111 protein-coding genes, 2 tRNA genes and 6 pseudogenes (1 of these 119 running past the window's edge) are annotated in these 115,343 nt (G+C 43.8%); 94 read left to right on the forward strand and 25 right to left on the reverse strand.

Annotated elements, in window-relative coordinates; genetic code table 11:
- Positions 1-231: 231 nt before the first annotated feature.
- Both C1G53_RS00350 and mmuM read left to right on the forward strand, forming a co-directional pair.
- A complete protein-coding gene (locus tag C1G53_RS00350) occupies positions 232-1,608 on the forward strand; it encodes an amino acid permease (protein WP_105117245.1) in 1,377 nt (458 codons plus the stop codon).
- 12 nt (positions 1,609-1,620) lie between these two features.
- Entirely contained in the window at positions 1,621-2,568 is a 948-nt protein-coding gene (gene mmuM, locus C1G53_RS00355; RefSeq protein WP_105117246.1) for a homocysteine S-methyltransferase, read from the forward strand.
- A 49-nt stretch (positions 2,569-2,617) separates the two neighbouring features.
- Here the strand turns inward: mmuM and C1G53_RS00360 are convergent, their stop codons facing one another.
- A complete protein-coding gene (locus C1G53_RS00360; protein ID WP_105117247.1) occupies positions 2,618-3,118 on the reverse strand; it encodes an NUDIX hydrolase in 501 nt (166 codons plus the stop codon).
- A 120-nt stretch (positions 3,119-3,238) separates the two neighbouring features.
- Here C1G53_RS00360 and C1G53_RS00365 point away from each other — a divergent pair, with 120 nt between their 5' ends.
- From C1G53_RS00365 to rpmH, 6 genes and pseudogenes are all read left to right on the forward strand, one after another.
- Positions 3,239-4,114 carry a VOC family protein gene (locus C1G53_RS00365; RefSeq protein WP_105117248.1) on the forward strand — a complete coding sequence of 292 codons (876 nt, stop codon included), beginning with the start codon at positions 3,239-3,241 and terminating at the stop codon, positions 4,112-4,114.
- 51 nt (positions 4,115-4,165) lie between these two features.
- A pseudogene (locus tag C1G53_RS00370) lies at positions 4,166-4,447 on the forward strand (hypothetical protein); the annotation flags it as partial.
- Between the two features lie 87 nt (positions 4,448-4,534).
- Positions 4,535-4,894 carry a ribonuclease P protein component gene (rnpA, locus tag C1G53_RS00375; protein WP_105117249.1) on the forward strand — a complete coding sequence of 120 codons (360 nt, stop codon included), beginning with the start codon at positions 4,535-4,537 and terminating at the stop codon, positions 4,892-4,894.
- Positions 4,878-5,690 carry a membrane protein insertase YidC gene (locus C1G53_RS00380; protein WP_105117250.1) on the forward strand — a complete coding sequence of 271 codons (813 nt, stop codon included), beginning with the start codon at positions 4,878-4,880 and terminating at the stop codon, positions 5,688-5,690. Before rnpA ends, C1G53_RS00380 begins: the two co-directional genes overlap by 17 nt.
- A gap of 24 nt (positions 5,691-5,714) precedes the next feature.
- Positions 5,715-6,701, forward strand: a complete 987-nt coding sequence (gene jag, locus C1G53_RS00385) for an RNA-binding cell elongation regulator Jag/EloR (protein ID WP_105117251.1) — start codon at positions 5,715-5,717, stop codon at positions 6,699-6,701.
- Between the two features lie 168 nt (positions 6,702-6,869).
- On the forward strand, positions 6,870-7,007 hold the full coding sequence (gene rpmH, locus C1G53_RS00390; protein WP_002939016.1) for a 50S ribosomal protein L34: 138 nt from the start codon (positions 6,870-6,872) through the stop codon (positions 7,005-7,007).
- A 49-nt stretch (positions 7,008-7,056) separates the two neighbouring features.
- On the opposite strand, the gene C1G53_RS00395 is transcribed toward rpmH, so the two are convergent.
- Entirely contained in the window at positions 7,057-7,875 is an 819-nt protein-coding gene (locus C1G53_RS00395; RefSeq protein WP_105117252.1) for a Cof-type HAD-IIB family hydrolase, read from the reverse strand.
- Positions 7,876-7,980: 105 nt separating this feature from the next.
- On the opposite strand from C1G53_RS00395, the gene C1G53_RS00400 reads away from it, so the two are divergent.
- The 11 genes and pseudogenes from C1G53_RS00400 to C1G53_RS00450 all read left to right on the forward strand — a co-directional run bounded on the left by C1G53_RS00400 (position 7,981) and on the right by C1G53_RS00450 (position 20,568).
- A complete protein-coding gene (locus tag C1G53_RS00400) occupies positions 7,981-8,763 on the forward strand; it encodes a TatD family hydrolase (protein WP_105117253.1) in 783 nt (260 codons plus the stop codon).
- A complete protein-coding gene (gene rnmV, locus C1G53_RS00405) occupies positions 8,747-9,316 on the forward strand; it encodes a ribonuclease M5 (protein ID WP_105117254.1) in 570 nt (189 codons plus the stop codon). The genes C1G53_RS00400 and rnmV overlap by 17 nt, the downstream gene beginning before the upstream one ends.
- The gene (locus C1G53_RS00410; protein ID WP_105117255.1) at positions 9,309-9,677 is read left to right on the forward strand and encodes a hypothetical protein; all 369 of its coding nucleotides are present in this window, start codon (positions 9,309-9,311) and stop codon (positions 9,675-9,677) included. Before rnmV ends, C1G53_RS00410 begins: the two co-directional genes overlap by 8 nt.
- Positions 9,678-9,681: 4 nt before the next feature.
- Positions 9,682-10,136: pseudogene (locus tag C1G53_RS00415) on the forward strand (8-oxo-dGTP diphosphatase).
- An 87-nt stretch (positions 10,137-10,223) separates the two neighbouring features.
- Positions 10,224-11,627 (forward strand): SseB family protein, encoded by a 1,404-nt coding sequence (locus C1G53_RS00420; RefSeq protein WP_105117256.1) that lies wholly within the window; start codon positions 10,224-10,226, stop codon positions 11,625-11,627.
- Position 11,628: 1 nt separating this feature from the next.
- Complete coding sequence (locus C1G53_RS00425) at positions 11,629-11,964, forward strand: hypothetical protein (protein WP_105117257.1); 336 nt, start codon at positions 11,629-11,631, stop codon at positions 11,962-11,964.
- Positions 11,961-12,833 carry a 16S rRNA (adenine(1518)-N(6)/adenine(1519)-N(6))-dimethyltransferase RsmA gene (rsmA, locus tag C1G53_RS00430; protein ID WP_105117258.1) on the forward strand — a complete coding sequence of 291 codons (873 nt, stop codon included), beginning with the start codon at positions 11,961-11,963 and terminating at the stop codon, positions 12,831-12,833. Before C1G53_RS00425 ends, rsmA begins: the two co-directional genes overlap by 4 nt.
- 202 nt (positions 12,834-13,035) lie before the next feature.
- Entirely contained in the window at positions 13,036-14,766 is a 1,731-nt protein-coding gene (locus tag C1G53_RS00435; protein WP_105117374.1) for a hypothetical protein, read from the forward strand.
- Positions 14,767-14,778: 12 nt separating this feature from the next.
- Positions 14,779-17,223 (forward strand): LTA synthase family protein, encoded by a 2,445-nt coding sequence (locus C1G53_RS00440; protein ID WP_105117259.1) that lies wholly within the window; start codon positions 14,779-14,781, stop codon positions 17,221-17,223.
- Positions 17,224-17,365: 142 nt separating this feature from the next.
- Positions 17,366-18,943, forward strand: coding sequence for an ATP-binding cassette domain-containing protein (locus tag C1G53_RS00445; RefSeq protein ID WP_105117260.1), 1,578 nt, complete (start codon positions 17,366-17,368; stop codon positions 18,941-18,943).
- A gap of 32 nt (positions 18,944-18,975) precedes the next feature.
- On the forward strand, positions 18,976-20,568 hold the full coding sequence (locus C1G53_RS00450) for an ATP-binding cassette domain-containing protein (protein ID WP_105117261.1): 1,593 nt from the start codon (positions 18,976-18,978) through the stop codon (positions 20,566-20,568).
- Between the two features lie 48 nt (positions 20,569-20,616).
- Here the strand turns inward: C1G53_RS00450 and C1G53_RS00455 are convergent.
- Positions 20,617-20,698, reverse strand: a tRNA-Leu gene (locus tag C1G53_RS00455).
- Between the two features lie 123 nt (positions 20,699-20,821).
- Here C1G53_RS00455 and rsgA point away from each other — a divergent pair.
- The 20 genes and pseudogenes from rsgA to C1G53_RS00555 all read left to right on the forward strand — a co-directional run.
- Complete coding sequence (rsgA, locus tag C1G53_RS00460) at positions 20,822-21,697, forward strand: ribosome small subunit-dependent GTPase A (protein ID WP_044770919.1); 876 nt, start codon at positions 20,822-20,824, stop codon at positions 21,695-21,697.
- A 14-nt stretch (positions 21,698-21,711) separates the two neighbouring features.
- Positions 21,712-22,371, forward strand: a complete 660-nt coding sequence (gene rpe, locus C1G53_RS00465; protein WP_105117262.1) for a ribulose-phosphate 3-epimerase — start codon at positions 21,712-21,714, stop codon at positions 22,369-22,371.
- On the forward strand, positions 22,364-22,996 hold the full coding sequence (locus C1G53_RS00470) for a thiamine diphosphokinase (protein WP_105117263.1): 633 nt from the start codon (positions 22,364-22,366) through the stop codon (positions 22,994-22,996). Before rpe ends, C1G53_RS00470 begins: the two co-directional genes overlap by 8 nt.
- A complete protein-coding gene (locus tag C1G53_RS00475) occupies positions 22,997-24,235 on the forward strand; it encodes a DNA recombination protein RmuC (protein WP_044685615.1) in 1,239 nt (412 codons plus the stop codon). It begins immediately after the preceding gene.
- On the forward strand, positions 24,225-25,166 hold the full coding sequence (locus C1G53_RS00480) for a 3'-5' exoribonuclease YhaM family protein (RefSeq protein ID WP_105117264.1): 942 nt from the start codon (positions 24,225-24,227) through the stop codon (positions 25,164-25,166). Before C1G53_RS00475 ends, C1G53_RS00480 begins: the two co-directional genes overlap by 11 nt.
- Entirely contained in the window at positions 25,166-26,032 is an 867-nt protein-coding gene (locus tag C1G53_RS00485) for an aminoglycoside phosphotransferase family protein (RefSeq protein WP_105117265.1), read from the forward strand. Before C1G53_RS00480 ends, C1G53_RS00485 begins: the two co-directional genes overlap by 1 nt.
- 147 nt (positions 26,033-26,179) lie before the next feature.
- Positions 26,180-26,458: a TIGR04197 family type VII secretion effector gene (locus C1G53_RS00490; RefSeq protein WP_105117266.1), complete on the forward strand. Its 279-nt coding sequence runs from the start codon at positions 26,180-26,182 to the stop codon at positions 26,456-26,458.
- The gene (locus tag C1G53_RS00495) at positions 26,458-26,817 is read left to right on the forward strand and encodes a hypothetical protein (RefSeq protein WP_105117267.1); all 360 of its coding nucleotides are present in this window, start codon (positions 26,458-26,460) and stop codon (positions 26,815-26,817) included. Before C1G53_RS00490 ends, C1G53_RS00495 begins: the two co-directional genes overlap by 1 nt.
- Entirely contained in the window at positions 26,808-28,385 is a 1,578-nt protein-coding gene (locus C1G53_RS00500) for an ATP-binding protein (RefSeq protein WP_105117268.1), read from the forward strand. Before C1G53_RS00495 ends, C1G53_RS00500 begins: the two co-directional genes overlap by 10 nt.
- Positions 28,375-28,926 carry a hypothetical protein gene (locus C1G53_RS00505; protein ID WP_238139077.1) on the forward strand — a complete coding sequence of 184 codons (552 nt, stop codon included), beginning with the start codon at positions 28,375-28,377 and terminating at the stop codon, positions 28,924-28,926. The genes C1G53_RS00500 and C1G53_RS00505 overlap by 11 nt, the downstream gene beginning before the upstream one ends.
- 3 nt (positions 28,927-28,929) lie before the next feature.
- Positions 28,930-29,466 (forward strand): hypothetical protein, encoded by a 537-nt coding sequence (locus tag C1G53_RS00510; protein ID WP_105117269.1) that lies wholly within the window; start codon positions 28,930-28,932, stop codon positions 29,464-29,466.
- Between the two features lie 3 nt (positions 29,467-29,469).
- Positions 29,470-30,006 carry a hypothetical protein gene (locus tag C1G53_RS00515; RefSeq protein ID WP_105117270.1) on the forward strand — a complete coding sequence of 179 codons (537 nt, stop codon included), beginning with the start codon at positions 29,470-29,472 and terminating at the stop codon, positions 30,004-30,006.
- A 3-nt stretch (positions 30,007-30,009) separates the two neighbouring features.
- Positions 30,010-30,546, forward strand: coding sequence for a hypothetical protein (locus C1G53_RS00520; protein WP_105117271.1), 537 nt, complete (start codon positions 30,010-30,012; stop codon positions 30,544-30,546).
- A gap of 216 nt (positions 30,547-30,762) precedes the next feature.
- Positions 30,763-31,575 carry a pur operon repressor gene (gene purR, locus C1G53_RS00525; protein ID WP_044674726.1) on the forward strand — a complete coding sequence of 271 codons (813 nt, stop codon included), beginning with the start codon at positions 30,763-30,765 and terminating at the stop codon, positions 31,573-31,575.
- Positions 31,576-31,857: 282 nt separating this feature from the next.
- On the forward strand, positions 31,858-32,397 hold the full coding sequence (locus tag C1G53_RS00530) for a hypothetical protein (protein ID WP_153046627.1): 540 nt from the start codon (positions 31,858-31,860) through the stop codon (positions 32,395-32,397).
- A 3-nt stretch (positions 32,398-32,400) separates the two neighbouring features.
- On the forward strand, positions 32,401-32,727 hold the full coding sequence (locus tag C1G53_RS00535) for a hypothetical protein (RefSeq protein ID WP_105117273.1): 327 nt from the start codon (positions 32,401-32,403) through the stop codon (positions 32,725-32,727).
- A gap of 1,018 nt (positions 32,728-33,745) precedes the next feature.
- The gene (locus tag C1G53_RS00540; protein WP_153046628.1) at positions 33,746-34,111 is read left to right on the forward strand and encodes a hypothetical protein; all 366 of its coding nucleotides are present in this window, start codon (positions 33,746-33,748) and stop codon (positions 34,109-34,111) included.
- Positions 34,102-34,404: a DUF4176 domain-containing protein gene (locus C1G53_RS00545; protein ID WP_419579779.1), complete on the forward strand. Its 303-nt coding sequence runs from the start codon at positions 34,102-34,104 to the stop codon at positions 34,402-34,404. The genes C1G53_RS00540 and C1G53_RS00545 overlap by 10 nt, the downstream gene beginning before the upstream one ends.
- On the forward strand, positions 34,392-35,207 hold the full coding sequence (locus C1G53_RS00550) for a hypothetical protein (RefSeq protein ID WP_105117275.1): 816 nt from the start codon (positions 34,392-34,394) through the stop codon (positions 35,205-35,207). The genes C1G53_RS00545 and C1G53_RS00550 overlap by 13 nt, the downstream gene beginning before the upstream one ends.
- A gap of 216 nt (positions 35,208-35,423) precedes the next feature.
- Positions 35,424-36,203: pseudogene (locus tag C1G53_RS00555) on the forward strand (FtsK/SpoIIIE domain-containing protein); the annotation flags it as partial.
- 48 nt (positions 36,204-36,251) lie between these two features.
- Here C1G53_RS00555 and C1G53_RS00560 read toward each other — a convergent pair.
- Together C1G53_RS00560 and C1G53_RS00565 are read right to left on the reverse strand one after the other, a co-directional pair.
- Positions 36,252-37,121, reverse strand: a complete 870-nt coding sequence (locus C1G53_RS00560) for an RluA family pseudouridine synthase (protein ID WP_105117276.1) — start codon at positions 37,119-37,121, stop codon at positions 36,252-36,254.
- A 1-nt stretch (position 37,122) separates the two neighbouring features.
- Positions 37,123-38,091 (reverse strand): NAD(P)/FAD-dependent oxidoreductase, encoded by a 969-nt coding sequence (locus C1G53_RS00565; RefSeq protein WP_105117277.1) that lies wholly within the window; start codon positions 38,089-38,091, stop codon positions 37,123-37,125.
- A gap of 152 nt (positions 38,092-38,243) precedes the next feature.
- On the opposite strand from C1G53_RS00565, the gene pbp2a reads away from it, so the two are divergent.
- The 4 genes from pbp2a (at position 38,244) to nusG (ending at position 41,484) form a co-directional block, all read left to right on the forward strand.
- Positions 38,244-40,463: a penicillin-binding protein PBP2A gene (gene pbp2a, locus C1G53_RS00570; RefSeq protein WP_105117278.1), complete on the forward strand. Its 2,220-nt coding sequence runs from the start codon at positions 38,244-38,246 to the stop codon at positions 40,461-40,463.
- Between the two features lie 33 nt (positions 40,464-40,496).
- Entirely contained in the window at positions 40,497-40,649 is a 153-nt protein-coding gene (gene rpmG / locus C1G53_RS00575) for a 50S ribosomal protein L33 (protein ID WP_002940258.1), read from the forward strand.
- A 9-nt stretch (positions 40,650-40,658) separates the two neighbouring features.
- Positions 40,659-40,835: a preprotein translocase subunit SecE gene (secE, locus tag C1G53_RS00580; RefSeq protein WP_105117279.1), complete on the forward strand. Its 177-nt coding sequence runs from the start codon at positions 40,659-40,661 to the stop codon at positions 40,833-40,835.
- A 109-nt stretch (positions 40,836-40,944) separates the two neighbouring features.
- A complete protein-coding gene (gene nusG / locus C1G53_RS00585; protein ID WP_002940254.1) occupies positions 40,945-41,484 on the forward strand; it encodes a transcription termination/antitermination protein NusG in 540 nt (179 codons plus the stop codon).
- Between the two features lie 180 nt (positions 41,485-41,664).
- Here the strand turns inward: nusG and C1G53_RS00590 are convergent.
- Positions 41,665-41,735 (reverse strand) — tRNA-Cys (locus tag C1G53_RS00590).
- Between the two features lie 179 nt (positions 41,736-41,914).
- Here C1G53_RS00590 and C1G53_RS00595 point away from each other — a divergent pair.
- The 4 genes from C1G53_RS00595 (at position 41,915) to tsf (ending at position 46,232) form a co-directional block, all read left to right on the forward strand.
- On the forward strand, positions 41,915-43,066 hold the full coding sequence (locus tag C1G53_RS00595) for a DUF6287 domain-containing protein (RefSeq protein ID WP_105117280.1): 1,152 nt from the start codon (positions 41,915-41,917) through the stop codon (positions 43,064-43,066).
- Positions 43,067-43,085: 19 nt separating this feature from the next.
- The gene (locus C1G53_RS00600) at positions 43,086-44,075 is read left to right on the forward strand and encodes a DUF4767 domain-containing protein (protein ID WP_105117281.1); all 990 of its coding nucleotides are present in this window, start codon (positions 43,086-43,088) and stop codon (positions 44,073-44,075) included.
- 185 nt (positions 44,076-44,260) lie between these two features.
- The gene (gene rpsB / locus C1G53_RS00605; protein WP_014637198.1) at positions 44,261-45,037 is read left to right on the forward strand and encodes a 30S ribosomal protein S2; all 777 of its coding nucleotides are present in this window, start codon (positions 44,261-44,263) and stop codon (positions 45,035-45,037) included.
- Between the two features lie 154 nt (positions 45,038-45,191).
- Positions 45,192-46,232, forward strand: a complete 1,041-nt coding sequence (gene tsf, locus C1G53_RS00610) for a translation elongation factor Ts (protein WP_024397768.1) — start codon at positions 45,192-45,194, stop codon at positions 46,230-46,232.
- Positions 46,233-46,883: 651 nt separating this feature from the next.
- On the opposite strand, the gene C1G53_RS00620 is transcribed toward tsf, so the two are convergent.
- A complete protein-coding gene (locus C1G53_RS00620; RefSeq protein WP_105117283.1) occupies positions 46,884-47,585 on the reverse strand; it encodes a GNAT family acetyltransferase in 702 nt (233 codons plus the stop codon).
- Positions 47,585-47,923 carry a thioredoxin domain-containing protein gene (locus C1G53_RS00625; protein WP_105117284.1) on the reverse strand — a complete coding sequence of 113 codons (339 nt, stop codon included), beginning with the start codon at positions 47,921-47,923 and terminating at the stop codon, positions 47,585-47,587. The genes C1G53_RS00620 and C1G53_RS00625 overlap by 1 nt, the downstream gene beginning before the upstream one ends.
- A gap of 277 nt (positions 47,924-48,200) precedes the next feature.
- On the opposite strand from C1G53_RS00625, the gene C1G53_RS00630 reads away from it, so the two are divergent.
- The 6 genes from C1G53_RS00630 to C1G53_RS00655 all read left to right on the forward strand — a co-directional run bounded on the left by C1G53_RS00630 (position 48,201) and on the right by C1G53_RS00655 (position 52,780).
- Positions 48,201-48,659 carry a CtsR family transcriptional regulator gene (locus C1G53_RS00630; RefSeq protein ID WP_105117285.1) on the forward strand — a complete coding sequence of 153 codons (459 nt, stop codon included), beginning with the start codon at positions 48,201-48,203 and terminating at the stop codon, positions 48,657-48,659.
- A gap of 4 nt (positions 48,660-48,663) precedes the next feature.
- Positions 48,664-51,120: an ATP-dependent Clp protease ATP-binding subunit gene (locus C1G53_RS00635; RefSeq protein ID WP_105117286.1), complete on the forward strand. Its 2,457-nt coding sequence runs from the start codon at positions 48,664-48,666 to the stop codon at positions 51,118-51,120.
- 95 nt (positions 51,121-51,215) lie between these two features.
- Positions 51,216-51,707, forward strand: coding sequence for an adenylyltransferase/cytidyltransferase family protein (locus C1G53_RS00640; RefSeq protein WP_105117287.1), 492 nt, complete (start codon positions 51,216-51,218; stop codon positions 51,705-51,707).
- Between the two features lie 198 nt (positions 51,708-51,905).
- Positions 51,906-52,289: a hypothetical protein gene (locus C1G53_RS00645; RefSeq protein ID WP_105117288.1), complete on the forward strand. Its 384-nt coding sequence runs from the start codon at positions 51,906-51,908 to the stop codon at positions 52,287-52,289.
- An 18-nt stretch (positions 52,290-52,307) separates the two neighbouring features.
- Positions 52,308-52,541 (forward strand): hypothetical protein, encoded by a 234-nt coding sequence (locus C1G53_RS00650; RefSeq protein ID WP_105108152.1) that lies wholly within the window; start codon positions 52,308-52,310, stop codon positions 52,539-52,541.
- Positions 52,538-52,780 carry a hypothetical protein gene (locus C1G53_RS00655; protein WP_105108153.1) on the forward strand — a complete coding sequence of 81 codons (243 nt, stop codon included), beginning with the start codon at positions 52,538-52,540 and terminating at the stop codon, positions 52,778-52,780. The genes C1G53_RS00650 and C1G53_RS00655 overlap by 4 nt, the downstream gene beginning before the upstream one ends.
- Before the next feature lie 104 nt (positions 52,781-52,884).
- Here C1G53_RS00655 and dusB read toward each other — a convergent pair whose 3' ends face one another.
- From dusB to gshAB, 3 genes are all read right to left on the reverse strand, one after another.
- Complete coding sequence (gene dusB / locus C1G53_RS00660; protein WP_105117289.1) at positions 52,885-53,889, reverse strand: tRNA dihydrouridine synthase DusB; 1,005 nt, start codon at positions 53,887-53,889, stop codon at positions 52,885-52,887.
- Complete coding sequence (gene hslO / locus C1G53_RS00665) at positions 53,882-54,748, reverse strand: Hsp33 family molecular chaperone HslO (RefSeq protein ID WP_105117290.1); 867 nt, start codon at positions 54,746-54,748, stop codon at positions 53,882-53,884. Before hslO ends, dusB begins: the two co-directional genes overlap by 8 nt.
- A gap of 200 nt (positions 54,749-54,948) precedes the next feature.
- Positions 54,949-57,180: a bifunctional glutamate--cysteine ligase GshA/glutathione synthetase GshB gene (gene gshAB / locus C1G53_RS00675; protein WP_105117291.1), complete on the reverse strand. Its 2,232-nt coding sequence runs from the start codon at positions 57,178-57,180 to the stop codon at positions 54,949-54,951.
- 363 nt (positions 57,181-57,543) lie between these two features.
- Between gshAB and C1G53_RS00680 the strand changes: the two genes are divergently transcribed.
- The 6 genes from C1G53_RS00680 (at position 57,544) to C1G53_RS00705 (ending at position 64,464) form a co-directional block, all read left to right on the forward strand.
- Positions 57,544-58,836 (forward strand): adenylosuccinate synthase, encoded by a 1,293-nt coding sequence (locus tag C1G53_RS00680; protein ID WP_044680578.1) that lies wholly within the window; start codon positions 57,544-57,546, stop codon positions 58,834-58,836.
- Between the two features lie 109 nt (positions 58,837-58,945).
- Positions 58,946-59,266: a preprotein translocase subunit YajC gene (gene yajC, locus C1G53_RS00685; protein WP_105114347.1), complete on the forward strand. Its 321-nt coding sequence runs from the start codon at positions 58,946-58,948 to the stop codon at positions 59,264-59,266.
- A 158-nt stretch (positions 59,267-59,424) separates the two neighbouring features.
- On the forward strand, positions 59,425-60,180 hold the full coding sequence (locus tag C1G53_RS00690; protein WP_105114348.1) for an isoprenyl transferase: 756 nt from the start codon (positions 59,425-59,427) through the stop codon (positions 60,178-60,180).
- Between the two features lie 21 nt (positions 60,181-60,201).
- Positions 60,202-60,996, forward strand: coding sequence for a phosphatidate cytidylyltransferase (locus C1G53_RS00695; RefSeq protein WP_161941340.1), 795 nt, complete (start codon positions 60,202-60,204; stop codon positions 60,994-60,996).
- Between the two features lie 9 nt (positions 60,997-61,005).
- Positions 61,006-62,265 carry an RIP metalloprotease RseP gene (rseP, locus tag C1G53_RS00700; RefSeq protein ID WP_105117293.1) on the forward strand — a complete coding sequence of 420 codons (1,260 nt, stop codon included), beginning with the start codon at positions 61,006-61,008 and terminating at the stop codon, positions 62,263-62,265.
- Positions 62,266-62,610: 345 nt separating this feature from the next.
- A complete protein-coding gene (locus C1G53_RS00705; protein ID WP_105117294.1) occupies positions 62,611-64,464 on the forward strand; it encodes a proline--tRNA ligase in 1,854 nt (617 codons plus the stop codon).
- A gap of 45 nt (positions 64,465-64,509) precedes the next feature.
- On the opposite strand, the gene dhaM is transcribed toward C1G53_RS00705, so the two are convergent.
- From dhaM to dhaK, 3 genes are read right to left on the reverse strand one after another with little or no spacing between them, the layout of a single operon-like run.
- Entirely contained in the window at positions 64,510-64,884 is a 375-nt protein-coding gene (dhaM, locus tag C1G53_RS00710; RefSeq protein ID WP_105117295.1) for a dihydroxyacetone kinase phosphoryl donor subunit DhaM, read from the reverse strand.
- Positions 64,881-65,456 carry a dihydroxyacetone kinase subunit DhaL gene (dhaL, locus tag C1G53_RS00715; RefSeq protein ID WP_105117296.1) on the reverse strand — a complete coding sequence of 192 codons (576 nt, stop codon included), beginning with the start codon at positions 65,454-65,456 and terminating at the stop codon, positions 64,881-64,883. The genes dhaM and dhaL overlap by 4 nt, the downstream gene beginning before the upstream one ends.
- Positions 65,457-65,466: 10 nt before the next feature.
- Entirely contained in the window at positions 65,467-66,456 is a 990-nt protein-coding gene (gene dhaK, locus C1G53_RS00720) for a dihydroxyacetone kinase subunit DhaK (RefSeq protein ID WP_105117297.1), read from the reverse strand.
- A 143-nt stretch (positions 66,457-66,599) separates the two neighbouring features.
- Between dhaK and dhaS the strand changes: the two genes are divergently transcribed.
- The 4 genes from dhaS to C1G53_RS00740 all read left to right on the forward strand — a co-directional run bounded on the left by dhaS (position 66,600) and on the right by C1G53_RS00740 (position 73,414).
- Positions 66,600-67,181 (forward strand): dihydroxyacetone kinase transcriptional activator DhaS, encoded by a 582-nt coding sequence (gene dhaS / locus C1G53_RS00725; RefSeq protein ID WP_105117298.1) that lies wholly within the window; start codon positions 66,600-66,602, stop codon positions 67,179-67,181.
- Positions 67,162-68,151, forward strand: a complete 990-nt coding sequence (gene dhaQ / locus C1G53_RS00730) for a DhaKLM operon coactivator DhaQ (RefSeq protein WP_105117299.1) — start codon at positions 67,162-67,164, stop codon at positions 68,149-68,151. The genes dhaS and dhaQ overlap by 20 nt, the downstream gene beginning before the upstream one ends.
- Positions 68,152-68,267: 116 nt before the next feature.
- Positions 68,268-72,659 carry a PolC-type DNA polymerase III gene (locus C1G53_RS00735; protein ID WP_105117300.1) on the forward strand — a complete coding sequence of 1,464 codons (4,392 nt, stop codon included), beginning with the start codon at positions 68,268-68,270 and terminating at the stop codon, positions 72,657-72,659.
- Between the two features lie 152 nt (positions 72,660-72,811).
- The gene (locus C1G53_RS00740; protein ID WP_105117301.1) at positions 72,812-73,414 is read left to right on the forward strand and encodes a nitroreductase family protein; all 603 of its coding nucleotides are present in this window, start codon (positions 72,812-72,814) and stop codon (positions 73,412-73,414) included.
- Between the two features lie 302 nt (positions 73,415-73,716).
- On the opposite strand, the gene C1G53_RS00745 is transcribed toward C1G53_RS00740, so the two are convergent.
- The 5 genes from C1G53_RS00745 to C1G53_RS00765 are packed head-to-tail and all read right to left on the reverse strand — an operon-like array spanning position 73,717 to position 78,244.
- Positions 73,717-75,174 carry a DUF2142 domain-containing protein gene (locus C1G53_RS00745; RefSeq protein WP_105117302.1) on the reverse strand — a complete coding sequence of 486 codons (1,458 nt, stop codon included), beginning with the start codon at positions 75,172-75,174 and terminating at the stop codon, positions 73,717-73,719.
- A gap of 9 nt (positions 75,175-75,183) precedes the next feature.
- A complete protein-coding gene (locus tag C1G53_RS00750; protein WP_105117303.1) occupies positions 75,184-75,969 on the reverse strand; it encodes a glycosyltransferase family A protein in 786 nt (261 codons plus the stop codon).
- On the reverse strand, positions 75,962-77,215 hold the full coding sequence (locus C1G53_RS00755; protein WP_105117304.1) for a lipopolysaccharide biosynthesis protein: 1,254 nt from the start codon (positions 77,213-77,215) through the stop codon (positions 75,962-75,964). The genes C1G53_RS00750 and C1G53_RS00755 overlap by 8 nt, the downstream gene beginning before the upstream one ends.
- Positions 77,208-77,546 (reverse strand): DUF2304 domain-containing protein, encoded by a 339-nt coding sequence (locus tag C1G53_RS00760; protein ID WP_105117305.1) that lies wholly within the window; start codon positions 77,544-77,546, stop codon positions 77,208-77,210. Before C1G53_RS00760 ends, C1G53_RS00755 begins: the two co-directional genes overlap by 8 nt.
- Positions 77,543-78,244, reverse strand: a complete 702-nt coding sequence (locus C1G53_RS00765) for a glycosyltransferase family 2 protein (RefSeq protein ID WP_105117306.1) — start codon at positions 78,242-78,244, stop codon at positions 77,543-77,545. The genes C1G53_RS00760 and C1G53_RS00765 overlap by 4 nt, the downstream gene beginning before the upstream one ends.
- A 148-nt stretch (positions 78,245-78,392) precedes the next feature.
- Between C1G53_RS00765 and C1G53_RS00770 the strand changes: the two genes are divergently transcribed.
- The 7 genes from C1G53_RS00770 (at position 78,393) to C1G53_RS00800 (ending at position 85,795) form a co-directional block, all read left to right on the forward strand.
- Complete coding sequence (locus C1G53_RS00770) at positions 78,393-79,634, forward strand: aminopeptidase (protein WP_105117307.1); 1,242 nt, start codon at positions 78,393-78,395, stop codon at positions 79,632-79,634.
- Positions 79,635-79,692: 58 nt separating this feature from the next.
- A complete protein-coding gene (locus C1G53_RS00775; RefSeq protein WP_024378839.1) occupies positions 79,693-79,926 on the forward strand; it encodes a GlsB/YeaQ/YmgE family stress response membrane protein in 234 nt (77 codons plus the stop codon).
- 428 nt (positions 79,927-80,354) lie between these two features.
- The gene (locus C1G53_RS00780) at positions 80,355-81,917 is read left to right on the forward strand and encodes a 2-isopropylmalate synthase (protein WP_105113839.1); all 1,563 of its coding nucleotides are present in this window, start codon (positions 80,355-80,357) and stop codon (positions 81,915-81,917) included.
- Between the two features lie 8 nt (positions 81,918-81,925).
- Entirely contained in the window at positions 81,926-82,978 is a 1,053-nt protein-coding gene (leuB, locus tag C1G53_RS00785) for a 3-isopropylmalate dehydrogenase (RefSeq protein ID WP_105117308.1), read from the forward strand.
- Complete coding sequence (gene leuC / locus C1G53_RS00790) at positions 82,975-84,354, forward strand: 3-isopropylmalate dehydratase large subunit (protein ID WP_105117309.1); 1,380 nt, start codon at positions 82,975-82,977, stop codon at positions 84,352-84,354. Before leuB ends, leuC begins: the two co-directional genes overlap by 4 nt.
- A complete protein-coding gene (leuD, locus tag C1G53_RS00795) occupies positions 84,354-84,947 on the forward strand; it encodes a 3-isopropylmalate dehydratase small subunit (protein WP_015647424.1) in 594 nt (197 codons plus the stop codon). Before leuC ends, leuD begins: the two co-directional genes overlap by 1 nt.
- A gap of 62 nt (positions 84,948-85,009) precedes the next feature.
- Positions 85,010-85,795 (forward strand): L-threonylcarbamoyladenylate synthase, encoded by a 786-nt coding sequence (locus C1G53_RS00800; protein ID WP_105117310.1) that lies wholly within the window; start codon positions 85,010-85,012, stop codon positions 85,793-85,795.
- A 60-nt stretch (positions 85,796-85,855) separates the two neighbouring features.
- On the opposite strand, the gene C1G53_RS00805 is transcribed toward C1G53_RS00800, so the two are convergent.
- Positions 85,856-86,716 (reverse strand): helix-turn-helix domain-containing protein, encoded by an 861-nt coding sequence (locus C1G53_RS00805; RefSeq protein WP_105117311.1) that lies wholly within the window; start codon positions 86,714-86,716, stop codon positions 85,856-85,858.
- A gap of 410 nt (positions 86,717-87,126) precedes the next feature.
- Here C1G53_RS00805 and C1G53_RS00810 point away from each other — a divergent pair, with 410 nt between their 5' ends.
- Entirely contained in the window at positions 87,127-88,011 is an 885-nt protein-coding gene (locus C1G53_RS00810; RefSeq protein WP_105117312.1) for an ABC transporter ATP-binding protein, read from the forward strand.
- Positions 88,008-90,350 (forward strand): hypothetical protein, encoded by a 2,343-nt coding sequence (locus C1G53_RS00815; RefSeq protein ID WP_105117313.1) that lies wholly within the window; start codon positions 88,008-88,010, stop codon positions 90,348-90,350. Before C1G53_RS00810 ends, C1G53_RS00815 begins: the two co-directional genes overlap by 4 nt.
- Before the next feature lie 44 nt (positions 90,351-90,394).
- On the opposite strand, the gene def is transcribed toward C1G53_RS00815, so the two are convergent.
- On the reverse strand, positions 90,395-91,009 hold the full coding sequence (gene def / locus C1G53_RS00820; RefSeq protein ID WP_023371605.1) for a peptide deformylase: 615 nt from the start codon (positions 91,007-91,009) through the stop codon (positions 90,395-90,397).
- 129 nt (positions 91,010-91,138) lie between these two features.
- Between def and C1G53_RS00825 the strand changes: the two genes are divergently transcribed.
- From C1G53_RS00825 to C1G53_RS00845, 3 genes are all read left to right on the forward strand, one after another.
- Entirely contained in the window at positions 91,139-92,302 is a 1,164-nt protein-coding gene (locus C1G53_RS00825) for an MFS transporter (RefSeq protein ID WP_105117314.1), read from the forward strand.
- A gap of 514 nt (positions 92,303-92,816) precedes the next feature.
- Positions 92,817-93,443 carry a GNAT family N-acetyltransferase gene (locus tag C1G53_RS00840; protein ID WP_238139078.1) on the forward strand — a complete coding sequence of 209 codons (627 nt, stop codon included), beginning with the start codon at positions 92,817-92,819 and terminating at the stop codon, positions 93,441-93,443.
- Positions 93,434-94,162, forward strand: a complete 729-nt coding sequence (locus tag C1G53_RS00845) for a pseudouridine synthase (RefSeq protein WP_105117315.1) — start codon at positions 93,434-93,436, stop codon at positions 94,160-94,162. Before C1G53_RS00840 ends, C1G53_RS00845 begins: the two co-directional genes overlap by 10 nt.
- A gap of 42 nt (positions 94,163-94,204) precedes the next feature.
- Here C1G53_RS00845 and C1G53_RS00850 read toward each other — a convergent pair whose 3' ends face one another.
- Positions 94,205-94,786: a xanthine phosphoribosyltransferase gene (locus C1G53_RS00850; RefSeq protein ID WP_105117316.1), complete on the reverse strand. Its 582-nt coding sequence runs from the start codon at positions 94,784-94,786 to the stop codon at positions 94,205-94,207.
- Between the two features lie 216 nt (positions 94,787-95,002).
- Between C1G53_RS00850 and C1G53_RS00855 the strand changes: the two genes are divergently transcribed.
- The 3 genes and pseudogenes from C1G53_RS00855 to C1G53_RS00865 all read left to right on the forward strand — a co-directional run bounded on the left by C1G53_RS00855 (position 95,003) and on the right by C1G53_RS00865 (position 98,517).
- The gene (locus tag C1G53_RS00855; RefSeq protein WP_105117317.1) at positions 95,003-96,310 is read left to right on the forward strand and encodes a nucleobase:cation symporter-2 family protein; all 1,308 of its coding nucleotides are present in this window, start codon (positions 95,003-95,005) and stop codon (positions 96,308-96,310) included.
- Positions 96,311-96,441: 131 nt separating this feature from the next.
- Positions 96,442-98,170 (forward strand): annotated as a pseudogene (locus C1G53_RS00860) (IS1182 family transposase).
- Positions 98,171-98,196: 26 nt separating this feature from the next.
- Positions 98,197-98,517: a DUF5966 family protein gene (locus C1G53_RS00865; RefSeq protein ID WP_105117318.1), complete on the forward strand. Its 321-nt coding sequence runs from the start codon at positions 98,197-98,199 to the stop codon at positions 98,515-98,517.
- A gap of 12 nt (positions 98,518-98,529) precedes the next feature.
- On the opposite strand, the gene C1G53_RS00870 is transcribed toward C1G53_RS00865, so the two are convergent.
- Positions 98,530-99,381 carry a helix-turn-helix domain-containing protein gene (locus C1G53_RS00870; RefSeq protein ID WP_105117319.1) on the reverse strand — a complete coding sequence of 284 codons (852 nt, stop codon included), beginning with the start codon at positions 99,379-99,381 and terminating at the stop codon, positions 98,530-98,532.
- A gap of 182 nt (positions 99,382-99,563) precedes the next feature.
- Here C1G53_RS00870 and C1G53_RS00875 point away from each other — a divergent pair.
- The 14 genes and pseudogenes from C1G53_RS00875 to C1G53_RS00945 form a co-directional block, all read left to right on the forward strand.
- Positions 99,564-99,659 (forward strand): annotated as a pseudogene (locus C1G53_RS00875) (epipeptide YydF family RiPP); the annotation flags it as partial.
- A gap of 61 nt (positions 99,660-99,720) precedes the next feature.
- On the forward strand, positions 99,721-100,341 hold the full coding sequence (locus C1G53_RS00880; RefSeq protein WP_105117320.1) for an ATP-binding cassette domain-containing protein: 621 nt from the start codon (positions 99,721-99,723) through the stop codon (positions 100,339-100,341).
- 1 nt (position 100,342) lies between these two features.
- Positions 100,343-101,068, forward strand: coding sequence for a hypothetical protein (locus tag C1G53_RS00885; RefSeq protein WP_105117321.1), 726 nt, complete (start codon positions 100,343-100,345; stop codon positions 101,066-101,068).
- Between the two features lie 363 nt (positions 101,069-101,431).
- On the forward strand, positions 101,432-102,700 hold the full coding sequence (locus tag C1G53_RS00890) for a uracil-xanthine permease family protein (protein WP_105117322.1): 1,269 nt from the start codon (positions 101,432-101,434) through the stop codon (positions 102,698-102,700).
- A 195-nt stretch (positions 102,701-102,895) separates the two neighbouring features.
- A complete protein-coding gene (gene rpsO / locus C1G53_RS00895) occupies positions 102,896-103,165 on the forward strand; it encodes a 30S ribosomal protein S15 (protein ID WP_002938849.1) in 270 nt (89 codons plus the stop codon).
- 401 nt (positions 103,166-103,566) lie between these two features.
- Positions 103,567-105,786 carry a polyribonucleotide nucleotidyltransferase gene (gene pnp, locus C1G53_RS00905; protein ID WP_105117323.1) on the forward strand — a complete coding sequence of 740 codons (2,220 nt, stop codon included), beginning with the start codon at positions 103,567-103,569 and terminating at the stop codon, positions 105,784-105,786.
- A gap of 53 nt (positions 105,787-105,839) precedes the next feature.
- Positions 105,840-106,457 (forward strand): serine O-acetyltransferase, encoded by a 618-nt coding sequence (cysE, locus tag C1G53_RS00910; protein ID WP_024390851.1) that lies wholly within the window; start codon positions 105,840-105,842, stop codon positions 106,455-106,457.
- Positions 106,458-106,512: 55 nt separating this feature from the next.
- Positions 106,513-107,372 (forward strand): annotated as a pseudogene (locus C1G53_RS00915) (GNAT family N-acetyltransferase).
- A 1-nt stretch (position 107,373) separates the two neighbouring features.
- The gene (locus C1G53_RS00920) at positions 107,374-108,147 is read left to right on the forward strand and encodes a nucleoside phosphorylase (protein ID WP_029171072.1); all 774 of its coding nucleotides are present in this window, start codon (positions 107,374-107,376) and stop codon (positions 108,145-108,147) included.
- Positions 108,141-108,326: a hypothetical protein gene (locus C1G53_RS00925; RefSeq protein WP_029171071.1), complete on the forward strand. Its 186-nt coding sequence runs from the start codon at positions 108,141-108,143 to the stop codon at positions 108,324-108,326. Before C1G53_RS00920 ends, C1G53_RS00925 begins: the two co-directional genes overlap by 7 nt.
- A gap of 10 nt (positions 108,327-108,336) precedes the next feature.
- On the forward strand, positions 108,337-109,680 hold the full coding sequence (cysS, locus tag C1G53_RS00930; RefSeq protein WP_105117324.1) for a cysteine--tRNA ligase: 1,344 nt from the start codon (positions 108,337-108,339) through the stop codon (positions 109,678-109,680).
- Positions 109,673-110,074: a Mini-ribonuclease 3 gene (locus C1G53_RS00935; RefSeq protein ID WP_105117325.1), complete on the forward strand. Its 402-nt coding sequence runs from the start codon at positions 109,673-109,675 to the stop codon at positions 110,072-110,074. The genes cysS and C1G53_RS00935 overlap by 8 nt, the downstream gene beginning before the upstream one ends.
- Before the next feature lie 33 nt (positions 110,075-110,107).
- Entirely contained in the window at positions 110,108-110,965 is an 858-nt protein-coding gene (locus C1G53_RS00940) for a helix-turn-helix domain-containing protein (protein WP_105117326.1), read from the forward strand.
- A 109-nt stretch (positions 110,966-111,074) separates the two neighbouring features.
- A complete protein-coding gene (locus C1G53_RS00945) occupies positions 111,075-112,205 on the forward strand; it encodes an ABC transporter ATP-binding protein (protein WP_105117327.1) in 1,131 nt (376 codons plus the stop codon).
- A 352-nt stretch (positions 112,206-112,557) separates the two neighbouring features.
- On the opposite strand, the gene C1G53_RS00955 is transcribed toward C1G53_RS00945, so the two are convergent.
- Positions 112,558-113,526, reverse strand: a complete 969-nt coding sequence (locus tag C1G53_RS00955; protein ID WP_105117328.1) for an aromatic acid exporter family protein — start codon at positions 113,524-113,526, stop codon at positions 112,558-112,560.
- A gap of 74 nt (positions 113,527-113,600) precedes the next feature.
- Positions 113,601-113,990 (reverse strand): DUF1761 domain-containing protein, encoded by a 390-nt coding sequence (locus C1G53_RS00960; RefSeq protein ID WP_105117329.1) that lies wholly within the window; start codon positions 113,988-113,990, stop codon positions 113,601-113,603.
- A gap of 133 nt (positions 113,991-114,123) precedes the next feature.
- Between C1G53_RS00960 and rlmB the strand changes: the two genes are divergently transcribed.
- Entirely contained in the window at positions 114,124-114,852 is a 729-nt protein-coding gene (gene rlmB, locus C1G53_RS00965; protein WP_032511689.1) for a 23S rRNA (guanosine(2251)-2'-O)-methyltransferase RlmB, read from the forward strand.
- A protein-coding gene (locus C1G53_RS00970) for an NYN domain-containing protein (RefSeq protein ID WP_024412889.1) crosses the window boundary here: on the forward strand, positions 114,853-115,343 show its 5' portion. It continues 31 nt past the right edge of the window; 491 of the gene's 522 nt are visible here — the first part of the coding sequence; its start codon is at positions 114,853-114,855; its stop codon lies off the right edge, out of view.

Below are 115,343 nucleotides of genomic sequence, written 5' to 3' on the forward strand. Positions count from 1 at the left end.
AATCATCAACGATTTCAAGAACGCAACAACGGCCTTGCCCCTCTTGAAATGAGGAACAAGGCCGTCGCCTAATCTTTTATTATTTCATTGTCCACTTGACAGGGAGCAGTTCATATATGGCGGTGGGGATTTGTTATAGTTTAAAACTATGGAAATAAGCTTGAAAACGATATAACCAGTTTCTGAAAATTCATGGTATGATAGACTAATCACAAGAATTTAGGAGAGTGTATGGAAAATCATAATTTTGAAAATCAGGGTACTTTTAATCGAGAGATGAACAGTCGTCATTTGCAGATGTTGTCTATCGGTGGGGTAATCGGAACTGGTTTATTCTTAAGTTCAGGCTATACCATTGCACAGGCTGGGCCATTTGGAGCTATTGCGGCCTATCTATTTGGAGCTGTCATGGTTTACTTGGTCATGTTCTCTTTAGGTGAATTGTCGGTTGCAATGCCGGTGACTGGATCTTTCCACACCTATGCGACCAAGTTTATCAGTCCAGGTACTGGTTTCATGGTGGCCTGGATGTATTGGCTTTGCTGGGTCGTTGCTCTGGCCTCGCAGTTTGTGGGGGCAGCCCAGCTCATGCAACGCTGGTTTCCTAGTGTGCCGATTTGGATTTTTGCGACGATTTTTGCGGTTATTGTCTTTGGATTGAACACCCTATCTGTCGGTTGGTTTGCCAAGGCGGAGGATTCACTCTCGTCTGTCAAGGTCTATGCCATTGCAGCTTTTATCGTGCTTGGGACTTTGGCTATTTTTGGTATTTTGCCATTTGAGGGAACCAAAGCTGCGCCGCTATTTAACAATATCACAAGTAACGGCTTACTTCCTAACGGTCTGGTTGGTTTTATCACGGTCATGCTGTCTGTTAACTATGCCTTTTCAGGTGTGGAAATGATCGGAATTGCGGCAGGTGAAACAGATAATCCCAAGAAAGCTGTACCGCAAGCCATTAAATCGACAATCGGTCTCTTGGTCATCTTCTTTGTCCTAACAATCGTTGTTTTGGCAGCCTTACTTCCTATGTCAGAAGCAGGTGTGACAGAAGCACCGTTCGTACTTGTCTTGGACAAGATAGGTTTTCCTTATGCTGCTGACATTATGAACTTTATCATCTTGACAGCTATCTTATCTGCATCGACTTCTGGTCTCTATGCTTCAAGTCGTATGCTGTGGTCTTTGGCCAATGAAGGCATGATTAGTAAGGAATTGGTAAAAATTAATAAACACGGTGTTCCCATGCGTGGCATGATTTTGTCCATGATTGGTGTTGTCATCGCCTTGATTGCGTCTATTTATGCAGAAGATACAATCTTCCTGGCCCTAGTTTCTATCGCTGGTTTTGCGGTTGTCATTGCATGGTTGGCTATTCCGCTTGCACAAATCGGCTTCCGACGTGAATTTTTGAAGAATCATAGCGAAGATGAATTGGAATACAAGACACCCTTTTCACCAACTTTGCCGTGGATTACGGTTGTTTTGTTGGTTATTTCCATCATCGGAATCGGTTGGGATCCTTCTCAGCGTGCTGGTCTTTACTTTGGTGTGCCATTCATGATTGGCTGCTATATTTATCACTATATCCGCTTTAAAAAGTGGTAGGAGGGATCGAGTATGGGTCGTTTTAAAGAACTATTAGAACAAAAGGAATACATCATTTTGCACGGTGCTCTGGGAACAGAATTAGAGTTTCGAGGTCATGATGTATCGGGCAAGCTCTGGTCTGCCAAATATCTATTGGAAAATCCCGAGTACATCAAGGATATTCATAAGGACTACGTTCGTGCTGGGGCCGACTTGGTGACAACCTCAACCTATCAGGCGACCTTTGAAGGACTGGCAGAAGTTGGCTTGTCACAAGCAGAGGCAGAGGACCTCATTCGCTTGACCGTTGATTTGGCCAAGGAAGCGCGTGATGAGGTCTGGGCAGAATTGTCTGAAGCTGAAAAAGCACAACGAACCTATCCTCTCATTTCAGGTGACGTGGGTCCCTACGCAGCCTATTTGGCGAACGGTGCTGAATATACAGGCGATTATGGCAACATTAGTCTGTCAGAGTTAAAAGATTTCCACCGTCGCAGAATCGAACTCCTCTTAGAACAGGGGGCTGAACTCTTAGCCTTGGAGACTATTCCAAATGTTCTTGAAGCACAAGCCTTAGTAGAGTTATTGGCAGAAGATTTCCCAGAGGTTGAGGCTTATATCAGCTTCACCTCCCAAGATGGTCAGTCAATCTCTGACGGTACGGCTATTGAAAAAATAGCAGAGCTGGTCAACAGCAGTGAGCAGATTTTGGCGGTTGGTCTTAACTGTACGGCTCCCTCGCTCTATCCAGCCTTTCTCTGTCAGTTGAGAGAGAAAACGGATAAACCATTTGTCACCTATCCAAATTCTGGAGAAGTCTATGATGGAGCCACTCAAACTTGGAAGGAAAGAGCAGACGACAGCCATTCTCTTCTGGACAACACACTTGAATGGCACAAACTGGGTGCCAAGGTAGTTGGAGGCTGTTGCCGTACCCGACCAGCTGATATTGCAAGTCTAGTTGCTGGATTGAAATAAATGAATCCCCGCTGTCCTGTGACGGCGGGGATTTGTCTGTTAGGGGAATTTAGCTTTGTAAAAACAACCCCTCCACATAGTCTTTCTGCCTTGGAATGACCAGTTCTGTTTCAAGAAAATCTTTCAACTTTTCCTGTGGGACCCAGATGTAGTTGCTGGTTTCGTCGGCTTGGAGTTGGATAGCAGCTTTGTCCCAGTCGGTTTCAGCCCAGTAGCAGTGGAAAATGCACTGGTCATCATGGGCGACAAAGTGTGTATGGTGGCGGAGTTGGTCAGCTGTCAGCTCAATGCCTGTCTCTTCGCGGACCTCGCGTAAAATGGCCTGCTCTGCTATTTCCCCAAATAAAGCCGAACCTCCTGCTGTCGCTTCATAATAGTCAGGGTAGGAGGGTTTGGTGCTGTCGCGTTTCATGAAGAGGGTGCTGCCGTCGTGGTGGCGGATGATGCACTCGACGACCAGGTGGTAGAGGCCGTGGGGAATGGATTCTCCGCGTGTGAGGGTGTGGTCGGTCAGGTGACCGTCGGCTGTGTAGGCGTTCCAAGTTTCCATTTCGTTCTCCTGTCAATTTTGTAGTTATTTAGTATAGCACATCTGTAAGTGTAAGGCAACATGTTTTGTTTTTGTACGGACAAGTGTTATACTGGGGCTACTAACTCAAAGGAGAAATCAATGCAAACCATTATCCCACATCTCTGGCATGACACAGAGGCAAAAGAAGCGGTGGCTTTTTATGTGGACCTCTTCGGTGGCAAGCTGGACTGGACCTACACCATTACGGATACGCCTTCGGGTGATTCGGATTTGATTCAGTTTCAACTGGGCGATATGACCTTGGCGGCTATTAGTGCTGGTCCATACTTTAAGCTCAATGAGTCCATGTCCCTTATGGTCAATGTAGCCAGCAAGGATGAAGTGACACGTTTGTACCAAGCCTTGTCAGAAGGCGGTCGTATTCTCATGCCTTTGGGAGAGTATCCCTTCAGCCCTTACTATGTCTGGTTGGAAGACCGCTTTGGTCTGTCTTGGCAACTATCTTATGCACCCGACTTGGTCAAGTCTTATCAGTTTGACATCTGTCTGCTCTTCTCACAGGAACAGGTTGGTTTGGCCCAGCCTATGTTGGACTACTACAAGGACAAGCTCCCTCAGGCTAGTGTCGGTCAACTTTCCTACTACGGTGAAGGGGAGGCTGCTGTTGAGGCTGCCAAACTGAACTATGCGGAACTTCTTATCGCTGGACAGAAAATGATTGTCATGGACCACGGCTACGGGGGTGAAGCTTCATTCAACGAAGCCTTCTCGATCATGGTCTATGTGGATAGTCAGGACGAACTCAATTTCTATTATGACCTCTTATCAGCAGTGCCAGAGGCGGAAATGTGCGGTTGGGTCAAGGACCAGTTTGGGATTTCCTGGCAGATTGTACCGCGTATGTTGATGGAAGCATACGATACGGCTAGCCCAGAAACCGTCAAGGCTGTTAATGATGCCGTTCTGCAAATGCGTCGTCTGGATTTTGACCAGATTAAAGAGATTTTATCCTAAAAAGCTGACTTCGGTCAGTTTTTCTCCTTGTGGACAGTCAACAGAGAAGGTTTTTCAAATGCAACTGCGGTGGCAGATTATTTGGCTAGCAAGGGAATGCCCTTTCGACAGGCTCATGAAATTATTGGAAAACTGGTCTTGGAATGTAGCAAGGTTGGATATTATCTACAAGATGTTCCTCTAGAACGCTACCAAGAAATTTCTGATTTGATTGAATTGGACATCTACACGGCCCTTCAATCAAAAACAGCAGTCCACCGTGTCAATCGCTTGACGGGACAGTTTTTGCATAATTTTATCTGCGAATGCAACAAGCAAATGAGCAATTACTAGCTTCAAAAAGCCTCTAAACGTGATGTTTATTGGCTTTTTTGAATTTTATGGTATAATAGAGGTAATTTTGAAAGATGGAGTGACGGTTTGAAGAAAAGCTATCGTGTCAAGCGTGAACGAGATTTTAATGACATTTTTACAAAAGGAAAGAATGTAGCCAATCGGAAGTTTGTGGTTTACTGCTTACCCAAGGACCAGGCTCATTTCCGAGTAGGCCTATCTGTCAGCAAAAAATTGGGAAACGCTGTCATGAGAAATCGCATTAAGCGAAGACTTCGCCATGTCCTGATAGAATGCCAGCAAGAGTTGGTGACGGATGACTTTGTAATCATCGCTCGTAAAGGAGTTGAAGAGCTGTCCTATCAGGAAATCAAGAAAAACCTCATCCATGTTTTAAAACTAGCTAAATTATACCAGGAAGGTGTTGCGATTGAAAAAGAATCTTAAGTGGGCTGGGCTACTGACCACAACTCTACTCGTGCTAACCGCTTGTGGAACAGGAACAGCCTCCAGTCAGTCTTCGGGCGCATGGAATGGATTGATTCATTGGTTTGCTAGCATTATTCAATTCTTGTCCATCAACGGTCAGATTGGTATCGGGATTATTCTCTTTACGATTATCATTCGGACTATCTTATTGCCTTTGTTCCAAATTCAAATGAATTCTTCGCGTAAGATGCAGGAACTTCAACCCCAGCTACGTGCTTTACAGGAAGAGTATGCTGGAAGTGATATGGATACTCGTCAGAAATTATATGAGGAAACACGAAAACTCTATAAAGAGAACGGCGTCAACATGACCTCATCCATGTGGCCACTCTTAATTCAGATGCCGATTTTGCTAGCTCTCTATCAAGCTCTGATAACGGAGGAAGCTCTCAAGGTTGGACAGTTCCTCTGGGTAAATCTTGGTGAAGCTGACCCCTACTTTATCTTTCCAGTTTTAGCAGCAGCCTTCACCTTCTTAAGTACTTGGTTGGCCAATAAGGCAGCTATTGAGAAAAATGGTGCCATTACAGCTATGATGTACATCATGCCAGTACTGATTTTCTTCTTTGCTGTTACAGCCGCTAGTGGTGTGGCCTTGTACTGGACGGTATCTAACGCTTATCAAGTGGTTCAAACCTTGGTGTTTAATAATCCTTTTAAAATCATAGCAGAGCGTCAAGCTAAAATTGATGCTGAAAAAGAGCGTCAAGCTAAAATCAGACGGGCTCAGAAAAAGGCTCGCAAACAGAAGTAGGATGAAACGAATAGGAGAGAGAAAATGAAATTTACAGGTGCAAATGTTGAAGAAGCCATTCAAAATGGTCTAGAAGAATTGAATATTCCCCGTAAGAAGGCACATATCACTGTTGTAGCGCGTGAGAAGAAAGGTTTCTTTGGTTTTGGTAAAAAACCAGCCATCGTAGATATTGATGTCATCAACGAAACGACCGTTGTCAAAGCCAACCAAAAGGCTGTTCGAGGCGTTCCAAGTGAAATCAATGAACTCAATGAGCCAGTCAAGAGTGTTTCAGAAGCTACGATTGACCTTGGAAAAGTTGTTGCGGCAGTTAAGGAATTTGAAAAATCTGGTCAAACGCTTGATGATGAGATTAAGGCTCAGATTTTGAAGAACGAAAAAGAAGCGACAACCATTCTTGAAGAAACTGGGCGCATTGAAATTCTTTCTGACGAATTGTTAGCAAGTGTCAGTCAAACACCTACTCAAGAAGAAACAATCAGCTCAGAGCCAGTTGTCAAAGATGAATTTGCTGATTTAAATATCAAGGTGGAGCCCCAGTACGACATTGAACAGGTTGTTGCAGAGGTTTCTGCCTACATTCAAGAAATTCTGGACGATATGGATGTGGAAGCAAGTATTGAAACCAGCCATAGCCGACGTACAATCAATATCCAAGTCGACACCAATGAACCAGGACGTGTTATTGGCTATCACGGTAAAGTTTTGAAGGCCTTGCAACTCTTGGCTCAGAACTTCCTTTACAACCGTTATGAGCGGAATTTCTACATCACCATCAATGTGAATGACTATGTAGAACACCGTGCAGAAGTTCTTCAAGGCTATGCGCAAAAATTGGCTGAACGTGTATTGGTTGAACAGGAAGCCTACCACACAGACCCTATGTCAAGCAGTGAACGTAAAATCATCCACCGCATTATTTCTAAGATGGATGGTTTGACTAGCTATTCAGAAGGTAGTGAACCAAACCGCTATGTAGTGGTAGATATTGAAGGACATCGCGATTAAGAAGAGGCTCAGCCTCTTTTTTTCAATGTTTTTTCTTAATCTGATTGAAAATAGAACAGAATAGCTTGACAAACCCCCAGATTTTATATAAAATAGTTTGGTATGTTTAGTAACTGATCAAAACTAGCCGGCTAAACGAATACAAGAATCTAAGAGGAGGTATTCATCGTGAAACGTACTTTTCAACCAAGTAAAATCCGTCGCGCACGCAAACACGGTTTCCGTAGCCGTATGGCAACTAAAAACGGCCGTCGCGTGTTAGCAGCTCGTCGCCGTAAGGGACGTAAAGTTCTTACAGTAGCATAAGAATACAACTAAAACCAGCAGAAACTCGAGTCTGCTGGTTTTTTCGTCCTTATTTCACATTGAGGAGATGCTTTTCGATAGCCTTGGCTAAGCCAGATTCATTATGGCTGTCTGTGATATCATCCGCGAACTTGAGTAGGGATGGACTTGCATTTTTCATGGCAATTCCAAGTCCTGCCCACTGGAGCATTTGGATATCATTGTCCCCATCTCCAACCACCATGACTTCCTCTGGAGTTATGCCGAGCTTCTCTGTTAGTCTAGCCAAGGCACTAGCCTTACTAACTCCTTTTGGAAGGACTTCAAAAGCATAGTCTAAACTACGGACAGGTTGGAAGTTTTCTGCTAGTTGGTTACCGTAAGCTAGTTGCAGTTGATCCAGTTCCTCAGCCTCTCCCATAAAAATCGGAACAAGGACAGGTATGTTCAAGGAGCGAAAATTCTCCAAGTCTGTATGGTAAAGGATAGAGGATTCAATGATCGCATCTTTTTTTGTGGCTTCGTTTAGTTCTTTACCTAGTGCATAATTAGCATGAGGTGTAAAGAGGACTAGGTTAAGACTAGGGAACTCCTCTAGAAATTTTGCTAATTGTTCAACATGAGCTAGCGGTGTCGACTGATAAGAAAGGATAGACCAGTCATCAGTCGAAAGGGTCAGACAGCCGTTGTTGCCAATGGCATAGGGAGAATATGTTAGCTTCAATTCATCAAAATAGGGTTGAATACCAGACAGGGGCCGTCCTGTACACAGTACCACCATTATTCCAGCTTCGGCAACTTGTCGTAAGGCACGCTGGTTACGAGGGGAAATCTCCTTTTTATCGTCCAACAGGGTTCCATCCATATCAATAGCGAGTAGTTTAATCATTATTTATTCTCCTTTTCAGATTATTGTAGCATATTCTCTACAGAACTGTCTTGAAAGCTAGAGGTCTAAAGTATGGTATAATGGTAGAAAAGAAAGAGAAGTAAGATGATAGAAATTTTCGATACCCACACCCACCTCAATGTTGAGCAGTTTGACGGTCGGGTCCAAGAAGAACTAGATTTTGCCAAGGAAATGGGGGTTACCCTCCATAATGTGGTCGGTTTTGACCGAGCAACCATTGACAAGGCTATGGAGCTTGCTGATCAGCATCCTGAAATCTATCTGACATTGGGCTGGCATCCGACAGAGGCTGGCACTTATGATGAAGAAGTTGAACGTTATCTACTCAAGGCTCTTAAGCATCCCAAGGTCATTGCCCTGGGAGAGATTGGGCTGGACTACTACTGGATGACGGCAGATAAGGAAACCCAAGCCCGTGTCTTCAAGCGACAGATGGAGTTGGCCAAGCAGTTGGACTTACCCTTTGTGGTTCATACTCGAGATGCTTTGGAAGATACCTATCAGATTATCAAGGAAGTCGGCGTCGGTCCGCGTGGAGGCATCATGCACTCCTTCTCTGGCACGCTGGAGGAGGCTCAGGCCTTCATGGACCTGGGCATGCACATCTCCTTCTCGGGAGTGGTGACCTTCAAAAAAGCCGTCGAACTTCAGGAAGCGGCGCAAGCATTGCCCCTAGAAAAAATCCTGGTCGAAACGGACGCACCCTACCTGGCCCCAGTTCCCAAGCGGGGTCGGGAAAATCGCACCGGCTACACCAGATATGTGGTGGAAATGCTGGCCCAGCTTCGCAACCAGTCGGTCGAAGAAGTGGCGGCTGCGACCTACGAGAATGCAAGGAGTTTGTTCAGAATTGACTCAGAAAATTAAGATTCAAGAAGTCCTGGTTGTCGAGGGCAAGGACGATACGGCAAACTTGAAGCGGTTTTACGAGGTGGATACCTACGAAACCAGAGGCTCTGCCATATCAGACGATGACTTGGAACGCATCGAGAAACTCCATAACCTGCGTGGCGTTATTGTCTTTACTGACCCAGACTACAATGGGGAGCGGATTCGGAAAATCATTATGCAGGCCATTCCCACGGTCAAACACGCCTTTTTACAGCGGGACGAGGCTCGGCCCCAATCCAAGACAAAAGGGCGGTCCTTGGGCATCGAGCACGCCAGCTTTGAAGACTTGGAAAAGGCCTTAGCAGGCCTGCGTGGCTACTATGATGATGAACATAACTTTGACATCAGCAAGTCAGATCTGATGCGCCTAGGGCTCCTTATGGGCGGCGACAGTCGTAAACGGAGAGAACATCTGGGAGAAAAGCTCCGCATCGGCTACTGCAACGGCAAGCAGCTCCTCAAACGATTGGAATTGTTTAGGATAAGTTTGGTGGAAGTTGAAGAGTGTATGGAGTGCTATCATGGATAGGGTCTACGCTGTTAAGTGCTTGGTAAAAAACGATTTTGAGCCTTCTTATGAAAATTACTCATCTTATGAAGAAGTGACCTACTTGCTACCGGCTAATGTCCTTGTTTGGGAGGATGAGCAGGTTAACACGGAAGCGCTACTTGACTATTTGCGTAATCTGGTCGAAGATGGCTATGTCAATGCGGATGGTATTTGGAAGCAGAGCCGTTTGTTTCATATTGCTGGTCTGCAAGAAATGGACGACAGGGTAGAGTTTGATGGACCGGCTGTAGAAGTTTATCGTTGGTTTTACACTTTTGAACGCTCCGTGGCAGAGGAAGAATTTTTGAATATCTATTACTTTGATGATCTGGGGAGATAGGGCAATGTCTAGACGAGAGCAAGTCATCCTAACCAATATGTGTATGATTACAGACGGTCAGCAGGTATTGGTCCAGAATAGGAAGTCAGAGAAGTGGCCTGGGATTACATTTCCTGGTGGCCATGTCGAACGTGGCGAGAGTATTATTTCCTCCGTCATTCGTGAGGTCAAAGAAGAAACGGGCTTGACTGTATTCAACCTCGAACTCTGTGGCATTCAAAACTGGACGGACCCTACTGACGACTATCGTTATCTAGTATTTTGCTACAAAACCAGCCATTTTTCAGGAGTTCTCCAATCTTCAGATGAGGGCGAGGTCTTCTGGCTGGATTGTGCAGACCTGAAGAACGTTCAGCTGGCAGACGGTTTTGAAACTTGTTGGAAATCTTTGAACAGCCACAACTGACGGAGAATTTTTTCTGGTTTGAAGAAGGTGAGTGGAAGGTGGAGAATCGCTAATGAAAAATAGCTGGAAATGGCAGTTGCTGTGAGGGAGTTGAGTCTTATTTCAGAATTGAGTGAGATGTTAAATCTGGAGGATGGAAGATGGGATTATTTGATTTTTGGAAAAAGAATAAAGATGAGATGACAGAAGTGACAACAGCTACCCAGCAGCCAGTTGCTTTTGGTGTAGAAGCGGTCTTTAACTCGCAAGATTCTGGGGAAGTCATTTTATCTGGTCAGGCTTATGGTACAATAAAGGTGGGTGATAGGCTTACTTTTGTTAAGGGAGGTAGGGATTATGTTGCAACGGTTAAGGAAATTGAGCAATCTCAAACTGCAATGCAAGTCTTGACCAATCAAAAAGGTAGTCTGAGAGTAATTCTGACTGATAACGAACTTGCAAAAGTAGGACTAGTCCTATATAATTCTGCTGCTAGCTCTGATTTTAAAGAAGAAGCTTATCTTAGAGCGTTAGCAGATGGTTTTATTGGCTTTCAAAATGTAATTTTAAAAACCGAAGATATTCAGAAAGCTAGCTTAGCTGATGTTGCTGAGTTAGTGGGGCTGTTTATTAATTATTGTAGGAAAAATGACAAAGTCTTTTCTACAGAGGAAACTGAGGAAAATCAGCAAAAAATTCAGGTGCTAAGAGGTATCGTCAAGGATAAACTTTTAGCAGCTGACAGGATTTATATTCTCCAATCGACTAGGACTGGAGAAGCCCAACTCTACTCTGAAACCTTCCGAAGAGCAGATGGTTCATTCCTTTGTACGGATCCGTTGATACAGATTGTAGATGAGGAACGCTATAACTATGTAATGGAGAAATTAACAGAAGCTAAGCGGACTGATGTGACTTTGCGAAAGGTCGAAAAAGGGGAAGATGGTGAAGGAATTACTAACGCTTTAGGAACTGAATTTTACCTAAATGGAGCACTTGGAGTTTTTATTGAGTCCAAAGATACAGTAGTCTGGGCGAAAGAGTTGGTTCCAAAACCCGATTTTAGTGGAATTCCAGAAATTCAAGTACCAGTAACCAATCCCAATATAGTCCGTTGGTTACTCCTGATGGGGCAAATGGGGAAACCTGAGACGAAAGATGAAGAATTGGTTTACGGGCTTTATTATGGATTTTTGTCTAGAGAGATACCAAAAGCAACTTTTATTGTTCCAATGCAGTCTGATAAACATTTTTTAGAGAGATTAAATGGGAAAGAGGAGTCTACCTTTAAACAAGGGTCGAAATTTAATCTTCCAACTAGAAAAGGGAAAGAGGATCGGGAGGCTATCTCAATCTTTACAGATTGGAAACGTCTGAGGATGGTCTTTGATGAAAAGTGGAGTGGTATGATTGAACCTGCTGGAAATATGATTTCAATCTTTGACTACATTATCAATGGAACTCAGTATCATGAAGCTGGTTGTTATGTTAGTCAAGAATCTTTCGAGACCATGAAAAAAGTGAGTGAAAAGTTTGATGATTACCACGTAGAAGATGGAGAATGAAATGAAAATACAAGTAGATAGGACTTCCGTCTGTATGGGTGACGATGTTTTGACACATTCTGGCGAAATTGACATCCCTAGTGACATTACTGTAACTGGTTTAATCAAATTTTTAGAAGCTAAGACCTATTTACCGAGTATCAGAGGAAATAATGTTGTCTGGCAAATTCTAAATAATGGTAGCGAAGTAGCTGCTTACTTTACAAAAAATCACCTGATTACAAATGCTAACCTTTCTTTGAAAAGTATAATTGATAAATCCGGCAATAATTTTTTATTTTTTAAATACTATACAAGTCCAGAGAGTTATCGGGCAAGAAAAGAGAAACACACATGAGAATCGCAGACAAAAATGTTACCCGCACCGTCCTTGAACGCCACGGGTTTACCTTTAAGAAATCCTTCGGTCAGAACTTTTTGACTGATACCAATATTTTACAGAAAATTGTGGACACGGCTGAGATTGATCAGAATGTCAATGTCATCGAAATCGGTCCTGGAATCGGAGCTTTGACAGAATTTTTGGCGGAGAGTGCTGCTGAGGTCATGGCCTTTGAGATTGATGACCGCCTGATTCCGATTTTGGCGGACACCTTGGGTCGCTTTGACAATGTGACCGTGGTCAACCAAGACATCCTGAAGACCGACCTGCAGACCCAGATTCAGAACTTCAAGAACCCTGACCTGCCGATTAAGGTCGTGGCCAATCTGCCCTACTACATTACCACCCCTATCCTCATGCACCTGATTGAGAGCAAAATTCCCTTCAGCGAGTTTGTGGTCATGATGCAGCGGGAGGTGGCCGACCGCATTTCTGCCGAGCCAAATACCAAGGCCTACGGTAGCCTGTCCATTGCGGTCCAGTACTACATGACTGCCAAGGTGGCTTTCATCGTGCCTCGCACCGTCTTTGTGCCCGCACCGAACGTGGACTCCGCCATTCTCAAAATGGTCCGCCGCGAGCAACCCCTGGTGAACGTCAAGGACGAAGATTTCTTCTTCCGAGTGTCCAAGGCCAGCTTTGTGCACCGCCGCAAGACCCTGTGGAACAACCTGACCAACCATTTCGGCAAGTCCGAAGAAGTCAAGGACAAGCTGACGCGGGCGCTTGGCATGGCAGAGCTGGAAGCCAGTGTCCGTGGAGAAGCACTTTCCATGGCTGACTTCGCGCGTCTGTCTGATAGCCTCCAAGAAGTTGGTTTATAAGTAGGTATTGATTGTGGTGAAATCTGCAATCAATATTTATTTTAATGGAAAATTGTTTTCCTATTTGCCTTGTTCGTTGACAGTGGGGAGAAAGCTTGCTATACTGAAATGTGACTAACTTTTGAAAAATATTGTCTGCAAATTGGCAGAATATTTACAAAAACAAGAGAGGGTTTCCCTCTTTTTTTATGAAGGTATCGATATGTTAAAAACTATGCTGAAAAAGCATCCCCATTTGGTAGCCCTGGGCCTATTTGTGGGATTTTCTTTATTATTGTTAGTTCCTCACTTGCTAACTAAGGGCATGGTGACAGGTGCGGACTTGATTTTCCACTACAACCGTTTCTATGATGCGGCTATGCAGATGAAGGAGGGCAATTTCTCCTATATCATCAGTTTGTATGGCTATCAGCAGTCAGGGCGGATTGTCAATGCTCTCTATGGTCCTTATTTTGCCTATCTACAGGGAGCCTTGGTACTCTTAAGTGGGACCTGGTTTCGTTATCAAATTTTGTCCAATCTTCTCTTGGGAACTCTGAGTGCCACCTCTCTCTATTTCCTCATGCGTGAGGTCAAGGTCAAGTATGCTCACTCCATTCTCTTGTCTATGTTCTTTGTGACCACCTATTCCATTCAGTATTGGTGGGCAACCCAAGGATTTACCAGCTGGGGAGTGGCTCTTTTTCCGCTTTGTTTAATCCCTGCAGTCCGTTTTTTGCAGACGAAAAAAGTACCTATTTTCCTTATGGCAGGTGCTGTGGGGCTTATGTTACAGGTCCATATGCTATCGACCTTGTTCTTGGTCATTGCCTATGGCATTCTCTTTTTCATTGGTTGGTGGAAATCAGACCAAAAAATGAAGATTATTGGACAAGTAGCTCTGTCGGTAGGGATTTTCCTGCTCCTGACCATCAATATCTGGTTGCCACTGGTTTATATCAACGCGACCAACAGTTTGGTTCCTCCATTTGTAAATAAGAAATTCGTTCAAAATACTGTCACATGGCTGAAAACAGCCTTTCTCTACTATCCATATCCACTGCCAATTTTCTTTGGGACCTATCTCTATTTTGTAGTGAAAAATTGGAAGAAACAATCGCTGGTTCTAGGTGGCCTTGCTCTGACCTATGCAGTATTTTTGGTCTTGTCAACCAACCTCTTCCCTTGGCAATTAGTAGCTGGCAAGGGGATTGACTTAGTTGAGTTGATCCAATTTCCTTTCCGTTTCTTCCTCTATGCCAACGCCTTGTTATTAGGAGTGGTAGGGCTACAAGTATCTGGCTTGTCAGAAAAAATGCAGAAAATCTTTTCTGGTTTGACTGTTATTTCTTTGCTTGTTTCGGTTGGTTTCCTCTGGAATGAAAGTTATAAGGAAATCAATGGGCATTATTACAGTGATACTTTCCTGCAAAAACGAATTCATACGACCTTGTACGGGACGACGGAAGAGTTACGGGCTTCTTTCCATTCCAAAGACTTGGGTGAATTTATCCACATTGCTCAGAAATCCACGCCTGACTATGTGCCAGATTTATCAGAAAAGACTGGACATCTGACCAATGAGGAGTCGGATAATACCTATTTTACCTATCGTGACCAAGTGATTTTACCAAATCAAGATTTTGCCAAAGAAGTTGATGGAGATCAGCTGGTGGTGACTTGGACGGCGTCAGAAGCAGAAGAAACTGCGGTACCAGTTATTGTTTACCAAGACAGTCAGCTTGTTTTGAATGATACCGTTTTAGATAGGGAAGATATGATGCTTTCCGATATCGGTGTGCCAACAGTCACCAGCCAACCGGGGCAAAATACCCTTGTCCTATCCTACAAGCAACAATGGTGGTTACTGCCTGTTATCGCGGTTAGCTTGACTGGATGGCTAGTCTGGTCGATGTACTACATCTTTATTTACCGAAAATCAAGCCTTTCCTAAGAGAGAAATGTTATGAAACAAATCAATCCAAAGGCAAGTAAGCAATTTATTCTGGTTATGATTATGACCGTTTTGCTGGCGATGGGTCGGGCTCTATTGCTAAGTGGAGTATCTTTCCCGCTCTGGTTTATCCCCCTGCCCTTGCTTGCCTATTCTATTTTTACTTTTTATATCTTGGTCCTGCTGGATAAGTACGAACAGTTTATCAAGACCAAGAGCTTTGCCAAGTATGTCGGCTATTTTCTAGGCTTTCTATATCTTGTCAATCTAGTCTATCGGCTCAATGCCAAGAAATATCAAGCCTGGAATATTTTCCGTAATAATCTCTTTCAATTTGAGCTTCTATTGATGTTGGCTCTTCCCGTATTGTTGGCATTTTTATGGCGGAAGAAGACGGGAATTCGAGAAAAATTAAGCCAGTGGTCAGCCAATCACTTGGTACCAGATGGCTATTTGCTCTTGACCAGTTTGCTTTCTCTTAGCCCTTTAGCTATCTCTTATTGGAAAGATAGCCATTATGAGAATTTGGTTGAGAAAGGTTCTTACATAGAGTTTTTCAGCCAGACACCGCTGTTTGCCCCTATTCATTTTATAGGGACCTACCTATTTCTCCGCTATCTTCATAAGGCATTTGTAGAGTTTAAGGCCAATCGGACCAATGTCCACAGTATGCTCTTTATCAGCCTGGCTCTGGCTATGTTGTCGCATATCGGTTATCAGGCTTCAATGGCTGGAGCGACTGGTTCTTATTTCACACGTCACCTCTTTCCTGGAGCCATTGTCTTTCAGATTGCCTGCCTCTTTTTCCTAAACATTATCATTAGCTTGGTCATCAACCGTCAAATCTTGTCGGTTGCTGTCATTGCTGGTTTAAATGTGACCTTGATAGCGGCTAATTTCCTAAAATTCCGCTACCGTTCGGAACCATTGACTCCCAATGATTTCAAGTGGGTCGGGAACTTGGGAATGATTCTCAGCTTTATCAGCCTGCGTGTCGTGATTGTATCACTGATCTTCTTGGTAATCCTTGCCTTTGTTTATCGGAAAATTTACAAGAAATACTTCCAAGGACAGATTGTTGCTTCCATCTGGAAACGGTTGGCAGGAATTTCAGTCATCATATCCTTGATTTTAGGAATGGGTTGGGCTATTCGTAATGAAAAAGACCACAAGATTGCTGGCTGGATTCCTATTCTTTCGCAGGTCAATAACTGGCGGAACGTAGACTGGAAGGGCTACGCCTTTGTGGCTCGTTATCGCACTCTTTCATTCCTCTGGTTGCAGCAGCTCAGTAAGACCAGTATGGAAATGCCTGAGAATTACTCTGAGAAGACCATGAAGGCCATTGTGAAGAAATACACTGCCTTGGCTGAGGAAATCAATGCAGAGCGGACAGGTCAATTGACTGACCAGACGGTTATCTACATTCTTAGTGAGAGTTTGGCTGACCCTCGTCGGATTCCCGGTGTGACTCTTAGTCAAAATGTCCTACCAAATATTGAGTACATCATGAGTCAGACTACCAGTGGTTTGATGAAGAGCGACCACTATGGTGGTGGGACGGCTAATATCGAGTTTCAGGTTTATAGTGGTTTACCACTTTACAATTATAATTCTTCTATTTCATCTGTCTATCTGGATGTGGCACCGAATATGAAGAAGTTGCCAAGTATCAGCGACCTCTATCCAGCAGATAGCCGTGTGGCTATTCATCCCTACTTCGATACTAGTTACAATCGTAATTCTATCTATAAACAGTTGGGGATTGAGCAGTTCTATACGCTCAATAGTGCCAACTATCCACTTGCAGTGACGGCTGAAGATTATCAGGGGAATTTTGTCAGTGACAAGAAGACCTATGACTTGATTTTGGAGCAGGTACGTTCTGCCGCTATCAGCTTTGTGTCGGCTATTACCATGCAAAACCATGTGCAGTGGAACTCTGCTGAGCCTGCAAGTATTACAGCTTCGGGAGAGGGCTTCACGGCTGAGGAAAATGCCAACCTCAATAGCTATGCTCGTCTTCTGTCCTTTACGGATCAGGCAACAAGGGATTTTCTAGACCAGCTCAAGACCTTGGATAAGAAAGTGACCGTTGTTTTTTATGGTGACCACCTACCAGGTTTGTATCCAGAGTCTGCTTTCGTGACGGACCCAAGTGCGCAGTACAAGACGGATTATTTCGTGTGGAGCAATTTTGATACAGCGAAATACAATTATGAGCTAGTTAACTCTAGCGACATGAATGCTCTCATGTTGGAAACGACCAATAACAAGGTCAGTCCTTACTATGCCCTCTTGACGGAAGTGCTTCATAAGGATCGTGTAGGTCAGGCAGAGCGTGATGCGAAAGTTGCAGAAGAACTCAAACTGGTCCAATACGACCTCTCCACAGGCAAAGGTTATCTTTTGAAATACAAGGACTTTTTCAAGGTGGCGACTGAAACGACAGAATAAAAATAGACCAAGTCAGAATGCTGGCTTGGTTTCTTCTTTATGTGAAAAAGCACACAAACATGGAAAGTTGTGGTATAATAACGGTGTTTAATACAGATTTTTTATTGTTTTACTTAGAAATCTATAAAATGGTGGAGAAGAAATGAAAACGAGGAATTTTTGGCTAACCTTATCTTGTATTTTTGCAGTAGCCCTGCTCAATGTTGGCTTTCTGTATCAGTATCGCTATATTATTGATGCTATTGCAACTGGAGATAGACAAGCCTTTGTGTCTTATTTTGTGCAGATGGGGTTAACTGTCCTTGTCATGCTGGTCTTTGAATACATTCGTCAGATTGCCAATGTCAGCTATCTCAATCAAGTAGGTTTCCAATTACAAGCGACCTTTATTGGGAAAATGTTTGATTTGTCTTTTAGAGAGTTCGTTGAGCAGGGGGCAGGGGCCTATATTTCCCAGCTCAATAATGATTTGGAGACGGTGAAAGAAGATTATTACGACACTTTCTTTACGATTTTTCAAGGAGCTTGTACCTTTGGCATTGCCAGTCTAGCCTTGCTTAGCTTGGATGGTCTGACTGCTATTTTCTTAATTCTGACTTCCTTTTTGCCAGTTGTGATTCCCTATTTGTTTAAAAAGCGGAGAAGGCTCAATCAGGAGGCGATTTCGGACAGTCAGCAGGTCTATAATACAAGGGTTTCAGATGTCTTTCTGGGTTATTTGCAAGTGAAAAATAGCCGCCAAAGACAGCAAGTTTTAGATGGGCTGAACGATCGCTATCAAGCAGTCAATGACAAGGTCAATCAGGCCAATCGAACGACAGTAACCATGCGGCTCTTAGTCGGTTTTGTCTTTTATCTGACTACTCTTTCGATTATCTTTATCGGTGGTTTTCAGGTTTTTTCTGGGGCCTTGACCATCGGTGGCTTGACAGCTATTCTGACCATTTCAGAGCAGTTGGTGGATCCCATTAACAGCATTGCGGCAGCCTTTTTGGACAGGCATGCCGTTAAGGAATTGAAACAAGAGTTTGAGCTATCTACTTTGGGTCAAGAAACGAAGGGGCAGGAACTAGCTTCGGCTTTCCAGAGCATGCAACTGGTCAAGGCTAGTTATGCTATCGGTGAGAAGCAGGTATTTGAAGACCTGACCGTAGCGTTTGAACGTGGCAAGAAGTATTTAATTCTTGGGGAAAGTGGTTCTGGCAAATCTTCCTTGGCTCTTATTTTGACCAAGAATAGCCAACTGCAAGCAGGGGATATTTACTTTGATAAAACCTCTCTTTCAGACTTATCCTACCAAGCCATTCAAGACAAGATTGCCTATCTGCCGCAGGAGGGAGCCCTTTTCCATGATACGGTTCTCTACAACTTGACCATGGGACGGGAGGTTTCAGAAGATAAGATGATGTCCCTCATTAAGACCATGAATCTTGATAGTCGTTTTCCAAGTTATGCTTCTTTGAGCGAGGAAATAAGTGATGATAGCGGACTGTCTGGCGGACAAAAGCAACGCCTGCTCTTGATTCGTGCCTTGCTGCAAGATAAGGACGTCTTGTTGCTGGATGAAAGTCTGTCTGCCTTGGATCAGGAAACCTATGCAGTGATTGAAGATTATCTCATCTCACTAGCAGATAAGACGCTCATTCATATTTCCCACCGTGTGTCCGATGAGGTCCTTAGCCGTTATGATGGGGTGGTACGGATTGGGGAGAGCAATTAATTTTTGTCAGATTGTTCCTATCTGGAGGAGTTATGAAAAAAATCATCTATCAATTGAAACCAGTTATTGCCATTCAGTTGGTTTTCCATATCTTATATAGTTTGACCAATGTCGTTTTGCCTGAGTTAAATAAGTATCTTTTTGACCATATTTTCCAGATGGGCTGGACAGGACTTGTCTGGCTCTTGTTGGCCTACGCTTTGACCATCATTGCCAATTCAGTCTTTCAGTACATTTCCCAGGTTTATGAGTGGAAGGTGTCTCAGGGGTTCTATGTCACGGCTAAAAAAGGTCTGGCAAACAGCTTGTTATCACAGCCTTTAGCCAAATTTTCAGAGAAGAATGTCTCTGCCTATCTGTCCATTTTTGACAACGATTTGGAAACCATTGAGGAGAGTTACCTGAGTCCCCTCATGGACATTATCCGCTCTAGTTTGAGCATGGTCATCTATGCGGTTTCCCTCTTTCTCTTTGTTCATCCGCTGGTTGCGGTAGGCATTATTTTGTCCTCTGCCTTGGCGGTTTTCATTCCCAAGTGGATTTCGGGCCCTCTTTCTCAGCGTCAGCGGGCATTTTTACAGAGTTTGGAAAGCTATTTTCAGGTGGTGACTGACCTCTTTTCTGCTAAGAACCGCGTTAATAGTGAAACCTTCGGTTCTATCAGCCGTGTCCACCATCGGTCAGTAGAAGAAAGTGAGCAGGCCCGTTTTCGCTTTGGTCAATTCAAGACCCTGGCCAATGTTGTCAATGGATTTTCCATGTTTTTGGTGCAATTAACGGCTTTTGGCTTGGTCGGCTATCTCTTGCTGCAAAAAGAGTTGACCATCGGTGCTGCCATTGCGACTTTTAGCTATGTTGAAAATTTCATCTATCCTATGAAATACATCCTCTTGGATGTCAATTCTATCCATTCGACCAAGGAAACGGTTGCCAACCTAGAAGGCTATCTTGCTGGTCAGGTCTTGTCTGAGCAAGTACCAAGCTATCCCAATGTGACAGCTTTAGAAGTCAGGGACGTGGCCTATCATGTGGGAGAATTAGCGGTAGCAGATTTTTCCTATCGGTTTGACAAGGGGAAAAAGTATGCCATCATTGGTCCGTCAGCCAGCGGAAAATCCACTTTTCTACGAGTGTTGGCAGGAGAACTGGATCTGGACAAGGGAAGTATTTCCTATCAGGAAAACGATGTTTTGCATGAAATGGAAGCAGCTACCGCCTTCTATCTCAGCCAGTTTGAGTATCTTTACCATACCGATTTTGAAAACAATGTGTCTGTTTTTGGAACCTATGAGAAGGGAAGAGATGTTATGTTTGGCTTGTTAAGGAGCTTGCCAATGAGTTTACAGGACACCTTGCGTACAACAACAGACCCCAGTCTCTTGAGTGGTGGCGAGAAAAATGTCCTGTGTCTGCTTCGTGCCCTGATGAGTGGTAAGGAGATTTTGCTCTTGGATGAACCGACCGCCCATTTAGACCCTGTCCTGACTAAGCAGGTTTTGACCAAGCTCTTGCAGCTGGAGGACAAACTTATCATCACCATCTTGCATGAATCAAGCCCTGCCATCCTAGACATGTTTGATGTGGTTTTGGAAATGTGTGATGGGAAATTGAGCGAGAAGATATAAAAATAACCCCAAGTCATCAACTCTGACTTGGGATCTCTCCATTTATCATGCGGAGGAAGGGATTTGAACCCTCACACCCGATGGGCACATGCGCCTGAAGCATGCGTGTCTGCCGTTCCACCACCTCCGCTTGTTTTTATTATACTATTTTTACATTGAAATGACTAGAGGAAAGTGTAAAATCGAAACCGCTTGCGGTTTTTTTGTAGGAAATTTGGTATAATGGTAGCAAGTACACACAAAGGAGTCTTCATTGCAAGGAAGAATTATCAAGGCCTTGGCTGGTTTTTACTATGTTGAGGCAGATGGACAGATTTATCAAACCAGAGCCAGAGGAAATTTTCGTAAGAAGGGACAAACGCCCTATGTGGGTGATTTTGTGGATTTTTCTGCGGAGGAAAATTCAGAAGGCTATATTTTAAAAATCCACGAGAGAAAGAATAGTTTGGTTCGACCTCCTATCGTCAATATCGATCAGGCGGTGGTTATTATGTCTGCAAAAGAGCCTGATTTTAATGCCAATCTACTCGATCGTTTCCTAGTTCTCCTTGAACAGAAGGACATGGATCCCATTATTTATATCTCTAAGATGGACTTGGTAGAGGATCGGACGGAGATGGATGCCTTCAAGGCTATCTATGAAAAAATTGGCTATCCATTTGTCTATCATTTGGAGGAATTGACGCCATTATTGCAGGATAAGGTGACGGTCTTTATGGGGCAGACAGGGGTTGGCAAATCGACTCTTCTCAATCGCATTGCGCCAGAATTAGCCTTGGAAACAGGGGCAATTTCAGATAGTCTGGGGCGTGGTCGTCATACCACTCGTGCGGTCAGTTTCTACAATGTCTTCGGCGGGAAAATTGCGGATACGCCGGGTTTTTCATCCCTAGACTATGAAGTCAAGGAGGCGGAGGCTCTGACAGATTGTTTCCCAGAGATTGCGGAAAGCAGCCAGGACTGCAAATTTAGGACCTGTACCCACACCCATGAGCCGGATTGTGCGGTCAAGGAAGCTGTTGCCAGCTCTGCCATTTCCCAAAGTCGCTTTGACAATTATCTCCAATTCCTCAGCGAAATCCAAAATCAGCGTGAAACCTATACCAAGGTTAGTAAGAAATTCAAATAGAAAGTTGGTACTCTATGTCACATTATAAGATTGCACCGTCTATTTTAGCGGCAGATTATGCAAATTTTGAAAATGAACTCAAGCGTATTGAGCAGACAGGTGTGGAATACGTCCATATTGACATTATGGATGGTCACTTTGTGCCAAATATCAGCTTTGGTGCGGATGTGGTTGCGGCCATGCGTCCTCATAGCAAGCTGGTCTTCGATTGCCATCTCATGGTGTCCAATCCTGAAAATCATATCGAAAGCTTCGCCCGCGCTGGTGCGGATATCTTGACTATTCACGCAGAAGCAACGGTTCACCTGCATGGAACACTGCAAAAAATTCGTGCAGCTGGTATGAAGGTGGGTGTTGTCATCAATCCAGGTACACCTCTTGTAACCATTGAGCCTGTGCTCAACTTGGTGGATCAGGTTCTACTCATGACGGTCAACCCAGGTTTTGGTGGACAAGCCTACATTCCAGAAGTGGCTGAGAAGATTGAGGCCTTGGTCAAACTCCGTGAAGCCAAGGGTTTGGCCTTTGATATTGAAGTGGACGGCGGGATTGACGACAAGACCATTCATTCAGCCAAAAACGCGGGTGCCAATGTCTTTGTAGCTGGTTCCTATCTCTTCAAAGGCGATTTGGATGCCAACGTTGCCAAATTGAAAGCAGTCCTCCATGATTAAGATTGCCCTAATAGCGGGCGGTTCCTTTGACTGCCTTCCTGAGCCTGCCGACCTCTATGTGGGGGTAGATGCAGGCTCTCTTCGTCTATTGGAAGCTTCTCTGCCTCTTGACTGGGCTATCGGTGATTTTGACTCGGTGACACCTGAAGAATTAGGGAGGATAAAGGATCTAGCAGAGCGTTTTTTGCAAGCTCCTACTGAAAAAGATGATACAGACTTGGAGTTGGCTTTAAAGGAAATCTTCAAGGCCTATCCGCAGGCCCAGGTTCGCATATACGGTGCTTTGGGTGGTCGCATGGACCACATGATGAGCAATCTCTTTCTGGCTTCTGAGCCGGACTTGGCTGCCTTTATGGAGCAGATTGAATTGGTGGACAGTCAGAACATCGTCCGTTTTCGACCTGCAGGTCAGCACCGTTTGTCAGCAGTGGAGGGTATGAAGTACATTTCCTTTATGCCATCGGACCAAAGCCACCTGACCATTCGCCATGCCAAGTACCCGCTGGATGCCAGCAATTATTTTTTCAAAAAATGCTATTCCTCTAACGAATTTATAGATAGGGACATAGACATTCAACTGGATCAGGGTTACGTGGTCCTGATCTACAGTAAGGACAAGAATTAGATGGATATTGTATTACTTATTTTGCTGATACTGGTCTTGCTTGCCTTGGTTTTTCTTTATGGAAAATGGCAGAGCTTGGCCCTGCTTTTGCAAGATCAAGCCGAAGATACTGCAGACAACTTGTCTGACCAGCTCAGCTATCAACTAGAAAATGCAACTCTCAAACAGCAGCAGGCCATTCATCAGGAAGTGGAACGACTCCGCACGGAGCTTTACCAACAGCTAACCGACATCCGTCAAGAGCTGAATAAGAGCCACTTGGAAACGCGAGATGCCACCGATCGCCGTTTGCAGGCCATTCAGGAGTCCAATGAAAAACGCCTGGAAGAAATGCGGCAGACGGTTGAGGAAAAACTGGAGAAAACCCTGCAAACCCGCCTACAAGCCTCCTTTGAAACGGTGTCCAAGCAATTGGAATCGGTCAATCGTGGTCTGGGCGAAATGCAGACGGTGGCGCGTGATGTGGGCAGTCTGAACAAGGTGCTGTCTGGCACCAAAACCCGTGGCATCATGGGCGAATTGCAGCTGGGACAGATTATCGAGGATATTTTGACACCTAGCCAATATGAGCGAGAGTTTGCCACGGTTTCAGGCTCGAATGAGCGCGTGGAGTATGCGGTCAAGCTACCAGGACGGACCGAAGGAGACTATATCTATCTGCCAATCGACTCCAAGTTTCCGCTGGCGGATTACTACCGCTTGGAAGATGCTTACGAAAGTGGGGACAAGGACCAGATTGACCTCCATCGCAAAAATCTCTTGGCGGCTATCAAACGCTTTGCCAAGGACATTCAGAGCAAGTACCTCAATCCGCCTGAAACCACCAACTTTGGTGTCTTGTTCTTGCCGACCGAAGGACTTTATTCAGAAGTGGTCCGCAATCCCATTTTCTTTGATGAGCTTCGCCGTCAGGAAAATATCGTGGTAGCAGGACCGACCACCCTGTCTGCCCTGCTCAATTCTCTCTCCGTCGGCTTTAAGACCCTCAACATTCAACGGTCAGCCGATGATATTTCCAAGGTCTTGGGCAATGTCAAGCTGGAATTTGGCAAGTTTTCTGACCTCTTGCTTAAGGCTCAGAAACAACTCAATCAAGCCAGCAGCAATATTGACAAACTCCTAACCACTCGCACCAACGCCATTGAGCGTAGTCTTCGTACCATTGACCTGTACGAAGATGACCAAACCAAGGGACTGCTTGGCCTGTCCCCATTAGATGAGGAAGATAATGAAAATTAACCAAATGAAAAAAGATGAATTCTTCGAAGGATTCTATCTGATTAAGACTGCTGAAGTCCGTCAAACACGAGCTGGCAAAGACTACCTAGCTCTGACCTTCCAAGATGATACGGGTGAGATTGAAGGCAAGGTCTGGGATGCCCAACCAGGGAAAATCAAAGACTTTACTGCTGGGACAGTTGTTCACATGCAGGGACGCCGTGAAGTTTACAACAACACCCCCCAGGTCAATCAACTGGTTCTTCGTTTGCCAAAGGCAGGCGAGCCCAACGACCCTGCTGATTTTAAGGAAAAACCACCTGTTGATGTCAAGGACACCAAGGACTATCTGAGCCAGATGATTTTCCGCATCGAAAATGCCACATGGCAGCGGATCGTCCGTGCCCTTTACAGTAAGTACGACAAGGAATTTTATTCCTATCCAGCAGCCAAGACCAATCACCATGCCTTCTATTCAGGTTTGTCCTTCCATACGGCGACCATGGTACGCTTGGCGGATAAAATTGGCGACGTCTATCCCCAGCTCAACAAGAGCCTGCTTTTCGCAGGGATTATGCTGCATGACCTAGCCAAGGTGATTGAACTGACAGGTCCTGATAACACAGGCTACACTGTCCGTGGCAATCTGATTGGGCACATTTCCTTGATTGATGAAGAGATTACCAAGGTCTTGATGGAATTGGGCATCGATGACAGTCTGGAGGAAGTGACTGTTCTGCGCCATGTCATCCTCAGCCACCACGGTTTGCTGGAGTATGGAAGCCCTGTCCGTCCGCAGATTATGGAGGCGGAAATCCTCCACATGATTGACAACATCGATGCGGAAATGATGATGATGCTATCGGCCTTGGACAAGGTCGGCCCAGGCGAGATGACTAACCGCATCTTTGCCATGGACAACCGCGCCTTCTACAAGCCTGATTTAGACTGATGGCAGTTGGGATTGTATCTCGACAGCCCCTCACCAAAGGCTGGTCCACGGACCGAAAGTATAAGGTCCAGCTAGAAGATGGTCGCCTTGGTCTGTTGAGAATAGCAGAGCGGCCAGCCTATGAGGCTAAGCGATTAGAGTTTCAGTTAGTTGAAAACCTGTTTGGTCTAGGTTTGCCTGTGGCAGAGCCAATCGCCTTTTGGACGGATGAGAAGTCGGTCCATAGCCTCTATGAATGGATAGAAGGTCAGGATATGAATGACTTGGCTACCAGTCTGTCAGAACAAACCTTATATGAACTGGGCTGTCAGTCAGGTCAGTTCTTGCGAACCTTACATGCCCTGCCTATTGACCAAAGCCAACGGGACTGGAACAACTACTATCAGGCTAAGATTGACAATAAATTAGCTGCCTACCAAGCAGCTAGTCATTCCTATCCAAATGGTCAAGCCATGATAGACTTTGTCCAGGCCAATCGTCACTTGCTGGCAGGAAGACCAATTGCCTACCATCATGGTGATTTTCATACAGGGAACTTTCTACGGGGCCAGGATGGAAGACTGAAAATTTTAGACTTTGATCGACATGATATAGGAGATCCCTGGGAAGAATTTAATCGGTTGATTTTTACAGTGGAATTGTCGCCAGCCTTTGCGCGTGGTCAGGTGGATGCCTATTTTGAAGGAGCTATTCCAGAGGAATTTTGGGGGCTTTTAGCCCTTTATCTGACCGTGAACAGTCTGGGGGCTCTTTCGTGGGCGGAGCAGGTGGATCCCCTCCAAATCCCCTTGATGAAAGAACAGGCTGATGCTGTTTGGACTTGGTATCAAGGCTATAGCAGGCTTCAACCATCATGGTATTTGTGAAAAATGAACAAAATACGAAAAAAGCGGACTTTTTAAAATAAAAAAGTTCGCTTTTTATAGTTTATAGATGGAATGTATATTGAACAATGGAGTCGTCATATATTGTGATATAATTAGAGAGTATGACGTTTTGGAAGGAGATTCTCTATGAGTGGGACAATCAAATCAAGCCCAGTATCTGCTGCTTCTGCCATTAGTGAATTGGTAGGAGTAGATGCCAGCACCGTTCAAAACCAATCTGTGGATTTTAGCTATACTAGTGGTATTTCCGGCATGGAAAGCGGACGACAAGTTTCTAATCAAATGCTTCAGGCGGTCAGTGATTTGAGTCAGGCAGTTCTGATTCAAGCCAATAAATTTCCTCAAATCGCTGCAAAGCTAGAGAAACGCGATATAGAAGAAGCACAAAGATGGAGAAGCAACTAATGAATCGGATTGAGTATGAAGAAAAATCAGCTGCTCTGACACAAGAAATCAATCGGATAGAGTGGCTAGAAGAAGATTTTTTATCGTTGAAGCGAAGACATGAAGAAAGGGTCTTGGATCTCCAATCGGAGTTTCATCATCTGTCCCTTGAAGTGGAATCACTTCTGTATCATGTACCTGAGGAGACCCCAAGTAAACATATAGACTTGCAGAAAAATGGAGACTTGAAATGGCAGATAGATCATTATGTCAGTGAACATTTGGACCAACTATCGCACCATGCAAGTCAAGTTCGCCATCAACTGGACGATGAAAGAGAAGAACGAATCAGAGAAAGGAATCGTCTAACATGGGAGTAAAATATAGCGCCTCTGAGTCCGCCATGCTCATACAAGCCATGGGAAACAATATTCAGCTGGCTAATGAAGTCACAGATAGGCTGTCTAGCGGCTGCGACCATCTCATTGCCAGTCTTGATTCTGGGGAGTTGCAAGGGGCAGCCTATACGGCGGGTAGAGGATTGTTTTCAGATATCATCATCCCTTCTATCAAAAAACTGCAGGCAGCCATTGACGATATTCAGACCGAGCTGGATTCTTATAAGGTAGCAGATGGCACGGTATCGGGCTATGGAACCTTAGACTTGGAAGAATTGAAAAGGCTAGAACAATTAAGGAACCGTCAGCTTGACATTGTCAGCCAACAGATAGAAGAAAACGAGAGCTTTCTCAGCCAAGTAGGTGCTCTCTTGTCTGGAAAATATGGGAAGTTATGGAGTGATACAGGCTATCTTTACCAAGCCAAGGAAAATCTGGAGGTTGATCTTCAGGATATTCAAGAGAAAATTGAGAAGCTGGAATGGTTTGTTTCCCAAGTCTCGTCTTATTTTACAGATAGCCTAGAAATATTGCGTTTGGCCATCCAAGGAGCTACACAGCTTAGCCAAGTACTCGTTGATAGTGATGGAAGTTATTACACTGAAGGTCTGGACATGAACTGGGTTGTTGGCATGAAAAATCAGCCCCTAAAGAGCCATACTTTAGCCCCTGGAACCTCCGTCACTAAGGCAGAAAAAGCCAAGAAGCTCATTATTGATGACTTTAAGAACTCTTACGACCTAGACGAAGAATCAGCACTAGCCCTCTATAACCTCCAACAGGGTATCCTCGAACGGGCTGAACGAGACGGCTGGTCCAATGAACAAGTGATATATGAATATAATCGTTTGGTGGCTTCATTTGTGCCGGATAATTTTGTTAGTATCCGTTGGAAAGCTATAGTGGGAACGGTTAATGTGGATGATCGCGATAGAATTTGTAGGCTCTATGGTCTAGATACAGAAGAAGTTGATATATTATCTAGAAAACTAATTGAACAGCATAAAAAAGAAGCTATCTCAAGAGATTTGGCACATGAAGCTGTCCAGTTAGCTGCCTTTACGGAGCAGAGCTGGGATTTTGACATTTCTTCTATTGTTCATCTAATCAGTACAATAGCTAATACTGGTAGAGTACATATCGGGACAACAACGGCGAGAATCCCAGTTCCCATGGAACAGTATGAGATATCTTTCAAGGGTGATATTGACTCTGGTAGGTATGGGGATCGAGATTTTAACTCTGACTTGGATCCCATCAATGGCTATTATTTAATGAAAGAAGCAGATGTGAAGGATATCTTTACAGTGCAAGCGGATTACAATAGAAAAATTGATGCCAATGAGTTGAATCGAGTCCAAGAGTTCTATGGAGTAATTGGCGATGGAGATGTCGATAAAGGCAAAAGACTCGTAGAGTTTATTGTTAGAGATGACAGCAGTTGGGGACATCAATTTATCACTTGGGGTCAATCGAAGGAAGAAAAGAGGCAACACCAAGACGCCTTCAAGGATTATTTGGAAAGGGGTGGTGAAACCAATGTTGAATAAGCTACGAAAACATAAAAAAATCATGTTCCCTATTCTTGTAATGTTCACCGTAGTCATTTCCTTTTTTGGCTACAGAGAGTACGATTACGGAGCTTTCAAGAGAGCTTATGAAAATGGCACGGTCTATGAACAGTTAATAGTTCTGACTGGCTATGGTAGAATAGTTGGTGGCAAACGTTATGTTGAGGCCGTTCGGAAGGCGGGTTACGAGATTGATGAGTATAATTTGAGGATGAACGATAACATCACCAGTTTAACTACCAAAAAAATAGAAATAAAAGTTATTCCGTTAAACAATAGAGTTGACCTTCATTATAGCTACATTTTGAATGAACAACCATTAGGTGTCAGTCAAATACTTAATGAAAAAATGGAGTTGGATAGAGATGGAATATACTATCTCCTTGATGAATCTGGACAGGATAAGGAAAGAATTCAATTGAGTGAGGATGAGCAAGAGCAACTAAGGGAAGTCGCTGAGAATGAACTCAAAGCCATGTTAAAAGATATCTATGATTCCATGTACCCTGAAGGGAAGTAAGCAATGTTAAGTAAGAAAACCCGAGTATTTGTCCTCATAGTATTGACGTTGGTGCTATCGTTTTTTGGTTACCGTCAGTACTGTTACGGTGATTTTAAGCGAACCTATGAGAGCGGAGCTCCTACCTATGAACAATTCTATTCTCTGACAAGATATGACAGATTTTTTGGGAAACAATATGTGGACGATGTAAAGAAAGCGGGCTACGACCTAGATGATTACAATTTGAAGATGATGGATCGAATTCCTGCAATAACTTCTAAAAAGTTAGGGATAAAATTTATTCCAGAAGAGATACATATCACTGTCAGTTTTAACTATGAATTGAATGGCAGACAGATTAATGTATTCCAGCAACTTAACAAGGATATGAATCGGGATGGTAAAGGCAGCTACTATTTACAGGATGAAAACGGTAATCTGATTGAGAGTGTAGAGTTGACAGAAGCTGAGGAGCAAGAGTTGACAGAAATCGCTATTGCGGAGCTGGAAGATCTACTGGCAGATGTCTACCACTCCATGTATCCTGAGGAGAAGTAAGTAATGTTGAGTAAGAAAAGCCGAGTGACTGTCCTCATAGTATTGACTTTGGTGCTATCGTTTTTCGGTTACCGTCAGTACTGTTACGGTGATTTTAAGCGAACCTATGAGAGCGGAGCTCCTACCTATGAACAATTCTATTCTCTGACAAGATATGACAGATTTTTTGGGAAACAATATGTGGACGATGTAGAGAAAGCAGGCTATAACCTAGATGATTACAATCTGATGATGATGGACCGAATTCCTGCAATAACTTCTAAAAAGTTAGGGATAAAATTTATTCCAGAAGAGATACATATTACTGTCAGCTTTAACTATGAATTGAATGGCAGACGGATTAGTGTCTTCCAACAACTTGATAAAAATATGAGACGAAATGGAGCTGGTGGTTATGATCTGATAGATGAAAATGGAAATGATATAGAGAGAATAGAGCTGACAGAAGCTGAGGAGCAAGAGTTGACAGAAATCGCTATTGCTGAGCTAGAAGCACTACTGGCAGATGTCTACCACTCCATGTACCCTGAGGAGAAGTAAGCAATGTTAAGTAAGAAAACCCGGGTGACTATCCTCATAGTATTGACGTTGGTGCTATCGTTTTTTAGTTACCGACTGTATTGTTACGGTGATTTTAAGCGAACCTATGAGAATGGAGCTCCTACCTATGAACAATTCTATTCTCTGACAGGGCTGGGAAGACTTTTTGGCAAACAATATGTGGACGATGTAAAGAAAGCAGGCTATAACCTAGATGATTACAATCTGATGATGATGGACCGAATTCCCGCATTAACATCTAAAAAGTTAGGGATAGAATTTGTTCCAGAAAAGTCACATATCCGTGTTAGATTTAACTATGAATTGAATGGCAGACGGATTAGTGTCTTCCAACAACTTGATAAAAATATGAGACGAAAAGGAGATGGTGTTTATGATCTGATTGATGAAAATGGAAATGATATAGAAAGCATCCAATTGAGTGAGGAAGAACAAGAGCAACTAAGGGAAGTCGCTGAGAATGAACTCAAAGCCATGTTAAAAGATATCTATGACTCCATGTATCCTGAGGGGAAGTAAGCAATAGGCAGAGCGCGTAGCTCCCCTTCAAATCCCCTTGATGAAAGAACAGGCTGATGCTGTTTGGACTTGGTATCAAGGCTATAGCAGGCTTCGACCATCATGGTATTTGTGAAAAATGAACAAAATACGAAAAAGACGGACTTTTTAAAATAAAAAAGTTCGCTTTTTGCATAGATTGTGCTATAATAGGAAAAAGCCAAAAAGGAGAACGATATGAAATTAAGAAGAAGTGAACGAATGGTTGTTATCTCTAACTACCTCATCAATCACCCTTACGAATTAACAAGCTTGAATACCTTTGCGGAAAAGTATGAGTCTGCCAAGTCTTCGATTTCAGAAGATATTGCAATTATTAAAAAAGCCTTTGAAGAAAGTTCGATTGGTCAGATTGAAACCATTACTGGTGCCAGTGGAGGGGTTGTGTTTACGCCTTCTATTTCTAAGGAAGAGTCCATCGAGATTGCCCAAACTCTTCGTGACCAGATGGCTGAAAGTAACCGAATTTTGCCAGGTGGTTATATTTACTCATCTGACCTTCTTTCAACACCTCATGTCTTGAAAAACGTTGGTCGTATTATTGCCAATGCTTTTAAGGAAGAAAAGATTGATGCTGTCATGACAGTTGCAACAAAAGGTGTTCCCTTGGCCAATGCCGTTGCCAATGTACTCAATGTTCCATTTGTTATTGTTCGTCGGGATCTTAAGATTACAGAAGGTTCGACCGTTTCTGTTAACTATGTGTCAGGATCCAGCGACCGCATTGAAAAAATGTTCCTATCCAAGCGTAGCTTGAAGGCGGGAAGCCGTGTCTTGATTGTTGATGACTTCTTGAAAAATGGTGGTACCATCAATGGTATGATCAGCCTGCTCTCCGAGTTCGATTCTACTTTGGTTGGCGTAGCTGTCTTTGCGGAAAACCAAAAAGGAGACCGCAACGTAGCCAACTACAAATCCCTTCTAGCCGTGACCGACATCAATGTCAAAGAAAATCGCGTGGACGTTGAGTTGGGTAATATTTTTGAGTAACTTTTACTGGTCAACACCTCAAGAGATGTAAGCTGCCCCCTATTTAGATTATGCGTGCATAAAAAAGCTGATTGTTCAGCTTTTTTTGGTGGCTTCAAACTTATATCTAGGTAACATTTTTTAAATATGCCATCTTATCTAGAATTTTGGTATAATGGATAGATATTATGTAGAAGTCAGCGGTGTATATTCAGAAGCACTGTTTGATGTGGATTTATAGGTGATTTGTTAGTGATCGTAGTGCTACCTAGGTTAATCTCAATTTTTAGAAAGTGAGAAGAGATGAAGAAAATAATTGTTATCGTCACAAGCATGTTCTTATTAACGGCTTGTGGAAATTCGAGTACAACTACAGAAACACAATCAAGTGTTGAAAGTAGTACAAGTAGTTCAGTGGAGGATAAGGCGTTGACATTAGTACATGGAAAAAATACAACTCAAGCTGGTGAAGTTGTTCAATATGTTGAGGATTTGCTTGAAAAGAATCCTAACTTAGGAGAAGAAAATGCCATTAGTTTAAATTATGCGGATGCTACGAATTCAGATGGAACCACTACCTACGCCCTGTTCTTAGTAACGAACAGGACGGCAGATAGGATTGAACAAAATTTTGATTTTACGGTTAACTGGTCCTATGATGGAACGGTCATCTATGAAAATCAAAAAGTGCTGTATGAGCCTGATGAATATGGAGTGCTGGAGCCCAATACGACAGCCATTATCTTCCTACCTCTCCCTGCTGAGAGTGTTGATGTTGTAAAAAATATGACAGATAATAGCAAAATTTCACTCACGATTTCAGATTTGGCTTATGTGGAGTAAAGGATGAAAGAATCAACTTTGGGCTATGTTATTTTAACATTCGGATGTTGGCTTCTAGGTTTAGTCTTTTTCTACAACTGGCGGCGCCAAGTAACTATTAGAGATAAAAGCTCGGTGAAGACTGAAGGAATTGTTATCGACTACAAGATGTTTCAACTAGTTCATACACCAATTGTTGTATATTATGTCAATGGAGTGAAATATAAAACATATTTACGTTATTATATGCGTGATGTAGATAGAAGTAATGTTTACTTTGCCTATGAAACAGAAGAAGAATTGAAGCGAGAAATGTTACAGGACGATTTATCATTTATGCTAATCGAATAAACTACAATTATAAAAAGTATTGGCCTATTGGCTCGACTATGGCAGTTTACTATAACCCCAAAAATCCTAAATTGGCCTATGTTGAGCGGTATGCAGGAACGATACATTATTTCCGTAATCTAACTATACTAATCTTTGTAGTTTGGCTTCTTGCTATGTCAATTATTTACTTCTTTGCGGGATAAATTTTCAATAGAAAGGAGATTTTCACAATGTAAAAAGATGCTGAAATTGCTCGTTGTAACCAACGGATATCAACTACTAATAGTCAGCTTTCAAGTACAGAATCAACAATTGCCAGTTACAAAACAAAGCTAGAAGCACTTAAAAAAGCTTATGAAGCTATGAAGACGACTTTAAGGATAAAAAGAAATCATTGAGTCAATTACAGAGGAGCGCGGACACGAGTTGGTCTGGAAATTTATTCAATACAAAATATGGTAAACCACTCGAAGATTTGATCTCAGAGTCAGTGAGGTAGGAAGTAAGGCCCAATCAATCATTTCTAACTTCCAAGTCCCTGAATTATCTTGGTTTGGTTAAGGAGAAAACATGAAAAAAAACACTTTTAGATGCAAGCTTTGAAGAGAGCTTAAATCTATATGATGATCCATCTTATAAAAAATTTGGGAAACCAAATTTTGAATCAGCGCAAGAGACTGAGAAATATAGAGGAACCTTTAAAGGAAATTGGAATACTTTCTGGTGGAGTCTTCTTCTTATTTTTGGTGTCAATTATTTATTTGCTGTCATATCTAATATAATCTATCATCTCCCAAGTGAAAAAACATCCATTACCGGTTCTCCAATCAATTTTTTTCCGTATTGGATCTTTTATCTCTTGGCATTTCTATGGTTACTGATCGTTATTTTGGGAAAAAGATTCAAATTCAAGTTTATTCTAACTTATCGTACTCAGTTTCATATTTTTGTAACCTATTTTATTTGGTTATTGATTGAATTTAATTTACTTTTATTGAATGTATTTTATGGAACCCTCGGTATATTAGGGGTTGGCGTGATTTATTTTTCTCAAGCTGTTATTATTGGCAATCTGTTCAATCATAAAATTAAAAGTCTTAGTCAATTGCTATATGGTCAATTTTTGCCATCACAATTAGACAGAGCTTTCAGTTTTCTGGCACGGTATTTTTGGATTGTAGTGTTTATTTTAACCGTTTTAAAATGGATACTAGAAGGTTGGAAGGGCATGGATGGATTAGGTGTTTTAGGAACCTTGTCTATATGGTTTATTACCAATATAGGAATTTTGACCTTGCAAATCTATCTTTTTCTTCCGTTCTTTCTTCAGGGCTATTATAAATGGAAATATCCTGAAGAATATCGTGAGTGGGAAGGAAAAACAAAGGAAGAATGGTATTAGAAATGGAGAAATTATTGATGAAGAAATATTTACCAATTGGCTCAGTGGTTCAGCTCAAGAATGGGAATAGGAAAATTATGATTATTAATCGGTTCCCACTTTTTAGAAGAGAGAATGAAGTTGGCTATTTTGATTATTCCGACTGTCTTTATAAATTAGTCGATATAGGTGAGCAATTAGTAGAAAATACAGGAAAAGCAATAGAGTCGGCTTGGAATGATCTGAAATCGGTTGGTCAGAATGTATCTGAATTCTTTAATAATAATTTGGAGGCGGTAAATTGGTTTGGGTAGACGATTTCAATAAAGACGATATGAAAAAAGCAGTATATCAGGCAACAGAGATAGGAAAAAAATGGAATATTTTAACACCACTGGTAGGTTTTCCAATTTTAATCTCCTTTTTCGTATTTGGAGGGGTATTTCCAGTTTTATTTGGACAAACAGTCAGCAAAAGTGGGAACCCTATGTCCAATCCTGTTACCGAATTTGAATATGGGCTCGCTCTGCCCGGTTATTTTTGGTTACTATATGCGATTTCTGTTTGGATATTTTATACAATTTCATATTTTTTTTCAAAACGAAATAAGGTAGTGGCTTATAAATGGAACTTGCTTGCTTCGATTGTTATGATGGTTCCGATATATTATTCAATAGTTTACGGTTTTCAATTTTTTGTTCCTCTTTTAGGAATTCGCATTTCTCTCTGGTTAATCTTTATTATTTCAGTAATTTATTTATTTTATTATTCCTTAAATAGGGGAACTTATGAGTTTTCAAGCTATTCAGTTGAGAGGCGTAATTTATTATTGCAGACAGTTTTAGTCTTATGGGGAATTCATGCAATATTAAATTTTATTTTTAATGGGTTTGATCGAATTTTTGCTAGATTATTACTGTCAGGAATACCTTTGCTTCTACTCTTCTTTACTTATGGTTTTACAAAAATTTTAAGTTCGATGATAACTAGTATAAAATTAATAAAGTTAATTGAGAAAAATCAAGAACACTATCGAGAAGAATTTGGCTACTCTATCGAAGCTTGGTACGGTAAGAAGTCCAGACAATACAAAAAATGGTTGAAAGAAAATATTTGATAGATTGTAGATGATTGAATTGCCCAGCTAGTTTTAGCTGGGTCTTTTTGGTATAATAGAGAGGTAAAGACCATTCTTCATGGACGAATCTTCAATTCGTTTTTGCTTGCTGTAAAGCTCTGCTTTGGGTGGTTTTGTGATTAGCTGGATTTATAGGCTGTTTAAGGAGGTGTGGTTGTCTGCTCTGCTATTTTCCAAAAATATCGTAGTCGAAAGGGTACTACGGGTTCAGGTAAGTCAGAGGTCATCCAGTCTTATATCTTAAGCCTTGCGGTCAATTTCCATCCGCATGATGTGGCCTTTCTCCTCATCGACTATAAGGGTGGGGGCATGGCCAACCTCTTCAAGGACCTGCCTCACTTACTTGGGACTATCACCAACTTGGATGGCGCCCAGTCTATGCGGGCCTTGGTGTCCATCAATGCGGAGCTGAAGCGCCGTCAACGTCTCTTTGCAACCCACGATGTCAACCATATCAATCAATACCAGAAGAAGTACAAGCTGGGTGAGGTGAGTGAACCCCTGCCCCATCTCTTCTTGATCTCCGACGAGTTTGCGGAGCTCAAGACCAACCAACCTGACTTCATGAAGGAGCTGGTCTCAACCGCTCGTATCGGTCGAAGTTTGGGTATTCACCTGATCCTAGCTACTCAGAAGCCATCTGGTGTGGTGGATGACCAGATCTGGTCCAACTCCCGCTTCAAGCTGGCGCTCAAGGTGGCAGATCGGAGCGACTCCATGGAGATGCTTAAGACGCCAGACGCTGCTGAGATTACTCAGGTGGGTCGTGGCTATCTACAGGTCGGAAACAATGAAGTCTATGAACTCTTCCAGTCTGCCTGGTCTGGGGCTGATTACCAGCCTGATAAGGATGAGCAGGGGATTGAGGACCATACCATCTATGCCATCAATGACATCGGTCAATATGAGATTCTTAATGAAGACCTATCAGGTCTGGATCAGGCTGAGTCCATCAAGGAGGTTCCGAGTGAGCTTCAAGTAAAAAACACCCTCAGAGCATGAGAACTCTGGGGGTGTAGCTATTTATTTCATACTTCTCACTACCTTCTCAAAACTCTCCGACCTTGCTTCTACGCTGATTTCTTCGAGTGTCAGCGGGTGGGTCAGGCTGAGTTTTTGGGCGTGGAGCATGAGGCGGGGGGCAGCGACTTGACTGTAAAGAGGGTCACCGATTAGAGCATGACCGTGGTGGGCTAGATGGACTCGGATTTGGTGGGTCCGACCTGTCTGGAGGCGGCAGGATACCAGACTATTTTTGCCAAGGGTCTTCAAGAGGTGGACCTGGGTAAGAGCAGTCTGCCCCTTGCGGTTATCGACCACCCGCTTTCTGCGGTCGTGTCGGTCCCGTCCGATTTTATCGGTAATGGTCCAGTCAGCCTTTTTAAGCTGGCCTTGGCAGAGGGCTAGGTAGTCACGGTAGATGACCTTGTCCTCCAAAAGCCGATTGAGGATGGGCAGGATAAAGGGATTTTTGGCGAAGAGAATGGCTCCGCTGGTTTCCATATCCAGCCTGTGGACCACATAGCAGGTCTGTCCCACATAGGCAGATACATGGTTGAGCAGGGCAATTTCCGTAGGCTCATTGCCGTGGGTCTTCATGCCTTCAGGCTTGTTGACGATAATCAAATGCTCATCCTGATAGAGTTCCTCCACCAAGTTTGCCTGTCCCAGAGGAATACTTTTTTCAGGATAATCTTCCTGGTCAAAGGTCAATTCCAGCAGGTCACCTGCTGCAATTGGGCTCTGCCAGTTTATCAGCTCGCCGTTGACACGGACCTGCTTCTTGGTGCGGAGAAAGTGGCGGATTTTTCTGGGAATGAGAAAATAATCTTCCAAGACTTCCTTGACGGTCAGTTGGGGAAAGGCTTGGGGAATGCGAATGTCAATTTTCATCTTATAGGCTGGTGGAGTGCTTGGGTTGCACTTTTTCGTTTGGATTGAGGTAGTTCATGGCATTGTTAACAGCGGTTGGGGCTTCGCCCAGTCCAGTCGCAATCAGGTCGATTTTGCCCTCGTAGAAGCAACAGTCACCGATGGCATAGATACCAGGGACGGAGGTTTCTTGCTTGCTGTTGACGACAATGCGGTGGCGATTGAGTTCCAATCCCCATTCTTTCAGCGTTCCGACAGATGACTTGAAACCGTAGTTGACAAAGAGGTGGTCAAAAGATAGGGTCAGCTTGTCCTCGCTCTTTACCTTGTCAAAATCAATGGCAGAAGCTCTGCCATTTTCCCCAGAAAGCCCTTTAGGGACAAAAGGTGTGTGAATAGTAACGCTGGACTGCTTGAGCTCTTCCACGCTGTGCTCGAGGGCTCGGAAGTTGTCGCGACGGTGGACGATCTGGGTGGTTTTGGCGATTTTTTCAAAGGCCAGTGACCAATCGACCGCAGAGTCGCCGCCCCCCAAGACGACGATGTCCTTGTCGGCATACTGCTGGATGTTAGAAACGTGGTAGTGGACGTTATCAAAGCTGTCAGCACCATCAATTTCCAGCGGACGTGGCTTGAAGGCCCCGCCACCCATGGCGATAATCAGGGTCTTGGTTTGGTGACTGCCTTTATTGGTCGTCAGGTTAATAACCTCTCCAGACTCAATGGCAGTCAGGGTTTCATTGAGGCAGATGGTGGTGTCAAATGGAGCCAGTTGGGCAAGGAGGTTGTCGGTCAACTCCTGTCCCGTCAGGCTTGGAAAGGCCGGAATGTCCAAAATGGCCTTTTCAGGATAGAGAATGGCTGGCTGGCCCCCTAGTTGGGGCAGAGAGTCAATGATTTTGACCTTGGCTTGGCGGAGGTGGGCGTAGAAGGCGGCGAATAGACCGACTGGCCCGCCACCGATAATGGTAATGTCATATACTTGTGTCATGGAATATCCTTTTCTTGTTCAGAATGACCCTATTTTATCATATTTTTGGAAAATTTTCTCTGTCTGTTGTCACAAGTGGTCGCAGGCTTTTTTCTGCTAGTTTTTAGGAAATGGTGTATAATGGTACAAAATTCATTAGAAAGAGGTATGTAATGGATAGAGATGATTTAGAGTATCAACCGATTGATGTACCAGAGGACTTTCAGGCTGAGCAGGAAGAATATCCTCGTCGTAGCCGTCGAGGGAGTGGTAAATCTTTAGAAAAAGCAAAGAAGAAGTCACGAATTCCAGAGCCGATTCGCAAGTTTTGGCGTCGCTACCAGTTGACTAAGATTTTAATGATTGTGATTGGGGTTATAGTGCTGACCGTTGGAGGCTATCTTTTCTTCCTAGCCAAAACAGCCAATGTTGGGGATTTACAGGAAGCTCTCAAGGCTACCACCATTATCTATGATAAGGATGGGGCAGAAGCTGGCACCCTGTCTGGTCAAAAAGGCACTTATGTGGAGCTGGATGCGATTTCGGATCATATGGAAAATGCGGTTATCGCGACAGAAGATCGGAGTTTTTATAAAAACTCAGGAATTAACTACCAGCGGACTATTCTAGCAGTCTTGACCTTGGGGCGTTCAGGTGGTGGTTCAACCATTACGCAGCAGTTAGCCAAGAATGCCTTTTTGACTCAGGAACAGACTATTAGTCGGAAGGCTAGAGAATATTTCCTCGCCCTTGAAATCAATAAAAAATATAGCAAACAGGAAATTCTGACCATGTACCTCAACAATGCTTATTTTGGCAATGGGGTCTGGGGTGTGGAAGATGCCAGTCAAAAATATTTTGGGATTTCTGCCAGTGATTTGTCGATTGAGCAATCCGCTCTACTAGCAGGCATGTTGAAAGGTCCGGAGATTTATAATCCCTATTACTCTATTGAGAATGCGACCAATCGTCGTGATACGATTTTGCAAGCCATGGTAGATGCTGGAGTCATTGATCAGGCAACGGCTGATGCAGGTTTTCAGGTCGATTTGGCCAGTCAATTGGCGGATACCTATTCAGGCAAACAGAGTAATTATTCCTATCCATCCTATTTCGATGCGGTCATTGCAGAGGCCATTGATAGATATGGTTTGAAAGAATCGGACATCATCAACAACGGCTATCGGATCTATACGGAGATGGACCAGAATTCTCAGGCTAGCATGCAGGTCATTTTTGATGATGAAAGTATGTTCCCATCCTCCAGCTATGATGGGACCCATGCCCAGGCTGCCAGCGTGGCTCTTGATCCTAAGACGGGTGGCGTACGCGCCTTGGTTGGTCGTGTCAACAGTGCAGAGGATGCAGACTTTAGAACCTTTAACTTTGCGACCCAGGGGAAAAGAAGCCCAGGGTCAACCATTAAGCCTCTTGTAGCCTATGCACCTGCGGTGGCTGCGGGATGGTCCACAGACATGGCTTTGGATAACCATACGGAAACCTATGGCGATTACACTTTACATAACTACGATCGTTCGACCTCGGATACCATTCCTATGTATCAGGCCTTGGCTCTTTCTTACAATTTGCCAGTAGCTTATATAGTGAACACCTTGGGCATTGACAAGGCCTTTGAATATGGCAAGAAGTTCGGTCTGAACATGGATGAAGTCGAAAAGGTCTTGGGTGTATCAATTGGTTCGGGTGTGGAAACTAATCCTCTACAAATGGCCCAGGCCTATGCTGTCTTTGCCAATAAGGGTGTCATGAAAGACGCTCACTTGATTACTCGAATCGAAACGGCCAGTGGTAAGGTCTTAGCAGAGCACCGTGAAACCAGTACTAAGGTTCTTGAACGGTCGGTGGCTGATAAGATGACTTCTATGATGTTGGGAACATTTACAAACGGTACAGGTGTAACAGCTGATGCGGCAAATTACTACTTGGCTGGTAAGACGGGAACGACGGAAACCAGCTTTAATGTGGATTTGGTCAATGACCAGTGGCACATTGCCTACACGCCAGATTTGGTTATTAGTCAGTGGGTTGGTTTTGAGCAGACGGATGAAAACCACTATATTGACAGCGGCAGTTATTGGATGGCGCCAGCAGTTTTTCAAACAGTGGCCAATTCCATACTTCCCTATACTGCGGGAACTCCTTTTGATGTTGAGAATGCCTATGTGCAAAATGGAATTGTGGAGGTAGCAGAAGAACCAGCGACACAGTCTGAGGTTGGCATTAGCCAGGAGCAGGTACAGGAGATTTCCGATCAAGCTCGTAATCTGATTGAGCAAACCAAGCAAAATCTGATTGATGCCCAGTTGCCAGAGAGGGCTAAATCTCTTTGGGATACGGTTACAACTTGGTTTGAGGAGTTGTCAAATCCATAGAAACATGATAAAATAAAACGGATGGAGGGCTTTATGGCACTAAAAAAAGCAAGCCTAGCCTGTACTGTTTGTGGTTCTCGTAACTATTCGATTAGTCTGTCGAGCAATCCCAAGCCAACACGGTTAGAAGTAAATAAATTTTGTAAACATTGTGGACAATATACGGTTCACAAGGAAACCAGATAGGAGTAGCGCGTGAAATTCATTACAGATATTTTTCACATTTTGAAAAAGACTGCTTGGCCAACTCGCAAGCAGAGCTGGAAGGACTTTGCCTCTGTTGTGCAATACACAGCATTCTTTGTGGCTATTGTTTATCTCTTTGACTTGATTTTGTCAAGAGGAATCATGAGCCTGATCAATCTTTTCTAGAAAATACTTGCCATTTGTAAAATGGAAGTGATATAATAAAGAAAAGCGAAAGCCTTCGGGCTTTTTTTAGCGTCTAAAAATGCAGTGTTTCCAAAGAAAGGAAGTTAAAATGTACGATAGTTTTGATAAAGGCTGGTTTGTCTTGCAAACCTATTCAGGATATGAGAACAAGGTCAAGGAGAACTTGCTCCAACGTGCCCACACTTATAATATGTTGGAAAATATCCTTCGTGTAGAAATTCCGACACAGACTGTTCAGGTTGAGAAGAACGGTGAGGTCAAGGAAGTAGAAGAAAACCGTTTCCCTGGTTATGTTTTGGTGGAAATGGTTATGACAGATGAAGCTTGGTTTGTGGTGCGTAACACACCAAACGTTACAGGTTTCGTGGGTTCACACGGTAACCGTTCAAAACCAACTCCACTCTTGGAAGAAGAAATCCGTCAAATCTTGGTATCTATGGGTCAAACTGTCCAAGAATTTGATATTGATGTCAAAGTTGGCGACACGGTTCGTATCATCGATGGTGCCTTTACAGACTACACAGGTAAAATCACAGAAATCGACAACAACAAGGTCAAAATGGTTATCTCTATGTTTGGTAACGACACCATTGCTGAAGTTAACTTGAGCCAGATTGCTGAGTTGTAATTTATTCATACTCCCCTAGGTAATAGCCTGGGGGAGTTTTTTGATGGTTTGAAAAGTTCTTGCCCAAAATTCGCCCCAAATTATTTTCAAACTTAACCGAATTTAACCGAATTAAAAATCAAAAAAGCCCGAAAAATCGGGCTTTTGACTTGTATAAATTCGGATAAAATCCTATAATAAAGGCGGTAGACGGATTTGAACCGACGATCAAGCTTTTGCAGAGCCGTGCCTTACCACTTGGCTATACCGCCATAACAAAGAATATTGTACCTTAAATAGTGAAATTGGTCAAGTGGAAAAATAAACATTTACAGATAATGTGTCTAGCAAAGGGTATCGGAAATTAGCAAAGCTAGTCGGAGCAACTGTCGGTATGATCAAGAATGGCCATACCTTTCGTTCCCAATCTATTTTTTATTTGGAGGTTATTATGAAAAAATATCTAGCTCTAGCACTGGTTTGTGTAGCGACATTAGCAGCTTGTAGCAAGTCAAATGTCCAGACGAAACAATCCTCAACCTCGTCATCCACTCAGCAAAGTTCGACTAGTTCATCAACGAAACAACAAAGTTCAACTAGTTCGAGCCAAGTCAAGAAGGACGATAAGGAACTGTATCAGTCCGTCTTTTCGGATTATCAGGCAATCATTGATTTTGCGAATAGTGCGGACAAAGAAAATGTAGAAAAAATGATGGCTGTCCTACAAGGTTTACAGCTTCCGATGAATTCTTGGGTTATGGAAAGTGCAGTAAAAACTGCTCCCCATTTAAGATATGCCTTTTATGATCTTAATCAGGATGGTCAGAATGAACTGTTTATCGGATCTGAAAATACAGATGGGTCAGTATTTGTAACGGGATTCTACGCGATTATTGATGGTCAGGTTTCTTTGTTGGCGGAAGGTTTTGTGGCTGGACATGGTGGTGCAAGGAGCGCAGTGGCTTTGTTCAATGATGGGGAATTTATTAGCTACGGCTGGAGCTCGGGAACAGGCGATGCTATCGGTATGTTGAAGGTTTTGGATGCAAATGGACAAGTCACACAAGTATCTGAAAAAGAGTTTCATATCCAGGACAAGCTTGCTACGGTTTTTGGGAAAAATGAAGGCCTCCTCTTGGAACCGCGTCAGTTTGACTGGGAAGATTTTGAGTTTGACATGGTTGAAACGAAAACCAGCAGTTCCGACCAAACCGATAGTGTCCAGTCCATGAATTTGGAACAAATACAAGCTGGAAATTTTGCTAGCTTGGAAGGTGACTGGGTCAATGCACGTGGCGATCGAATAGAGATTGATAGTCAGGGGAATGTGGCTGTAAATGGTGGTGGCAATACTGCCTTTGTTGATGTACAATATGCCAAGTTTGAAGGTGAAGTTCTTTTAGCTGGAATTACCAATCCAAATGCTATGGCTTCACCTACCATACCAACTTTGCTGATTCCAAAAGGGGTACAGAATACTTATGGATTTTTAGAAGGGCATAGCGATCAGACGGACACTAGCAAGGATAGGATTTTTACTACCCAGAGTGTTGCAACGACAGAAAGCTTTAGCCAAGGTGTCTTTTATCGAGTGGATGATTAGTTAAAATGGGAGAGATAAAATGAAAAAGAAAAGATTTATTTCATGCTTACTTTTGGGAGCCAGTGTCTGCTTACTAGCTGCCTGTGGTGGGCAGAAGCAGGAAGTAACCCCGACATCTTCATCTGCTTCTATAAGTTCGACTAGTTCTAGTTCCAGCACATCAACCACCTCTTCGACCACCTCTGTAGCTAGTAGTTCAAGTAGCCAAACGGGCTTGTGGGATGCTAGCAAGGCAGAGGCATTGAGGACGTTTGTGATTGACCAGTGGGGACCTTCTTTCTCGCCTCCACAATATTATGTATCCTATAGCCCCAATCGTGTAGGGAACTTTTTTGGTGTGACCTTGCCTTCTGGAGTTTTGACTGGTCCTGGTCAGCAAATGACACCTGATTTTCTAGGAGAAACTCCTGACCTAGTTTGGAGTGAAACTGGTCAAGTAGAGGCAGGAAAAACAGCCGTAGTCGGAATGTATTCAGATTTAGAAGTATCAAAATCACAATTAGCCCACCTCTATCTCTTTACCATCAAGGACGGTCAGGTTATTGCTTGGATTACCGAGCAAAATCAGGGTAATCCAGAGAAGCGTTTGTATTTCCGACCAACTAAAAACCAGGAATTACAAGCCTTCTTTGAAAACTTGGTCCTCGATGGTAGTTCGATAGCAGCGACTGAAACCAGTTCAGCGACGGCTACTAAGTCTTCAGTAGACACCAAGAACTTGACCGTCGAGCAGGCTGCAAATTGGGCCAAGGCACATGCAGCTTCTCGTTACGGGGCTCCTTTTACCAAAGCGGATTTTCTAGCCCAAGTGGTTACCAATGTGCAATCTTCGGATGGCTTGGTCTATGTTGAGGTAAGGGAAGACCATAATAGCCCTAATATGCAGGGAACAGATCCCAATGTTGCTCCATCAGCTGGTTTTTATAGAATAAATGCCAGTGGACAGTTAGAAAGAATGGATGTTGTGGCAGGGTCTTATTCTATTGTTGCAGAAACATACTTTGAATAGAAAAAGTGCCGATTTTTGACGAATTTCTCTACTATTTTACTTGAAAATAGGCAGGTATTCTGATATACTAATAGAGTTGCTGTGCAACAAATACTCATCTCGAACCAATTGTGACCCTGTTGCCGAAAGGTTGGGCTGCAAGTCGAAGTTTGGGAGAGGAGAAAAAACAAAAAGGAGAAATACTCATGGCAGTAATTTCAATGAAACAACTTCTTGAGGCTGGTGTACACTTCGGTCACCAAACTCGTCGCTGGAATCCTAAGATGGCTAAGTACATCTTCACAGAACGTAACGGTATCCACGTTATCGACTTGCAACAAACTGTAAAATTGGCTGACCAAGCTTACGAATTCATCCGTGACGCTGCAGCAAACGACGCAGTTATCTTGTTCGTAGGTACTAAAAAACAAGCTGCTGAAGCTGTTAAAGACGAAGCTATCCGCGCTGGTCAATACTTCATCAACCACCGTTGGTTGGGTGGAACTCTTACAAACTGGGGTACAATCCAAAAACGTATCGCTCGTTTGAAAGAAATCAACCGCATGGAAGAAGATGGAACTTTCGACGTGCTTCCTAAGAAAGAAGTAGCATTGTTGAACAAACAACGTGCTCGTCTTGAAAAATTCTTGGGCGGTATCGCTGACATGCCACGCATTCCAGACGTAATGTTCGTAGTTGACCCACACAAAGAGCAAATCGCTGTTAAAGAAGCTAAGAAATTGGGTATCCCAGTTGTAGCGATGGTTGACACAAACACAGATCCAGATGATATTGATGTTATCATCCCAGCTAACGACGACGCTATCCGCGCTGTTAAATTGATCACAGCTAAAATGGCTGACGCTATCATCGAAGGTAACCAAGGTGAAGACAGCGTAGCAGCAGTTGAAGCTGAATTGGCAGCTGAGCCAGCATCTACAGAATCAATCGAAGAATTGGTTGAAGTTGTAGAAGGAAAATAAGTAACGAGGACGTGAAAAAAAGCGTTAGATTTATCTAAATCCTAGCTTTTTAGTCCAAGTACAATTCAACATTGTTATTAAACAAAAAACAATCCTAGAGGGGCAGGGCTGAGCCCGCTCCTCTATTTTATAAATACAAACAAGGAGAATAGACATGGCAGAAATTACAGCAGCTCTCGTTAAAGAATTGCGTGAAAAATCAGGTGCTGGCGTTATGGACGCGAAAAAAGCATTGGTTGAAACTGAAGGTGATATCGAAAAAGCGATTGAATTGCTTCGCGAAAAAGGTATGGCTAAGGCAGCTAAGAAAGCTGACCGTGTAGCAGCTGAGGGTTTGACAGGTGTTTATGTTGACGGTAACGTAGCAGCAGTTGTTGAAGTTAACGCTGAAACAGACTTCGTTGCGAAAAACGCTCAATTCGTTGAATTGGTAAACACTACTGCTAAAGTAATTGCAGAAGGTAAACCAGCTGACAACGAAGCAGCTCTTAAATTGGCTATGCCTTCAGGTGAAACCCTTGAAGAAGCATACGTAAACGCAACTGCAACAATCGGTGAGAAAATCTCATTCCGTCGCTTTGCTTTGGTTGAAAAAACAGATGCTCAAGCATTTGGTGCTTACCAACACAACGGCGGCCGTATCGGTGTTATCTCAGTAATCGACGGTGGTGACGAAACTCTTGCTAAACAAATCTCAATGCACATCGCTGCGATGAAACCAACTGTTCTTTCTTACACTGAATTGGATGAGCAATTCGTTAAAGATGAGTTGGCACAAATCAACCACAAAATCGAACAAGACAACGAGAGCCGTGCAATGGTAGACAAACCAGCATTGCCACTCTTGCAATATGGTTCTAAAGCTCAATTGACTGACGAAGTGATTGCAGCAGCTGAAGAAGCAATCAAAGCTGAATTGGCAGCTGAAGGCAAACCAGAAAAAATCTGGGACAAAATCATCCCAGGTAAAATGGATCGCTTCATGCTTGATAACACTCAAGTTGACCAAGCTTACACACTTCTTGCACAAGTTTACATCATGGACGACAGCAAAACAGTTGAAGCTTACTTGAACTCAGTAAATGCTTCAGTTGTAGAATTTGCTCGTTTCGAAGTGGGTGAAGGTATCGAGAAAGCTTCAAACGACTTTGAAGCAGAAGTTGCAGCGACAATGGCAGCAGCTCTTGGTAAATAATTGGTAGTCTTCATTTTATCTTTTATTACTTCGACGTATGAGGAAACGCCGTTTCCATATTTCCAACTTCAAATACTCCACTGGAGTATTTGAACTCGCCTTGGGAGTGGGAAAGAACTTGACCAGTCTAAAAAGAGTTCGTCTTCCCACCCCCGCACAGTTGATTAGGTCAGATTTGGAGTGTAAAACACGAACAAATCTGCCAATCAACCACTGCGTTGAGATGTTGACACGAACTCTGAGAAGCGAGGCTGGACTTTCTGCCCTGCCTCCTACGGCTCGTTGCCTCGTACTAAAAGCAAACTGAAAAACTACTCGACAATTCAAGAACTTCCGAATGGGAGTTCTTTTCATATTGAGAGCTGTACTTCACGAATGTGACTTACTTTACAAGCTGTACGGCTCTTTCGAGGCGAACTTGGTTCGCACTATCTCCAGTCTTCAAAGGATTCCCAAACCTTTGAAGCGACTACTAAAAGCAAATTGAAAGCTTACTCGACAATTCAAGAACTTCCGACAGGGAGTTCTTTTTTGGTAAAATCGGTCTTAGGGCGGATGTCTGAACAGGTCGAGTGAGTTATACTATTATCAATCCTAAATATTTTTCATAATCTCCTTAAAAAGCACCGGCCATGTGGTCGGTGCTTTTTGTTAGATTTCTAAAATATAAGTATCCCAGCTAGGCTTGTTTGGTTGTCGGAATTGGTCAGCTAAATGCATGGCGATAGGATCGCAGTCATCAGCCTCAAAGCTAATTTGTTCATACTGTTCAAATAGTTGGCAAATAACTGTTTGGATGAAGGAACCAAAGCTTTGTTCATCTTTTCCGCATACGTAGGCAATTTCATTGTTTTCTACGAAGGCACAATTTTCTGAGTCTGTATAAACCAGATCAGGTAAGCCCTTTTCAAATTCTTCTTGACTGGCAGTCCAAGGATTGATGTCTTGGTGGACTGTTTGATAGTGGTCAAAAATTTGCTGACAGGCTATTTGATAAGGTGCGGTGCCTTTGCGGACTATGTTTAGGTTGGTAGTGCCTGTCTGACTGAGATAGTCTTGTTTGGTCACTTCAAATTCGTAACATTTTCGTTTGCAGACAAAGCCAGCTGCGGTAAGGAAATGGATTCTTTCCTGCTCTGCAGAGGAGAGCATAACCTGCAGAGGCTTACCTTCTAAGAAAGTCTGTAGGGACTGGAAGAGCTGCTTTGCTATGGTGCATTCGAAATCGGCCAAATCCAGTCGCAGATAGATATTGGTCTGGTGATAGGGATTTTGGTAGCTGTGAATTTTGCCGACTGGTCTTCCTTGATCAGAGATGTGGAAGGTGTTGGCTTGGTAGGAAATGTATAGCATTAGCCTTGAATAAAAGCTACAATCTCTTCTTCCGTCATGCTGGAATCGCAGCGGACTTGGACACCAGTAGATTTAGCGACCAAAAGACCAGGTACGGTAGGAACTTGGTAGTGGTCACGGAGGGCCTGGAGTTGAGGGCTGACTTGGCTGGAGTCGAGGAAGTGAACGGTCACTTGCTTGTCTTGGGCTACCTTGTGGAGTTTTGGTGCAAAGCGGTTGCAGTAAGGGCAGGTTGCTCTTCCGATGAAGAGGACAGCACCGTCTTTGGCAGTTAGAAGGCTCTGTGCCTGCTCCACAGTCACATTTGTAAAATCTTGAATGTAGTCTTGAAAGTTCATGGTGTAAGCTATAAAGGGCCTTAAGTGGGAACGGAAAAATAGGAAACAGAACGACGCAAGCGTCTTGTTCTCCTTTTTCTTTCTGGTCCAGTCCGTAGCCCGTATTCAGTTCAACTAAATACGGAAGCCCTAGTCCTTTCTCCTTTTTCTTTTATTATAGAAAATTTTGGAGCAGATTTCAAAATTCTGCTACGGTTGGGGCTAGGCTTTCGCTTTCAAATTTGTTGGATTTAAGGTATAATAATGGTCAAAGATAGTCAAAGAAAGAGGCGATACTATGGCGATGAAAAATACATCAGATTATATCGAAGAGCATATCAAAGCCATCTTGGACCAGGTCAATGTGGCAGAATTGCGCCGAAGCGAATTGGCCAGTCGGTTTGAAGTGGTTCCCAGCCAGATAAACTATGTCATCAAAACTCGTTTTACAGCCAGTCGTGGCTATATTGTGGAAAGCAAGCGTGGTGGTGGTGGTTACATCCGCATTGGTCGAATTACCTTTTCAGACAAGCATGAACTGGTCCATGATTTATTAAACAATATGGGCGAGCAACTGTCTGCTACGGTTTATGCAGATATTTTGCAGTTGCTGTTTGATGAGGACTTGATGACAGAAAGGGAGGGAAATCTCTTTTTGGCAACTGGTTCGGATGAGGTCTTGGGCAGGGATGCAGATAGTATTCGCGCTCGGATGATGCGTCAGGTTTTGCGGCGCTTAGATAGGAAAGAGGAATAAATTCATGAAGATTTCAACTGGTTTACAAAGGGTGTTTGAAGATGCCCAGTTGGTCGCCCAACGCTATGCCTGTGAGTATTTGGAAACCTGGAATATTCTCCTGGCCTTTGTCATCAATCACGATACGGTTGCAGGGGCCGTCTTGGCAGAATACCCTGCTTCTATTTCAGAGTATGAGCATGCGACCTTTGTCGTGACGGAGAAGGTCTATCGAGAAGACTTGGAGAGTTTTCGTATCTTGCCGTCTTCTAAACGTTTGGATGAAACAGCAAGCTTAGCTAAAAAGATTGCGGAAGTGGTCAAGGCCAAGGAGTTGGGAACAGAACACCTTTTCCTAGCCATGTTGCTGAACAGACGTTCGACTGCCAGTCTGATTTTGGACAAGGTCGGTTTTCATTTGGAAGATTCCGATGACAAGATTCGTTTTGTAGATTTGCGCAAGAGCTTAGAAAAACGTGCAGGATTTACCAAGGAAGATATGAAGGCTGTTCGTGGCTTGATGAAGAGCGGAAAAGCCAAGCCAGTCAATGCGGGACAGATGATGGGCATGCCTCCAGGTCCGCAAACAGGTGGATTGGAGGACTATACCCGTGATTTGACCGCTTTGGCCCGCGATGGCAAGATGGAGCCGGTCATTGGCCGTGATGTCGAGATTGAGCGGATGATTCAAATCCTTTCCCGCAAGACGAAAAACAACCCTGTCCTAGTCGGTGATGCGGGTGTCGGAAAAACGGCTCTTGCTTTGGGCTTGGCTCAACGTGTCGCTTCAGGTGATGTGCCTGTTAGCCTATCTAAGATGCGGGTTTTGGAACTTGACTTGATGAATGTGATTGCGGGCACTCGTTTCCGTGGTGACTTCGAAGAGCGGATGAACAATATCATCAATGACATCGAAGAAGATGGTCAGGTCATTCTCTTTATTGATGAACTGCATACCATTATGGGTTCAGGCTCTGGTATTGATTCGACCTTGGATGCGGCCAATATTCTCAAGCCGGCCCTGGCTCGTGGGACCCTTCGTACGGTTGGGGCGACCACTCAGGCGGAGTATCAGAAGCATATTGAAAAAGATGCGGCTCTGGTTCGTCGTTTTGCCAAGGTGATGATTGAGGAGCCGACTGTGGAAGATAGCATTGCCATTTTGTCTGGTCTAAAAGGGACTTTTGAGAAATACCATAGGGTCCGTATTGGAGATAGGGCTGTTGAAACTGCTGTAACCTACGCTAAGCGGTATTTGACCAGTAAAAACCTGCCAGATTCAGCAATCGACTTGCTAGATGAAGCCAGTGCAACCGTGCAAAATCGTGCCAAGGGACAGGGAGAATTAGCAGAAGCTGGTTTGACCAGTCTGGATAAGGCTTTGATGGCTGGTAAGTATAAGACAGTTAGTAAGCTACTGCGTCAAGCAAAAGAAGCAGCTAAATCCAGTCAAAACTATGACTTGGAAGTGACGGAAGAGGATGTATTAGAAACCCTCAGTCGTCTGTCTGGTATCCCTGTGACCAAGCTTAGCCAGTCAGATGCCAAGAAGTATTTGAATTTGGAAGCCGAATTACACCAGCGTGTCATTGGCCAGGAAGAAGCCATTTCTGCAGTCAGCAGAGCTATCCGTCGTAATCAGTCAGGCATTCGGACAGGTCGCAGACCGATTGGTTCATTCATGTTCTTGGGACCGACGGGTGTCGGTAAGACGGAGCTTGCCAAGGCCTTAGCAGAAGTGCTCTTTGATGATGAATCAGCCTTGATTCGCTTTGACATGTCTGAATACATGGAGAAATTCGCAGCCAGCCGTTTAAATGGTGCTCCTCCGGGCTATGTGGGCTATGAAGAAAGTGGCGAATTGACGGAGAAAGTCCGCAACAAACCTTATTCTGTTCTTCTCTTTGACGAGGTTGAAAAAGCCCATCCAGATATTTTCAATGTGCTCTTGCAGGTCTTGGATGATGGTGTCTTGACTGACAGTAAGGGACGCAAGGTGGATTTCTCCAATACCATCATTATCATGACCTCCAACCTTGGAGCGACAGCTCTTCGGGATGATAAGACAGTTGGCTTTGGGGCTCTTGATTTATCTAAGGACCACAAGGAAGTGGAGAAGCGCATTTTTGAGGAATTGAAAAAAGCCTACCGTCCTGAATTTATCAACCGTATTGACGAGAAAGTTGTCTTCCATAGCCTAACGGAGAGGCATATGCAGGATGTTGTCAAAGTCATGGTCAAACCATTGCTTGCGGTAACTGCTGAGAAAGACATTACTCTCAAACTTCAGCCGTCTGCCCTTAAGTTGTTGGCTAAACAAGGTTACGACCCAGAAATGGGGGCTCGCCCACTTCGTAGACTCTTGCAGACCAAGTTGGAAGATCCATTGGCAGAGATGTTGCTCCGTGGGGAGTTACCAACTGGTTCAACCTTGAAGATTGGGGTTAAGGGCGAAGAGCTCAAGTTTGATGTGGTCAAATAGGTGGAAAAATGCTCGAACTAAGACTGCTTTTAGCAGCAGATTGTGAGGAGTTTATCTGTCGCAATCATATAGTTTTCGGATGTGAAAGGTAAGGTATGAAACAAACCGTAGCAGTCGTTTTCGGAACCTTTGCTCCCATGCACAAGGGGCATTTGGATTTGATTGAACGAGCAAAGTTGGCTTGTGGTCAGGTTTGTGTGGTGGTTTCAGGATATGACAAGGATCGTGGGGATAGGATAGGTTTAGACCTGGCCAAACGTTTTCAATTTGCTCAGGAGCAGTTTAAGAAAGATGATTTGGTGAGAGTTTATGCGCTTGATGAAACCGACTTGCCAGCCTATCCAGATGGTTGGGACCTTTGGCTAGAACGTTTGCTCGGTTTGTTGGACTTGTCTGAAAATCAAGTGCCAGTCTTCTATGTATCCGAGGAAGAATACGCTCAGGAACTGCATAGGCGAGGTTATCAAGCCCATTATAGTCCTAGAAAATTTGGTATTTCAGCTACCCTCATTCGTGAACATCCTCAACAATATCAGGATTACATTGCCCCAGCCTTTCTTGCCTTTTTTGGAAAGGAAACCATGTAAAATTGTATAGAAAAAACGCATAAAATCAGGTCATAACCTTGGTTTTATGCGTTTTTTATTACTAATTTTTACGGAAATTCCATGTATTTTAACGAACGTTCGGGAATGTCTTGTATATATACAAGAAAATTCAAAAATTTTTGACTATTTTAATTTTATTTGTTACTATATACTCATCAAAAAAAGGAGGTGGTTCTTATGAAAAAGAATCTTTTGAAAAAAACTATCACTTGTTTTATTTGCTTGTTTACTGTATTGATTACAGTTATGTCATCAATGTCATCTGTTCAGGCTGCTAGTCGGATTGAAACACCTATCGAAACTAGGTCTATTCATGACTCAAACCTTGAAGGTGGTGGTAGATTATCTCATATAAATCTATCAGGATTTTCAAATAGATTTGGAACAGCAGCATCTGGTAGAGCTGGAACCTATTATGGTCCAAGGGGAACCTATCTCATTAGAGATTATGGAGTTAATTCTGGAGCAGGTGGACACGGCGGCAGCTATTGGAAGCTTTATAACAGAAGTGGTCAAAGAATAGGAACGTATAGTAGATATGGATACTATTTACGACCATAGTTCAATTAGGAGGATTTAATGAAATCATTTCAACTAAATCATTTTGAAATTAAGATTTCTGAAAAACTACACCCAGTTTATGATGGAAATGATGAGATATTAGTTATCTTTCCAGACCATACTGCAATCTGCTGTCAGGTAAAACTTTCTAAAGAGGGGAGACTTTTGGTAGATACATTTTGGGGTGTGGAGCATGAAATCTCAGGTAACTCGGTAACTATTTCTTCTATGGAAGAGGAGGGAGTTGAGTGAAACAGTATTCATTTAGACAGTATACTATCCATGTTCATCAAAATTTAAATGTGTTCATCGGAAATGATGAAACAGAACTGGTTCTCTATAGCAAAGAACCAGATTGTACACTTTTAGCCTTGCTAAGATGGTTACCAGATAAAAATTCTATTCGTATTATCAACCGTTGGAAATTAACCTACGAATACGACGATAAGAATAGTATCTACATTCATTACGACCCCGATTATCGTTACTAAACATGTAGTAGTCTATACGAAAAAACGCATAAAATCAGGTTATAACCTTGGTTTTATGCGTTTTTCTGTTTCATTGTTAGCGAGTTTTAACCTGCCAGTTTATCTTATTTAGCAATCCGTTCTTGATAGGCTTCTCTGGCTTGATCAAAGAGTTCTTGGACCTGCTCAATGGTTTCTGCCTTGGCAACGGCGCCACGGATCTTGGCAGCCCCTGCTGAACCACGGAGGTAGTGTGGGGCAAGACCACGGAATTCACGTACGGCAATGGATTCACCTTTGAGATTGGTCAATCGGGTCAGGTGGTCGAAGGCGACATTGAGTTTGTCGTCAAATGAGAGGTCGGGCAGGACTTCTCCTGTTTCAAGATAGTGGTTGATTTGGTTGAAGATGTATGGATTTCCCATAGCAGTCCGTCCGACCATGACGGCATCGGCTCCGACTTCCTCAATTCGATGGCGGGCATCTTGGACATTACGGATGTCGCCGTTTGCGATGAAAGGAATCTTGGTCAGGCTGCCAGCCACCTTGGTGAGGGTTTCCAGGTCAACGGTTCCTGTGTACATCTGCTCGCGGGTCCGTCCGTGCATGGCCAGGGCAGCCACACCAGCACTTTCAGCGGCCAGGGCATTTTCGACCGCCAGGTCGGTATTGTTCCAACCGGTCCGCATCTTAACGGTCAAGGGAATATCGAGGACCGAGGTCACTTCCTTGATGATGTGGTAAATCTTGTCTGGGTCCTTGAGCCACTTAGCACCAGCTTCGTTTTTAACGACCTTGTTGACAGGACAGCCCATGTTAATATCTACGATATTAGCCTTGGTGTTGGTCTGGATGAAGTCGGCAGCTCGTTTCAGTCCTTCGGCATCGCCACCGAAAAGTTGGATGGACATAGGGTATTCGTTGTCGTCAATATGGAGCATATGAAGGGTCTTCTCGTTGTTGTAGAGAAGGCCTTTTTCAGAAATCATTTCCATAACGACCAGGCCTGCGCCCATTTCTTTTGCAATGGTACGGAAGGCCGAGTTGGTCACGCCAGCCATTGGGGCCAGCACGCAGCGATTGGGGATTTCCACATCACCAATCATGAAAGGGGTATTGAGATTAGCCATTGATGAGTTCCTCCAAATCGTTTTCGTCAAAGTGGTAATGGGTCTGGCAGAATTGGCAGGTGATGTCCACGCCCTTGTCTTCTTCCTTCATCTCTTGTAGGTCCGTTTTTGGCAAGCTGGCTAGAGCATCGAGGAAGCGGTCTTTAGAGCAGTCGCAGACAAAACCGATTTCTTCTTCTGACAGGCGTTTGAAGTCGTCGTCGCCATAAATGGCGGATAGCAGAGCTTCTATGTGGTTTTCAGAAGCTAGCAGGCTTGAAATGGCAGGCATTTCTTGGATGCGTTTTTCGAAACGAGCAATTTCAGCCTCAGTCGCACCTGGCAGAACTTGTAACAAGAATCCGCCAGCTACCTTGACCTTGTCTTCCTCGTCCAGCAATACATTGAGCCCTACCGCAGACGGTGTCTGTTGGCTGTCTGTCAGGAAATAAGCAAAGTCTTCACCGATTTCACCAGAAATCAATGGCGTCATGGAATTGTAAGGGTGACCTGTTCCGTAGTCTGTGATGACTAGGAATTGCCCATTGCCTACAAGCGGTCCAACGATAACCTCGCCAGTCGCTGTCCGTTTGTAATCCAAGTCTGGATTTTGAATGTAGCCCTTGACCTGCCCTTTGGTATTGGCAACGGAGATGATAGCCCCAACAGCACCGCTGGCCAAGATTTTCAGGGTGATCTTGGTGTCGCCTTTTTCGTTGGCAGCCAAAATCTGATTGGAAATGAGTGTGCGACCCAAAGCCACGGTTGATGAAGCCATGGTGTCGTGTTTTTCTTGGGCAGTTTTTACGGTTTCTGTGCTATCTAGCACAAAGGCACGAAAATGCCCGCTCTTTGATAGTGTCTTAATAATTTTATCCATAAGGATTATTATAGCACAAGTGGGGAAAATGGGAGTGGGAAAGAACTCGACCAGTCTAAAAAGAGTTCGTATTCCCACCCCCGCACAGTTGATTAGGTCAGATTTGGAGTGTAAAACACGAACAAATCTGCCAATCAACCACTGCGCTGAGATGTTGACGCGAACTCTGAGAAGAGGTGCTGGGCTTTTTACTCAGCCTCTTAAAGTTCAGGAAACAACTTCCGCAATATCTTCGGCGTAATGCTCTGACCAGGTCCTGCGTAGGTATAGGTATGCAGGTACATGGCTGGGTTAAAGTTAAGTTCGATACAGGTGCAGTTGGGTTCTTCCTTGCTGGCTGGCTTGGTGCGGTCAGGAATAATCAAATCTACACCGCAGGCCCAAGCTCCCATAGCAGTGGCCATAGCGGCAGCCAGTTGCTTGTAGCTCTCGTCCATCTGATCGGTCATATCAATAGAATCGCCACCGGTGGAGATATTGGAATTGCCACGCAGAAAGGCTTGCACTCCCTCAGGCAAGACCGTATCAGGTGTGTAGTCCTGTTGCTCCAGCATGAGCAGTTCGATATCACCCAGATTGATGATTTCAAGCGGTGAGCGGTGATCGCGGCCCCGCAGGGGATCTTGGTTTTTTTGCTCCACTAATTCTCGGATGGTTGACTGTCCATCCCCTACGACATTGGCTGCGACGCGAAGCAGGACAGCCTCGCACTTGCCATCCAAGATAAAGAAACGGTACTCAGTTCCCGCTACGAACTCCTCCACCAGCACATGATTGTCTTCCGCAAAGGCGATATCCAGAGCTTTTTCATAGTCTGCTTGGCTGGCTGGCTCTTGGAAGATAGAGATGCCTAGGCCGAAGTTGGTGGACTTTGGTTTGACAACAATAGCAGAGCTGGCGACCTGTCCGTAATACCGCTGGGCATCTTCCTTGTTAGAAAATTCAGCTCCCGCAGGCACTGGAAAACCAGCCTGGTCCAAAATCTTCTTGGTCACGACCTTGTTGGCCATGGCCAGAGGGATGACGTAGTTGTCCTTGGAAGTCATGTTACCATTTTTGATGTACTCGACATGGTCACCATGCCAGAGCTTGAGAAACTGGTCTTCTTCATCCAAAATCTCGACATGCAAGCCCATTTGAATGGCGTCAAAGAGAATCATCTGGGTGGAGAGTTCCATGTTTTCATAGCCCTTGAGGGCGTAAGGGGCTGTCCAAGCATAGTCATGAAAGACTTGTCCCTGCTGCTGGCCAAATCGTTCCAAAGACCCGTCTTCAACCTGCTCTGCTATTTTTCCAGAAAGGGTCAAACGAGGGTCTTGAAGGGCTACCTCCACCTGAGCGATGAGCTGACTGTAATAATCATCTAGTCTGAAATGCTGAACGATAGCCTTCATGGCGGTCAGGATAGGGCTGGCGTCTGCCTCTGCTGGTAGGGGGGTGTGGGGATGACTGAGGGCGATGCGGTTGTTGAGGTCTGCTGCCTGAGTCAATTCCTTGTCAACCTGGTCCATGTCATCAAGCCAGAGAAGTGCCAAGGCAAAGAGGTGGGTGGTGTCAAGGGTTTCTTGGCTAATGGCCAGGGGTTCGAAGGGATTGAGGTCGAAGTTGCGGAACTCCAAGTAGGTAATGCCCTTGGTCAAAAAGTCCCGGCTGGTCTTGGCACCACGGAGGCGAACCGCAGAGTAAAATTCCTTTTCGGCAGACAGTTGACCGCTAGCAACCGCCTGCTCGATGTCGGTCACATATTGCTCCAAAGAAGAGAAGGAGATGTGGACATCAGGGGCGTTGACATAGCCATAGTTGGAATTGCGAATAGACCGCACGCAGCCAATTTCCTCTGTCAAAAATCCTTTTTCAGCCAGACTGCTAGCTCCGTAGAGGTAGGTCAAGAGCCAACGGTAGCGTAGGAAATTCTGAGCCAGCTTGAGATAGAGGGCGTTTTTGAAGGTGATGAGGTCGTCGTAATCGCTGGCTTCAAAGAGTTGCTGGGTCAGGTCCTTGCCAAGCTCGAAGTTGTAGTGGATGCCTGACATAGACTGGAGCAACTTACTATAGCGTTCCGCCAAACCAACACGGTACTGATACTCATAGTCACTTTCCAGTTGAGCAATTTGGATTTCTTCTTCTGAAATGACAGGTGGCATGGATAGGGGCCAGAGGTATTCCGTTTTTTCCATTGACCGCACCGCTACATCTGTGATGGCTCCGAGGAAACGGCGGGCTTCCTTGGTCGAATGAGCCACTGGTGTAATCAGTTCTAGTTGTGGCTCGCTGTAATCCGTCTGGATATAGGGGTGAAAACTGCGTGAGCCTAAGCTCTCAGGGTGTGGTGTCTGAGCCACGCGGTTGTCGCTATTTATTCGTAAGGATTCCCGTTCCAAACCAAAGGTGGCTTGGAGGATAGGGCTATTTGGGGATAATTTCTGTAACATATGCAATCCGTCCAATTTCTGATAGTGTCTTACACCAATTTTATCTAGTTTGTAAAACAAATACAAATTTCTGCTACGTTTTGAAAGAAAAAATGAAGTTGGTAAAAGGAAAGGATGAGGAGGCTTCGGAAATTCCTATCAAAAACAAATTTAAAAATGTTCAGAACAAACGTTTGTTCGTATTTTGAGATTGAAAACAATGCGACAGGGAATAACATCCGACATAAACGAAAATATTGGAAATTCTTGAAAAAATGTTCGTTTTTTGGTAGAATGGATTGTAAAACGAAACTTGCAGGTGAGATTCCTGCCAGAAGTAGAAGAAAGGCTGGACTGGTCAGCCAGTTCAGAGAAAGAGTGAATATGACATCAGTAGTTGTTGTAGGAACCCAATGGGGCGACGAAGGTAAGGGTAAAATTACAGACTTCTTGTCTGCTAATGCTGAAGTAATCGCGCGCTATCAAGGTGGAGATAATGCAGGACATACTATCGTTATCGACGGTACCAAGTATAAGTTGCACTTGATTCCGTCTGGAATTTTCTTCCCAGAAAAGATTTCGGTTATAGGAAATGGCGTAGTTGTCAATCCAAAATCTTTGGTGAAGGAAATCAACTACCTCCACGATTCAGGTGTGACGACAGATAATTTGCGGATTTCAGACCGCGCACACGTCATCTTGCCATACCACATCAAATTGGACCAGTTGCAAGAAGAGTCTAAAGGTGAGAACAAGATTGGTACAACCAACAAGGGTATCGGTCCTGCTTACATGGACAAGGCAGCTCGTGTCGGTATCCGTATTGCAGACCTCTTGGACAAGGAGATTTTTGCGGAGCGTTTGAGAACAAACTTGGCTGAGAAAAACCGTTTGTTTGAGAAAATGTATGAGTCAACTCCGATTGAATTTGACGAAATCTTTGAAGAATACTATGCTTACGGTCAAGAAATCAAGAAATATGTAACAGATACATCTGTTATCTTGAACGATGCTTTGGACCAAGGCAAACGTGTCTTGTTTGAAGGGGCGCAAGGGGTTATGTTGGATATTGACCAAGGGACCTATCCATTCGTTACTTCTTCAAACCCAGTTGCAGGTGGTGTGACTATCGGTAGCGGTGTCGGCCCAAGCAAGATTGATAAGGTTGTTGGTGTATGTAAGGCCTACACTAGCCGTGTTGGTGACGGGCCATTCCCAACTGAATTGCACGATGAAATCGGAGACCGTATCCGTGAGATTGGTAAGGAATACGGTACGACAACAGGTCGTCCACGCCGTGTCGGTTGGTTTGACTCTGTTGTCATGCGCCATAGCCGCCGTGTGTCAGGTATTACCAACTTGTCCCTCAACTCGATTGATGTCTTGTCAGGTCTTGACACCTTGAAAATCTGTGTGGCTTATGATTTGGATGGTGAGCGTATTGACCACTACCCAGCAAGCTTAGAACAACTCAAACGCTGCAAACCAATCTACGAAGAAATGCCAGGTTGGTCTGAAGACATCACAGGTGTACGTAGCTTGGATGAATTGCCAGAAGCGGCTCGCAACTATGTTCGTCGTATCAGCGAATTGGTCGGCGTGCGTATCTCAACCTTCTCGGTCGGCCCAGGTCGTGAACAGACTAACATCCTTGAGAGTGTGTGGAGTGCAAAATAAGATGGATAAAGGCTGAACGAGAGTTCGGTCTTTTTGCGCGACCGAATTTTGCTTTCTAGGCTGGAATTTGGTATAATGATGTTTATAAACTAAAAGAAGAGGTAAAAAAATGCCAGATTTACAAGGATTGTTATTTCCTGTTTTGATGCTTGCTATGATTGGTTTTATGTTCTATAGCCAGCGCAAACAACAAAAACAGCGCCAGGATGCACTTAGTCAGATTAAAAAAGGTGACGAGATTGTTACTATTGGTGGTCTGTTTGGTATTGTTGATGAAATCGATGAGAAGAAGGTTGTCTTGGACGTGGATGGGGTTTACCTGACCTTTGAACGTGGGGCTATTCGCAACCGTGTAGCCAGTGCTCCAGCAGCTTCAGCTATCGTGGAAGAAGCAAGTAAAGAAAAAACAGAAACAGCTATCGAAGAATAGATGACTGAAAGCCGAGGAAAGCCTCGGTTTTTTGCTTGACTGTGCTAGCTGATTTTTGCTTAACAGCCTATAAATATGGTATAATAGACTGATTATATCCTTATTTTTTGTCAGTATGACGGAGAAAATAGAGTAAATAACATCTTAAGGAAACTACCATGTTCAAATTTCAATTTAAAAAGAAGGAAAGCATTGAAACAGCTATTGAGGTACCCAAGCATATAGCGGTCATCATGGATGGCAATGGTCGCTGGGCCAAGAAGCGGATGCAACCTCGGATTATGGGGCACAAGGCTGGAATGGATGCCCTTCAAAAAGTGACCAAGACGGCATCAGATTTAGGTGTGAAAGTCTTGACGGTCTATGCTTTTTCAACAGAAAATTGGTCCAGACCAGAGAAAGAAGTGAAGTTTATCATGAACTTGCCTGTGGAATTTTATGATAAATATGTGCCAGAACTCCATGCCAATAATGTTAAAATCCAGATGATTGGGGATCATTCTAAGCTTCCAGAGGCTACTTTGAATGCCTTGTACAAGGCAGAGCAAAAAACCAAGAATAATACGGGTTTGATTTTGAATTTTGCCCTGAATTACGGTGGGCGTGATGAGGTGACCCGAGCAATAAAGGCCATTGCACAAGATGTCTTGGATGCCAAGTTTAATCCAGGGGATATTGATGAGAAGCTGATTGCAGACTATCTCTATACTGGAAGTCTATCGCCTGCTCTTCGTGATCCTGATTTGGTTATTCGGACTAGTGGAGAATTGCGCTTGAGTAATTTCTTGCCTTGGCAGACAGCCTATAGTGAGCTGTATTTTACAGATATTGCTTGGCCAGATTTTGATGGAGAAGCACTAAAATTAGCTATTAAAGAATACAACCGTCGCCACAGGCGTTTTGGTGGCGTGTAAGGAGAGGTTATGACAAACGATTTGCAGAAACGAGTGGTATTTGGCGGGATTGCTTTTGTGGTCTTCCTGCCCTTTGTATTGCTTGGGGGAACGGCTTTTCATTTCTTTGTAGGCCTACTAGCGATGATTGCTACGGCTGAATTGCTCAAAATGAAGCAGTTGGCTCCCAATTCAATTGAGGGGGTTCTTGCCATGTTGGCAAGTTTGGTCTTGACCTTGCCTTTGCAGAATTACCTGACTTTTTTACCAACTGACGGCAACTACACAGCTTATGCCATTGTCGTATTCCTTCTTCTCGGAACGACCGTTTTTAATTTGGGAGAGTACAACTACTCGGATGTGGTTTTTCCGATTGCCTCTAGTTTTTATGTAGGGATTGGTTTTCATAATTTGCTGTTGGCACGGACGGATGGCTTGAATAAGGTATTGTTTGCACTTTGTATTGTATGGGCAACGGATATTGGGGCTTATCTGGTTGGTCGCCAATTTGGTCGAAGAAAGTTATTACCAAAAGTATCACCCAATAAGACGGTGGAAGGATTTTTTGGTGGGATTGGCTCCGCTCTCGTCTTGTCGATTATTTTCTTATTGGTTGATAAAAGTCTTCGAGCAGGTTATCCCTTCTTCTTGATGTTGGTATTGGTGGCCATCTTCTCTGCTTTTGTTCAATTTGGTGATTTAGTAGAAAGTGCTATTAAGCGCCACTTTGGTGTTAAGGATTCTGGCAATCTGATTCCAGGTCATGGTGGTATTTTAGACCGCTTTGATGGTATGATCTTTGTCTTTCCTATCATGCACTTCTTTGGACTGTTTTAAGGAGGGACTATGAAGGGAATTTTAGCCTTTATCTTTATATTTGGTGTGATTGTAGTTGTTCATGAATTTGGGCATTTCTACTTTGCCAAAAAATCGGGAATCCTTGTCAGAGAATTTGCCATTGGTATGGGCCCTAAAATCTTTGCTCACATTGGTAAAGATGGGACGGCTTATACTATTCGTATCCTTCCGCTCGGTGGCTATGTTCGTATGGCTGGTTGGGGTGAAGATAAGACGGAAATTAAGACGGGGACGCCAGCTAGCCTGACCTTGAATGCAGATGGGGTTGTTACTCGTATCAATCTTTCTGGAAAACAGCTTGATAATGTTAGCTTACCCATGAATGTGACTAGTTTTGATTTCGAGGAAAAGCTAGAAATCACAGGCTTGGTGTTAGATGAAAGCAAGACCTACAAGGTTGACCACGATGCTACGATTGTAGAGGAGGATGGAACGGAAGTTCGCATTGCTCCGCTGGATGTTCAATACCAGCATGCGACCGTTTGGGGTCGATTGATGACCAACTTTGCTGGTCCTATGAATAACTTTATTTTGGGTACTTTCATTTTCATCATGCTGATCTTTGCTCAGGGTGGGGTTGCTGACCCAACGACTAATGCGATTCGTGTGACAGATGGAGGGGCTTTACAGGCTGCAGGCATCGTTACGGGTGATAAGATCTTGTCTATCAATGGTCAAGCAACGGATACTTATACGGAAATTGCTAGCGCTATTAGTCAATCCGCAGCGGAAGCGACTACAGCTCCAAGTTTTGATTTGGTCGTAGAGCATAAAGGAACTGAAAAATCGCTCACGGTTACGGCTGAAAAGGTTGAGGATAGTTACCGAATTGGCGTTTCCCCCATTTTAAAAACAGGTTTCTTTGACATGATTGTTGGAGGTTTCCAGCGAGCAGGAGAAACAGCCCTTATCGTTGTAACAGCCTTGAAGAATTTGATTGCCAACTTTGATGTCAAGCAGTTGGGCGGACCAGTTGCCATTTATTCTGTCAGCAATCAAGCTGCCGCAAATGGCTGGTTCTCAGTCTTTAATCTGATGGCTATGTTGTCGATCAATATCGGTATTTTCAACCTTATCCCAATACCAGCTTTGGATGGTGGTAAGATTGTCATGAACATTTTAGAAGGCATTCGCAGAAAGCCGCTTAAACCAGAAACAGAATCCTATATCACTCTAGCAGGAGTTGCCATTATGGTTGTTCTCATGCTAGTCGTGACCTGGAATGACATTATGCGTGTCTTCTTCTAAATAAAAACTACGAAAGGAATTGAACACGGGCTGAAACCGTGTCTTCCTGACAAACAAATGATGAAAGGAACTGAATGCGTGCTAAACGCAGGATGTTCTGAAAAATACGAAAGGAACTGAACACGGGCTGAAACCTGTGTCTTCCTGACAAACAAATGATGAAAGGAACTGAATGCGTGTTAAACGCAGGATGTTCTGAAAAACACGAATAAGAAAGGAACAGAGAGTTTTCAGATTTGAACTCGAGCGAAAAGCTCGGAATTTAGATAAACGACTTCTGAAATCAGGATTTCAGGTCGTTTCCTAAAATTCGGTCGCTTTTTGATCGCTCTCTGTATCATAAACATGAAACAGTCTAAAATGATTATCCCTACTTTGCGGGAGATGCCTTCGGATGCGTCGGTGATTAGCCACGCCTTGATGTTGCGTGCGGGTTATGTCCGTCAGATTTCTGCTGGTATTTACAGCTACTTGCCATTGGCTAATCGTGTGATTGAAAAAGCAAAAAATATCATGCGGGAGGAGTTTGATAAGATTGATGCTATTGAATTTTTGGCACCAGCTCTCTTGTCAGCGGACATTTGGCGTGAGTCTGGCCGTTATGAAACCTACGGTGATGACCTCTACAAGCTCAAAAACCGTGAGGGTTCGGACTTTATCTTGGGACCAACCCACGAAGAAACGGTGACACTATTGGCGCGTGATGCGGTGCAATCTTACAAGCAGTTGCCACTCAACATTTACCAAATCCAGCCAAAATACCGTGATGAAAAACGTCCTCGTAATGGTCTTCTCCGTGGTCGTGAGTTTATCATGAAAGACGGTTACAGCTTCCACGCTAGCTATGAGAGCTTAGACCAGACCTACGATGACTATAAGGCAGCTTACGAGGCTATTTTCACTCGTGCAGGACTTGAGTTCAAGGCTATCATCGGTGACGGTGGTGCCATGGGTGGTAAGGATAGCCAGGAATTTATGGCTATTACACCGGACCGTACTGATCTGGACCGTTGGGTTGTCTTGGACAAGTCGGTTGCTTCTTTTGAGGAAATCCCAGAGGATGTTCTTGAAGCAATCAAGGCAGAACTTTTGGCTTGGTCTGTGTCTGGTGAGGACACCATCGCCTACTCTAGCGAGTCTGGTTACGCTGCCAACCTAGAAATGGCAACTAGCGAATACAAACCAAGTACAGCTGTCGTGGTTGAAGAAGACTTGGTTAAAGTTGCTACACCAGATGTCAAAACAATTGACGAGGTTGCTGCCTTCTTGAACGTTGCTGAAGAGCAAACCATCAAAACCATGCTCTTTATGGCAGATGGCGAGCCTGTTGTTGCCCTCCTTGTTGGCAATGACCAGGTGAACGATGTCAAGTTGAAAAACTACCTTGGAGCTGATTTCTTTGATGCAGCAGGTCCAGCGGATGCTGAAAAAATCTTCGGTGCAGGTTTTGGTTCTCTTGGACCAGTCGGCTTGCCAGAAAACATCAAGATTATTGCAGACCGTAAGGTGCAAGATGTGAAAAATGCTGTAGTCGGTGCCAACGAAGATGGTTTCCACTACACAGGTGCCAATGCAGGACGTGATTTCCAAGTGACTGAGTATGTGGACATTCGTGAGGTCAAGGAAGGCGAGCCTTCTCCAGATGGACACGGTGTTCTCAACTTTGCTCGCGGTATCGAGATTGGTCATATTTTCAAGCTTGGTACCCGTTATTCAGATAGCATGAATGCCAACATCTTGGATGAGAATGGTCGTTCTATGCCGATTATCATGGGATGTTACGGAATTGGTGTTAGCCGCCTTTTGTCAGCTGTTCTTGAGCAACACGCTCGCCTCTTTGTCAACAAGACACCAAAAGGCGAATACCGTTACGCTTGGGGAATCAACTTCCCTAAAGAATTGGCTCCGTTTGATGTTCATCTAATCCCAGTCAACGTAAAAGACGAAGAAGCTATGGCCTTGACCCAGTCCATCGAAGCCAGCTTGGTTGGCGCAGGCTACGAAGTCTTGACAGATGATCGTAATGAGCGTGTCGGTGTGAAATTCTCTGACAGTGACTTGATTGGTTTGCCAATCCGTGTGACAGTTGGTAAGAAAGCTGCTGACGGCATTGTTGAAGTGAAAATCAAGGGAACAGGTGATACGGTTGAAGTCCACGTGGATCAACTGCTTGAAACCTTACAAATTTTGAATAAGTAATAAGAAAAAGCCGAAGTTTATAAAAACTCGGCTTTTAATATGGATTTATTTTTTGATTTCAAGCTCCTGTAATTGGTCAAGGATGGTGTTTAAATCTGCTCCTGCCTGTAAGAGGGCAGCAGCTGTGTAGCATCCTTCTACAACTGGCACAGTTTGGATAAGGACTTGCTTATCAGAAAAATCGGCAGCCAGTTCAATGTTCATCCTAGCACTCCCAAGATCAAAGAAGGCAAGGACTGTACTTGCTGGATTTGTTTCAATCCTGTCTTGTACAATTTCAAAGCTAGTTCCGATACTGCCATCCTCCAATCCTCCACAGTAGGTAATCGGAATATCTTTTGCGACTTCGGATACTAGGTCAATAATACCTTGAGCCAGATTTTTGGAATGGGATACGAGTAAGATACCAACCTTTGTCATAGTCCTGCCTCCAACATGGCTTCAAAGAGAAGTCCAGATGAGAAAGAGCCTGGATCAATGTGTCCAATAGACCTTTCCCCAACATAGGACGCGCGTCCCTTGGTTGCAGCAATATCCTTTGTCCCTTGAACGGCTTTATGGATAATTTCCGTTGTCAGCTGGTTTTCTCTTAGGGCAGCAATGACAGGGACCCAAACATCCACCATGGTTTTTTCACCTAATTCGGCCTTGCCACGTTTTTGAATCATATCCAAACCTGCTTGTAGCACATCTGCCAAATCAGTATCAGTCTGGCTAGCCTTGGAAATTCCCATAAAAGCAGAGCCATAGAGAGGACCTGAAGCCCCACCAACCTTACTGAGAAGCTGCATGGCAACCACTTTGAAAACCTGGTCAGCACTATCGTAGTCTTTGTCAGATAGCTCCTGCATGACAGCCGCCATACCTCGAGCCATGTTTCCGCCATGATCTCCATCGCCAATCGGTGAATCGAGTTGGCTCAAATAATCCTTATTCGTTTGAATTTTTTCGTTGAATTTCTCCATCCATGTCAATGCTGTTTTTGCATCCATAAGCGTTCTCCTACCAAGCGACAACTTCAACAGGAGCCTGTAAAGCGTCTATCCAGCTTGGATCTTCTAGTTTAATCAAAGTCAGTGACAGTCCAGCCATATCAATGGATGTCATATAGTTACCGATTTTCTTGTAATCGACAAGAACCCCTTTTTTAGCTAGTAATTGCGCAACGTCGTTGGCAAAAACATATTGCTCCATGAGAGGAGTTGCTCCAAGACCATTGATAAGGACACCGTAGTGTTCACCATCTTGAATGTCAAAGCCCTCTGCCAATTTCTCAACCAATTCTTCAGCCAATTTTGCAGATGGTTGTAGTTTTTCTTTCTTATAGCCAGGTTCGCCATGGATACCAACGCCATACTCAAATTCATCTTCTTCAAGGACGAAGCCTGGTTTGCCCACTTCTGGAACAGTAGCGCCTGAAAGCGCAAGACCGATAGTCTTGATTTGTGGAACGAGGCGGTCAGCTAATTCTTTAATCTCAGCAAGCGATTTACCAGTTTCAGCAGCATGACCGAGAATCTTGTGGACAAGGATGGTACCTGCTACGCCACGACGGCCTTGGGTATAGAGGCTATTTTCCACAGCGATGTCATCGTCCACAACGACACTAGCCACTTCGATTCCTTCCATTTCAGCCAACTCTTGTGCCATTTCAAAGTTCATGATGTCGCCAGAGTAGTTTTTGATGACCATGAAGACTCCAGCGCCTTCATCAGCTGCCTTAATGGCTTCTAAGATCTGGTCTGGTGTTGGTGAGGTAAATACTGCGCCACATACAGCAGCGGACAACATGCCCTTGCCGACAAAGCCTGCATGAGAAGGTTCGTGACCAGAACCACCTCCTGAGATGATGCCGACTTTGCCAGTCTTTTCTGCCTTGCGAACAATGACTTCAAAACCGTCAATACGCTCAATCACATCTTGGTGCATAAAGACAAGGCCTTTCAACATTTCGTCAACGACATGTTCAGGTTGGTTAATGATTTTTTTCATGAGATAGACTCCTTTGTTTTTTATACTGTTATTATATTTTTAAATAATTGAAAAAGGAAGGGACAAATTCTAAAATGTGTCCCTTTTGTTTCTATCAAAAGCATGATAGGGTATAATGGAGAGGAAGCGAAAGGAAGTGACATATGCCAACCTCGTTGATTACCAAGAAAAGAATCGCCAAGGCCTTTAAAAGGCAATTATCGCTAAAATCTTTTGACAAGCTTTCTGTTGTCGATATCATGCAGGAAGCAGGTATCCGTCGTCAAACCTTTTACAATCATTTTTTGGACAAGTATGAGCTACTGGATTGGATTTTTGAAACAGAATTGCAGGAGCAGGTGACAGACAATCTGACCTATATCAGTGGGGTGAAGCTCTTAGATGAACTGCTCTATTACATTGATTGTAACCAGGTATTTTACAAACACTTGTTTGAAATTGAGGGACAAAATGACTTTGTGACCTATCTGGAAGGCTATTTTAGGGTTCTGATGGAAAAATTACTGGCGGAATATCAGTCCAAAGAAGGTCGCTATTTTACAAGGCAGGAACAGGAGTTTTTAGTGACCTACCATTCGAGCGCTTGGATTGGTCTGATTAAGAAGGGGCTAGCTCAATCCCCTTGTGCTATTCATAGTATGTATGGCCAAATTATCACCTTACTAGAGCAGTCATTTTCTAATCACAATTCGAGGGAGAAGAGGGATGGTATTTATAAAAAATAGACAGGATAATGTGATTGCGGATTACATTGAAGGATTCTATCGGACAAATCAGCATGTAAAGAAACTTGAACATCAACCTATTCTAGTTCAAAAAGAACAGGATAGTCAGCTGGTTCCCATCATCTCAGGCGGTGGTTCTGGGCATGAACCGGCCCATGTTGGTTTCGTCGGCAAAGGAATGCTGACTGCAGCAGTCTATGGAGAGATTTTTACTCCACCAACTGCCGAAGAAGTCTTGGCAGCCATTCGTGCTGTTCATAAGGGTAAGGGAGTTTTTCTGATTGTAAAAAACTTTGAGGCAGATTTAGAAACCTTTGGTCAAGCCATCGCGGAAGCGAGAAAAGAAGGTATAGCTGTGAAATATATTGTATCCCATGACGATATCTCAGTCGATACCAAGGATAATTTCCGCATGCGCCACCGTGGGCTGGCGGGGACTATTCTTCTGCATAAGGTTCTTGGGGCTGCAGCTCTCTCTGGCTACAATTTAGATCAATTGGAACAACTGGGACTTTCTCTAGCAACAGAGATAGCGACCATTGGTTTTGCGACCAAGTCAGCCTGCTTGCCAGATGTCAGCCAGCCTTTATTTGATTTGGCGGATGGAGAAATTTCCTATGGAATCGGCATTCATGGAGAGGAAGGTTATCGCACCGTAACCTACGAATCTTCGGAGCAATTAGCTAATGAAATTGTCAATAAGCTAAAACTGAAATTCCGTTGGAAGGAGGGGGAGGAGTATGTCCTCTTGGTCAACAATCTAGGGAACCTGTCTGAGTTGGAGCAAGGCATCTTTCTCAATGATTTGTACCAGTTCTTGGAATTAGAAGGCTTGAAACTACCCTATATTAAAACAGGTAAGTTTATGACCAGTTTAGATATGGAAGGTATATCTGTCACCCTTTGTCGTGTCAAGGATCCAGTCTGGCTAGACTTCTTGCAGGCTCCGACAGAAGCTGCGGCTTGGTAAGTTAAGTATCAAATGATGAACCTCTTTTGGAATGCCGAAGAGGTTTTTTCTCTCTCCCAAGAAAATTTCCTCCATTTATGGTAAAATGTTTCTAACGAACTACAAAGGAAATGGTCATGTCAGATAAGTTTCAGCTCTTGCTTCAACAAATCGGGATGCCTCTTGATGCACAGCAATCAGGGGCTTTTTCGACTGCAACGATTGAGAAAGTGGTCTTGCACAAGGTCAGCAAACTCTGGGAATTTACCTTCCGCTTTGAAAAGCCCTTGCCTCTGATGGACTATCAACTCTTCAAGGCTCGTTTGGCGACAGAGTTTGAAAAGGTGGGAAATAAGATTCAATTTTCTATCGTCAGTGATGCGGAAAGTTTTGAAGCGGGCTTAGTAGAGGCCTATTATCCAGAGGCTTTTACAGAAGATTTGTGTCAGAGTGCAGGTTTCAAGGCTCTGTTTCAATCTTTGGAGGTTGTTTATCGGGAGAATACTCTGTGGATAAAGGGGCCTGAAACTATTGATACCGTTCATTTTCGGAAAAATCACCTGCCAAACCTTGTGGAACAATACAAGCGATTTGGTTTTGCCAATCTTGCGGTGGATATTGAAGTTTGTCAAGAGATGACGCAGCAGCAGGCTGCGGTCTTCCATGCGCAGAATGAAGAAATTTACCAGCAGGCCAATGAGGAAAATCTGGCGGCCCTTGAACAACTGGCTCAAATGGCTCCACCACCAGAGGCAGCTCAGCCATTTGTCCCAGAATATAAGAAAAATCGTCCTGCCAAGGTCAATATTGAAAAGGCTGAGATTACGCCTATGATTGAGGTGGATAGCGAGGAGAATCGGATTGTCTTTGAGGGTCTGGTCTTCGAGGTCGAGCAGAAGACGACTAAGACGGGGCGGGTCATTATCAACTTTAAGATGACTGACTATACTTCGTCCTTTACCTTGCAGAAGTGGGCTAAGAATGAGGAAGAAGCCCAGAAGTTTGATATGGTCAAAAAGGGCAACTGGCTGCGGGTGCGTGGAAATGTGGAAACCAATAATTTCACCCGTGATTTGACTATGAATGTCCAGGAGGTCCAGGAGGTCAAGAAGGAAATCCGTAAGGACCTTATGCCTGAGGGGGAGAAGCGGGTCGAGTTTCATGCCCATACAAACATGTCTACCATGGATGCCCTGCCTGCCGTTGAAGACTTGGTGGCGCGTGCTGCGGCTTGGGGACACAAGGCGGTGGCCATTACCGACCACGGAAATGTTCAATCCTTCCCCCATGGCTACCATGCTGCTCGTAAGGCTGGGATTAAGCCCCTCTTTGGTATGGAAGCCAATATCGTTGAGGACTCGGTTCCCATTGTCTACAATGAAGCGGATATGGTTCTATCTGACGCGACCTATGTGGTCTTTGACGTGGAAACGACTGGTCTTTCTGCTGTCAACAATGCCCTAATTCAGATTGCGGCCTCTAAGATGCACAAGGGCAATATCATTGCGGAGTTTGATGAGTTTATCGATCCAGGTCATCCTCTGAGTCAGTTTACGACCGAGTTGACGGGGATTACAGATGAGCATGTGCGTGGCTCCAAGCCCTTGGAGCAAGTTTTGCGCGAGTTTCAGGACTTCTGTCAGGATTCCATTATGGTTGCCCACAACGCGACCTTTGACGTTGGTTTCATGAATGTTAACTATGAACGAGCTGGCTTGCCAATCATCAGCCAACCGGTCATCGATACGCTAGAATTTGCCCGAAACCTTTATCCAGACTACAAGCGGCACGGTTTGGCAGCCTTGACCAAGCGATTTGGTGTTGCTCTTGAGCATCACCACATGGCCAATTATGATGCGGAGGCCACTGGTCGCCTGCTCTTTATCTTCCTAAAAGAAGCCTTGGAGAAACACAATCTGATCAATCTCAACCAGCTCAATACAGAATTGGTGGCGGAGGATTCTTATAAGAAGGCCCGCGTCAAACACGCTACGCTCTATGTGGTCAATCAGGTTGGTTTAAAAAATATCTTCAAACTGGTTTCCTTGTCCAATACCAAGTATTTTGAGGGAGTTCCTCGCATTCCCAGAACGGTTCTGGATGCCCACCGAGAAGGCTTGATACTAGGAACAGCCTGTCAAGAGGGCGAGGTTTTTGATGACTTGCTTTCTAAGGGAATGGATGATGCGGTTAAGACAGCGGGCTATTATGATTTTATCGAGGTCATGCCTCCAGCTCTCTACGCTCCTATGATTGCCAAGGAGCAATTCAAGGACATGGCAGAGATTGAAGAAACCATCAAGCAGTTGATTGAGGTAGGACGTAGGGCAGGTCTGCCTGTTCTGGCGACTGGAAATGTCCACTACATTGACCCCGAAGAGGAAATCTATCGGGAAATTATTGTTCGGGCCCTCGGTCAAGGGGCACCGATTAACTGGACTATCGGAAATGGTGAGAATGCCCAGCCAGCACCCCTGCCAAAAGCCCACTTTAGAACAACTAGCGAGATGTTGGACGAGTTTGCATTCTTGGGTGAAAGTCTAGCCCGTGAGATTGTCATTACCAATCCAAATGCTATGCTGGACCGGTTTGAAGATGTCCAGGTGGTTAAGACCGACCTCTATACACCATATATCGAAAAGGCCGAGGAAACGGTTGCGGAATTGACCTATCAAAAAGCCTTTGAAATTTATGGCAATCCTCTTCCAGATATTATTGACCTGCGGATTGAAAAGGAACTGACATCCATTCTGGGTAATGGTTTCGCCGTGATTTACCTGGCATCGCAGATGTTGGTGCAACGGTCAAATGAACGAGGGTATCTGGTTGGTTCACGGGGGTCTGTCGGCTCCAGTTTCGTTGCGACCATGATTGGGATTACCGAAGTAAACCCTATGCCTCCTCACTATGTCTGTCCAAATTGTCAACACAGTGAATTTATCACAGATGGTTCCTATGGTTCAGGTTTTGACCTGCCAGATAAGGACTGTGAAGAATGCGGCACCAAGTATAAAAAAGATGGACAGGACATTCCTTTCGAGACTTTCCTTGGTTTCGATGGAGACAAGGTTCCCGATATTGACTTGAACTTCTCAGGGGATGACCAACCCTCTGCCCACTTGGATGTACGGGATATTTTCGGCGAAGAAAATGCCTTCCGTGCAGGAACGGTAGGTACGGTAGCTGCTAAGACGGCCTATGGTTTTGTTCGAGGCTATGAGCGGGATTATGGCAAATTCTACCGTGATGTAGAGGTGGAACGTTTGGCTGCTGGTGCGGCTGGGGTCAAACGAACGACAGGTCAGCACCCAGGAGGAATTATCGTATTCCCTGACTACATGGATGTCTATGACTTTACGCCTGTCCAATATCCTGCCGATGATGTGACGGCCAACTGGCAGACCACCCACTTTAACTTCCACGATATTGATGAAAACGTCTTGAAGCTCGATGTCCTGGGACACGATGATCCGACCATGGTTCGCAAGCTGCAGGACTTGTCGGGCATTGATCCGCAGACCATTCCTGCTGATGACAAGGGAGTGATGGCCCTTTTCTCAGGTACGGAAATTTTGGGAGTTACCCCAGAGCAGATTGGGACACCGACAGGTATGCTAGGCATTCCTGAATTTGGAACCAACTTTGTTCGGGGAATGGTGGAGGAAACCAAGCCGACCACCTTTGCGGAACTCCTGCAGCTGTCTGGTCTATCCCATGGTACAGACGTATGGTTGGGCAATGCCCAGGACTTGATTAAGGCAGGAATTGCCGACCTATCCACTGTTATCGGTTGTCGGGATGACATCATGGTTTATCTCATGCACGCAGGTCTACCACCTAAGATGGCCTTTAATATCATGGAGCGGGTGCGGAAGGGCATGTGGCTCAAGATTTCTGAGGAAGAGCGAAACAGCTATATCCAACATATGAAGGATAATAAGGTGCCAGACTGGTACATCGAATCCTGTGGAAAGATCAAGTACATGTTCCCCAAAGCCCACGCGGCTGCCTACGTTATGATGGCCCTGCGGGTTGCTTACTTCAAGGTTCACTATCCAATCTACTACTATTGTGCTTACTTCTCTATTCGTGCCAAGGCCTTTGATTTGGCGACCATGTCAGGTGGCTTGGAACGAGTCAAGGCCAAGATGGAAGAGATTGCTCTCAAGAAGAAAAACAATGAGGCCTCAAACGTTGAGCAGGATCTCTATACCACACTTGAATTGGTCAATGAAATGCTGGAACGTGGCTTCAAGTTTGGCAAGTTGGACCTTTACAAGTCCCATGCGACGGACTTCTTGATTGAAGACGACACCCTCATCCCACCATTTGTCGCTATGGATGGTCTGGGAGAGAACGTTGCCAAGCAGCTTGTAACGGCGCGTGCTGAAGGAGAATTTCTCTCCAAGACAGAACTCCGTAAGCGAGGCGGTCTATCCAGTACCCTTGTTGAAAAAATGGATGAGATGGGCATCCTTGGTAAACTACCAGAGGATAACCAGTTGAGCTTATTTGATGATTTGTTTTAATAAGGAAGGTCACTGTTTCTCGTTATTTTGAGAGACAGTGATTTTTTACAAAAAAGAAGTCAAAACTCTTGATTATTTTTTTGAATAGGTTTATAATCTCTACATAGTGATAAAAGTTACTAGATAGTAATAAAAAGAAAAGAGGAAACTATATGTCAAATTTTGCAAAACTTCAAGAAACTCGCCGTTCAATCTACGCACTTGGTAAAGACTTGCCAGTATCAAATGAAGAAGTGGTCGCACTTGTTGAGAAAGCCATGAAAGAATCTCCATCAGCTTTCAACTCACAATCTAGCCGTGCAGTGGTACTTTTTGGTGCGGAGTCAGAAGATTTCTGGAACGAAATTGCCTACAGCGAATTGGAAAAAGTAACGCCTGCAGAAGCTTTTGAAGCTACAAAAGGTCGCTTAGCTGGCTTTGCAGCTGGTGCTGGTACGATCTTGTTCTTCGAGGACCAAGATGTGGTCAAAGGCTTGCAAGAGAGCTTCCCACTTTACGCTGAAAACTTCCCAATCTGGTCTGAACAAGCTCACGGTATCAACTTGTACGCAGTATGGTTGGCTTTTGCTGAGAAAAACATCGGCATGAACGTACAACACTACAACCCATTGGTGGACGCTCAAGTAGCTGAAAAATACGGCATTCCAGCTAACTGGAAACTCCGTGCCCAAGCACCATTCGGTAGCATTGCAGCTCCGGCAGCAGACAAAGACTATATGGCGGATGGGGACCGTGTAAAGGTTTTTGGTAACTAATACTCTGCGAAAATTGAAGTCAGACGTTGTTGACTTGATGTGATGAACTTAAGTTCTATCTACATCTGTGTCGCCTAGTCTGACTTCAATTTTCATTGAGTATACATACTTACAGTTTGCTTTATTAGGTCGGCAGTTGAGGAAACCCTGTATCCTTATTTCCTGCTTCAATTAATTTCATCATTAGTTGAAGTAGCTTTGCCGTACCTCAGTACAGCCTGGTGCTATTTCATTGAGTATAATAAAAAACTAGATAATGTCTCTTAAATGACGATTATCTAGTTTTTTTATATAAATCAGACTTAGTAGGTAGATAAGACGATGAATACTAATACCATTGTTAAGATAATCCAACTGCCTTTGATGACAAAAGCATCGGAAATGCGGAAAGGTGTAAAAGATTTTATAGGTAGAGCTGTTATAGAGAGTGCAAAAAGAGGTAAAACACCCAGATAGTAACGACCTTGGATGCCATCTACGTGTCCGTAGCCAATCTTGGTCCAGGTTAGGTACATGACGAGAATAATCCCACAAATAATTCCCAGGCCAATGAGAATGCTACCTGTACGGCTGCGAAGTGTAACCTGTTTCTGACCTAAATTACTAGCGATAACGAATAAATAGAAGGTAAAAATTGGAATAAGCGTTTCCCGCATAGGTAGATTTAGGATTCCAAAGTAGAATAGCATGACTAAGCGGTGGGGAGTCAGGAAGAATTCTTTTGATAGAGCTAACAATCCATGACTAGGATTGGATAAGAAATATTGGATTTGTCCAACCAGACCAACTCCCTGTAGTGTCGTGGTCGATTTAATTTGTTGGTAACCGATAAACCAGATGGCGGTCAGAGCTAGAACTAAGCAGGATACTAAAAGAATGCTAATCGTAGGGAATTTGATAGAGAAACGTTCTTTTGGGATAAAGAAGAGCAATCCCATCAAGAGGATATAAGGTAATTTTAATGTGATTATCAGGCAAGAAAGAGCAGTAAACATAACAAGTTCCTTATAACCAAGCATTTTTTGTCTGGTCAGATAGTGGATAAAGAGCCCAATAATAACATAGATAAATCCGAGTGCAACTCCATCTTGATTATAGGAGGCGGCTAGGAAAATATTCATTGGCATGAGTACAATCAGCATCATTATTTGCCTAAAGTTGCCACTTAATTTGACAGCTATATAAGCTAGTAGTGCGTAGCAAATAGCATTAAAAATGCGACCTAGGTAATAGATTAAACCAACATTTAGATTCAAGGCTCGTCCCAGTGTAATACCGATAACCTGGGGTATATAACCGATAAACCAATAGGCATTGGTCGTACGAAAATCAGCCAGGCCCTTAAAAGGAACCTCAGTGGAGCTATGCTGATATTCAAAGGCATCTACAGCCAAGGGGGGCATAGTATAGTCATCAACAATAACAAAGTAGTCTTCAGATATTTGGAGATTTGCTGGGTTATTGTCTAAATTGATATCTCCTTGTGCGATATGCATAGCACGAGAAAGGTGAACATATTCATCTGGTGTATTCAATACGGGAGTTACAACGGAGAAGGCTAGGCCAGATATTAGTAAGACAAGCAAACAAGCAAAATCTTGCCTCTTAGGGAGTAGAAGAATGAAACCAATCATGAATAAGGCTAGAGGATAGACAGCGGTGGATGCGTGATAGTCTCGTATATAAATCGTATAAACTGTACAACAAGCAATGAAGCTGGCAAACAAGTACCATTTATTTTGGTTAAGTTTATGTAACACAAGAACCTCCTAGTGATTTGAGTCCTGTCCTTTGATATAAAAAGAATTGATTAGACGGGCAAGCGGCTTCGGCCAAAATAGTTCAAACATCATCAAGTCTTCCTTTGTCCGAGTATTGTCAGCTATGGTCTGTGAGGTCTCGGATTCTTGGTGAATGCGATGATACATAAGTGGTTTTGGGATATAGGAGAAAACTCCATTATACTGGTTTATTTGGTACCAGGCATACCAATCTAAATTGGTGCGCATTTGTTCATTGAACTGAAAGCCCCTTAGTTTATCCATGTTATAGGTGACAGCAGGGCAACAAATTGAATTCCCAAAGCTGAGGATAAAATGCCTCCAGGTCTTGGACTGAGGGAACAAGGATAGTCCTTTGAGTAGTATTCGTTTGACGGTTAAATTGGTATTACGGGAGATAGTTTGTCCATTCTTACATTCCATATAGTCTGAAAAGACAATAAGGTTTTTCGGGTTGCTTTGGAAAGATGTAAGCATTTCTTCGGCATAGCTTGATTGATAGATGTCATCTTGGTGGGCAATGGTTACATAGGGAGTAGACGTAAAGGAGAGAGCATTGTTCCAATCTTTTCCAATACTTCCACCTACAGAAGAATGCATAGGAATGGCATATTGCTCACAAAGCTGTTGAATGTGTTTACTAGGTGTAGAAGTATAGAGCTGAATAGAAGAGGAGATAGTTTGCTCCTGCAGTGACTGGATACAGGCTTCTAAAAAAGGACTGTCTCCGTAGGCACAGATAATGAAGGTATGTAGTGACTGTAAATTAGACATTCTTTTTTCCTTTGGAATAGAGATAGATAGTTAGTAGCCCCATGACTAGAGCGTATATGGTCATTGTTAGTAAGAAACTGATTGCAGCTCCAAGCAATTGATAATGGAAAATGAGTGGGCTGGTAATGATTCTTGAAAAGATAAATAGCAGGAGGTAGACAAAGACCAGGATTTTTTGTTGTCGAAATATGGTGATAAGATTTTCAAAAACAATAGCCAGGGAATATAGAATACCTGAAAAAACTAGAATTCCTAGTGTCAGATTATGGCTTGTCAAATCGATCCCAAATAGAAGGCTCAGGATGGGAGTGCCTATGCCGAAAGCTAGTAGGCTTATTAGACTGCCTCCGATGAACAAGCTTAGTACCAAGCGATTGCAAATCTGCCGAAATTCCTGGTAGCTATGTTGGTACCAAAGTCTAGCTAAACTGGTAATCAATGGACGCAGGATTAGTACACAAAGACTCATGAAAAATACAGGCATAAATAGAATGCTGAAATCACGTTGCATACCTGTCACCAGACTTCCTTCGGCTAGGCCGGTTTCGATGACTTGTTTTGGTTCATTAAAGATATAAGTGAGTAGGAAACCGTTGATAAAAAGAGGGAAACAGGCACGCAAAATAGTATAGGCATCCTTATGTAATGACTTTCTAAAAAGAGCATGAAGTTTAGTGGTATACAATTTCTGAGCTTGTCGGCAATCTAGAAGAAAGACCAAGGCCAGATTAGTTGTTGCCATAAGGGCTAGGGCTAGGGGAAGGTGTTTTCCGATAGCTAATGAGAAGGCTAATACTAAGGTACTGGTGGTGTAGCGAATAGTCATATTCTTCCCTGCTATATCTAGTCGATCTCGTTGCTGGAAAAAACCTTGAAATAAGTCGGAGATAACATCACCTACACGATAAAGGATGACCAAGAGGACAAGTTCATAGCTGGACTGATACTGAGTGAGAAGGAGATAGGGCAGAATGGTTGCGACCATAAGTGTCAAAGAATAGCTACGTGCTAATAGGTAGGCGGTAAAGGAATGGGTTTCTTTGATATCTGTCCCTTGATAGTTTCTTACCTGAAAGAGACCAATCACTACCCAAAGATTACCAATAGCATAGGCCATACTGAAGTCGTCGGCCGTTTTTGCGTTTGAAAAGCGAGATACAATAAGCAGATAGAGAACAGATACGGCAGCCGCGGCTAGATTACCAACCATATTCCAAAAATAAACTGATTTTTGTGTATTATTCATCTTTATCAAACCGTTCGATTGCAATAGTTTGTGCTAGTTCCTTTAGCTTGTTATCTAATTTTGATAGCCGCATAGTCAGCTGGAATTGATGGATAATCAGTAAAAAAATGATAAAGAGAAAAATGAAATTAACTGGTAAGGCGATGCCTAACAATTTTGTTATAGCTTCAGCTAAACTTGGAAATAGACTGAGGATAAGCAAGAGTGCAGAGAAAAAAATCCAAAATAGAGCATCAGGTATTTGTAGCTGCGATTTTCGTATCCTTCTAAGTATCAGAACACCTGTAAGGAGAGATACGAGGATAAGAATGGTTTGAAATAATAAACTCATTTGTTCATTCGCTTTCTAAAGTTTTGGATGATAAGGATGGAGGCAAACATATGAATCATGTACTGAATCGAACGAGAAAGTGTGAGATAGCTTTGACCTCCTTGTCGCTCTTGCATGGCTACTTGAACCTCCTTTACCTTGACGCCGTTTCGCAATAAGTAGGAAACGGTATCTGGTTCTGGGCCATAGTTAATATTCAAGGCAAATTCTTTGATGAGAGGTGCGCTAAACATGCGCATACCGGAAGTAGGGTCAGCTATTTCCTTTCCTGTCGTCAGTCTGATGGCACTGGCGATGAGACGATTGCCTAGCATTCTCAAGGACCAATTTTTGGGTTGGTTTACAAAGCGAGAACCAATGACTAGATCGTAGCCTTGGTCTATTTGATCAGAGAGACCTTGGATATATTCTGGTAAGTGTTGACCATCGGCGTCGAATTGAATGGCTTTTTTGTAACCATGTTTGTAAGCGTAGCGTAGGCCTGTTTGAAAAGCACCAGCCAATCCCAGATTGATAGGCAAATCTAGGATAGAGTACCCATTTTGATGGCAGATAAGAGAGGTATTGTCTTTTGAGCCATCATTGATGATGAGATAATCAAATTGGGGATAGTTTTGTATGAGGTTTTCAATGACTCCTTGAATAGACTCCTCTTCATTATAGGCTGGGATGATAATGAGTAGTTCAGACTTTTTCACATGCAATTCTCCTAAATGTTGTCCTATATATTGTACCAATTTTTCTATGAGGAATGCAACTCAATATAGTTATTTATTGACTAAGATTTAGGAAAATAATAAAAAATATGATACAATAATCTAGTATTACATTTCAAAGGAGAATAAAATGGTACTACCAAATTTTAAAGAAAATCTCGCTAAATATGCTAAGCTCTTGGTGTCAACTGGTATCAATGTACAGCCAGGTCACACTGTTCAATTGACAATCGGTGTGGAACAGGCTGAATTGGCTCGTTTGATTGTCAAAGAAGCCTATGCGCACGGTGCGGCTGAAGTCTTGGTCAACTGGTTGGACGATGTGATTGCGCGTGAGCGTTTGGTTAATGTCGATGTGGAACTCTTGGAACAGGTTCACCCACAACGCATCACTGAAATGAACTTCCTTTTGGAGCGCAAGGCAAGCCGTTTGGTTGTCTTGTCAGATGATCCAGGTGCTTACGATGGCGTTGATCCAGAGAAATTGTCACGCAACGCACGCGCACTTAGCCAGGCCTTGAACCCAATGCGTCAAGCAACGCAAGCCAACAAAATCAGTTGGACACTGGCTGCAGCCTCTGGTTTGGAATGGGCCAAAAAAGTCTTCCCAAATGCAACATCTGACGAAGAGGCAGTGGGCCTCCTTTGGGACCAAATCTTCAAGACCTGCCGTATCTACGAGGAAGATCCGATCAAGGCTTGGGAAGAGCACGAGGCACGCTTGGTTGCTAAGGCCAAGGTCCTTAACGACGAGCAGTTTGTCAAATTGCACTACACAGCACCAGGAACCGACCTCGTTCTCGGTATGCCGAAAAACCACTTGTGGGAAGCGGCTGGTTCGGTCAATGCCCAAGGTGAGCACTTTATTGCTAATATGCCAACAGAAGAGGTCTTCACAGCACCTGACTACCGTGTGGCAGACGGCTATGTAACATCCACAAAACCACTCAGCTACAACGGTAACATCATCGAAGGCATCAAGGTAACCTTCAAAGATGGTGAAATTGTGGATGTAACTGCTGAAAAAGGCGATGAAGTCATGAAGAAGTTGGTCTTTGACAACGCTGGAGCGCGTGGTCTTGGTGAAGTTGCCCTTGTGCCAGACAAGAGCCCGATTTCTCAATCAGGCGTGACCTTCTTCAATACTCTCTTTGATGAAAATGCCTCAAACCACTTGGCCATCGGTTCTGCTTATGCTTTCTCTATCGAAGGTGGTACAGAAATGAGCCAAGAAGAGCTCAAAGAAGCAGGCCTTAACCGTTCTGATGTCCATGTGGATTTCATGATTGGTTCTAACAAGATGAACATTGACGGTATCCGTGAAGACGGCACTCGTGTGCCAATCTTCCGTGACGGTGAGTGGGCAATCTAAAAATGATGCTATAAGACTGGGCAACCAGTCTTATTTTGTAAATAAGGAGGAATATAAGATGTTATCAAGTATAATCGCTGGTGCCATTATTGGCCTGATTGCTGGGGCTTTGACCTCATCAGATGACCGTCGTGGCTGTCTAGGAAATATTATCCTTGGACTTGCTGGTTCATGGATTGGGCAGTTGCTCTTTGGTGACTGGGGTCCACAGTTTGCTGGGATGGCCTTGGTACCGTCAGTCTTTGGAGCCGTATTGTTGGTGGCGATTTTTTCTAGTTCTAGACGAAATTAAACACCGGAACCGTGCTTCAATTGGAGCACGGTTTTTTGTGGTCTGAATTTGTACGAATTGCGACATTATTCGGATTTTTCAGAAAATTTCCATTTTTCTGTTGACAAGTGAAAATAAGTAGGGTATCATTGTAAACAATTAAGAACCTGTATTCACAAGTGAAGTGCTGAACTGTGAATACAGGTTCCAGAACACTGAAAGGAAAAAGTCAAATGAAACCTGTCACTACAAAATTCTTTGCTTTGTTGTTGCGACGGTCGGGCTAGTGCTGAAAGAATGCATTAGTCCTGTTTGGCTTACCAAGCGGGCGCTGTTGACAACATCTCGCGGGTAGTTTTCCTCGAGGTGTTTTCTTTTTCTTAGTATACTTTGAAATCTAAGAAAGAGAACCTAATATTGACGTTAGGGTTATTTAGAAAGGTGTTCTTATGCGTGTGATTGAATTTTTAGATACAACTTTGCGAGATGGTGAACAGACGCCGGGTGTGAATTTTTCTATCAAGGAAAAAGTGACCATCGCCAAGCAGTTGGAGAAATGGGGGATTTCTGCCATTGAAGCGGGTTTCCCAGCGGCCAGTCCTGATTCATTTGAAGCGGTTCGTCAAATTGCGGCAGCGATGACCAAGACGGCTGTGACAGGTTTGGCTCGGTCAGTCAAATCAGACATTGATGCTTGTTATGAGGCTCTGAAAGATGCCAAGTATCCGCAGATCCATGTTTTTATTGCGACCAGTCCTATCCATCGGGAATTTAAACTGCAAAAGACCAAGGAAGAAATTTTGGCGCAAATCACTGAACATGTCAGCTATGCCCGTGAGCGTTTTGAAATAGTGGAGTTCTCGCCAGAGGATGCGACGCGGACTGAGTTGGATTATTTGCTTGAAGTGGTGCAAACAGCGGTAGATGCGGGTGCGACTTACATAAATATTCCAGACACAGTTGGTTTTACCACTCCTCAGCACTACGGAGAAATTTTCCGTTATCTGACAACTAATGTCAAATCGGACCGTGAGATTATTTTCAGTCCCCATTGCCATAATGACCTAGGCATGGCTGTTGCCAACACCCTTTCAGCTATTAAAAATGGAGCTGGTCGGGTCGAAGGAACTATCAATGGTATCGGTGAGCGGGCTGGAAATGCGGCCCTTGAAGAAGTAGCTGTTGCTCTTGAAATTCGGAAAGATTTCTACGATGTAACCAGTCCCATTGTCCTCAAGGAAACCCTTAATACTTCGGAATTAGTATCTCGCTTCTCAGGGATTGCCATTCCACGTAATAAGGCGGTGGTTGGTGGCAATGCCTTCTCACACGAGTCAGGTATTCACCAGGATGGTGTCTTGAAAAATCCATTGACCTATGAAATCATTACACCTGAGTTGGTAGGGGTCAAGAAAAATTCTCTGCCACTGGGTAAACTATCTGGTCGCCATGCCTTTGTAGAAAAGCTAAAAGAACTAGACCTGTATTTTGAAGAGAGTGATGTTGCTAGTTTGTTTGCTCGTTTCAAAAACCTGGCAGACAAGAAGGAAAAAATTACGGATGCGGATATTCGTGCCTTGGTTGCTGGTACAGAAATCAGCAATCGAGATGGTTTCCAATTTAAAGATTTGCGTTTGGATAGTCAGTCTGACGGCAGCATTCAGGCTCAGGTCATCTTTATCAATCAAGATGAGGAAGAAGTGGTGGTTGCTGAGACTGGTAAGGGTTCGGTTGAAGCTGTCTTTAATGCCATTGACCAATTCTTCCAGCAGGACATCAGCTTGGAACGCTACCACATTGACGCCATTACATATGGAATTGATGCTCAGGCGCGTGTGCTGGTAGCCGTAGAAAATCAGGCAACGGAGACAGTCTTCAACGCCTCTGGTATTGACTTTGACGTACTGAAGGCTTCGGCCATTGCCTATATCCATGCTAATGTCATGGTGCAAAAAGAAAATAGTGGACAGATAGATAAGAAACTATCAGAGAAAGACTTGCCACACATCTAGGAGGGAATATGACGAAAAAAATTGTAGCCTTGGCTGGTGATGGAATCGGTCCTGAAATCATGGAGGCTGGCCTAGCAGTCCTTGAGGCTGTGGCTGGGCAAGTAGGATTTGATTATGAGATTGAGGAGAAAGCTTTTGGTGGCGCTGGGATTGATGCGAGCGGGCACCCTCTACCTGAGGATACCTTGCAAGCTTGCCGAAAGGCGGATGCGATTTTGTTGGCAGCTATCGGTAGCCCTCAGTATGACAGTGCGGCTGTCCGTCCAGAGCAAGGTCTTCTTCAACTTCGTAAAGAATTGGGTCTTTTTGCCAATATCCGTCCTGTTAAGATTTTTGATAGCCTGAAAAACCATTCACCACTGAAAGCGGACCGGCTGGACGTAGTAGATTTGGTCATGGTACGGGAGTTGACAGGTGGGATTTATTTTGGGGAGCATATCCTTGAAACTGACCAAGCCAGCGATAGCAATACCTATCAGGCAGAAGATATTGAACGGGTTGTCCGCTCTGCCTTTGACCTAGCCCAAAAAAGACGAAAAAAAGTTACCAGCATTGATAAACAAAATGTACTGGCGACGTCAAAATTGTGGCGGAAGGTGGCGGAAGAGGTGGCCAAGGACTACCCCGATGTGACCTTGGAGCATCAGTTGGTGGATAGTGCAGCCATGCTCTTGATTACTAATCCTAGTCGGTTTGATGTCTTGGTGACGGAAAATCTCTTCGGTGATATCTTGTCGGATGAGGCCAGTGTACTGACAGGAACGCTAGGTGTTCTGCCTTCTGCCAGTCACGCGGTGGCAGGTCCTAGTCTATATGAACCTATTCACGGTTCGGCACCGGATATTGCAGGTCAGGGCATTGCCAATCCTGTCAGTATGATTCTATCTGTTGCTATGATGTTGGAAGAAAGTTTTGATTTGGTCCAAGCAGGTCAGACCATTCGCCAAGCCGTTGAAGCAGTCTTTGCACAAGGCGTTTTCACGAAAGATTTAGGTGGGACCGCCTCTACCAAAGAAATGACGGAAGCTATTATTTCCCAGATTGAAAGGAGAAAGCCATGAGTGGAAAATCCATTTTCGATAAACTCTGGGACCGCCATGTGATTACAGGTCAGGAAGGTCAGCCCCAGCTCCTTTATGTGGACCAGCACTATATCCATGAGGTGACCAGTCCCCAGGCCTTTGATGGTCTGCGAGAGGCTGGACGTCAGGTCCGTCGGCCAGAATTGACCTTTGGTACATTTGACCATAATGTTCCAACGGTTAATATTTATGATATCCGTGATGTCATTTCCAAGGCTCAGATGGAAGCCTTAGCTCGCAATGTGGTGGAATTCGGTATTCCACATGCGCCACATGGGTCTGCCAACCAAGGCATTGTCCATATGGTGGGTCCAGAAACTGGCTTGACTCAGCCAGGGAAATTCATCGTCTGTGGAGATAGTCATACGGCAACCCACGGAGCTTTCGGGGCCATTGCCTTTGGGATTGGGACAACAGAAGTAGAGCATGTCTTTGCAACTCAAACCCTGTGGCAGGTCAAACCCAAAAAGCTCTTAGTACGGTTTACAGGTAAGCCGAAAAAGGGGATATACTCCAAGGATTATGTCTTAGCATTGATTGCTAAGTATGGTGTGGCACTGGGGGTTGGTTATGTAGTCGAGTATGTGGGTGAGGCTATTGATGCTCTGACCATGGAAGAACGGATGACGATTTGCAATATGTCTATCGAGTTCGGATCCAAGATGGGGATTATGAACCCAGATCAAACCACTTTTGATTATCTAGCAGACAAGGAAAAACGCCCCAAAGACTTTGAGGCAGCGGTGGCGGATTGGAAAACCTTGGTATCTGATTCAGATGCAGTTTATGACAAGGTCATTGAGATGGATGTTTCAAATCTGGCACCGATGGTAACATGGGGAACCAACCCTTCCATGGGGGTATCCTTTGATGAGACCTTTCCTGAAGTTCGCGATATGAACGATGAACGAGCGTATAAGTACATGAACTTACAGCCTGGACAAAGTCCAAAGGACATCGAAATTGGCTATGTTTTCCTGGGGTCCTGTACCAATGCCCGTCTTTCTGACTTGCAGGTAGCCGCTAAGATTGTTGAAGGCAAACGTGTGGCAGATCATGTGACTGCAATTGTGGTTCCGGGTTCGAGGCCGGTTAAGTCAGCTGCAGAAGCACTAGGCTTAGACAAAATTTTCTTGGAAGCTGGCTTTGAATGGCGGGATCCGGGTTGCTCCATGTGTCTGGGGATGAACCCGGACAAGGTGCCGACAGGTGTCCACTGTGCATCGACTAGCAACCGAAACTTTGAGGATCGACAGGGTGTTGGATCACGAACCCACCTGTGCAGCCCAGCCATGGCAGCAGCGGCAGCTATTGCAGGACGCTTTGTAGATGTTCGTGAAATGGAGGCGGTTTGATGGAAAAGTTTACAATCTACTCTGGGACGACCGTTCCACTCATGAATGACAACATTGATACCGATCAGATTTTGCCCAAGCAGTTTCTCAAGCTGATTGACAAGAAGGGGTTTGGCAAGTACCTCATGTATGAGTGGCGTTATCTGGATAACAAGTACACTGAGGACCCTGATTTTATCTTCAATACGGCACCATATCGTCAAGCAACGATCTTGATTACAGGGGACAACTTTGGGGCAGGTTCGTCTAGGGAGCACGCTGCTTGGGCACTAGCTGACTATGGCTTCAAGGTTATCATTGCAGGCTCCTTCGGGGATATTCATTATAACAATGACCTCAACAATGGCATCTTGCCAATCGTTCAGCCCCGTGAGGTTCGGGAGAAATTGGCTGCGCTGGCATCAACTGATGAGGTGACTGTCGATCTCTACCAGCAAAAAATCATCTCTCCAGTCGGAGAATTTGATTTTGAGATCGATGCAGATTGGAAACACAAATTACTCAATGGCTTAGACGATATCGGGATTACCCTTCAGTATCAGGATTTGATTGAGGAGTATGAGAGGAATCGGCCAAGCTACTGGCAGGAATAAAATAAAGACAAGAAAACAAGCAGGTCGCTCTGCTATGGAACAAAAGAAAAGAGGAAACTACTATGACGAAACAAATTCACTGGGATGGCGCACTTTCACAAGAAGGATTTGACATTATTAAGGGTGAGGGAGGTGTGATTGTCTGCCCGACTAAGGTTGGTTATATTATCATGACTGCCGACAAGGCTGGCTTGGAGCGTAAGTTTGATGCCAAAGAGCGCAAGCGTAATAAGCCAGGCGTGGTCCTTTGTGGTAGCATGGAGGAGCTTCGTGAGTTGGCTCAGTTGACGCCTGAGATTGATGCCTTCTACCAAAAACATTGGGATGAGGATATTTTGTTGGGTTGTATCCTGCCGTGGAAACCAGAGGCATATGCCAAGTTGCAGGCCTATGGGGACGGTCGTGAGGAATTGATGACCGATGTTCGTGGTACTTCATGCTTTGTTATTAAGTTTGGTGTGGCTGGCGAACAGATTGCTAAGGAAATGTGGGAAAAGGAAGGCCGTATGGTCTACGCTTCTTCTGCCAACCCGTCAGGTAAGGGAAATCGTGGCAAGGTAGAAGGGATCGGTGAGCGGATTGCTTCTAAGGTGGATTTGATCATCGAGGCGGATGATTATGTGGCATCTATCCAGCCAGATAAGACCATTGAAACCCGCTATGAGCAAGGGGTTATGGTGTCTATGGTAGACAAAGATGGTAAACTCATTCCAGAACAAGGTGCGGATAGTCGTTCTATCTGCCCATGCCCAGTTGTCATCCGTAAGGGTCTGGACATTGATAAAATCATGATGCACTTGTCTGACCATTTCAACTCTTGGGACTATAGACAAGGGGAATACTATTAAGCTAATTGAGAACGATCCGAAAGGGTCGTTTTTTCTACCAGAAAAAAACTGACCGAGATTTCAGTCAGTTTGGTGCTGTTTGATAAGAAATTGGAGGTTGTCGACTAGCCTTTTCTCGTCCGTCAGCTCCAAAATGTGCAATCCTTTGTCAATCAGTTCCTGCTTGTTTTGTGCTATGCCTAGATAGACATAGGCACGGGCTAGTTGGTCATAGCGTTTTTCCTGCTTGGCTAGGTCCATGAGTTTGGTGGCAAAAAAAGTAGACTTGCTGTACTGTCTTTGTTCCAAGAAAAAATAAGAAAGAGACTGATAGTATGACAGTATGGTGGGCTGAATTCTCTTGTAATCCTTGTATTTTTCCAATCGTTTTAGAAGAAGATTGGCAGTTTCTTCAAGGCTATCAAGTGAGATTATATGTGACAAGAGAGTACCTACTAAGATAATATCGTTATGGTACCAGTTGTCATATCGCTCCAATTCTGACCAGAGGAGCTTAGAAAGGGTTTCAGCTTCTTCGGAAAGTTGATTGAAAGAGGTGCTGTTTCGAATTGCTACTACAGTTTCTAAAAGTTGACATTTTCGACGGATAGGACCATCATCTGGTTCTTTTTTCAAGTGGTACTGGCAACGCTTTATCAAATCCTCCATGGTCTTAGTGGTCGGATTTCTGAGATTATCTATATCATAGAGCAATTGTTGGCGTTGGCTAGGCTGGTAGTAGTTACAGAGGTATTCAAACTCCTCGAAGGTCATATCAACTTGCTTAAGCAAGAAACGCATGAGCTCATAGCTAGGAATGGTTTGATTTTTCTCGAAGCGAACCAAGGTCGTCCGATTGAGATAATCCCCACAAATCTGTTCCTGACTTAAATGCTTACTTTTCCGAATGCTCTTATAAACACTTCCGTAATCCCACCGCATAATCTACTCCTTGAAAAAATGTGATTATTTGCAACAAAACGAATTAACTTTATAAAAATAGTATATCATAATAATGTAGAAATATTGTTTTTTTTGTATATAGAAAATAGGCTGATGAAAGGTGTAACCTAATGAAATAGCTTGATAAAAACACCTTATTTTTAAGTGCAGTTATTGTTCTTTCGTCTAGTGTCCTATTATTTCATAGGAACCCGATTCAGATTGTAGATAGAGAGATTTGGCTCTGGCTAAATTCATTTATTCATGTGCTATTTTTAAAACCTGCTGCTAGTCTAGGCTTTCTTGTGGGGCTTTATCTGCTATACAAGGCTGTCAAGAAGTAGTCTAGCTAACTAAGCTGATGAAAGTCTGCTGCACCGCTCTGCCATTTCCCCAAGAAAGGAGTTTCTATGCTAAAAGTAGTTGATGTCTGCAAGCGATACGGTGCCCACCAGGTCCTGTCCTATGTGTCCTTTGAGCTAGAAGCGGGGGACTTGGTGGCCCTTGTGGGGCCCAATGGTGTGGGAAAATCCACTCTGTTGAATATCATCAGCAACACAGAAACGGCTGACCGTGGGTCGGTAACCATCAATGGTCGTCCTAATAGTGACCGAGCGATTTTTCAAGATATGTCTGTCATGTTGGACGCCCAAGCCCTTTATCCACAGTTGACGGGTTACGACCATCTGGCCTATGTGGCTGCCACCCACAAGCTGGGGAAAAAGGAAGTGGATGTCCTGGTGGAAGAGTTGGGGATGGGCTACTATGTCAAAAAACGGGTGGCTGGCTATTCCATGGGCATGAAGCAGAAACTTCTCTTTGCCATGGCTGTCCTTCCCAAGCCTAAGCTCTTGTTGCTGGATGAACCCCATATCGGCTTGGATCCGACCAATATCATCCAGCAGCGGGAATTTCTTCTGAACTTACAGGCAGAAGGGGTTGCCATTTTACTTTCTTCCCACCATTTGTCGGAGATTGAGAAGCTGACTAATCAGGTTTATTTCCTCAAGTCCAGCAAGTTGGTTGCCACAGAAGTGGAGTTGTCGGCGGATTATGATTACCATCTTGCTGTGGAAAACTCCAAGCAGGTTCAGGAATTTTTACGGGATTATCCTCAACTCTTGTGGAAAAAGGCAGAGCAGGGTCTGGTGGAAATCTTCTTGCCTGAGCGAGATTTGCTAGATTGTCTGGATCGTATTCCAATCCAGCAGGTGGCTGGCCTTACAAAAGCCAGCGACTATATGGAGTCCCTCTACCGTGATCTCTACGTGGAGGAAGGTGGTGAGGGGACATGAGGCTGAACTTTGAAATCAAGAAAATCCTCTGGTCACCTCTCTACTGCTTGCTCGTGCTGGGTTTTCTGGGTCTGGCCTACCTTCCTATTTCTCAGCGCCAAGTCCACCAAGCGACCTATGTGGAAACCTATAAAGAAGAACTGAGTGAATTGGCCAGTGTACTAGTTGATATAAAAATTGAGGAGGAGTCAGAAGAAGCACCGCGGATGGTGGGCTTGAAATCCGATATAGACAGTGTCGGTCAGGCCTTAGATGAGGGCAAGTTTGAAGCTATCCCCAACTACCGCAAACTCATGTATCAGGATTTGGACTATTTTATCAGTCGCAATCGACAGCTTTTTCAAACGCGACAGTCTTTGACCCAAACGGAAGTCGAACGTTTGGCCAGATGGAATGATTGGCTGTTGGAGTATCAATTGCCTGATGGTCCTGAAAACAAGGCTTGGTCAACAGGGCGAATTGTTCAAGCCTACTTAGAAAGTTTGTTTGGTTTTCTTCCTGTATTTTTGGTGCTTGGTTTTCTGCTTGCCAATCAGCTGGCGGAAAAGACACTGGCTCATCAAGTTTGGCAGTTGCGGCAATGGGATAGTCTGAGTTTGCAGGGGATAAGGCGTTTGGCTGCTTCCTTGCTTTCGCTTCTGCTGGCTGTGGGAACAGGCTTGCTCTTTATCCTGGTCTATGATGGGCTGACAGGTCAGTTGGCTGTATCTAGTTTTCAAGCTCCTCTTGAGATTTTGGGGCAGAGTCAGTTGATAGGCTCTTGGCTTTATGGGCTTATCTTGCTTGGTTTTTGGCTGGTCTTGCTTCTTGCTGTTCGCCTGCTATTTGGATTTTTGGACCACTTGTTAGCCAGTCGGCTGATTTTTGTAGTGACGGGGTTACTATTGGCTCTGGGGCTTTCCTATCAGGCTGGTGCAGTAGCTGGTTGGTCAGGTCAAGTATTTCCCTTACTGGCCTTTCCTAGTTTTTTAGACACAGGCGTATTTTCACAGGTCTTTGTAGCGGTGGATGTCTTTCTCCTGCTGACCATTGGGCTTTTCGTTGCCTATTATGTGCTGACAGAAAAGAAAAGGTTGGTCTTGTCAGTTGGTCATCAGAAAGAATGGGAAACCGGTCCTTTGGACAAGGTTTGGTCTTTTGAAATACTCATCCTTAGTCGGTTCAAGATTTGGAAAGGGCTCGTCTTAGGAAACTTGCTCCTAGCTCTGCTATTTTCCCTAGTAACAGGCCTACAAAAGCAAGAGGTTGCCCAGGAGGAGAGGGTTTCGATGGAGTTGGTTGCCCAGTCCTATGAGCAGGATGGGGCATATGTGGAGGTTTTGCAGTCGGAAATCAACCGTCTGAGGCAGTTGGTCAAAGAGGACGTGAGCTATCAGGAGGAGTTGGAGCTGAGGCTTGGTCTCTTGCAAGAATATCGTGTCTATAAAGACCTATATGTCAAGCAGTGGCAGGTTTATCAGGAAAAACCTAAGGCTCTGCCGGCTAGTCACCTTGCTATGCTGGAGTCAGAGCAGGTCTATCTATGGGCTAGAGAGGAGAAAGCTTTTGCCAATGGTGATATTGGGGCCAGCCAGACGATGGACAATCTTCGCCGTTACCAGACCCGCAATCAGGTCAGTCAGTATTACTGGCAGCAGCTGATGGAGGCTGGGGTGCCTGCAACTAAGCGGGGCAAGGATGTCATTTTGACTAGCTTGGAAAATCGTTTTGATACTAATGATGCCTTGGTTCCAGTAGACGATCCCTCTTGGGACCGTTCCAGAGATCTGTCAGGTATCGGCAGTCTGCGCTCTCTCTTTGATGGTCCGGCCTATTTGGTGGTGCTCTTGCTGGCGGTTTGGCTTGGCAGTCGGGGCAAGGCGGTAGAAGTTGCTGGAAAAAACTGGCGTCTTTATCAGACCCAGCCTGTGGATTTGCGCAAGGTTCTGCTTACCAAGTGGTTGTTGGGACTGGGCCAGGCACTAGGTTTTACAATGCTCTTTCTAGCTAGTCTTTTCCTAGTCAATAGTCTAGTCGGAGGAATCGGTTATCTGGAAGATGGCCTTATCTTGCTTTCGCATTCGGAGAGGGGTATTTTTCTTGAACTCCTGAGGGGACAAGAACTCTGGGCTTGGTTCCTGCCCAATGCTTCTTATCTCTTGTGGATGGTGCTTGGATTGCTTGTTTTGGAAATTGTTCTAGTCAGTCTCAATCATCTTTTGCAAGTTCGGTTTTCAAATCGTTTAGTGGTTTTCATCCTACTAGCTGGTTTGCTGGCTCTGCTGGACTACCTCCTCTTGCAAGACCTTATTTTGGATGGGCAGGAAATCTTTAGGCAGTTCGTATTGCTATGTTCATAAATAAAGAAAAACTGGCTGAAAATTCTTCAGTCAGTTTCTTATCTTTATTCAATCACCAACATGCCTTCTTTAACGGCAAATGGGTGTTCTGGGTCAATGCGGTCGTAGAACATGACACCGTTGAGGTGGTCGATTTCGTGTTGGACCACGATGGCATTAAAGCCTTTGAGTTTGATACGGTGTGTTTCTCCATTTTTGTCCATGTAGTCAACAGTCACGCGCGCGTGGCGGACAACGTAGCCCTGGACTTCGCGGTCAACGGATAGGCAGCCCTCGCCCCCTTCCATAGCCGCTTCTTGGACAGAATGTGCCACAATTTTAGGGTTGTACATGACCTCTTGGAGGGAGTAGGCTTGGGCAGGTGGGTTGCCTTCCTCATCTTCTGGATTTGGGACTAAGACAGCAATGATGCGTTTGGAAACGTCAATCTGAGGTGCTGCTAGACCAACTCCGCCACGGAGTTTCATCTTCTCCGCCATGACTGGATCCTGGGAATGTTTGAGGAATTGCATCATTTTTTCGCCTAGGATGATTTCTTGATCAGATAGGGGAAATGCAACTTCTTCAGCGACCTGGCGTAGGGTTGGGTGTCCTTCACGGATGATGTCATCCATGTCAATCAAATGGGCAGCTTTTGTCAATCGTTCAATAACAGACATGATTCTCTCCTTTGAATATAGTTAAGATAAGTATAGCATGAAATGGGAGAGAATAAAAGTCGGACTTTTCTATCTATTCGTTTTCAAATCTGTTATACTAGTAAAAGACGAACGTTGAAAGGGAGAAAAATGAAAAGAATTTTAGAAAAAGCCAGTTTGCTGGCCCTATCCACCATGCTGGTTTCGACATTTGCAGTTTCACCAGCCATTCCGCAGATGATTGAGCATTTTGCCCAGCAGGGAATTGCAGCGGCCCAGGTGGAAAACTTAATTACGGTGACGTCATTTGCTATTATGGTAGCACTCTTGATGAATGGCTTGGTTGTCCGTTTCTTATCGGAACGAAACATTATCATTGCAGGGCTTTTGCTTATGGCCATCGGTGGAGCTTTGCCCATGTTTCTAACTGCCTATCCTCTGATTTTATTGGCTCGTATCTTGCTTGGTTTGGGGATTGGCTTGATCAATGCGCGTGCGATTAACATCATCGGTAACTTTTTCACCGGTCAAGAGCGGGTGCAGATGATGGGCTTGCGTGGCTCAGCAGAGGTTTTGGGAAGCGCAGGCTTAACGCTTCTTGTCGGTTGGTTGACTCAATTTGGTTGGCAACCTGCCTTCCTGGTCTACCTTTTTGCCTTGGTCATCTTGGCTCTTTTCCTTCTCTTTGTGCCCAAGGAAGAATTACTTGCTCGTATGGAGGTTAAGCTAGAAGAGAACGTGCCAAAGGCTAAATTGGACAAGACCATGTGGAAGATGGGAATTTATCTGGCATTCTTAGCCTTCTTTGTTATCAACGTCAATACCTTTCTGACCATTCGTATTCCTCAGATTGTTTTAGCCAAGGGTATCGGTACGGCACAAGAGGCTAGTTTGATTCTCAGTCTCATGCAAGTCATGGGGATTGTGGCAGGGACAGTCTTTAGTAGCTTGGTTGGTCGGTTGAAGGGCTGGCTTTTGGCAGTTTCCTATGTGGTCTTTGGACTCGCGGTTGTCGGTATTGCCTTTGCGGATAATCTCTGGGTACTGGGGCTTGGTGGTATGGTGTCAGGGTTTTTCTATAGCATCATTTTGACCATTGTCTTTAGTCAGGTAACAGACCGTGCCCCCAAGGCCTTGCTCAATGCGGTCATGACCATCGTCCTTATGGGCTGCAATATCGGCGGTGCCACATCTGCTATCTTGCCGACTTATCTGGAAAAACTCAATCCAACCCCAACAGGTGCCTTTGGTATTTACGCCATCGGCTGTGCCTTGATAAGCGCTGGCTTGATTTATAAACAGCTGAAGAAGTAGGAGTGAGAAAGAACTCGACTGGTCTAAAAAGAGTTCGTCAACAAGTCCTTATTTCCAGTTGTTGAGCTTTAACAGTCTATTCCCAGACATCAATTTATGTGAGCTGACTGCCGTCAGCTTATATCTCCCACTTTAAAAGGTTTCCCACCCCCGTATAGCTCCAACAGTCAGAGTAGTGACTGTTGGAGGTTGAAAATAGAGCGAACAAGGTTCGTTACAAAAAGGTTTGGGGAACCTTTGGAGGTCGGAGATAGAGCGAACAGAGTTCGCTACAAAACTGTCGGGGAGACAGTTTGAGGTTGGAAATAGAGCGAACTCTGTTCGCATCAGTCGTATAGGTCAGATTTGGAGTGTAATACACGAACTGATGAAATTTGCTACGCAAATCCTATCTCCAACCTTTAACAGTCTCCCAGACTGTTAAAGCCAATCAACCACTGCGCTGAGATGTTGACACGAACTCTAAGTAGTAGCCGTTGGGCTTGAGCCCAGCCTCTTTTGGTATAATATTCTTATGTTAGAAAACAACCGCTTAAATGAATTGCTCTTGCGTTTTCCCGAGGATGTTCAGTTGATTTTTAAGGACATGATTCCCTCCTATCAGTTGGGCTATGTGGATTATGTTTATCAGACAGATAGTTACGCCACCCAAAATCGTCGGATTAAAAATTTGGCAAAAAATTTCCGAAGAATGGATTATTTTTACATCATGCCCCTACCCCAGGATCTGGCATTGGAAATTGCTAACCAATGGCACTATCAACCACCTTTGGATGCCTATATGATTAGTGCGAACCCCGAGACTTATGCGGAGATGATTTCGCCTGAGGCGCGTGGGGACCGCTTTTTTGCAGTCATCCGCAATGCCGCCCTCATGGGCTATTTCTGTATTGACCAAGATGGTGAGACCGTTGACATTCGTTTGGGGATGAAACCTTCTTTGACAGGTCAGGGAAATGGCAGAGCTTTCTATCAGGCTATTGAAGACTATTTAGTAGAGCGTGTTCAGCCAGCTAGTATCAAACTGACAGTTGCTAGCTCTCATCAAGTTGCCCAAAAACTCTTTCATGCTCTTGGATTTACAGAAATAGAAAAGCAAGCAGAATATATCAAAATGGAAAAGAAAGTCGTATGCGATTAGATAAATTTTTAGTGGACTGTGGTGTCGGCAGTCGGACAGAAGTCAAGAAACTCCTGAAAAACAAGCAAGTCACAGTCAACGGCCAAGTAGAAACCTCCCCAAAACAGCAGATTGATGAAAAGTCAGATCAGATTGTACTAGCAGGTCAGGTCTTGAGCCATGAAACTTTTGTTTACTATCTGTTAAACAAGCCCAAGGGTGTCATATCAGCCACGGAGGATAACCACCATCGGACTGTCTTGGACCTGCTAGATAATACAGCTCACCAGAAGGAAGTTTTTCCTGTTGGACGCTTGGACATCGATACCCATGGCTTGCTCCTTTTGACCAACAACGGCCAGCTGGCTCATGCTATGCTTTCTCCGAAAAAACATGTTGATAAACGCTACCGTGCACAGGTTGACGGGATCATGACCCAAGAGGATGTCGAACGATTTGCGGCAGGAATTGAGCTGAAAGACCTTACCTGTCAACCAGCCCAGTTGACCATCCTCTCTACAGATGAAGCTAAGCAGACCTCGCTCGTTGACATCACCATCCGAGAAGGGAAATTTCACCAGGTCAAACGCATGGTGCAGGCCTGTGGAAAGACGGTGACAGACTTGCAACGATTGACCATGGGGCCTCTTCGCTTAGATCCCAAATTAGTGCTTGGAGAATACCGCAGGTTGACTGCTGCCGAATTAAAGCAATTAGAAGTCTTTGGTGTGGAATTATAGATAAAATAGAAAAGACTTGCTCCCGCTTGGAAGCAAGTCCTTTTAAATATCCGCAGCTGCAAAAACAACCTGTCCATCTTGAAATTTTTCAATACGAGCGAGTGAAGTAACAGGGACACCTGCATCCAGTAAGAGCTGGCGACCATCTTGGAAGGACTTTTCGATGATGATACCAACCCCAGCCACTTGCGCTCCGGCCTGTTGGATAATATCAATCAAGCCTTTTGCTGCTTGTCCATTGGCCAAAAAGTCATCAACGATTAGAATACGGTCCTCAGGTGACAAAAACTTACTAGCAATAGAGACGGTGCTGGTGACTTGCTTGGTAAATGAATAGACTTCAGCAGTCAAAATCCCTTCGGTCATAGTAATATTTTTATGCTTTTTAGCAAAAATCATTGGCACATCTAGGCTTTCTGAAACATAGACGGCTGGTGCAATACCTGAGGCTTCGATCGTGACAACCTTGGTAATTTCTTTAGAGCGATAGGCATCTGCCAAGACCTGCCCCATTTCTTTCATCAAGCGAAAATCAACCTGATGGGTCAAGAATGAGTCAACTTTTAAGATGTTTTCTCCTAATACCTGACCATCTTTTAAAATGCGTTCTTCCAAAGCTTTCATGTTTATTTTCTCCTCCAAATGCTACTTTTGTGTATTATAGCATTTTTTTGCCAAAACCAAAACAATAAACGAATTTTTGTGTTGAGATATTGTATATATTGACAAAAATTGTCAAAAAACACGAATATTATTTGTTTGTTGTAGCAGAATGTATTGAAAATGATTGTATTTTCTGATAGACTAATACCATTATTTAGGAATAAAGAAGGAGAAATCATGTCTCAGAAAATTACAAATGAACATTCTTCGGATATGCTTTACGGAATTGATGAACAACCACCAAAGGGGATGGCTGTTTTGCTTGCTTTTCAGCATATTTTAGCGGCTTTTGCAGGAATCATCGCAGTGCCTCTTGTCGTTTCAAGTGCCTTGGGATTATCGGTAGAAGATACTTCTATTATGGTATCAGCCTCTATCTTTGTTGCTGGTATTGCCACCATTTTGCAATCTAAAGGTGTTGGCCCAGTAGGTTCACGTGTCTCTGGTATGATGGGGACGGACTTTACCTTTGCCAATCCAGCTATCAGTGTTGGTAGCCAGCTCGGGATTGCAGGTATTGTAGGAGCAACCATTGCTGGTTCATTTGTAGAAATTGCTCTCAGTCGTTTTGTCAAACCCTTGATGCGCTTCTTTCCACCATTGATCACGGGGACGGTTGTATCCCTCATTGGTATTACCCTCATGCCAGTAAGTATGGACTGGGCAGCTGGTGGAGCTGGCGCTTCAGACTATGCTTCAGTTGAAAATATCAGCATTGCTTTTATCGTCTTGGTCTTCACTTTGGCATTAAATCATTATGGTAAAGGAATGCTGAAAACAGCCTCTGTCTTCTTTGGGATGGTTTTTGGTTACATCTTGTGTATTTTTCTTGGGAAAGTTGATTTGTCAGCTGTAGGAGATGCGGCCTGGTTTGCTCTTCCTAAAATTTTCCATTATGGTGTAAAATTTGACCTATCTTCTATTCTAGCCTTCATTCCAGCCTATGTCGTATCTTTGATTGGTACGGTGGGAATTATGATGGCTATTGGAGAAGCCTCTAACCAGAAGATTTCTTCTGAGCGGGCAGCAAATGGTGTTCTGGCAGATGGTGTTGGTTCCTTGATTGCAGGTATTTTTGGTGCTGGTCCAAATACAGCCTTTTCACAAAACGTTGGCCTCATTACTTTGACAAAAGTTGCTAGTCGTCATGTCATGATTCTAGCCGGTATTATCTTGACCCTACTTGGTGTCTTTCCAAAATTATCTGCCTTGATTTCCATCATGCCCCAGCCTGTTCTTGGTGGTGTTGGGATTATCATGTTCGGTTTGGTTGCTGCCCAAGGGATTAAGACTCTTGCAACGGTTAAAATTGGGGACCGTGAGCTCTTGATTATCTCTATTGCCTTTGCGCTTGGTATCGGTGTGACGGTACGTCCAGAATTGTTGAGCCATCTTCCATCAGCGCTACAAATGGTCTTCTCATCAGGTATTTCAACAGGGACCTTGGTGGCTCTCTTGCTTAATGTCGTTTTGAAAGAAAAATAAGATGAAATAGAGGCTGGGCAAAAACTAGCTTCTCACAATAAAAAAACGAGCAATTCCAATTAGGAGTTGCTCGTTTTCCATTTCATGCTTTATAATTATAATAACCACAAAACAACTAGAGAGGCATGAAAATGTATAAACAGTATAACACAAATCAGTTAAGTTTGGAATTAAATCTTGCTTGGGACTTACCTGCAACGCATGAGGCTCGTCTGATTAGTCAGTTTGTGGATACCATTCCTCAATCTGTTCTCTTAGAAGAAACTTCCCATACTGGTCGTCCAGCCTTTCATCCAGCTATGTTGCTCAAAATGACCTTGTTTGCCTATGCTCGTCAGGTATTTTCTGGCCGAAAAATCGTTCAAATGAATGAAGAAGTTATCCCCATGAAATGGCTGAGTCAGGATACCTACGTCTGTTATCGAACCATCAACAGTTTTCGGGCTAGCACACACGCCAATCAGCTCATCAAATCTGCCTTCATCTACTTCACTCTCCTCCTCAGAGAGAATGGATTGATTGAAGATGAGGCTCTCTTCATTGACGGGACCAAGGTAGAAGCTGATGCCAACAAGTATTCTTTCACATGGAGAAAGGCCGTTGAACGCTATGAAGATGCCTTGAATGGAAACATTTCAGCCCTCTATGACAAACTAGTCCAAGAAGGGGTAAATACTGCCTTGTCCAAGGAAGAATGCCTCACTAGCGAGGGACTAAACCAACTCCTACAAGAAACCGAACAAGTACTAGATGAGGTGGAAGAAGCTATCTCACAAGAGCCGAAAGTCATTAAAGGTGGCTCAGCCAACAGACAGAAACGAAGAATTAAGAAACTCAAGAGAAAGTTGAAAGAAGATTGTCTTGTTCGGAAACAGAAGTACGAACGAGATAAACAGATTTTACAAGAACGAAACTCCTACTCAAAAACAGATCCCGACGCTACATTCATGAGAATGAAAGAGGAAAGAAACAGTCTGGGGAGAGACTGTTTCTTCACGAGCCTTGAAATAAAAGAGCGAGTATGAAGAATGGTCAACTCAAACCGAGTTACAATCTCCAACTTGGTACAAACAACCAGTTTGCCTTGGCTTACGGACTGTATCCGAATCCAACTGACACTCGGACGCTCAAGCCCTTTCTTCAATCCATCCAAACCTTAGAACTCTTTCAACACATTGTCGCGGATGCAGGTTATGGAAGTGAAGAAAATTATAGCTTTATCGTTGATGATCTGGAGAAAACACCTCTAATTCCCTACGGAACCTATCAGAAAGAGCAGAAGAAAAGCTACAAGAAGAGTGAGGCCAATCCTGAAAACTGGACTTACTTAGAAGATTCTGACCAGTGGATAAAACCAGATGGTGTTGTGTATTCATTCAAGAATTATTCACGAAGAACGGACAAGTATGGATTTGAGAAAGATATTAAGATTTACGAAGCTGATCCTGTACAAGCTAGTGAAGAGTTAGACCAGTTAGCACGGACGGAAAAAGGAAACCTCAAACAAATTAAGTACAATCCTACGTGGAACTATTTCAAGAACTTAGTCAAAGAGGAATTGACAAGTAAAGAGGGAGCCTGCATTTATGCCAAACGCAAGGTGGATGTCGAACCTGTATTTGGTAGGATGAAGGGTGTTTTTGGCGTGCGCAGAGTTCATGTCAGAGGTCAAAAAGTGGTTGAAACTGAGATAGGATTTCTCCTAATGAGCATGAATCTCACGAAATTGGCTAAGAAATTAGTCCAAGATAATAGAAACAGAAAGAAAAACACAGACAGTTCGGCTGGATTTCATCAGAAGCAGCTCAATCTATCTGTGTTTTTTATTTACTGGCTAGTTTTTGCCCAGCCTCGTTATAAGCAGTTATCCTAAAAAGAGGTGTAAGATGTTGGAGCAAATTCTACAAAGCCTTTTGATCATCGCAGCAATAGGACTGATATTTCTTATCCCTTATCAGATTGTGAAAGTTTCAGGTACTTTGTTTCTTATCGGGCTCGTCAGTGGATTAGTCTTTATTGAAATCTATGGAATTTACCTCTTCTTTACCGAGAGATACCTCTATACAGAAGATTTGGTAGCTAATGGAGTTTGGAGTTTTACCACCTTCTATACTGGTTTTAATATTGTCATAATTGGTTTGGGTGTTTTAAGTATAGAAAACAGGAGAAAAAAAGAAAAATCTAGTTGGTTAATGTTAACCAACTAGATTTTTTATATATCAAGGATTTATAGGAAAATTCCTTACTAAATTTTCTATATATAATTCAAACATATTTGCAATCGAAGTGCTTCCTACAGTTTTGAAGAAAGAAATTATTGAATTGCTAATTTTCAAGTCAGTAGATTTTTTTTCTAAAAAATTTAAAACTTCATCAAAAAATAATATACAACTTTTTTCATAGATACAATCATCATTTATTTTTAAATTTTTTATAGTTTCTAGTGTTGATTTTGCACGTCGCAAATCTTGTCTATCAATATAGAGAATGATCATATTAATAAACATTCTTATTGACTCGTTCCCATAATATCTAAGTGTCGAGTATTTATTCAGATTATAATTGACTTTAGAAAATACGAGTTCAATAAAGTCGTTGTCAAAAATGAACATGGAATTATTGAATAGAACGGTCTCATAGTGAGTCCATGTCTCTATATTAATAAGGTGAGTTTTCAAAAATTGTTCTTCTGCTTCAAAGTGCTTATTTGTCAATCGACCAATTAGTACTGAAATAAGTGCATGAAAAACTTGTTCTTTAATTGTCGATTTTGTAGAGTAATCATCTAAAAGCGTATTTAATTTTTGGGTATTCTTATTTTCAAAGTGAAGTTTTAAGTTCTCCATATCAAGGAATTCTTGAGGTGACTGAAAATTATTACTAATAAAAAGAAATTCATCTACATTAACATTTAAATTGTTTAGAATGTAAAAAAGTTTTTTTGAGGAGATATCAATTTCGTTTTTTACAAAACGGTAATAAGTTTGTCTGGATAAATAGTCACCACAAATCTGTTTTATTGAAAAATTTTTTTGATGCCTAATAAATTCAACTGTCTGGCCGAAATTCATTATAACTCTCCTATGTAACTTATTTGCAACCAGTATATATGATTTGCAACAAAAAATCAATATGATTTATACCACTGGTAATATAGTTGCATAAATAAGTGGAGGTAAAAGCTATGTGGTTACTACTATTATTCCTATAACTAAGTAATGAAATTAGAGGGACGTTCTTATGAAAAGTATAGGTTTTAACTAAAAAAAATGAATTGGATAATGTAAACGATTTATGGTATTTTGTTAAAAGTTCAAAAAATAGATGGATCGCAGGTTCTGCACACTAACTAATTGTTAATTCTTGGACAGGTTGCTTTCTGAAGCAGGTAAGATTTTGGAGGATGAGTGATGATAGTAAAAAATTATAACCTGGTAATCGGGAAAAAAGTTTTATTGAAAGACTCAGAATTATATTTCGAAGAAGGGACAATAAATCATGTAATTGGACGAAATGGTTCTGGGAAATCTCAACTTGCCAAAGATTTTATTTTAAATAGGGGAGGATATTTTTCAAAGAATATTCCGAATAGAACATTGGTTATTTCGAGTTATTCAAATTTACCCAAGGAATTGACGCTAAATGATGTGATAAAAACAGTAAGCTGGTCTTTGTCAACTGAGATTTATCGATTACTAGGTTTAGAAAATGTGCCAAATAATATTCCATTAAAAAAATTAAGTGATGGACAAAATCAGAAAATAAAATTATATATTTTATTATCTAGGAATAAAGAAATTATTATTCTTGATGAAATTACTAATGCACTTGATAAAGCTACTGTTAATGAAATTCATATTTTTTTAAAAAAATATAGTAAAAAACATCCAGAAAAAATTATTATAAATATTTCTCATGATTTGAGTGACATTAGAACATTGCATGGAAATTATTTTATTATTGATAATCAAAGATTATACCGAATTTCAACAGCAGACGAAGCAATAAAGTGGTATATAGGAGAAATTTAATATGTTAAAAACGGAATTTATTAAGTCGTTTAGAAATAAGACATTACTTTATATTTTTTCTTCTGTTATTTTATCTTATATTTTGGGTTATATTTTACCTGTTGGGATTGATAAAGTTAGTAAACTTAGTATAGGTGATTTTTATTTCAGTACTTACACAGTTTTTACCCAGTTTGGTTTTTTGTTATTTGGTTTTGTAATTGTCTATTTTTTTAATAAGGACTATGCTGATAAAACAATTTTATTCAACTTCTTCTCGGGTAACAATTCACTAAAATTCTTTTTTACAAAAGTGACAGTACTCTTATTTGAATTTGTTTTTTCAATTTTTATTTCTAATATTTTAACAGCATTATTACTTAATTTTAGTAGTTTCCATTTTATATTTTCTTTATTGATGTTTTCAGTAATTGTTCTTCAATATATCTTGATTATTGGCACAATTAGTTTAATATTTTCAAATTTGTTAATCTCGTTAGGAGTATCGCTATTTTATTGGATATTATCTATCATTCTTGTTGCCGTAGGAGGTTTTTTTAAATTCGTTGCAATTTTTGATGCATCTAATTATTTATATGTTCTAGTTGAAAAAGTATTTTCTAAAGGAGAGTTTATTAAACTATATGACTTTGTTGTTGTAATACCTTATATACTAATTTTAATTGTTCTAAGTTTATTTGTAGGAGTAATTTCGAATAAAAGATGGCTCAGAAATGGTCTATTATAAATAGAAAAATTTATACTAAGGATTACCTAAATTAGGTAGTCCTTTTCTTTATTGTGATAACTTTTCCAAGTCCATCTTGTTATGATGATGCTATCTTACGAAAAGTGGAGAAGGAATCGGATAAATAGTAGAAATCGCCTGGCAGCATAGAACTTGCTCCCCGCTCTGCTATTTCCCGAACAATGCCGAAAAAATCTCGAAAATTCCTTGCTAAGATGAAGGGCTTGTGCTACAATACCAAAAGCGTAGGTTTTTAAACTCATCCCGTGAGGTGAGAAAGACAACAGGAAAAATTATTAAGGGCCTATGACTATGTATATTTAGAAAGTCTGGGTCTTTTTGTGTACCCAGAATGGGAGATTTATGAGTACAAAAGCCAATCTTTTGTTTGATGTCCATGAGAAACCAGCACCCTTGCAAGGGATTTTGTTGAGTTTCCAGCACGTGTTCGCTATGTTCGGAGCGACAATCTTGGTGCCTTTGATTCTCGGTATGCCAGTTTCGGTTGCCCTTTTCGCATCAGGTGTCGGAACTCTGATTTACCAAGTGGCAACCCAGTTTAAGGTGCCGGTTTACCTGGGATCTTCCTTCGCCTACATCTCAGCTATGGCCCTCGCCATTAAGGAAATGGGCGGTGATGTGTCGGCAGCTCAGACAGGCATTCTCTTCGTTGGTTTGATTTATGTGCTGATTGCTGCACTTGTTAAAGTTATCGGCACTAAGTGGATTGACAGTCTCTTGCCTCCGATTGTCATCGGTCCGATGATTATCGTGATTGGACTTGGTCTTGCCAACTCTGCCGTGACTTCGGCAGGCTTTGTCGCAGACGGTGACTGGAGAAATGTCGTAGCGGCTATTGCTACCTTTTTGATAGCGGCTTTTGTCAATACCAAAGGGAAAGGCTTCGCCAAGATTGTTCCTTTCTTGATTGCCATCGTCGGTGGTTATGTGATTGCCCTCTTCCTTGGTCTAGTTGATTTCAAACCTGTGATGGAAGCAGCTTGGTTTGAATTGCCAGGTTTCTACCTGCCATTTGAAACTGGTGCCTTCAAGGCCTACAACTTCTACTTCGGTCCAGAAATGATTGCCATCTTGCCAATCGCAGTGGTGACTATTGCGGAGCACATCGGAGACCACACGGTTCTCAGCCAAATCTGTGGTCGCCAGTTCTTGAAGGATCCAGGCCTCAGCCGTACCTTGATTGGTGACGGTGTGGCGACTGCTGTATCAGCCTTTATCGGTGGACCTGCCAATACCACTTACGGTGAAAATACAGGGGTTATCGGTATGACCCGTATCGCATCAGTGTCCGTTATCCGTAATGCAGCCTTGATTGCCATTGCCTTCTCATTCTTGGGTAAATTTACAGCCCTTATCTCTACTATTCCAAGTGCTGTTCTTGGTGGTATGTCTATCTTGCTCTACGGTGTTATCGCCTCAAACGGTTTGAAAGTCTTGATTGAAAGCCGTGTTGATTTCGGTCAAGTCCGCAACCTGATTATCGCAAGTTCTATGTTAGTCTTGGGTCTTGGTGGTGCAGTACTCAACATCGGTGCCATTACCCTGTCAGGAACAGCTCTTTCAGCTATTGTCGGAATCGTCCTCAACCTCATCTTGCCAAAAGCAGAATAAGTTAAAGTAACAGTCAGCGAAAGCTGGCTTTTTTTGAAAATAGCAGAGCTGCTCAGCTAGTTTTCAAATCAGTTGACAAAAAAGACAATCCTTGATAGAATAAATGAGGTCCAAAAGGACAAATCTAGCTTTTTCTTGGTTACAGGTCGCCAACCTGTCACTCGGATTAGGCTCAAAAACAAAGGAGAACATATCATGGCAATCTCAAAAGAGAAAAAAAATGAAATCATGGCACAATATGCTCGTCATGAAGGCGACACAGGTTCAGTTGAAGTACAAGTAGCAGTCCTTACTTGGGAAATCAACCACCTTAACGACCACATCAAACAACATAAAAAAGACCACGCAACTTACCGTGGTTTGATGAAAAAAATCGGTCGCCGTCGTAACTTGTTGGCATATCTACGCCGCACAGACGTTAACCGTTACCGTGAATTGATTCACTCACTCGGACTCCGTCGTTAATATAAGATACGGAGGCGTGAGAAGCACAGCGAAATTAGGAAATTTTTGCAACAAGTTTACTTGTCAGAAAATTTATCTATTTCGCACAGCTTCTAGTCGAAGTTCAATTCAGAAAGAGCCTGTTTTTCAGGTTCTTTTTTTGTTTTTCCCTTTTCTTTTTTCCGAGTTCTTAGGCTGTGTAATGTATTGATTTCTGCTTCAATTTCTCGTTTTTGAGTTACTCATTCGTTTTTCATCTTATTTTAGCAGAAATTGCCTTCTCAATTTCCCACATTTTCCTTCAAATATGATAAAATATGAGGTATGCGTGGTTTTGTGCAAAAGAGAGTGAAACAAGCCTGTTTGATTGTCTTTTGTAGAAAACACGCAAGAAAAATTTCAGAAAAAATAGGAGACAATTCATGTCAAAACAAGTATTTGAAACGGTTTTTGCTGGTAAGAAATTGGTCGTTGAAACAGGTCAAGTTGCCAAACAGGCCAACGGTGCGGTTGTCGTTCGCTACGGTGACTCCACAGTCCTTACAGCGGCAGTTATGTCCAAGAAAATGGCGACGGGTGATTTCTTCCCCCTCCAAGTCAACTATGAAGAGAAAATGTACGCTGCTGGGAAATTCCCAGGTGGCTGGATGAAGCGTGAAGGCCGTCCATCAACCGATGCGACCTTGACAGCTCGTTTGATTGACCGTCCGATTCGTCCAATGTTTGCGGAAGGTTTCCGTAACGAAGTCCAAGTCATCAACACTGTGCTTTCTTACGATCCAGATGCTTCAGCTCCAATGGCAGCTATGTTTGGTTCTTCATTGGCATTGGCAATCTCAGATATTCCTTTCAACGGTCCAATCGCAGGTGTGCAGGTCGGCTATGTCAATGGTGAACTCATCATCAACCCTGACAAGGCTCAGATGGAAGCGTCCCTCCTTGACTTGACAGTGGCTGGTAACAAGGATGCTATCAACATGGTTGAGTCTGGTGCCAAAGAATTGTCAGAAGACATCATGTTGGAAGCCCTCTTGAAAGGTCATGCGGCTATTCAAGAACTTCTTGACTTCCAAAACCAAATCGTGGCAGCAGTCGGCAAGGAAAAAGCAGATGTGGAACTTCTTCAAGTGGACCCAGAATTGCAGGCTGAGATTGTCGCAGCTTACAATGATGATTTGAAAAAAGCGGTGCAGGTTGAAGAAAAATTGGCCCGTGAAGATGCGACCAATGCGGTGCGTGAAACGGTCATCGCAGCCTACGAAGAAAAATACGCTGAACACGAAGAATTCGATCGCATCATGCGTGACGTTCATGAAATCTTGGAACTCATGGAGCACGCAGAAGTTCGCCGTTTGATTACAGAAGACAAGGTTCGCCCAGACGGTCGCCGTGTCGATGAGATTCGTCCGCTGGATGCAGAAGTGGACTTCTTGCCAAACGTTCATGGCTCAGGCCTCTTTACCCGTGGTCAAACCCAAGCCTTGTCTGTCTTGACCTTGGCTCCAATGGGTGAAACTCAAATCATCGACGGTTTGGATGATGAGTACAAGAAACGCTTCTTGCACCACTATAACTTCCCACAATATTCAGTTGGTTCAACTGGTCGTTATGGTGCGCCAGGTCGTCGTGAAATTGGTCATGGGGCCCTTGGTGAGCGTGCCCTTGAGCAAGTCTTGCCAAGCCTAGAAGACTTCCCTTACGCTATCCGCTTGGTAGCAGAAGTCTTGGAGTCAAACGGTTCTTCATCACAGGCTTCTATCACAGCTGGCACCCTTGCCCTCATGGCAGGTGGTGTGCCAATCAAGGCACCAGTTGCAGGGATTGCCATGGGTCTGATTTCAGACGGCACCAACTACACTGTTCTGACTGATATTCAAGGTCTTGAGGACCACTTTGGCGACATGGACTTCAAGGTAGCTGGTACCCGTGACGGGATCACAGCTCTTCAAATGGACATCAAGATTGACGGGATCACACCGCAAATCTTGGAAGAAGCCTTGGCACAGGCTAAGAAGGCACGTTTTGAAATCCTTGATGTCATCGAAGCGACTATCCCAGAAGTTCGTCCTGACTTGGCACCAACTGCACCGAAGATTGACACGATCAAGATTGATGTAGATAAAATCAAGATTGTCATCGGTAAGGGTGGCGAAACTATTGATAAGATTATTGCAGAAACTGGCGTGAAAATCGATATTGACGAAGACGGGCTTGTAGCTATCTTCTCACCAGATCGCGATGCGATTGAGCGGACCAAGGAAATCATCGCTGGACTTGTTCGCGAGGCAAAAGTGGACGAAGTCTTCCAAGCAAAAGTCGTTCGTTTGGAGAAATTCGGTGCCTTTGTCAACCTCTTTGACAAGACAGATGCTCTGGTTCACGTTTCTGAAATGGCTTGGACCCGTGTCAATAAACCAGAAGATTTGGTTGAAATTGGCGATATTGTCGATGTTAAAGTTATCAAGATTGACGATAAAGGTCGTGTTGATGCTTCTATGAAAGCTCTTCTACCAAAACCAGAAGGCTATGTAGAGCCAGAAAAACGCGAGCGTTCTGACAGACCACGCCGTCATAAAGATCACAAAGAGAAAAAAGATAACAACTTTGGTGAATTCAAATTCCACAAGGTTGAAAAGAAATAAGCTGAGTAGACAAGTTCGGTAGCGGGCTTGTCTTCTCGCTAGAAGGAGTGACTATGGGTTGGTGGAAGGACACCATTGAGATTGTAAAAGAAAAAGATCCGGCAGCACGGACCACCTTGGAAGTTCTTTTGACCTACCCAGGTGTCAAGGCCTTGGCTGCCCACCGTTTGTCCCATTGGATGTGGAAGAAAGGTTTTAAATTACTGGCTCGGATGCACAGCCAATTTTGGCGTTTTTGGACCAATATTGAAATTCATCCAGGTGCTGAGATTGCTTCGGGAGTCTTCATTGACCATGGAGCCGGTTTGGTTATCGGAGAAACCGCCATTATTGAATCAGGTGTCATGCTTTACCACGGAGTTACGCTTGGTGGTACGGGTAAGGATTGTGGCAAACGCCATCCAACTGTGCGAAAAGGGGCTCTGGTTTCTGCCCACGCCCAAGTCATTGGCCCTATTGAGATTGGGGAAAATGCTAAAGTGGGTGCAGCTGCCGTTGTTCTAGCCGATGTTCCAGCAGATGTGACAGTGGTCGGTATGCCTGCCAAAATCGTCCGTGTGCATGGTCAAAAAGATGAGAAGGTCATTCATGACATGGAAGGTGGTCGTGAACACTACACGACTAAATTAGCAGAGTTAAGAGAAGCCAGCCATCATTCATCGCATTTGTAGGAAAGCCACATATGGTAAGTCCTATGTGAGTTAGCCCTAGAGAGGAAAAATAAGCATGATAATAGCCACTAATGTCCTAAATCCCCAGCAGTTATCCGCAGCAAAAACCCTGATAAGCACTGTACAATCCCATGACGGAACCTATCGTGACCCTTACCTGTCAAATATGCTCAACTTTGACCCTGAAATGCCAGCTTTTTTCTTGGCTTATCAAGGCGACCAGTTGGTGGGGCTCTTGACTGTGTATGCCGATGATGAGGATGCGGAGCTTGCGATTATCGTGCACCCAGACTACCGCAGACAGGGTCTGGCACGCAAGCTCTATGATTGCTACCAGATGAAGACGGCAAACTATCCTATCGCTAGTGTGACCTTTCAGACCGAACGCGTCTTTCTGGACAAGCACCCAGACCTTGTGACAGCATGGAACTTGGTCGAAGATACGGATACTGAGACATGGCTGGGACGTGAGCGAGAGCCTTATCAGTTCTCACAACAGGCTGAACTCACAGTAAGTTTTGCACAGGCTCACCATGCAGACAGTATTGCACGCTGTAAGACTGCGGCATTCGGTAACGACTATGAGGTGGCACTCCGCTACGTGGTGAAGCCATTGCGGATGAGGATAGTTTACTTTATCTTTTGGAACATAGCGGAGCGGTTATAGGCTCTTGCACAGTAGATATATCGACCGATGATAACTATCTTTACGGTTTAGCTATCGCACCAGACCAGCAACAAAAAGGTTACGGCACCTACTTAGTCAAAGCTGTCATCAATGACCTTATCAGGAAAAACGACAAACCTTTTCAAATCGCCGTCGAAGATGATAACCTCATCGCTAAGCGGCTGTATGAAAATATCGGTTTTACAAAGCAGACACAAGTAGTTTACCTAGACCCAAAAGGAGAATGATATGTTACTAGAAGAATTTGAAAACACCTCTGCTGTTATTGAACCGACGGATAAGGCTATCCGTGGTGGCGGTGAGGTATGTGAGACCATGATTTTCTCCTTCAATGGGGAAATTGTAGATCGTGTCCGTCAGCTAGCTGAGAGCAGAGAAGGTGGTCATTTACAGACCCTAAATGGTCGTCATCCTTGGTATATTTTGAAAAGAGATGGACTGCAGGTTGCGGTCATGTTGGCAGTAATCGGTGCTCCAATGGCAGTTGGTCATCTGGAAGAGCTGAAAGCCTGTGGCTTTGAGAATTTTATCGTTCTGGGTTCTTGTGGGGTGCTGGATAAGTCGCTTGCTGCGGATAAGATTATCCTTCCTAGCTCTGCTCTTCGGGACGAGGGAACTGGTTACCACTACGCACCTGCTAGCGAGGAAATCAGCTATGATTCTGCTTTGCTATTGACCATGGAAAAGGCCTTGGACCAAGCAGGAATCGAACACGTGCGGGCCAAGACCTGGACGACGGATGCTTTTTATCGGGAAACGGCTGCCAAGGTCAAGCGTCGCCTAGCCGCTGGTGCCATGGTGGTCGATATGGAAGCTTCTGCTATCATGGCCTGGGCAAACTTTCGTCAGGCCAAGGTCTATCAGTTTTTCTACACGGCAGACTATGTGGACCACCACAAGAATGAATGGGATACCCGTCGGGAAGAAAGGACGGCTGACAGTATGACCTTCTTTGAAGTGGCCATGGCCATTGCAAGAACATTAGAAAGTAGATCATGTTAAAAAAATTAGTAAGACAAAACTGGCCTTATGTGTTGACCTCCATCGGTGGAACAATTCTATCTATCCTTAAGTTTTCCCAAGGAAACTGGCAGCTAGGGATGATTTGGTTGGCCGCGACAGCTTATTGGCTAGTAAAATTGTATCAAAAGTATCAAGTCCTAAAGAATACTCAGAAGTAATGGAGAAACTATGATTAAAATTTACGATACCATGACTCGCAGTCTGCGTGACTTTGTGCCCTTGGAAGAGGGTAAGGTCAAGATGTATGTTTGCGGTCCGACGGTTTACAACTATATCCATATCGGTAATGCCCGTAGCGTTGTGGCTTTTGATACCATCCGCCGCTATTTTGAATACCGTGGCTTTGATGTGACCTACATCTCCAACTTTACGGATGTGGATGACAAGATTATCAAGGCTGCTAATGAAGCTGGCATGACAACCAAGGAACTATCTGATAAGTTTATCGCAGCTTTCAAGGAAGATGTGGCAAAACTGGGTGTCAAGCCTGCTACCAAAAACCCTCGCGTTATTGACTATATGGATGAAATCATCGATTTTGTGCAGGTCTTGATTGACAAGGGCTATGCCTACGAGGCGGCTGGAGATGTCTATTTCCGTGTGGAAAAGGCAGCCAATTATGCCCGTTTGGCCAACAAAACCCTGTCTGACTTAGAAGCTGGGGCTTCTGGTCGTGTTGAGGGAGAAGGTCAACTCAAAGAACACCCTTTTGATTTTGCCCTGTGGAAAACTGCCAAGCCAGGTGAAGTATCTTGGGAAAGCCCTTGGGGAGCAGGTCGTCCAGGTTGGCATATCGAGTGTTCGGTTATGGCGACAGAGATTTTGGGAGACACTATTGACATTCACGGTGGTGGTGCGGACTTGGAATTCCCTCACCATACCAATGAGATTGCCCAGTCTGAGTGCAAGACTGGTCAGACTTTTGCGAATTATTGGATGCACAATGCCATGCTCAATATCAATGATGAGAAGATGTCCAAGTCCTTGGGCAATTTCCTGACAGCTCATGATATGTTGGAACAAATCGACGGGCAGGTCTTGCGATTCTTCCTATCGACCCAGCACTACCGCCGTCCACTCAACTACACTGAGAAGGCTATTTCAGATGCGGAAATCAATCTCAAATATCTGAAAAATACTTATACACAACCTGTGCAAAACTCTGTGGATAAGTCAGCTCTTGAATTGTATTTGGCAGCCTTTGAAGCAGCAATGGATGATGATTTCAATGCGGCAAATGGGATTACGGCTATCTTTGACTTTGCCAAGTGGATCAACTCAGGCAATTATGATGAAGCTGTAAAAGAAGCCTTTGGCAAGATGCTCGCCGTCTTTGGTATTGTCTTTGAAGAAGAAGTCTTGGACAGCGAGATCGAAGCCTTGATAGCAGAGCGTCAAGCAGCGCGTGCCAATCGGGACTTTGCGACGGCTGACCGTATTCGAGATCAATTGGCAGCCCAAGGCATCAAGCTCTTGGATACCAAGGATGGTGTGAGGTGGACACGTGACTAAGGCAGTAGATGTCAATCTCATCAATGGCATCGCCCTGGCTTTTGAAGGGGATGCTGTCTATTCCATGTATGTCAGACGGCACTTGATTTTCAAGGGGCTGACCAAGCCTAACAAATTGCACGGAGAGGCTAACAAGTATGTGTCGGCCAAGGCTCAGGCAAGCCTGATCTCTGCCCTCTTAGAAGCTCAGCTATTGACCGAAAAAGAGGAAGAGATCTACAAGCGGGGGCGCAATACCAATAGCCACACCAAGGCCAAGAATGCGGACGTGGTCACCTATCGGATGTCCACAGGCTTTGAGGCGGTTTTGGGCTATTTGCACATGACCGAGCAGATCGAACGCTTGGAAGAGTTGGTGTCTTGGTGTCTTGGGTTTATCGAAGCTAACCATTAAGAAACCGTCATGACAGAATGAAAGTGAGGCCAGATGACCAGTAAGGATCAATTACAGAAATTATTTCCAAAAGCAAAAATAGTAGCTGAAAAAGTAGATGGAGTAGGCATTCATTTGCCTCTAGCTGACGGGACTTGGCTCTTGATAGCTCAAGAGGATATCACAGAGCGAGAACGGGGCCTGTTGCAGTTATTCTTGGGTGATCTACCCCAGGAGGCAGGTCATCCTTGGGCTCGTTATCTTCAGGGGACGGGCCCCCTTCCGCAGGCTCTAAGTAAACTTCAAGTTATCCACGCCCATATTTGGACGGTATCAGATGAAGAGGGGAAGCAAGCTTGGCTGGATATGATGACCAAGCTTCTGCCTAATCTTCAGACCTACTACACGACCAATGGTCAGGACTACAGCTTTATCTTAGACAGCTCCTCTCTATTTGATGTTAGAGAAATCCTAGGTGATACCCTTGCGACCATGGAGTTTGATTTTGGGTTGCGAATGACCTTGTTTCTAGGTCAGATCTGGCCAGCAAGACTGCTGCAATCCTGGCCAATGCTCATTCAGGCAGAACAATCTCTCTTTCAGCACTGGAGATTAAGCCATCATCAGTCTGGTCTACTAACTTTTAGTCAGCTTCATCTATGGGCTGGTCAGCTTTATCCTATTATCAGAAGAGGTCTGGGAGATATGATTGCCCACCAGCAAATGGAAAAGGAAATTCAGGCGCTTTGGAAAGAGGGTGCCGTATTAACAAAGGCGGCCCAGTCCCTCTATATTCATCGGAATACCCTTCAGTACCGTTTGGATAAATGGTATGATTGGACGGGCTTGCAATTAAAAGAGTTGACGGATTTAGCTGTTTGCTATCAGGTCATCATGGAACAGGATTTTTAATCTTTTGTGCAAGATGTACAAAAGATTTTTTTATTTTTGTTCACATTGACAGAGAAAAATAAAGCGTTTTCATTTATAATAAAACTATCAAAGAAAGCGAGGATTGAACATGGTTCAATTGAATTTAAAAAATATCTATAAAAAATACCCAAACAGCGAGCACTACTCTGTTGAAGACTTTAACTTGGACATCAAGGACAAGGAGTTTATCGTATTCGTAGGTCCTTCAGGATGCGGTAAGTCAACAACTCTTCGTATGATTGCTGGTTTGGAAGATATCACAGAAGGGGAAGCATACATCGACGGCGTTCTCATGAATGATGTGGCTCCAAAAGACCGCGATATTGCCATGGTATTCCAGAACTATGCCCTCTACCCACACATGACTGTATTTGACAACATGGCCTTTGGTTTGAAATTGCGTAAATACAGCAAGGACGAAATCAAAAAACGTGTAGAAGAAGCTGCCCAAATTCTTGGCTTGACAGAATTCTTGGAACGCAAACCAGCAGACCTTTCAGGTGGTCAGCGTCAGCGTGTTGCCATGGGTCGTGCTATCGTCCGTGATGCCAAAGTATTCTTGATGGATGAGCCTTTGTCAAACTTGGATGCAAAACTGCGTGTATCCATGCGTACAGAGATTGCCAAAATCCACCGCCGTATCGGTGCGACAACCATCTACGTAACCCACGACCAAACAGAAGCCATGACCTTGGCAGACCGTATCGTTATCATGTCTGCAACTAAAAACCCAGCAGGCACAGGTACAATCGGTCGTATCGAGCAAATCGGTAGCCCAGAAGAGCTCTACAACCGCCCTGTTAATAAGTTTGTTGCTAGCTTCATCGGTAGCCCAGCTATGAACTTCTTCACAGTGACGCTTCAAGATGGCGTTCTTGTTGGAGATGGTTTCAAGGTGGATCTTCCAGAAGGTCGTCGCAAACACTTGGAAGAAAAAGGTTACAATGGCAAATCATTTACCCTCGGTATCCGTCCAGAAGACATCAAGGCTTCTCAGTTGGAATTGGACACATATCCATCTTCCATCGTAGAAGCAGAAGTAGTTGTATCAGAGCTTCTCGGTGCAGAAACCATGCTCTACTCTAAAGTAGGTAGCACAGAGTTTGTATCTCGCGTTGATGCACGCGACTACCACAACCCAGGGGATACAGTTCGCTTGACCTTCAACCTCAACAAAGCTCATTTCTTTGATGATGAAACAAGCAAGGCGATTGTCTAACCATTCTAAAATCGTTCATAAAACACCTGACCGTCGGATGCAAATCTGGCGGTTTTTGGCCAAGAACATATAAATACTTGCAATTGCTTCTTGAATTCTATATAATAAATATAGAAAACACTTACAGGAGGTTCCTATGAAGTCGCTACTGAGAAAAAATTCGTTTGGTAGCTCTTTCTATCCTTCTTTACAATCTCATTTTAATCCTCTCCATTTGGCTAGGAAAGGTATCTTCCAAGGAAGAATTTATGATTGCAGTTGCAGGGAATGCGGTCATGATGGGCCTGTCTTTCTTGCATTTGCACAACCAAGTATCAGATGAATTTCATGGAAAAGTAGAAGAACCGTCGGTTTAAACTGACGGTTCTTGGTCTTTATATACTTCATAAAAATCAACCTTGAGGCGAATAAAGGCTTCCATGTCGTGTAGGAGTTGGAATAGGGTAGCACGGGTTTCAAATTCTTCCCTTGTTTGTGGCAGAGGTCGCTCGCGGAAGGTGGCATGGAAGAGATCGATGTCCAGGAGCAGTTCCTTGGCGGAGTTTTCTCGGCTCAGTTGCTGGGCTGCTCGCTCGAAGAGGCTGGACAGGATGACATTTTCTCTGCCTTCCAGTAAACATTTGTTGATATTTCCTGCCATGGTCCGCAGGATTTTGTTTTGTGCGGCTCGCATTTCAAAGTAATGGACCTGGTAGTTGGTCTGCTGGAAGAGTTGGTTGTGGCGGTCCAGATAGACGACTTTCAGGGCCTCATCCAAGGTCTGATCCAACTGCGTAATCAATTCAGCCTCGTTTCGTCCATCGCCATTAAGCAGAAAGGCTTCAAAGCGAAGGAGAATCTGCTTGAGCAGGTCTTCGACTTGGTCGTGATAGGCCTGGATTTTCTTTTCTTGCGAAGGCATATAGAGGTTAAACAAAAGTGCCAGTCCTGCCCCAATCAGAAAAAGCGTCAGCTCATTTCCCAAAAAAATCAGCGAAATATCCTGCTCCAGCAAGAGGTGGGTAACGAGGACGGTCGAGGGGGCGATGCCAGCCTCCCAGTTGAAACGGTAGGCCAGAGGGACATAGAGGGCCAGGTAGATGCCTAGGGTCCAGATGCCAAAGCCGAAGAGGGCGAAGGTTAGGACGGCGATGGTCAGGGCCAGGAGGGTGGAAAAGAGGCGGTTGCGGGCCATTTTGAAGCTGGACTTGCGGGTGTCGAGGACGCTGAGAATGGCGATGATGCCAGCCGCTGTCGCATAAGACAAGCCTAGGGCGGTCGCTAGGTAGATAGCTAGCACAGTGGCAAAAATCAGTTTAATCGTTCGGAGGGAGAGGGACATGGGGGCTCCTTTGGTTTTAGTCTATTTCTATTGTATCATAAAATAAAAACCTCCTAAGGATAGGAGGGAATTGCTTATGCAAATAGAGCCAGAATACCGACTACTAGGTAGCAGACCAGCTTGTAGCTTTCGTTGATGAGGACGAGGTTGATAGGGCGTTGCTCAAAGACGTAGTTTTTTAATGAAGCAAGGACCGCAATTATGCCCATGCCACCAGCTGCGTGTAGGGGAGAGATGCCGAGGGTCTTGATGAAGAAAATAGTAATGATAGCAGTCAGGACTTCAATGACAAGGGAAACCACCATTTCCTTCTGTCCATTTTTGCCAGCCTGACGATCTGCTTCTACCTTAGCCATGTCAATGCCTGAAGCCTTGATCCAAGCATCGCGGAAAATCAAACCATACCACAAACCACCGATAGCAAAGGCAATCAGACCCGCCACAATTCCAAAAATAAGTGTCATACGCTCTCCTTTTGGTCCGATTGTACGGACAAGTAATAGGAATAAGGATAACATATATTGGTAATGTGGTCAAGTATTTCAGCTGGGACACAGTGAGTGCCAATTTTCAAGTAACCTATGCTATAATACTCTTATGGAACAAAATGATATGGTATATGGCGTACATGCTGTAGTGGAGAGTTTGGAGGCCAACACCGGCAACAAACTCTACATCCAGGATGATTTGCGCGGAAAAAATGTAGAAAAAATCAAGGCGCTGGCGGCAGAGAAGAAGGTGTCGATTTCTTGGACGCCCAAGAAGACCCTGTCTGACATGACAGAAGGTGCTGTTCACCAAGGCTTTGTTTTGCGGGTTTCTGAGTTTGCCTATGCGGACCTTTCGGTGATTTTGGAAAAGGCAGAGCAGGAAGACAATCCCCTCATTCTCATCTTGGACGGTCTGACAGACCCCCACAACTTCGGCTCGATTTTGCGGACCGCAGATGCCACTCAGGTAGCGGGCATCATCATTCCTAAGCACCGAGCAGTTGGCGTGACGCCCGTTGTGGCCAAGACCTCCACAGGTGCGGTGGCCCATGTCCCAATCGCCCGAGTGACCAATCTCAGCCAAACCCTAGATAAGCTCAAGGAGGCTGGTTTCTGGGTATTTGGTACCGATATGAACGGAACCCCAAGCCACAAGTGGAATACGGCTGGCAAACTAGCCCTTATTATTGGCAACGAAGGCAAGGGCATCTCCAGCAATATCAAAAAGCAGGTGGATGAGATGATTACCATTCCTATGAAGGGCCATGTCCAATCTCTCAACGCCAGCGTAGCAGCAGCTGTGCTGATGTACGAAGTATTTCGGAAGAAAATCTAAATGAAAGAAAAAGTTCTCATCGTAGATGGCTACAATATGATTGCCTTTTGGCAATCGACCAAGCAAGATTTTAAAAAGGGAGACTTGGACGCGGCTAGAACGACCTTGCTTCGAACCCTGTCTCACTATGCAGCCTTTGAACAGATTGAGGTGATTTGTGTCTTTGATGCCCACCATGTGCCAGGCCTTCGCCAGCAATATGACGAGTTCAAGGTATCGGTCATTTTTACAGAGGAAGAGGAAACGGCGGATAGCTACATTGAGCGGCTCAGCGCCCAGCTCAATAGTGACCGCCGCAAGCAGGTTTCCGTCGCAACCAGCGACCTCAACGAACAATGGGTGGTCTTTTCACAAGGGGCCTTACGGGTTTCGGCGCGTGAGTTAGAGGAGAGAACCAGGGTTATCAAGAAGGACTTGGACAAGTTTGTGGACCAGGTAGAACTCTACACCCCACGGCTCAATCCCTGGTCAGATGGGAATTTTCAAGCTTT

The sequence above is a fragment of the Streptococcus suis genome (assembly GCF_002960445.1).
Classification (GTDB): domain Bacteria; phylum Bacillota; class Bacilli; order Lactobacillales; family Streptococcaceae; genus Streptococcus; species Streptococcus hyiners.

Bases quoted from the DNA above. Each gene is read 5' to 3' on its own strand.
- C1G53_RS00350 (WP_105117245.1), top strand. From the start codon at position 232: ATGGAAAATCATAATTTTGAAAATCAGGGTACTTTTAATCGAGAGATG.
- mmuM (WP_105117246.1), top strand. From the start codon at position 1,621: ATGGGTCGTTTTAAAGAACTATTAGAACAAAAGGAATACATCATTTTG.
- C1G53_RS00360 (WP_105117247.1), bottom strand. From the start codon at position 3,118: ATGGAAACTTGGAACGCCTACACAGCCGACGGTCACCTGACCGACCAC.
- C1G53_RS00365 (WP_105117248.1), top strand. From the start codon at position 3,239: ATGCAAACCATTATCCCACATCTCTGGCATGACACAGAGGCAAAAGAA.
- jag (WP_105117251.1), top strand. From the start codon at position 5,715: ATGAAATTTACAGGTGCAAATGTTGAAGAAGCCATTCAAAATGGTCTA.
- C1G53_RS00395 (WP_105117252.1), bottom strand. From the start codon at position 7,875: ATGATTAAACTACTCGCTATTGATATGGATGGAACCCTGTTGGACGAT.
- C1G53_RS00400 (WP_105117253.1), top strand. From the start codon at position 7,981: ATGATAGAAATTTTCGATACCCACACCCACCTCAATGTTGAGCAGTTT.
- C1G53_RS00410 (WP_105117255.1), top strand. From the start codon at position 9,309: ATGGATAGGGTCTACGCTGTTAAGTGCTTGGTAAAAAACGATTTTGAG.
- C1G53_RS00420 (WP_105117256.1), top strand. From the start codon at position 10,224: ATGGGATTATTTGATTTTTGGAAAAAGAATAAAGATGAGATGACAGAA.
- C1G53_RS00425 (WP_105117257.1), top strand. From the start codon at position 11,629: ATGAAAATACAAGTAGATAGGACTTCCGTCTGTATGGGTGACGATGTT.
- rsmA (WP_105117258.1), top strand. From the start codon at position 11,961: ATGAGAATCGCAGACAAAAATGTTACCCGCACCGTCCTTGAACGCCAC.
- C1G53_RS00435 (WP_105117374.1), top strand. From the start codon at position 13,036: ATGTTAAAAACTATGCTGAAAAAGCATCCCCATTTGGTAGCCCTGGGC.
- C1G53_RS00440 (WP_105117259.1), top strand. From the start codon at position 14,779: ATGAAACAAATCAATCCAAAGGCAAGTAAGCAATTTATTCTGGTTATG.
- C1G53_RS00445 (WP_105117260.1), top strand. From the start codon at position 17,366: ATGAAAACGAGGAATTTTTGGCTAACCTTATCTTGTATTTTTGCAGTA.
- C1G53_RS00450 (WP_105117261.1), top strand. From the start codon at position 18,976: ATGAAAAAAATCATCTATCAATTGAAACCAGTTATTGCCATTCAGTTG.
- rpe (WP_105117262.1), top strand. From the start codon at position 21,712: ATGTCACATTATAAGATTGCACCGTCTATTTTAGCGGCAGATTATGCA.
- C1G53_RS00470 (WP_105117263.1), top strand. From the start codon at position 22,364: ATGATTAAGATTGCCCTAATAGCGGGCGGTTCCTTTGACTGCCTTCCT.
- C1G53_RS00475 (WP_044685615.1), top strand. From the start codon at position 22,997: ATGGATATTGTATTACTTATTTTGCTGATACTGGTCTTGCTTGCCTTG.
- C1G53_RS00480 (WP_105117264.1), top strand. From the start codon at position 24,225: ATGAAAATTAACCAAATGAAAAAAGATGAATTCTTCGAAGGATTCTAT.
- C1G53_RS00485 (WP_105117265.1), top strand. From the start codon at position 25,166: ATGGCAGTTGGGATTGTATCTCGACAGCCCCTCACCAAAGGCTGGTCC.
- C1G53_RS00490 (WP_105117266.1), top strand. From the start codon at position 26,180: ATGAGTGGGACAATCAAATCAAGCCCAGTATCTGCTGCTTCTGCCATT.
- C1G53_RS00495 (WP_105117267.1), top strand. From the start codon at position 26,458: ATGAATCGGATTGAGTATGAAGAAAAATCAGCTGCTCTGACACAAGAA.
- C1G53_RS00500 (WP_105117268.1), top strand. From the start codon at position 26,808: ATGGGAGTAAAATATAGCGCCTCTGAGTCCGCCATGCTCATACAAGCC.
- C1G53_RS00505 (WP_238139077.1), top strand. From the start codon at position 28,375: ATGTTGAATAAGCTACGAAAACATAAAAAAATCATGTTCCCTATTCTT.
- C1G53_RS00510 (WP_105117269.1), top strand. From the start codon at position 28,930: ATGTTAAGTAAGAAAACCCGAGTATTTGTCCTCATAGTATTGACGTTG.
- C1G53_RS00515 (WP_105117270.1), top strand. From the start codon at position 29,470: ATGTTGAGTAAGAAAAGCCGAGTGACTGTCCTCATAGTATTGACTTTG.
- C1G53_RS00520 (WP_105117271.1), top strand. From the start codon at position 30,010: ATGTTAAGTAAGAAAACCCGGGTGACTATCCTCATAGTATTGACGTTG.
- purR (WP_044674726.1), top strand. From the start codon at position 30,763: ATGAAATTAAGAAGAAGTGAACGAATGGTTGTTATCTCTAACTACCTC.
- C1G53_RS00530 (WP_153046627.1), top strand. From the start codon at position 31,858: ATGAAGAAAATAATTGTTATCGTCACAAGCATGTTCTTATTAACGGCT.
- C1G53_RS00535 (WP_105117273.1), top strand. From the start codon at position 32,401: ATGAAAGAATCAACTTTGGGCTATGTTATTTTAACATTCGGATGTTGG.
- C1G53_RS00545 (WP_419579779.1), top strand. From the start codon at position 34,102: ATGGTATTAGAAATGGAGAAATTATTGATGAAGAAATATTTACCAATT.
- C1G53_RS00560 (WP_105117276.1), bottom strand. From the start codon at position 37,121: ATGAAAATTGACATTCGCATTCCCCAAGCCTTTCCCCAACTGACCGTC.
- C1G53_RS00565 (WP_105117277.1), bottom strand. From the start codon at position 38,091: ATGACACAAGTATATGACATTACCATTATCGGTGGCGGGCCAGTCGGT.
- pbp2a (WP_105117278.1), top strand. From the start codon at position 38,244: ATGGATAGAGATGATTTAGAGTATCAACCGATTGATGTACCAGAGGAC.
- rpmG (WP_002940258.1), top strand. From the start codon at position 40,497: ATGGCACTAAAAAAAGCAAGCCTAGCCTGTACTGTTTGTGGTTCTCGT.
- nusG (WP_002940254.1), top strand. From the start codon at position 40,945: ATGTACGATAGTTTTGATAAAGGCTGGTTTGTCTTGCAAACCTATTCA.
- C1G53_RS00595 (WP_105117280.1), top strand. From the start codon at position 41,915: ATGAAAAAATATCTAGCTCTAGCACTGGTTTGTGTAGCGACATTAGCA.
- C1G53_RS00600 (WP_105117281.1), top strand. From the start codon at position 43,086: ATGAAAAAGAAAAGATTTATTTCATGCTTACTTTTGGGAGCCAGTGTC.
- rpsB (WP_014637198.1), top strand. From the start codon at position 44,261: ATGGCAGTAATTTCAATGAAACAACTTCTTGAGGCTGGTGTACACTTC.
- tsf (WP_024397768.1), top strand. From the start codon at position 45,192: ATGGCAGAAATTACAGCAGCTCTCGTTAAAGAATTGCGTGAAAAATCA.
- C1G53_RS00620 (WP_105117283.1), bottom strand. From the start codon at position 47,585: ATGCTATACATTTCCTACCAAGCCAACACCTTCCACATCTCTGATCAA.
- C1G53_RS00625 (WP_105117284.1), bottom strand. From the start codon at position 47,923: ATGAACTTTCAAGACTACATTCAAGATTTTACAAATGTGACTGTGGAG.
- C1G53_RS00630 (WP_105117285.1), top strand. From the start codon at position 48,201: ATGGCGATGAAAAATACATCAGATTATATCGAAGAGCATATCAAAGCC.
- C1G53_RS00635 (WP_105117286.1), top strand. From the start codon at position 48,664: ATGAAGATTTCAACTGGTTTACAAAGGGTGTTTGAAGATGCCCAGTTG.
- C1G53_RS00640 (WP_105117287.1), top strand. From the start codon at position 51,216: ATGAAACAAACCGTAGCAGTCGTTTTCGGAACCTTTGCTCCCATGCAC.
- C1G53_RS00645 (WP_105117288.1), top strand. From the start codon at position 51,906: ATGAAAAAGAATCTTTTGAAAAAAACTATCACTTGTTTTATTTGCTTG.
- C1G53_RS00650 (WP_105108152.1), top strand. From the start codon at position 52,308: ATGAAATCATTTCAACTAAATCATTTTGAAATTAAGATTTCTGAAAAA.
- dusB (WP_105117289.1), bottom strand. From the start codon at position 53,889: ATGGCTAATCTCAATACCCCTTTCATGATTGGTGATGTGGAAATCCCC.
- hslO (WP_105117290.1), bottom strand. From the start codon at position 54,748: ATGGATAAAATTATTAAGACACTATCAAAGAGCGGGCATTTTCGTGCC.
- gshAB (WP_105117291.1), bottom strand. From the start codon at position 57,180: ATGTTACAGAAATTATCCCCAAATAGCCCTATCCTCCAAGCCACCTTT.
- C1G53_RS00680 (WP_044680578.1), top strand. From the start codon at position 57,544: ATGACATCAGTAGTTGTTGTAGGAACCCAATGGGGCGACGAAGGTAAG.
- yajC (WP_105114347.1), top strand. From the start codon at position 58,946: ATGCCAGATTTACAAGGATTGTTATTTCCTGTTTTGATGCTTGCTATG.
- C1G53_RS00690 (WP_105114348.1), top strand. From the start codon at position 59,425: ATGTTCAAATTTCAATTTAAAAAGAAGGAAAGCATTGAAACAGCTATT.
- rseP (WP_105117293.1), top strand. From the start codon at position 61,006: ATGAAGGGAATTTTAGCCTTTATCTTTATATTTGGTGTGATTGTAGTT.
- C1G53_RS00705 (WP_105117294.1), top strand. From the start codon at position 62,611: ATGAAACAGTCTAAAATGATTATCCCTACTTTGCGGGAGATGCCTTCG.
- dhaM (WP_105117295.1), bottom strand. From the start codon at position 64,884: ATGACAAAGGTTGGTATCTTACTCGTATCCCATTCCAAAAATCTGGCT.
- dhaL (WP_105117296.1), bottom strand. From the start codon at position 65,456: ATGGATGCAAAAACAGCATTGACATGGATGGAGAAATTCAACGAAAAA.
- dhaK (WP_105117297.1), bottom strand. From the start codon at position 66,456: ATGAAAAAAATCATTAACCAACCTGAACATGTCGTTGACGAAATGTTG.
- dhaS (WP_105117298.1), top strand. From the start codon at position 66,600: ATGCCAACCTCGTTGATTACCAAGAAAAGAATCGCCAAGGCCTTTAAA.
- dhaQ (WP_105117299.1), top strand. From the start codon at position 67,162: ATGGTATTTATAAAAAATAGACAGGATAATGTGATTGCGGATTACATT.
- C1G53_RS00735 (WP_105117300.1), top strand. From the start codon at position 68,268: ATGTCAGATAAGTTTCAGCTCTTGCTTCAACAAATCGGGATGCCTCTT.
- C1G53_RS00740 (WP_105117301.1), top strand. From the start codon at position 72,812: ATGTCAAATTTTGCAAAACTTCAAGAAACTCGCCGTTCAATCTACGCA.
- C1G53_RS00750 (WP_105117303.1), bottom strand. From the start codon at position 75,969: ATGTCTAATTTACAGTCACTACATACCTTCATTATCTGTGCCTACGGA.
- C1G53_RS00755 (WP_105117304.1), bottom strand. From the start codon at position 77,215: ATGAATAATACACAAAAATCAGTTTATTTTTGGAATATGGTTGGTAAT.
- C1G53_RS00760 (WP_105117305.1), bottom strand. From the start codon at position 77,546: ATGAGTTTATTATTTCAAACCATTCTTATCCTCGTATCTCTCCTTACA.
- C1G53_RS00770 (WP_105117307.1), top strand. From the start codon at position 78,393: ATGGTACTACCAAATTTTAAAGAAAATCTCGCTAAATATGCTAAGCTC.
- C1G53_RS00775 (WP_024378839.1), top strand. From the start codon at position 79,693: ATGTTATCAAGTATAATCGCTGGTGCCATTATTGGCCTGATTGCTGGG.
- C1G53_RS00780 (WP_105113839.1), top strand. From the start codon at position 80,355: ATGCGTGTGATTGAATTTTTAGATACAACTTTGCGAGATGGTGAACAG.
- leuB (WP_105117308.1), top strand. From the start codon at position 81,926: ATGACGAAAAAAATTGTAGCCTTGGCTGGTGATGGAATCGGTCCTGAA.
- leuC (WP_105117309.1), top strand. From the start codon at position 82,975: ATGAGTGGAAAATCCATTTTCGATAAACTCTGGGACCGCCATGTGATT.
- leuD (WP_015647424.1), top strand. From the start codon at position 84,354: ATGGAAAAGTTTACAATCTACTCTGGGACGACCGTTCCACTCATGAAT.
- C1G53_RS00800 (WP_105117310.1), top strand. From the start codon at position 85,010: ATGACGAAACAAATTCACTGGGATGGCGCACTTTCACAAGAAGGATTT.
- C1G53_RS00805 (WP_105117311.1), bottom strand. From the start codon at position 86,716: ATGCGGTGGGATTACGGAAGTGTTTATAAGAGCATTCGGAAAAGTAAG.
- C1G53_RS00810 (WP_105117312.1), top strand. From the start codon at position 87,127: ATGCTAAAAGTAGTTGATGTCTGCAAGCGATACGGTGCCCACCAGGTC.
- C1G53_RS00815 (WP_105117313.1), top strand. From the start codon at position 88,008: ATGAGGCTGAACTTTGAAATCAAGAAAATCCTCTGGTCACCTCTCTAC.
- def (WP_023371605.1), bottom strand. From the start codon at position 91,009: ATGTCTGTTATTGAACGATTGACAAAAGCTGCCCATTTGATTGACATG.
- C1G53_RS00825 (WP_105117314.1), top strand. From the start codon at position 91,139: ATGAAAAGAATTTTAGAAAAAGCCAGTTTGCTGGCCCTATCCACCATG.
- C1G53_RS00840 (WP_238139078.1), top strand. From the start codon at position 92,817: ATGTTAGAAAACAACCGCTTAAATGAATTGCTCTTGCGTTTTCCCGAG.
- C1G53_RS00845 (WP_105117315.1), top strand. From the start codon at position 93,434: ATGCGATTAGATAAATTTTTAGTGGACTGTGGTGTCGGCAGTCGGACA.
- C1G53_RS00850 (WP_105117316.1), bottom strand. From the start codon at position 94,786: ATGAAAGCTTTGGAAGAACGCATTTTAAAAGATGGTCAGGTATTAGGA.
- C1G53_RS00855 (WP_105117317.1), top strand. From the start codon at position 95,003: ATGTCTCAGAAAATTACAAATGAACATTCTTCGGATATGCTTTACGGA.
- C1G53_RS00865 (WP_105117318.1), top strand. From the start codon at position 98,197: ATGTTGGAGCAAATTCTACAAAGCCTTTTGATCATCGCAGCAATAGGA.
- C1G53_RS00870 (WP_105117319.1), bottom strand. From the start codon at position 99,381: ATGAATTTCGGCCAGACAGTTGAATTTATTAGGCATCAAAAAAATTTT.
- C1G53_RS00880 (WP_105117320.1), top strand. From the start codon at position 99,721: ATGATAGTAAAAAATTATAACCTGGTAATCGGGAAAAAAGTTTTATTG.
- C1G53_RS00885 (WP_105117321.1), top strand. From the start codon at position 100,343: ATGTTAAAAACGGAATTTATTAAGTCGTTTAGAAATAAGACATTACTT.
- C1G53_RS00890 (WP_105117322.1), top strand. From the start codon at position 101,432: ATGAGTACAAAAGCCAATCTTTTGTTTGATGTCCATGAGAAACCAGCA.
- rpsO (WP_002938849.1), top strand. From the start codon at position 102,896: ATGGCAATCTCAAAAGAGAAAAAAAATGAAATCATGGCACAATATGCT.
- pnp (WP_105117323.1), top strand. From the start codon at position 103,567: ATGTCAAAACAAGTATTTGAAACGGTTTTTGCTGGTAAGAAATTGGTC.
- cysE (WP_024390851.1), top strand. From the start codon at position 105,840: ATGGGTTGGTGGAAGGACACCATTGAGATTGTAAAAGAAAAAGATCCG.
- C1G53_RS00920 (WP_029171072.1), top strand. From the start codon at position 107,374: ATGTTACTAGAAGAATTTGAAAACACCTCTGCTGTTATTGAACCGACG.
- C1G53_RS00925 (WP_029171071.1), top strand. From the start codon at position 108,141: ATGTTAAAAAAATTAGTAAGACAAAACTGGCCTTATGTGTTGACCTCC.
- cysS (WP_105117324.1), top strand. From the start codon at position 108,337: ATGATTAAAATTTACGATACCATGACTCGCAGTCTGCGTGACTTTGTG.
- C1G53_RS00940 (WP_105117326.1), top strand. From the start codon at position 110,108: ATGACCAGTAAGGATCAATTACAGAAATTATTTCCAAAAGCAAAAATA.
- C1G53_RS00945 (WP_105117327.1), top strand. From the start codon at position 111,075: ATGGTTCAATTGAATTTAAAAAATATCTATAAAAAATACCCAAACAGC.
- C1G53_RS00955 (WP_105117328.1), bottom strand. From the start codon at position 113,526: ATGTCCCTCTCCCTCCGAACGATTAAACTGATTTTTGCCACTGTGCTA.
- C1G53_RS00960 (WP_105117329.1), bottom strand. From the start codon at position 113,990: ATGACACTTATTTTTGGAATTGTGGCGGGTCTGATTGCCTTTGCTATC.
- rlmB (WP_032511689.1), top strand. From the start codon at position 114,124: ATGGAACAAAATGATATGGTATATGGCGTACATGCTGTAGTGGAGAGT.